Raw genomic sequence first — 115,343 nt, 5'->3', positions numbered from 1 at the left:
TTCGCCAGGTAGTAGACTGTGCGAAAGATAAAAACATTCCGATTCGTATTGGTGTGAATGCCGGATCCCTTGAAAAAGATCTGCAGGAAAAATACGGCGAACCAACACCGCAAGCGCTGCTTGAATCCGCAATGCGCCACGTTGATTATCTGGACAGGCTCAATTTTGATCAGTTCAAAGTCAGCGTGAAAGCCTCTGATGTTTTCCTGGCGGTTGAAGCTTATCGCTTGTTGGCAAAAGCGATTGATCAGCCTCTGCACCTTGGAATAACTGAGGCGGGCGGCGCAAGAAGTGGCGCTGTAAAATCCGCTATTGGGCTCGGTCTGCTACTGTCAGAAGGGATCGGCGATACGTTGCGCGTTTCACTGGCAGCGGATCCCGTCGAAGAGATCAAAGTCGGCTTCGATATACTGAAATCTTTGCGTATTCGCTCGCGTGGGATCAACTTCATTGCCTGCCCAACCTGTTCACGCCAGGAGTTTGATGTTATCGGCACTGTGAATGCGCTGGAACAACGTCTGGAAGACATCATCACACCGATGGATGTTTCTATTATTGGTTGTGTGGTCAATGGGCCAGGAGAAGCACTGGCTTCAACGTTGGGTGTTGCTGGGGGGAGCCGCAAAAGTGGTTTCTACGAAGACGGTGTACGTAAAGACCGCCTGGATAACGACAATATGATAGACCAGCTCGAAGCGAAAATTCGTGCCAGAGCTTCGGTACTGGACGAAAGCCGGCGTATTGACGTACAGCAAGTTGAGAAATAACAAAACATGGGAAGCCTGATGCTTCCCGTGTATGATTGAACCCACAAAGCAGCCTGGCTAGATACAACCGGGTTGATTCGGGTTCATTTTTTTGTATTCAGGAACAGAGATAACGTGGCAAAGAATATTCAAGCCATTCGCGGCATGAACGATTATCTGCCTGCCGAAACGGCCATCTGGCAGCGCATTGAACGCACATTAAAGCAGGTGCTCGGCAGCTACGGTTATAGTGAAATCCGTTTGCCGATTGTAGAGCAGACACCGCTATTCAAACGCGCAATTGGTGAAGTGACCGACGTGGTTGAAAAAGAGATGTATACCTTTGAGGACCGTAATGGCGACAGCCTGACACTGCGTCCGGAAGGCACGGCGGGCTGTGTGCGTGCCGGTATCGAGCATGGTCTGCTGTACAATCAGGAACAGCGCTTATGGTACATCGGGCCGATGTTCCGCCATGAGCGTCCTCAAAAAGGGCGTTATCGTCAGTTTCATCAGCTGGGTGCTGAGGTATTTGGTCTTCAGGGGCCGGATATTGACGCTGAGCTGATTATGCTAACAGCGCGCTGGTGGCGCGCACTGGGTATCGACCAGCATGTCAGCCTTGAGCTGAATTCCATTGGTTCGCTGGAAGCTCGCGCAAACTACCGTGATGCACTGATCGCTTACCTGGAACAGCATAAAGAGAAGCTGGATGAAGACTGTAAGCGCCGCATGTATACCAACCCATTGCGTGTTCTTGATTCTAAAAACCCGGAAGTTCAGGCACTGCTAAATGATGCGCCAGCCCTGGGTGACTATTTAGATGACGAATCTCGCGAACATTTCGCGGGGTTGTGTGCTTTCCTGGAAGACGCCGGTATCAGCTACACCGTCAATCAGCGCCTGGTGCGCGGCCTTGATTACTACAACCGCACAGTTTTTGAATGGGTAACCAACAGTCTTGGTGCCCAGGGGACCGTTTGTGCTGGCGGGCGTTACGATGGCCTGGTTGAACAACTCGGTGGGCGTGCAACGCCAGCTGTTGGTTTCGCCATGGGGCTGGAACGCCTTGTTTTGCTGGTTCAGGCGGTTAACCCGGAATTTACTGCAGATTCTGTTGTCGATATTTACCTGGTAGCATCTGGTAACGGTACCCAGTCTCCTGCTATGCAACTGGCGGAGCAGGTTCGTGACAGCATACCGGGCTGTAAACTGATGACAAACTACGGTAGCGGTAACTTCAAAAAACAATTTGCCAGGGCTGATAAATGGGGCGCCCGTGTTGCCCTGGTGCTGGGTGAAAATGAAGTCGCAAACCAGCAAGTCGTAGTGAAAGATTTGCGTTCAGGCGAGCAGGAAACCGTTTCTCAACGTGACGTAGCTGGCCATTTGAAAACGCTGCTGGGCTAATTCCCGGTAACTTATCGTTAAGGAGAAGGATTGCGTGGAGATTTACGACAACGAGAACGAACAAGTTGAAGCAGTCAAACGCTTCTTCATCGAAAACGGCAAGGCGCTGGCTGTCGGCGTCGTGTTAGGTATTGGTGCACTGGTCGGCTGGCGTTACTGGGCAAGTCACCAGGTGGACTCCGCTCGTGAGTCATCTATGGTGTATCAGAACACGATTCAGGCACTGAAAGCGGACAAGCCTGGCAGCCTTGCTGCTGCGCAAAAGTTTGTTGCTGACAACAAAGGCACTTATGGTGCCCTCGCATCGCTTGATGTAGCAGAGCAACTCGTCAACAAGAAGGATTTTGCCAATGCCGCCGCTCAACTGAAAGCAGGGCTGGCTGATACTTCTGATGACAATCTTAAGGCACTGATTGGCTTGCGTCTGGCGCGTATTCAGGTGGAGTTAAAACAGGCCGATGATGCACTGGCTACGCTTGGCAACATTAAAGGTGATGGCTGGAGTGCCATGGTTGCTGACATCAAAGGCGATGCGTTGTTGAGTAAAGGCGATGCTAAATCTGCCCGCGAAGCGTGGAGCAAAGGTGTGGGCATTTCTGATGCCTCACCCGCACTGCGTAATATGATGCAAATGAAAATGAATAATTTGTCCAGCTGAGAGGGCACCGATGCAATTGCGTAAATTAGTTTTGCCAGGGCTGCTGTCTGTTACTTTACTGAGTGGGTGCTCACTGTTTAGCGGCGAAGAAGACGTAGTTAAAATGTCCCCACTGCCCACTGTTGAAAACCAGTTCACGCCATCGACTGCGTGGGATGTTTCAGTAGGAAGCGGTATTGGCAAGTATTACTCGAACCTTCACCCGACAGCAGAAGCTGGTGTGGTTTATGCCGCAGACCGTCGTGGTCGTGTAAAAGCGCTCAGCGAGTCTGATGGTAAAGAAGTTTGGTCGGTTGATTTGTCAGAAAAAACCGGCTTTTTCTCCAGCAACCTGCCAGCCTTGCTTTCTGGTGGCCTGACTGTTGCTGGTGGTCACGTTTATGTGGGCAGTGAAAAAGCCAAAGTTTATGCACTGAATACTTCCGACGGCAGTGTTGCATGGCAGACAACGGTAGCTGGTGAAGCCTTATCCCGCCCGGTTGTAAGTGATGGCGTGGTGCTGATCCACACAGGCAACGGTATGTTGCAGGCACTGGATGAAAACAGTGGTGCCATCAAATGGACTGTTAACCTTGATATGCCTTCACTGACATTGCGCGGTGAATCTGCACCTGCTACTGCTTATGGTGCTGCGATTGTTGGTGGCGATAATGGCCGTGTAACCGCAGTATTACTGCAACCTGGCCAGATGATTTGGCAACAACGTATCTCCCAGGCTACCGGTCCGACAGAGATCGATCGCCTGAGTGATGTTGATACCACGCCAGTTATCGTCAACGGGGTTATCTATGCGCTGGCATACAATGGTAACCTGACGGCACTTGACCTGCGTTCAGGCCAGATAATCTGGAAACGTGACCTGGGTTCAGTGAATGACATGGTAGTTGATGCCGGTCGTATTTACATGGTTGATCAGAATGACCGTGTTCTGGCTCTGAGCACTGACGGTGGGGTTACCCAGTGGACCCAAAGTGATTTACTGCACCGCCTGTTGACTGCGCCAGTGCTGTATAATGGCTACCTTGTCGTTGCCGATAGCGAAGGGTATATGCACTGGATAGACCCAGACAACGGCCACTTCGTTGCACAACAGAAAGTGGACAGCTCCGGCTTCCTGACCAACCCGATTGTTGCGGATGGTAAATTGCTGATTCAGGCTAAAGATGGCACGTTGTATGCCATAACCCGCTAAACTATCCGGGTGTGATATCAGCAAAACGGCTCCTGATTTCACCAGGGGCCGTTTCCTGTTTATAGTCAGGCGCACTTTTGCTGTGGTGCCTGGCTGATTTATTTTAAGTTATGAGGCTTTGAAAATGATACCTGTGGTCGCGCTGGTCGGGCGCCCGAATGTGGGAAAATCCACATTATTTAACCGTTTAACGCGCACCCGCGATGCACTGGTGGCGGACTTCCCAGGGTTAACCCGGGACCGTAAATATGGTCGCGCTGAAATTGAAGGCCGCGAGTACATTGTAATTGATACTGGCGGCATCGACGGCACTGAAGACGGCGTAGAGACGCTGATGGCAGAGCAATCACTGCAGGCAATTGAAGAGGCAGATGTTGTGTTATTTATGGTCGATGCCCGCGCAGGGTTGATGCCTGCCGATAAAGCCATCGCCAAACACTTGCGTAGCCGTGAAAAACCTACCTTCGTCGTCGCAAACAAAACAGACGGAATTGATCCGGACCACGCGGTTACGGATTTCTATGCTTTAGGCATGGGAGAAATCGTTCCTATTGCTGCTGCGCATGGCCGTGGTGTTACCAGCCTGCTCGAACAAGTACTGCTTCCCTGGATGGAAGATGTCAGCCCATCTGAACCGGTTGATGAAGACGCGGAATATTGGGCTGCATTGGAAGCGAAAGAATCCGGTGAGCCGGAAGAAGAACCTGAAGATGATTTTGACCCACAATCTTTGCCTATCAAACTGGCTATTGTCGGCCGCCCTAATGTGGGTAAGTCAACACTAACTAACCGTATTCTCGGTGAAGACCGTGTTGTGGTTTACGACATGCCGGGCACCACCCGCGACAGCATTTATATCCCAATGCAACGTGACGAGCGTGAATACGTATTGATAGACACCGCGGGTGTGCGTAAACGCGGAAAAATCACCGACACTGTTGAGAAATTCTCCGTAATTAAAACCTTGCAGGCGATTGAAGACGCGAACGTTGTGCTGCTGGTTATTGATGCCCGCGAAGGGATTTCAGACCAGGATCTTTCCCTGCTGGGCTTTATCCTCAATAGTGGGCGCTCACTGGTAATTGTTGTGAACAAGTGGGATGGCCTGAGCCAGGAAGTACGTGAGCAGGTAAAAGAGACACTGGATTACCGTTTGGGCTTTATTGACTTCGCTCGGGTTCACTTTATTTCCGCTCTGCATGGTAGCGGTGTAGGTAACTTGTTTGAATCAGTACGTGAAGCCTATGACAGCGCCACAAAACGTGTGAGCACCGCCATGCTGACCCGTATCATGACGATGGCAGTAGACGATCATCAGCCACCTCTGGTGCGTGGTCGCCGTGTGAAACTGAAATATGCCCACGCAGGTGGTTACAACCCACCTATCGTGGTAATTCACGGCAACCAGGTGAAAGACCTGCCGGATTCCTACAAACGCTACCTGATGAACTACTTCCGCAAGTCACTGGAAGTCATGGGCACGCCGATTCGTATTCAGTTTAAAGAAGGCGATAACCCGTATGCGAATAAGCGCAATACGCTGACCCCAACACAAATGCGTAAGCGTAAGCGCCTGATTAAGCACATTAAGAAAAGCAAATAAGCGGCCGAATATCGTTTATTTAACCAGAAAATACAGCGCCTGCGGGTGCTGTATTTTTTTAAGCATTTGCGGCGCAAAATGTTACTGAACAGGCAAGTTTTGGCGAGTAAACTACCCCCAGAAATACAAAATAACCAGGGAGTGAAAATGGAGTATCGTTGCCCCGAATGCCAGGGTGAATGCACCCAACAGGGTGAACAGTGGGTGTGTGAGAAATGCCATGAAACTATGGTGTTACAGCCTCTGTGCCCTGAATGCCATAAACCGCTTGAAGTCCTAAAAGCCTGCGGCGCAGTAGATTATTTCTGCCAGAATGGACATGGGCTGATTTCTAAAAAGCGTGTGGACTGGCAACCCGTAGCAGGTTAATCCTGCGATGTTTTACGTGCCCGCTGGCGGCCTTTTTTTACCGGCGAAATCGCAGTCACCTGGCTTTGTACCACGCCATCTTTCAGCCGAGTGGTTAAGGTTTCACCCGCCTGAATTTGGGTAACAGCTTTAACCACTTCGCCTTTCCCGGTTACGGTCACGCTGTAACCCCGTGCAAGAGTGGCCAATGGGCTGACTGCTTCCAGGTGCGTGACTGCCAGGCCAAACCGCTCACGAGTTTGCCCTAACTGGCTGCGAATTGCCTGAGTCATGCGGAAGTTTGTTTGTTGCAGGGTGGCACTGGCGCGCTGGATGCGCATGCCTGGGTGTTGTTGCTGTAAGCGCTGGGCAAGCCGTTGTTGTTGCGACTGCCCACGTTTCAAACGGGTTTCAAGAGCAGACGACAGACGTTGCCGTAGTGCCAGTAACCGGGTTTGTTGGCGTGCCAGGCGCAACTGTGGATGCTGTTGCTCCAGGCGGTGACGCAACTGGCTGAAACGCTGCTGGCGTTGTGCAATATAGTAATCCATTGCCATTTCCAGCCGTTGCTGTTGGCTGGTGAGCTGGCGCACCAGTTCCTGCTGGTTACGGCTGACTACTTCAGCGGCGGCAGAAGGGGTGGGTGCACGTAAATCAGCAACAAAATCGGCAATGGTGACGTCAGTTTCATGGCCGACAGCACTTACGACTGGGATTTTACTTGCCACGATAGCGCGTGCCACCGCTTCTTCGTTAAAACACCACAAATCTTCCAGTGAACCACCGCCACGGCCGACAATCAGCACATCACACTCAGCCCGCTTATTCGCCAGTTGTATCATTCGCACTATTTGCCCGGTTGCATCTGCGCCCTGAACGGCTGTGGGGTAAATGACTACCGGTAAAGCCGGATCCCGCCGTTTTAAAATGTGCAGAATATCCTGCAAAGCTGCCCCGGTTGCAGAAGTGACAATGCCAACACAAGTTGCCGGAGTAGGAAGCGGTTTTTTAAGTGCCGGGTCAAACAGGCCTTCATCGGCCAGGCGTTGTTTAAGCTGAGCAAATTTTTGCTGCAGCAAACCTTCACCGGCAGGCTGCATGCTTTCTGCAATAAGCTGGTAGTCACCACGGGGTTCATAGAGCGTTACGCTGGCGCGCACCAGTACTTGTTGCCCATGCTGTGGGCGGAAAGTGACTCGGCGGTTGCTGTTACGAAACATGGCGCAGCGCACTTGAGCGTTGTCATCTTTAAGCGTGAAGTACCAGTGACCGGAAGAGGGCTGTGAAAGGTTGGAAATTTCACCGCTGACCCAAACTTGCCCAAGGTCCTGCTCCAGCAACAAACGTACTGCCTGATTCAGCCGGCTAACAGAAAAAATTGATGGGGAATTAAGCTGTGACATGTGACCTGGATCAAATTCTAAATCAGCAAGTTATTCAGTCGATAGTAACCTGCCTGTCAGTGAAGGCAAGACTTTTTAGTAAAAAAATGTAGCCGCCGTCGTTTATGCTCTGTATAATGCCGCGGCAATATTTTATCTGTTCTCATTCATCCCAGGTTGAGATATTGCCATGCTACGTATCGCTAAAGAAGCACTAACGTTTGACGACGTTCTCCTCGTTCCCGCTCATTCTACTGTCCTGCCGAATACCGCAGATCTCAGTACTCAATTGACGAAAACAATTCGCCTGAATATTCCTATGCTGTCTGCTGCCATGGACACCGTGACAGAAGCACGCCTTGCTATTGCTCTGGCTCAGGAAGGTGGGATTGGCTTTATCCACAAGAATATGTCCATTGAACGCCAGGCTGAAGAAGTTCGCCGGGTGAAAAAACACGAAAGTGGCATTGTGACTGACCCACAAACCGTTCTGCCAACCACTACATTGCGTGAAGTAAAAGAATTAACTGAACGTAACGGTTTCGCAGGCTACCCGGTTGTGGCAGCTGACAATGAACTGGTTGGGATTATCACCGGGCGCGATGTTCGCTTTGTGACTGACCTGAACCAGCCTGTCAGTGTGTATATGACACCGAAAGATCGCCTGGTAACAGTTCTTGAAGGCGAATCCCGCGATGTTGTGTTGTCTAAAATGCATGAAAAACGCGTAGAAAAAGCGCTGGTAGTAGATGAAACTTTCCATCTGCGCGGCATGATCACCGTTAAAGATTTCCAGAAAGCAGAACGTAAACCGAACGCCTGTAAAGACGAACATGGCCGTCTGCGTGTTGGCGCGGCTGTTGGTGCAGGCGCTGGCAATGAAGAGCGTGTTGATGCTCTGGTTGCTGCTGGTGTGGATATTCTGTTGATTGACTCCTCTCATGGTCACTCTGAAGGTGTGTTACAGCGTATTCGTGAAACCCGCGCTAAATACCCTAACCTGCAAATCATTGGTGGTAACGTGGCAACTGCTGCGGGTGCACGTGCGCTGGCAGATGCTGGTTGCAGCGCAGTGAAAGTAGGGATTGGTCCTGGTTCTATCTGTACTACCCGTATCGTAACTGGTGTGGGTGTACCGCAAATTACCGCTGTTTCTGATGCAGTAGAAGCGCTGGAAGGTACCGGTATTCCGGTTATTGCTGACGGTGGTATTCGCTTCTCTGGTGATATCGCGAAAGCGCTGGCTGCTGGTGCAAGTGCGGTAATGGTTGGTTCTATGCTGGCTGGTACCGAAGAATCTCCGGGTGAAATCGAACTTTATCAGGGCCGTTCATTTAAATCCTACCGTGGTATGGGTTCTCTGGGGGCGATGTCTAAAGGTTCTTCAGACCGCTATTTCCAGACCGACAACGCTGCCGACAAACTGGTACCAGAAGGGATTGAAGGCCGTGTTGCTTATAAAGGCTACCTGAAAGAAATCGTTCATCAGCAAATGGGCGGCCTGCGTTCCTGTATGGGGCTGACCGGCTGTGGTACTATTGATGAATTGCGTACTAAAGCGGAATTTGTACGTATCAGCGGTGCCGGGATTCAGGAAAGTCACGTTCACGATGTGACCATCACCAAAGAGTCTCCGAACTACCGTCTGGGCTCATGATTATTCACGCCCGGCAAATCGTGCCGGGCGACTCTTTATTCTCTGCCTCGGAATTAGCGTCAATGACGGAAAATATCCATAACCATCGCATCCTCATTCTTGATTTCGGTTCTCAGTACACTCAGCTTGTTGCGCGCCGCGTGCGTGAACTGGGTGTTTACTGTGAACTGTGGGCCTGGGATGTAACAGAAGAACAAATCCGTGCCTTCAATCCGAACGGGATAATCCTGTCTGGCGGCCCGGAGAGCACCACAGAAGAAAACAGCCCTCGTGCGCCGGAGTATGTCTTCACGGCAGGCGTACCGGTACTGGGCGTGTGCTACGGCATGCAAACCATGGCAATGCAGTTAGGCGGCCATGTAGAAGGTTCTAATCAGCGTGAGTTTGGTTATGCTCAAGTTGAAGTGATGACAGATTCTGCTTTGATTCACGGCATCGAAGACAGCCTGAGCGGCGAAAATCGCCCGTTGCTGGATGTCTGGATGAGCCATGGCGATAAAGTCACTGCAATCCCATCAGACTTTGTGACCGTCGCCAGCACAGAGACTTGTCCGTTCGCCATTATGGCTAACGAAGAAAAACGTTTTTATGGTGTGCAGTTCCACCCGGAAGTTACGCACACCCGCCAGGGGCAGCGTATTCTGGAACGTTTTATCCGCGATATCTGTAAATGCGAAGCTTTGTGGACACCAGCACGAATTATTGATGACGCTGTATCCCGTATTCGCGAGCAGGTAGGTTCCGATAAAGTCATCCTTGGCCTGTCTGGTGGGGTGGATTCATCTGTAACGGCAATGCTGCTGCACCGCGCTATTGGTGAGAACCTGACTTGTGTGTTTGTAGATAATGGCCTTCTGCGCCTCAACGAAGCTGACCAGGTAATGGAAATGTTCGGCGACCGTTTTGGTCTCAACATTGTTCATGTGAATGCAGAAGAGCGCTTCCTGACAGCTCTGGCTGGTATTGATGACCCAGAAGCCAAACGTAAAACCATTGGCCGTGTGTTTGTTGAAGTTTTTGATGAAGAAGCACTGCGCCTGGAAGATGTGAAATGGCTGGCCCAGGGCACTATCTACCCTGATGTTATTGAGTCTGCTGCTTCTGCTACTGGTAAAGCGCATGTGATTAAATCACACCACAATGTGGGCGGCTTGCCGAAAGAGATGAAAATGGGCCTGGTTGAACCGCTCAAAGAACTCTTTAAAGATGAAGTTCGCAAAATCGGGCTGGAGCTTGGCCTGCCATACGATATGCTCTACCGCCACCCGTTCCCGGGGCCGGGCCTTGGTGTTCGCGTTCTGGGCGAAGTGAAGAAAGAATACTGCGACCTGCTGCGTAGTGCCGATGCCATCTTTATTGAAGAACTGCGTAAAGCCGACCTCTACGATAAAGTGAGCCAGGCGTTCACTGTATTCCTGCCGGTACGTTCTGTTGGCGTGATGGGCGATGGCCGTAAGTACGACTGGGTAGTTTCCCTGCGTGCTGTCGAAACTATCGATTTCATGACAGCTCACTGGGCGCACCTGCCGTATGACTTCCTTGGCCGCGTTTCCAACCGGATCATTAACGAAGTGAACGGTATTTCCCGTGTGGTTTATGATATTTCCGGTAAACCGCCTGCTACGATTGAGTGGGAGTGAGGCTATTATTTAGCCTATTGTTTTATTTGATTTAGTGAGTGCCATTGATGATATTGACTGCATTATCAATGGCATTTTTTATGGTTTAAGGCCGACGCTGAATCGAAGATATAGCAAATACCATGTGACCGTATCAGCAAATGCCATGGTATCGACAACCGGGTGCATTGCAGCGCTGTGCTGATGCCATCGATGCTCGCTTTGATCAGAACCGCTCTCTCGACCCATGCCCCAGATCGTTAAATATGCGCCAGAGGAGCACCTCGTGATAGAAATTGTGAACAAGACAGCCGCCACTCGGAATCGAAGTATCCATATAGGTGAATAAAGTTTGCGGAAAATACGCTGAGAAAATAGAAAAGCGTCAATGAAGGGACATAGGAATGGCGATTAACGGAGAGAACGGTGTTAGTGCAGTCACCGTGGATGAACTACTCAAGCAAGGCCTTCGGATACCGAACTATCAACGCCCATACAGTTGGGATGTATCGACTGCTCTACAACTGGTGGATGATATCAGCGAAGCTCTTCGAGATACCGAACGAAAAGATATTCCCTATGTTTTGGGTGCAGTCATTCTTCACGATGATGGTGAGTATCTCAATGTAGTCGACGGGCAGCAGCGCCTGCTGACTTTGCGAATGATTCTTGCGGCCTTAGATCCGATAAATCATCAAATTTCGATGTCTGGTAACAGCGAAACTCCTGTCTCCCTAGTTTGGATAGAGCTTCAAAGGCGCCTGTCGCAGTTGGAAGATAAAAAAGAGTTTTTGGATTTTATCTGTCACAAATGTCAGTTGGTGCGTATTGTGACGGACGATATTGATGAGGCATTTCGTGTCTTTGATTCCCAGAACTATCGCGGCAAACCGCTTGCCCCTCACGACTTGCTCAAAGCACACCACCTGCGCGAAATGCACGATGAGTCCGCTGCTATGAAAGTGGCTGTCGTTGAGGCTTGGGAAGCCGTAAACGATGAGGATCTGGACAGGCTTTTTTCTACTTTTTTATACCGGATATCCAAGTGGTCACGAGGCGAAAGCTCGCTCGAATTTACTATTCGGGACATCGGCATGTTCAAGGGCATTTCATCACGATCCCACAGGTCATTTTCGCCAAATCTGCGATATCACCTTGCAGCACAAGCCGCTATGCCACTTCTAAGTGCATGGTCGGCATCCTCTACACATGATGCAAGAAATGCCGGGCGCAGCCGCTTTCAGCTTGATGCCCCGATAATCGCAGGACGCTCATTTTTCGAGATGGTGACATTCATGCTTGACGAATTGAAGATACTGGAACAAGAGGTTATTGACAGAGGTTTCAAAAACTTTGGCCCATCTCAAAGTCGCTACCGCTACGTGTACGAATTGTTCATTGCCGCGCTGCTTTGCTATACAAACAAGTTTGGCGATGAAGATGTAGATGAAGTGCGAAATAGGTTATTCGCATGGGCATATGCCTTGCGGGTCGAGTTACTTCGTGTGCAATTTGTATCTGCTGACAACCGAGCGCGAGGTAAAAACGATGCAAATAAATCGCCTTTTGTTTTGCTACGTAATGCGATGACTGGAAGTGTTGTCCGCAAACTTCCAATAGCAAGTAAGCCATACAGCGATAACCACGAAAAGGAACTCGTTGCTTTTATCAAGGGGCTGCAATGAGCAAGAAGGAGTTGAAACCTGAACTGTTAACAGTAGGCAAGTTATTCACTGACAATTATCTGATTCCTATTTATCAACGGAACTATGCTTGGCGGGCCGAACAGATTGAGCAACTTATTAGCGATATTCAAGACTCGGTGGTAGGGGGCCAGGACAACTATTTTCTTGGGAACCTTGTTGTAATCAAGCGGGGTAGAGAGGATGAGTTCGAGGTCATAGATGGACAACAACGACTTACAACCCTCTATCTGCTTCTGACCTTCCTGGAGCAAGACGGTGAGGGTGAGAAGCCGTCGGTTGGCCATGCAGGCCACTTGCAATATGAGTCGCGCGCACGGGCAACTGAGGCCCTGCTGCGAGTAGCACAGGAGGCGGCTAAGGAGCACGTTCGACCGCAGGGCTCCACGAGTAATGCAGATGCTGGCATTCATGAAGGCTACAGCATCATCAATCAGTTCTTCAAACAAAATGAAAACCTTAATCGCTCACGCGAAAAATTCTCCGATTTCTTGCTAACGAAGGTGACTGTCGTCCGTGCCTCGCTGCCACCCAATACCGACCTCAATCGCTACTTCGAGATCATGAACACTCGTGGGCAGCAACTCAAGCAGGTTGATATTGTTAAGGCTCGCCTGATGAGCAAACTGCCCAATCAATATGAACGCGAATGCTTTGCGTGGGTTTGGGATTCCTGTGCTGACATGGATTCTTATGTCCAGATGTCTCTGACCCGTGGTGACACAAGTTTGCGAAACAAAGTATTTGGTGATGAATGGTCCTGGCTGGAGGTGACCAGCTTCGCTTCGCTAATGGAAAGTCGTCCGCAATCCGGCATCAATTCATCAAGGCAATCCTCCGAAGGGGTATCGTTGTCCTTGGATGAGGCGTTGTCAAAATACGCTAAAGAGCTCGAGTCAAATTCCACTGAAGACGAGGGCAACGAGCGGTTTCGTTCGACTATTGAGTTTCCGGCCTTTCTGCTACACGTTCTAAGAATTATGAAAGGCGATGAGGTCGAAGACGAAGGCCTGCTTGACGACAAGCGCCTCATCAAGTCATTTGACGACGCCGTATATAATGTACCCGATGCTAAAGCCGATTGGGTGCGTAGTTTTGCATTTATGCTTCTCAAGTGCCGCAACCTCTTCGATGGCTTCATCTTGAAGCGTCAATTCACGGCAAACATCGGTGACGATGGCGATTGGTCTCTCCAGCGACTGAAAAAAGGAGGCGGGGACAAGAAGCCAACCCCGACGTACATCCATGTTTTCTCGGCCAGCAATGGAAGCTTAGAGGAGGACGGGAGTGCTGACCCACATACCCGAGATGTATTGCTGCTTCAGTCCATGCTTCGGGTTACCTACACTTCTCCGCGAACGATGCACTGGATTACCAAAGTTCTTCGCTGGCTCTCCGTTAAAGCCCCTCGAGACGTGAAACATGCGGATCTTGCCGATTTGTTGAAGGGATATGCCCGCAGCAAGGTTAAAGAGACATTCTCCTTTGAGAAAGATCAGCAACCACAAGGGTTTGGTATCAGCCGTATCGTCTTTTCGTATCTCGACTATCTTCTGTTGAGTGACTCCTCAAAACGAGATTTCAAATTTCAGTTCAGAACTTCCATTGAGCACTTCTATCCACAGCATCCTGACAAAGAACAGTCGGGCGCGGTTGTTTCAGGTTCTAGCCTTAACCTGCTTGGCAACCTCGCGCTCGTAAGCGTCAGCGCGAACTCAAAATTCAGCAATAGCCTCCCCAGAGCGAAGGCCGAAAACTTCAAGGATACAATTGAACTTCAAAGTCCCAAGCTCAAGAGAATGGCGGAAATCACCCGAAATACAAACTGGGACGATCAGCAGATAACAGCACATCATGAAGCGATGGTGACATTGCTTCGTGATGATGTAAGTCTGGTGGAGGCAAGCGGAAGATCCAACCCAGGGCGTTGACTTCTTTGAATAACCGCTTTTGGACGAATATCCTTTGTGGTGTGCAAGTTGTCAGTCTAAAAGCGTTTTGCGTCGGGCGACACGATCAGTACAGTCTCCAAGTTTTCTTACCATGGTATTTTGTATGGTATCGACATGCAGAGATAATGCTATTTTATTGATTTTATAGTGTTTTAAGACAGCATTAATCATCGAGTGGGAATGATTTCGCGTCTGGCAACAGCCTGCACGTAAAAGCAGTAAAGTACCTCTAAGTCCGCGTAACTGCGGGCTTTTTTGTTTTTGGCGTAGTTATGTTTGGCAATGTCTGGCAACGCCAGGCACGGTTTGACCGTGGTATGTAGTACTTGTCTTTCTTACTTTGAAGCCACTCATGCCCTTCAGGGGCTGGTATTAATGTGGTTCTACTTCCATCATAGTTCGCCCCCCGTACTTTTAGGTTTAGAGAACAAACCCATAAATTTTTCCTTCTCTCCATGATGCTCTGGAGGATGCTACTACCTTATACTCTCCATAGTTGTCGATATTGAATATTAAGATTTGTACCGCCGGAACCTGAACAATCATCTACATACAGGTCCCATTTGTTAGGCTCTTCAATATTTGTTACTCCAAACCCACCAACATAAAAAAAATCAGTATTCCGGTTTTTAAAGGCGTATCTGCCTATAATATATTCATAGTCGTGAAGATATTCGTAAAGTTTTATTAAGTGAGCAGGGGAAATTCCATCATTGTTACCGCACACCATGAGCTCCAGCTCCTCGGGGGTATCTATTTCAAACTGTTTGTTGTCCAGTTTATCTGATTTGATTAAGTACGCTGATACATCAACTGTAGCAAGCCAACACTCTTTAGGAAAATCATCTTTAACACTGAATGGAGAAAGAGAAAACTTGATTCCCAGTACGTCAATTAATTGAAATTTCACCCATTGGTGATATCTGGAGAATTTAATATTTCTGCTTTCTTTAAGGAACTTTTTAAGCCAATGTTTTTCACCTACAAAAACGAACTTCTTATCCTGCTCTAATTGTTCCAGTTCTGCAATTCTCTTTTCTATATCTGCCGAACTAAAAACACTGAGTGCAGTGCCAGTAAATGATATTGTTCTTTGTGAATTAAATATTTCCTCATAATGTTCTGGCTCTATGAAATCTCGATTTCTTTTATCATCTATAGTTAAAATCATCTGTATTTCCTGTATGTATAATAGTGCCTTTCCAGTAGAGGTGTTTTTATGGATTTTTTATAAAATACTGACGTTGGGAACACCATACACAGCCAGGGCCATAATCTACTATTTGCGTAAGTGGATCAAGGGCTGACAAGATAAAGAAGCCAGGATTGCAGGGATACTTACACCCGGTGTTGGATGAGCCTGGAGCAGAAGCCAGCTGGTTTTTCGGCAACCAGCAGTGTGGTGCCACAACTGCAACACCCAACCAGCATGCTACATGCTCACCAGTATGCTAAAAGCCGCTGTATTTGTACTGTTCTACTGGGTAGGATAATACAAACCTGTTGTTATCAGTGTAATTTTGTCCTGATCGCCACAGGTCTGATATGGTTTTGTGTGGCAGCCATTGCTTAGTTAGCCCTTTCAGTTATGCGAAAATATATAGGGAGTATCAGGTGGATTATAAAGATAAAGCACTGTGTAAAATACGGACTGTAACGGCATTTTTATCTTTAAATAATAATAAAAATAGCTGGAAATCTGAAATTAACAAAGCGTCAAAATTTTTATCAGAGTTAACGGCTGAGTTTAAAAATCACCACTATACGGTACAGTCTGTTCGTGTGGTAACAAATCCATTCGGGGAATACCTTGATTTAAGTAGTTTAGAGAGCGCCCGGTCTGATTTACGTTACATTAGTGATTTACTGGCTGAACATAGCCAGTCGGGAGTACGGGTCAGGTTTGCTGTTGGTGAAGCAAGAACAGCACGAGAAATTGAGTTACTTCCGGAACTCATTAGTGAGTTTGGCGATTTATGCAATGCGTGTGTGAATGTTCCCCTGGATGAGTTTGGTGTTCTCGATAATGAACTCATAAATACCGCTGCTATATGTGTGAAAAAAATCAGTGCGATAACGCCCCGTGGGGAAGGAAATTTTAATTTCACTGTTAACTTCAACTGTAAACCACTTATTCCTTATTTCCCTGCCGGGTATCATCAGAGTGAATTAGGGGATTGCTTTGTCATTGGCCTGGAAACACCAGATTTATTGGCCAGCACACTGAAAGCTTTTAATGCAGAAACAAAAAACATCAGCCATAACGAACAGTTCAGTAGTTATTACAAAATACTGAGTACAGCTCTTCAGTATCATATCTCTGCAATTCAACAGATCATGACTGATGCAAAAATGAATTTCCCTTTCAAATTTTCAGGTTTTGATAGCTCCGCCGCACCGTCAAAAAACTGTGCCAGTATGGCAGAAGTCTATGAACAGATGGGCGTGGAATATTTTGGTGCAGCAGGTACCGTCGAAGTATCCGCCTTATTGACGAAGGTATTCAAATCAGTCAAAGAAACCGAGTTAGTGGGTTTTTCCGGGTTAATGCTTGCGTTAACTGAAGATAAAGGATTAGCGGATGGCTCAGTGAAATCACACTTTGATATTCGCGCTCTGCTGACGTACAGCGCTGTTTGTGGAATTGGCCTGGATACCGTTCCCGTACCTGGTGATGTCTCGGTTGAAAAACTCGCCGCTTTGATGAGAGATACCGGGACGATGGCTTTTCGTTTAAATAAGCCACTTACCGTGCGTGTATTTCCGGTTCCTGGGTTGCAAGCGGGTGATATTACTCAATTTGAAAGTGATGATCTGTGTAATTGCGCGGTGCTTGCTGTACCCTAATATTTTTCGAAAAATAGATTTACTCATATAGCCGTTTTTAACGGGCTGACAGTGTTGCGAATATAACAATTACCAGCACAATAGCCGACAGGGTTAGGAGCAACCCACGCGGCACTATAAATGGTGGTAAAACGCTGTCAGCAGGCCTGGATGATATCGCCGCTAAGCCTGCGGCGATTGTCGCCAGGCCCAGCAGCATTCCTGCCCACTCCATTATTACCAGGGTAGTTGACATCGGTGAGTCTGATACCGGGAATATATGGAACAGGTCCAGGTAATAAACCAGCACATAAGCTACACCGGTCAGTACCGGTGTAATGCCTGTTCGTCGCAAACGCAGAACACGGTACGCCAAAGCAAAACTACCGAGCCCAAGTAGTGTTAAAAAAATATTGAATGCACTAAGGACTACAACACTGTAACCAGAGAAATGGCGATTTTCGACAAAACCACCTGGCACCATCAACGCTAAGTTTATGGCGCTCAGGATGAGAAGCACAGGGAGGAAGTAGGTGAGTGCCACGGTTTTTATGTTTGCAATCCAGGCCTTCATTTCCCCTCCAGCTACCTGCTTTTCTGCCGATGGAAGCTGTTGTTCATATCCTTATGCTTGCCAGAAAATGTGTGCTGTGTGGCTTCAGATACTTGTTGTTGTCAGGTTGATTCAGCACCCTAATCAGCACTCAATGTAATGTTACTGTTGTGATTGTTGCTGGGAGGAGGCACCAATACTCAAGCTGGATTGCTGAGACTGGAGTTTGTTCTGGTGGTGATACCATGCGCCAATGGCGGAATAAACAAAACGACCAAAGAAGAATAAAAAGCTGATTAACAACACTGTACGTGCTATTCGGCTGTTAAATCGGTGTCGTCTGCGCATAGTGGTGGCGTTTGTCACGTAATGGAACCTGTAGTAAACCCGAGTGGGCGATACGCTTATTTAGGCACAGCTCTCGGATAAGGTCAATTATTAATCACTAAAAAGGGCCTCTCAGTGGGGGTCGCTGCATATTATTTAGATGGAAATATCTGTATTTTCGTCAAAATCACGTATTCAGCCTTAGTGGTGGTTAACAATTCGTCATGAATTGATCTGAGTCAAATTGAAAGGGGGGAAGGGCACTAAAATTGCACGCCTTTCAAAGGTTCCGGCAGAGATAGCGGGGGCGTTTACCACCACAGATATTCGGGTGAGGTTATCCTGGCAATTATGAACAGCTGGTATCAACGTAATAAAAATCAATGGTGGGCATTGCCGGCTATTTTGCCATTGTTTTTATTACCATTTGCAGCGTGGTGCAATACTTTCACCATTCTTGATGATGGGCGCACCGTAATCTATTACCTGCCTCATGCTTTGTTTATGGCGTTGATGCTGATTTTTGACTGGGCTGCGTTACCGGGCATCGCGCTGGCTATCATCATTCGTTACTTTCCCGAATATGGTATTGCTTACACACTGAATGTCATTTTATTGATGATGGTTCCTTTGGTATTGTGCTGGTTTGGTTACCGGATATTTGTCTGGCGGCGCTACCGGGTTATATTTGGTTCGCTGAGCCTGACCTTTTCGCGTTGTTTATGGTTGGTGTTAATTTATTCCTCTACCTCTCTTGTGTGGTACCAACTTTCTGTTTTTCTCGGTTTTCTTGATGGGTATTATAGTCTTAATGGTGCTGAACCACTGAATATTCGCACGTTGATTAATTTTCAGTCATTAATGGTAGGCACAATCTCCGGGATGCCTTTGTGCTATTTCATTATTCGCGCCATTCGTAACCCGTCCTTTTGCCGTATTTTTTGGTTGCGGCTAAAAAAACAATTTCACCCCCATGTTAATTTTCCTGAAATACTTACCTGGTTTTTCCTGACAGGTTTACTGGTCGCTTTGATGGTTTCCAAACCGGGGCCTTCCAGTACAATTTTTAATACCAGCTACACTTTTACGCTGTTATTACCACTGATGTTGTGGGCGGCTATGCGCTTTGGGTATTTGTTTATCACTACAATATGGGGTGTTTCCCTTATTGTGCTGTGTCGATACTTTAACCACTATGTCCCTGATGGCGAAAATTTTGCTCTGCAACTGGCTATTACTTCTTCTTGCTGGATGGTTTTTTCTTTCACTATTGCGTTAATGGCTGCAATGACCACTCGTCAGCGTGCGGTATTTTCCAGGGTGCGCCAACTGGCATTGATCGACCCTGTTTTTCAACTCCATAACTTGCGTGCGCTGACACGTGATACCAGTCATTATGCCAGGTCTCTATTATGTTTTATCCGTATACCAGAACTGGAAATTCTTGGGCGTAATTATGGGTTGTTGTTTCGTATTCATTATAAACAGCATCTGGGGATGTATTTGCGCCAAAGCCTCAGGGAAAACGAAAATCTGTATAACCTTTCAGGGCATGATTTGGTGTTACGCCTGAATAATAGTGATGATGACGAGCAACGTCTGGCGCAACTGAATGAGGGGATTCAGCAGTTTCGTTTCTTGTGGGATGGAATGGTCTTTCAACCGCAAACTGGTATCAGTTATTGCATTGCCCTGCCGCCGGTGAATCACCTGCCTTTACTGTTAGGTGAACTGAGCACGATGGCTGAACTTTCACTCACCACGCAAAGAGTGGAAGGCTTATGGGACAACCAGTTTAACCCGCTGCAGGAAGATATGCGCAAAAAAGTGAAGATAATGCATACCTTACAGGAAGCTCTGGAGCATGATCATTTCCGTTTACTGGTACAACCCATTCAGGGCGGACGTGGGGATACCTGGTATGAAGTTCTACTACGTATGTCGGGGCCTGGCGGCAAAATGATAACCCCGGATGTGTTTATCCCTGTCGCCTGTGAGTTCGGTCTTTCTTCTCGTCTGGACTTTTGGGTACTGGAACATAGCCTGGCATTTATACAGCGCCATAAGGATTGCCACCGGGGTATACGGTTGTCGATTAATTTATCACCTGCATCAGTTTGCCATAACGGACTGGTGCGTGAAGTTTCTCAACAACTGACTCGTTTTGGCGTGGAGCCTTGGCAACTGGTGCTTGAGGTGACAGAGACTGATGAGTTAAGCAATGTAGAACAGGCAAGGCAGAATCTCGCCGGGTTGCAGAGCCTTGGGTGCAGTGTTGCGATTGATGACTTTGGTTCTGGGTACGCAAGCTATGCGCGCTTGAAAAAAATGAATGCTGATATTCTTAAAATCGACGGCAGTTTTATCCGTAATATATTGACCAGCAGCCTGGATTACCAAATTGTTGAGTCTATTTGTCAATTAGCCCGGGTTAAACGGATGCAAATCGTTGCGGAATATATTGAAAACGAGGCTATTTGTGAAGCTGTCAAACAAATAGGTGTCGATTACCTGCAAGGATATTATATTGGCCGCCCTGAGCCTATTGAGAAATTATTTGCCAATGATAGCCAGCAGCAAATCAGTGCTGTTGAACCAGCTTAATGCAATAGGGTAAAAAAAATAGCGGGCAAACATGATGTTGCCCGCTACTAATAAATGATATAGCCCGTGGGAATCAGGCCGCAGAAGCTTCTTCTGGTTGTGCTTCTTCTATGGTCAGCTTCCAACCTGCCACGCCTTCCCAATACTGCTGTTCTTTTTCTAAATCCAGCAATACCAGGGCATTCTGGCTGAACCAGTCATGAGGGAAGCACAGTGTCCAGTGGTTCTCATCAGTTGTCAGCACTAATGACGGAGGCGTGGTAGTTGCCTGGCGTTGGTTATTCAGCAAGACACCAAGGCGGAGTAACTGAATCAAGGGCAGGTACTGTTTCTTTTTAAACAGCGTAAACCGTGGCAACTCATCCAGTTTGATAGCTTTGCGATGGAAACGTACCAACAGCGCCATCAGTGTTTGTTGCTCCTGATTAAAACCAGGCAGGTTACTGTTTTGCAAGATATAAGCCGAGTGGCGGTGCATACCACTATGGTTAATATTCAGGCCTATCTCATGAAGCATGGAAGCCCATTTCAAGAGTGCTGCCAGTTGAGGATTGGATAATTTCGGGTTGGCGGCCTGCCATTGATCAAACAAATATGTGGTAGTTTCCAGTACGCGGCGTGCCTGATCATCATCAATATTGTATTGATTCGCCAGGCTCTGCGCTGTGCGAATACGAATATCCTGGTGGCGGAAACGGCCTTCCATTTCATACAGGACGCCTTCACGCAGAGCACCGTCAGATAAACGAAGTTCTTTAATTTTCAGCGCATCGAACACCCCGCACAGAATGGCGAGGCCAGGCAGGAAAACTTCCCGGCGCTCATCAGAAAGGCCGGGCAATGAAAGACTGAGTACATGGTTATACTTCAGCACTTCAGTGGTCAGTTTATCCAGGCGCTCCGGGGTTATCATGCCGTCTTTTTCACCCATGGCGAGTAAGACTTCGCAGGCTGCTTTAATGGTACCAGATGCCCCCATAGCTACATCCCAGCCTTTAAGGCGATATTGCCATGCGAGTGTTTCCAATTTCTGCACAGCAGCAAGCCTTGCCCGGTTAAATGCAGCTGGGCTGATAACACCATTGGGAAAGAACGTTTGACCAAAACTCACACATCCCATCCGGCGGCTTTCCACCAGAACTGGGTCGAAGTTTTCACCAATAACTAACTCAGTGGAGCCACCACCAATATCGACAACCAGTTTGCGGCCTTTTTCCGGCTGCGTATGTTCCACCCCCATAAATATCAGGCGGGCTTCTTCATTACCTGGAATAATTTCAATGGGGAAGGGGATAACTTTTTCTGCCTGCTTAAGAAATTCTGTGGCATTGCGTGCCTGGCGTAAGGTATGCGTGCCGACAATACAGACATTGTCCGGGCTGAACCCTTGCAGGCGCTCGGCAAATAGCGCCAGGCAGGATAACCCCCGCTCCATCGCCTCTTCGTTTAGCATACTGTTATCATCCAGGCCATCAGCCAGATGAACACGTTGCTTTAACCGGCCGATAATTTGCATCGCACCATCGACCACACGCGCTATGACCATATGGAAGCTGTTGGAGCCGAGGTCAACCGCCGCAAATTCTTCAGGGCGGGGAGTATGTTTGGTTATTGGCATAGATTAATCAGGTTGTTCCAGAGATTTGAGATAATCGTAAATCGCCAGTTGCGCCTGCACCTTACGGCGGTTACCGCGGGGAACATAACGATTGCTCAGTTCTTTATCAATAAAACGCGCTTTTACTGTATCACTAAATAGTATCTCAATAATATCCAGAACGCGCTGTTTCAACACCGGGTCCAACAACGCGACAGCCACTTCGATACGGTAGTCGATATTGCGCGTCATCCAGTCGGCAGAAGACAGGTAGACTTTTTTGTCACCGCCATTCTCAAAAATATAGACCCTGTCGTGCTCAAGGTAGCGGTCAACAATGCTGATAACCCGAATATTTTCACTAATCCCTTCCAAATCAGGTATTAATGAGCACATTCCGCGAATGAGCAAACTGACTTTCACCCCGGCTGAAGACGCTGCATATAGCCTGTCCACCAGGCCTTTATCAACCAGGTTGTTGATTTTCAGTGTAATGGCTGCAGGGATACCTTGCTGTGCATTGGCAATTTCCTGGTCAACCAGCTTGTAAAGCATGTTCCTGGAGTTTTGTGGTGACACAATCAAGTGCTCGAAATTCACCGGGCGGTAGGGGTTTTCGATAAAGTTAAATACGCGGCGCACTTCATTGGTTATTCGCTGGTCGGCAGTGAGCAGGGCATAGTCGGTATACAGCCTGGCCGTTTTTTCGTTGAAGTTACCTGTACCGATATGGGCATAGCGCACCACTTCATCACCTTCACGGCGAGAAATCAGGAACAGTTTGGAGTGAATTTTCAAACCGGGTGCCGAGAAAATAACGTGCACGCCTGCTTCAGTAAGCCTTTTGGCCCAGTGAATGTTAGCTTCTTCGTCAAAACGGGCCTGTAATTCCACCACTACGGTGACTTTTTTGCCGTTATGCGCTGCATGAATCATGGAATCAATCAGGCGTGAATCTTTGGCAACACGATAAATATTTATCTTGATTGCCAGAACATTAGGGTCAAACGATGCCTGGCGGAAAAGTTCAAGTACATGCTCAAAGGTATGATAAGGGTAGTAAAGCAGTACGTCCCGTTCACGAATAGCATCAAACCCATTACGGAATTTATCAAACCATAAATGCCGCAGGCGCGGCAGGGGTTTGTTGAGCAGGTTGGGTTTGCCAATATTCGGGAAGCCAATAAAGTCTTTAAAATTGTGGTAACGCCCACCAGGAATAATGGAGTCGTAGCGCGAGATAGAGAGTTTTTCGCGCAATAATTCCACCATTTCCGCGGGCATATCGCGCTGGTAAACAAAACGCACAGGCTCTGCGGTTAAGCGCTGCTTCAGGCTGGAGGACATCAATTCCAGTAAGCTGGATTCCATTTCTGTGACCAGGTCATATTCTGCATCACGGGTCATTTTCATGGAGTAGGCATTCAGCTCGTCATAATCAAAAAAGCCTTTAAAAATATCATCCAGGCAATAACGAAGAATGTTATCCAGCAAGATCATTGGCTTGCGCCTGCGGGGTGTTTCCGGCGGCAGGTTGACGAACCGTGGCGCTTTATCGGAAGGGATCTCCAGCAGTGCATAATTCACCACATCGCCATTGATTATTTCGACAGCAAGATAGGTGAAATCATCTTTAAGAAATTGCACCAGGTCGGTTTCGCGGGTGATAAGAATAGGTGCGATATAAGGGCGTAAATGTTGCCTGAAGTATTCTCGTAACCAAACTTGTTGGTTATCTGACAACTGACGTTCATTAATGAGAAATATTTGGTTGCGCGCCAGTTCCAGCAATAATTCATTGTACAGGCCATCAAACTCTTGGTCGGTTTTTAATACCTTCGACTGAATCTTGCCCATCAGGTGGCGGTAGTGGGCATTGCTGCCTTGTTCTTCGCTGATAAGAATGCGCCGTTTTAACTCAGCAAAACGCACTTTGTAAAATTCATCGAGGTTGTTGGAGTAGATACCAAGAAAGCGCATGCGCTCAATGAGTGGGTTGTTTTTGTCAGCAGCTTCCTGAAGAACACGTTCATTGAAAGCCAGCCAGCTCAGTTCTTTATCAATATATAGCTTTTCCAGACCCATGAATCCTTCAACTCCGGTAAATAAAACAGAGGACACGCCTGACCATCCAACAACCATTATGGCGAGCTTTGTCCGGGAATGTCCAATAATGTCATATCAGTATGACAAGAAAGCGAGCTGCCTGATTGGCTAATAAAAGCGCAAAAACAACACGTTGAGTAGGTAATGAACAGAAGAAAAAGAGTAACCTGACGAGAAAGCCTGGGGAACAGTAAAACTAAGCAGAGGTTAGAAACTGCACCCCTGCCAGAGATTATTCGTCACCAGCATAGCCATGAGCAGGCAGGCACTGGCCATCAAGCCATGCATGGTTACTACGCATTACCAGGCGTTCTGAAAGAAACCAGTTAATGACCAGTGGGTAAATGGCATGTTCCTGAACTTGCACCCGAGCGGTGACAATAGCTTCATCATCACCGTCGAAAACCGGCACCTTCGCCTGCAAAATAACCGGGCCGCCATCGAGTTGCTCAGTGACAAAATGCACTGACGTTCCATGTTCTTTATCGCCATTTTCCAATACCTGGCGGTGGGTGTGCAACCCTGGGTACTTAGGCAGTAATGACGGATGAATATTAATCATTCTGCCCATGTAGTGGCTCACAAAGGCTGGGCTCAAAATGCGCATATACCCGGCCAGAACAACCACATCAGGTTGATAAGCATCGATTTGTGCCATCAGTGCATTATCAAAAGATTCCCGGCTTTCAAACGATTTAGGGTCGAGAGATAAAGCCGGAATACCTGCTTCAGTTGCACGGGTTAACCCGTATGCACTGGCTTTATTGCTGAATACCGCGGAAAGGGTGCCGTTGATTTTGTTCTGGTTACAGGCATCAATAATGGCCTGCAAGTTACTGCCATTACCGGAAATCAGCACCACAATCTTTTTCATTACGCAATAACCACACGTTGTTCATCACTGGATGCTTTAATTGCCCCAATTTCCCAGGCGTTTTCGCCAAGGTTACGTAGCAGTTCCAGAGATTCCGCGACATCTTCGGCTGCAACAGCAATCACCATTCCCACGCCGCAGTTGAAAGTACGGTACATTTCATGACGGCTGACATTACCGGCTTGTTGCAACCAGCCGAACACAGCAGGCCACTGCCATGAAGCCTCATTGATAACGGCCTGAGTGTTGTCTGGCAACACACGCGGAATATTTTCCCAGAACCCGCCACCCGTTAAGTGGGCAATGGCATGTACGTCAACTTTGCTGATTAATTCCAGTACTTGTTTAACGTAGATACGGGTCGGTTCCAGCAAGTGATCGGCAAGGGGTTTCCCTTCCAGCTGAGTGGTTAATGGGTCGCAACCGCTGACTTCAACAATTTTACGTACCAGTGAGTAACCATTGGAGTGCGGGCCGCTTGAACCCAGCGCAATCAGAACGTCGCCGTCAGCCACTTTACTGCCATCAATGATTTCTGATTTTTCAACCACGCCAACACAGAAACCGGCAACATCGTAATCTTCACCGTGGTACATACCCGGCATTTCTGCCGTTTCGCCACCAACCAGGGCACAACCTGATTGCAGACACCCTTCGGCTATACCTGTGATAACGGAAGAAGCAGTTTCAACATCCAGCTTGCCTGTTGCGTAGTAATCAAGGAAGAACAAGGGTTCAGCACCTTGTACCACCAGGTCATTTACACACATAGCAACCAAATCGATACCAATGGCATCATGGCGTTTTAAATCCATCGCCAGACGCAGTTTGGTGCCAACACCATCAGTCCCGGAAACCAGTACAGGCTCACGATATTTCTGAGGAAGTGCGCACAGTGCGCCGAATCCGCCCAGGCCACCCATAACTTCAGGACGGCGGGTTTTTTTTACGACACCTTTGATTCGGTCGACCAGAGCGTTACCTGCGTCAATATCAACACCGGCATCTTTATAGCTGAGAGAGGTTTTGTCGGTCACTGCTAAGTCCCCACGCGGTTGCGGTTGGTGCGCTACCCAGGCCAGCATTCAGGCAAGCTTGCGCATACAAATGTGGCGTGTTCGGGTAGTGCGCTAAAAATCGCGGCAATTCTAACAGTGCAGGCAAACGTTTGCGAGCCTATTCTGAAACCTGAACGCAGAAATCTTTGCTAGTGGGCAATTCCACCGCAGTTGATCCCGATCAAGCCTTAACCGGGAGTGAAAGGTGGAACCATTCGGAAAAAGCGGTATAATCCGGCGATTTTTTTTGTGGCTGCTACCTGTCTGGGGGAGAAAGAGTATGAAGATTGTGGAAGTGAAACACCCACTCGTCAAACATAAGCTGGGTCTGATGCGTGAGCATGATATTAGCACCAAGCGCTTTCGGGAATTAGCCTCTGAGGTAGGTAGTTTGCTGACTTACGAAGCAACCGCCGATTTAGAGACAGAGAAAGTTACCATTGAAGGCTGGAATGGCCCGGTGACCGTTGATCAAATCAAAGGTAAGAAAATTACCGTGGTGCCAATTTTACGTGCAGGCCTTGGCATGATGGAAGGTGTGCTTGAGCATGTACCAAGCGCCCGAATCAGTGTTGTTGGGATCTACCGTAATGAAGAAACACTGGAACCCGTTCCTTATTTCCAGAAACTGGTGTCTAACATTGATGAACGTATGGCGCTGGTGGTTGACCCGATGTTGGCAACGGGTGGTTCGATGATTGCCACTATTGACCTGTTAAAGAAAGCGGGTTGCCACAGTATTAAAGTGCTGGTGCTGGTGGCGGCGCCAGAAGGCCTTGCGGCTTTGGAGAAAGCCCATCCGGATGTTGAGCTTTATACTGCATCTATTGACCAGGGGCTCAATGAGCACGGTTACATTATTCCCGGTCTTGGCGACGCGGGCGATAAGATTTTTGGAACGAAATAATTATTCAATAAGCCGACTAATGAGTCGGCTTTTTTTTGGTGAAATCACCAGGCAATTACACAACATAACATCACTGAGGAACACACTATGACGCGCCGCGCTATCGGGGTGAGCGAAAGACCACCGTTGTTGCAGACCATCCCCCTTAGTTTACAGCACTTGTTTGCCATGTTCGGTGCAACTGTGCTGGTGCCTATTCTGTTTCATATTAACCCGGCAACCGTTTTGCTCTTCAATGGTGTGGGGACACTGCTCTATATATTTATCTGTAAAGGAAAAATCCCAGCATATCTGGGTTCTAGCTTTGCATTTATTTCCCCTGTTCTGCTGTTGTTGCCTTTAGGCTATGAAGTGGCTTTGGGTGGCTTTATTATGTGCGGCGTGCTGTTTTGTATTGTTGGGCTGATTGTGAAAGAAGCCGGAACAAGGTGGCTGGACGTGATGTTCCCACCGGCCGCGATGGGGGCTATTGTTGCTGTTATCGGGCTGGAACTTGCTGGTGTGGCTGCAAATATGGCTGGGTTATTACCGGCAGATGGTAAACCCGCAGACAGCACCACTGTGATTATTTCGGTTACGACTCTGGCTGTAACTATCCTTGGGTCCGTGCTGTTTCGCGGTTTTTTCGCCATTATCCCAATTCTGATTGGTGTGCTTGCGGGTTACGCACTTTCATTTGCCATGGGGGTTGTGGATACCACTGCAATTCGTGAAGCCCACTGGTTTGCCTTACCAACTTTTTATACTCCCAAGTTTGAGTGGTTTGCGATTTTCACCATTTTACCTGCTGCGCTGGTAGTTATTGCTGAGCATGTTGGCCACCTTGTTGTGACGGCGAATATCGTCAAAAAGGATTTGATTCGTGACCCGGGTCTGCACCGTTCCATGCTGGCGAATGGGTTATCTACTATTCTTTCCGGTTTCTTTGGCTCAACGCCTAACACCACTTATGGTGAGAATATTGGTGTGATGGCTATTACCCGTGTTTACAGCACCTGGGTTATTGGCGGTGCTGCGGTGTTCGCAATCCTGTTGTCCTGCGTTGGTAAACTGGCTGCAGCGATTCAAATTATACCTGTGCCTGTAATGGGCGGTGTTTCACTGCTGTTATACGGCGTAATTGGCGCATCTGGTATCCGCGTGCTGATTGAATCTAAAGTGGATTACAGTAAAGCCCAAAACCTTATCCTGACTGCAGTAATTTTGATAATCGGGGTGAGTGGCGCGAAAGTGCATATTGGCGCGACTGAGCTAAAAGGTATGGCGCTGGCAACGATAGTAGGTGTCTGCCTGAGCCTGATTTTCAAAATAATCTCTGTGATACACCCGGAAGAAGTTTTTGAAGACGACAGTGGCGATGATAACGCCCCGGCGAAGTCCTGATAAGATAATGGGCAGCCCTGTGCTGCCCGGTTCATTCGGCACAGGGTTCTGTGTTACACTGCATCTGTTTTTTGGTAAGCCGAAACTGAGGTCCTTCTGAACACGCCGGCACAGCTCTCTTTGCCTCTCTATCTTCCTGACGACGAAACTTTTGCAAGTTTCTGGCCGGGCGATAATCCTTCTTTGTTAGCAGCGGTACAAAATGTGCTGCGGCAAGAGCATAGCGGGTATATCTATTTTTGGTCACGAGAAGGTGGTGGGCGCAGCCATTTGTTGCACGCTGCATGTGCGGAACTTTCTCAGCGTGGTGAAGCGGTGGGTTATGTACCACTGGATAAACGCACCTGGTTTGTGCCGGAAGTGCTGGATGGCATGGAGCAACTTTCACTGGTCTGCATTGATAATATTGAATGCATTGCTGGTGATGCTCTGTGGGAAATGGCTATTTTTAACCTGTATAACCGCATTCTGGAATCTGGCAAAACGCGTTTATTTATTACTGGTGACAGGCCTCCACGTCAACTTAACCTGCAACTGGCCGACCTTGCTTCGCGCCTGGATTGGGGGCAAATCTACAAGCTGCAACCCCTTTCTGATGAAGATAAACTGCAGGCTTTGCAATTGCGGGCGCGGTTGCGTGGTTTTGAACTACCTGAAGATGTAGGCCGTTTTCTGCTTAAACGGCTTGACCGGGAAATGCGCACTCTGTTCCAGACACTGGATCATCTGGATAAAGCCTCGATTACTGCTCAACGAAAATTGACAATTCCTTTCGTAAAAGAAATTCTCAATCTGTAGTTATGACTGGCCGTTCTGGAAAGGTTTTTTCAGTACCTGATTTGCGGTTAGTATTCCTGGCCTTGTCGAACGCCACATAGCTATCTATGCCAATGTAAAACGCAGCGCCATGCGCTGCGTTAATCTCTGTCAAATAATATCCAGCACTTGTTCTGGTGGCCTGCCCAGCCGAGCTTTCCCGTTGCTAATCACAATTGGGCGCTCAATTAACTTCGGATGCTTGACCATGGCGTCAATCAGCGCATCTTCACTGGTTTCATCAGCAAGATTAAGTTCTTTATATAGCGCTTCTTTCGTTCGCATTAGCTGGCGTGCACTGCCCATACCCAACTGGCCCAACAGCGTTTTTATTGTGCTGGCAGAGGGCGGCGAATCCAGATAAAGCACCACTTCTGGCTCAATCTGTTTTTCTTTCAGCAATGCCAGCGTTTCACGGCTTTTGGAACAACGTGGGTTGTGATAAATAGTGACTGCTGGTTTCATTGTGCTGTTTTACCTTTTCTCATATGTTTTAAAACGTTGCTGCAACTGGCGTAACTGGTCAATACGTGCGTCATAGCGCTGCTGTTGCAGGCTACCCAGTTTTACTTGTGAACTCGCCGAGCTGAGGGTCGTTATGGCCTGGTCTATTTTGCCGGTGAGGGCCAGGTTTTCAGCCCGAGCAGCCAGTTCCTGATCCCGGTTACCCAAGGCTGCTTCTGCCTGTGCGAGCAAATCCCAGCCATTGGTGTCGTTGGGGTTACTAAAGGTATAGCGGTTGAGTAGTTGAGCTGCCTGAGCATTTTGCCCGCCCTGAATCAGCGCGTTAGCCAGGTTAAGCTGAAGCACAGGATCATTACGTAAATCGGGTGTTTTTTGTAGCCGGGCTATAGCTTCTGATGTTTTCTTCAGCCCCAGATCAATATCAGTCGCGAGATCCAAATACCAAGGATCATTAGGTTGGGCTGCCAGTAACGGCTGCAGAAGCTTATTGGCATCAGCATATTTATTGGCTTCCAGCGCCAGAATAGCCCGGCCATACTGTGCTGCGTGCTGTTGGCGAATATTGCCTTTTGTCCAGTTGTCGAGCAGATCACTGGTCAACTGATTTTGTCCAGAATTATACATACCCAATACGCGGGCTTTTGCCATGTAGAAATCTTCTGATGAGTGCACTACGACATGCGGCATTTGGTTGGCACGGTTACGGGCATCGGCCAGGCGGCTTTCAGGTAATGGGTGTGTCAGCAAAATCTCTGGCGGACGGGATGCATAACGAGACTGGTCGAGCAATTTTTCCATAAAGGCAGGCATTGCCTGAGGGTCAAAACCTGAGCGTTGCAACACCTGAATACCGATACGGTCAGCTTCCTGTTCATTTTGTTGTGTGAAGCTGATAATGCCCTGCTGAGCGCCAGCGAGTGTACCGGTCAAGGCTGCCATACCGGCCTGAGGGTTTGCCATTGCCAGCAAAATAGAACCCAAAGCACCAACCCAGGTCAAGGGGGCATTGCGTTTTTGGTCTTCCATGGCACGCGCCAGGTGGCGTTGTGTGACGTGGGAAATTTCATGCGCCATGACAGAGGCTAACTGGCTTTCGTTATCTGAAAAACGAAATAAGGCAGAATGCAGAACAACGTTGCCACCAAAGAACGCGAAGGCGTTAAGTTCATCACTGTTGATTAAGTAGAAGTGGAACGGCGTTCTTACTGAGTTGGCATGTGAAACCAGGCGCATACCCAGTTTGTTAATGTACTGGCTTAATAGCGGATCGTTGATAAGCGGTGCACTGCCTCGCAACTGGCGGACATAGTAATCCCCCATCTCCATTTCCTGGCCGATTGATAATGTGCTACCTGCTGAGGTGCCCATATCAGGCAAATCATCGGTACCACTGGCAAATGCCGGAGCAACCTGCCCGGCAAGCATGCTAAGTATCAGCGATGCAACCAATGATTTTTTTAACACACTGAACATAACTCTCTTCCTGTTGTTATGGTGTAATCAGGTCTTCTACTCTACCTGTGCCACATGACAGATGGCGCTTGCAGTATCGCACAGTCATTTATGGGAACAAGCGCAATTACATAACACTACTGTATAGATATATAAAGAATATCGTGCAGAGCAAAAAAACAAAAAACGAAGTCTTTCTTGTGACATTTAGATACAATTCGCCAGATGCTTTGCTAATGAGGACAGGGAAGGAAGCTATGCTCGAAATGTTAATGCAGTGGTATCGGCGCCGGTTCAGTGACCCGGAAGCGATTGCATTGCTGGTAATTTTAGTTTTCGGTTTTGGGATCTTATTCTTTTTTCATAGTCTACTAGCCCCGCTACTGGTCGCTATTGTTCTGGCCTATTTGTTGGAGTGGCCCACTACACGCCTGGAACGGATGGGGTGCTCACGCCGTTTGGCAACATCGGTTGTGCTGATTCTGTTTGCCGGTATTTTGCTGCTTATGGTGTTTTTTGTTGGCCCGGTGGCGTGGCAGCAGGGTATTAACTTGATTCGAGATATGCCCGGCATGCTCAATAAGTTATCAGATTACGCTGCAACATTGCCCAAGCGTTATCCGGCATTGATGGATGCTGGCATTATTGATGCGATGGCGGAAAACCTGCGAGCCCGAATGATAACGGTTGGCGATTCTGTCGTGAAGTTTTCGCTGGCTTCCTTAGTGGGTTTACTCACTTTATCCATCTATCTGGTACTGGTGCCGTTAATGGTCTTTTTCCTGTTGAAGGATAAGGCACAGATGATTAACGCGGTGCGCCGTGTGCTGCCGAAAAACCGGGGGTTGGCAGGCCAGGTATGGATAGAGATGAACCAGCAAATCACCAATTACATTCGCGGTAAAGTGGTAGAAATGGTGATTGTTGGGGTTGTGTCGTATATCTGTTTCCTGCTATTTGGGCTGAACTATTCGCTGCTCCTCGCTGTGCTGGTTGGTGTATCTGTGCTGATCCCTTATATCGGCGCATTTGTGGTTACTGTGCCAGTGGTTGGGGTGGCGATGTTCCAGTTTGGCCTGGGTACCGAATTCTGGAGTTGTTTCGTGGCGTACCTGATTATTCAGGCGCTCGATGGCAACTTATTGGTGCCGGTATTATTCTCTGAGGCAGTGAACCTGCACCCATTAGTGATTATTCTTTCGGTAGTTATTTTTGGTGGGCTTTGGGGGTTCTGGGGTGTCTTCTTCGCCATTCCGCTGGCAACGTTAATTAAAGCGGTTGTCCATGCGTGGCCGGAGAGTGTGAACCGTGAAGACCGTCTTTCCTGAAAAACAATCCTAAATGAAGCAAAAGCCGGCTTAATGCCGGCTTTATTATGTATTCAGGCGCTGAGAGGATCAGCTATTGGCTTTCAACCAGCCCAGCACGATATCGTGGTGATTGCTGGTTTTAAAATCATCAAATACATGCTCAATAACACCGTCGGCATTAACCAGGAAACTGGTGCGATGTATGCCGTCGTAGGTTTTGCCCATGAAACTTTTCTCTCCCCAGATACCAAATTGCTCGCAAACCTGGTGGTCTTCATCAGAGAGCAGCGTAAAGTTCAGAAGTTCTTTCTCTGCGAAGCGTGAAAGCTTCTCTGGTTTATCTGTACTGATGCCCAAAATTTCAACATTGAATTGTTTTAATTCATCCATGTTATCGCGCAGGCCACAAGCCTGTACGGTGCATCCTGGTGTCATTGCTTTGGGGTAGAAGTAGACCAGAACACGCTGTCCCTGGAAGTCGGTCAAATTTACTTGTTCGCCATCCTGATCAAGCAAACTAAATTTCGGTGCGGTATCACCGGCTTTCAGTGGGTTCATTACGACTCTCCGTCTTTATTCATCTTGCTGTTGGTAATTCACCACGTTAATAGTGCCTTGTGCATCGAGTTCTGTACACAGGTCTTTGAATGCCTGCTCGATTTCTGATGCATTTTGCGACGCCGGACTGTGCGCCGTAATTTGAATATATAACTGTGGCGGCAAATTATCCTGTGCGGGTTGGGTTCGGGAGACTAATTCGGCAATATTCATGTGCCATTCATCAAATAAAGCGGTGAAGCGCTCAATGATATGCACTGAGTCTTCGACTTCCACCTGAACCCACACGGTTGATGGCATCGCTTCGCGGTCATGAGCCACTGTTCGCTTCATTACAATCAGTAAATCCAGCTCGGCTCCTTTCAACGGCAGGGTCGATTCAATAAGCGTAATTGCGTTCCAGGAGCCAGAAAGCAGCATGATGAACGTGAACTCTTCACCCAGCATCGCCAGACGGCTGTCCTCGATATTACAGCCGCAACTGCTGACATGGCGGGTAATTGTGTTCACGATCCCTGGGCGATCAGTGCCCAATGCTGTGATAACCAGATAGTGTTGTGATGAAGGCGTCAAACGGAATCTTCCTGCGAAACGATGGAGTTACATTAGGAAAGCACAAAAAAAACCTGTGTACAACCGCGCATAAGCCTTTGTGCGCTTGCTTTTCTGACATTACAAAACGTACCATTGACGCACTTGTTTGCGGAGAGGATGGGCAATGTTCACGGGAAGTCTTGTAGCGCTTATTACACCGATGGATGCTAAAGGTAATGTCTGTCGGTCAAGCCTGAAAAAACTGGTTGATTATCATGTCGATAACGGAACGTCGGCGATTGTTTCAGTAGGGACGACTGGCGAATCTGCCACACTGAGTCATGATGAGCATGGTGATGTCGTCATGTTGACACTGGAACTGGCTGATGGCCGAATACCGGTTATTGCAGGTACAGGTGCCAATGCCACTTCTGAAGCCATCTCTTTAACGCAACGCTTTAACGATTCTGGCGTTGTTGGTTGCCTGACTGTCACGCCATATTACAACCGTCCTACTCAGGAAGGTGTGTACCAGCATTTTAAAGCTATCGCAGAAAATACGAGTTTGCCGCAAATTCTGTATAATGTGCCGTCCCGTACCGGATGTGACATGTTGCCAGAGACGGTGGCGCGTTTGTCTGAAATAAAAAATATCATCGGGATTAAAGAAGCAACCGGGAACTTAAGTCGCGTTAACCAGATCAAAGACCTGGTTCAGGATGATTTCATCCTGTTAAGTGGTGATGACGCCAGCGCACTTGATTTTATGCAACTTGGTGGTGATGGTGTGATTTCCGTAACAGCTAACGTTGCGGCTCGCGAGATGGCAGAAGTATGCCGCCTTTCTGCCGCAGGGCATTTTGCGCAGGCGCGTGAAATCAATAAACGTTTAATGCCGTTGCACCATAAATTATTTGTAGAACCCAATCCAATCCCGGTGAAATGGGCCTGTAAGGAGTTGGGGCTTGTAGCAACCGACACGATGCGTTTACCAATGACACCACTGACAGATGCCAGTGTTCCGGTCATTACCAACGCACTCAAACATGCCGGTTTGCTGTAACGTTAGGGAGATTTGATGGCTTATTCAGTACAGAAATCACAGGTAGCCAAAGTAGTCAGCCTTTCGCTGGTCATGCTGTTGGCGGCCTGTAGTTCCGATTCCCGTTATAAACGCCAGGTAAATGGCAATGAGGTTTACCTCTCTGCCACACCACTTGCTGAATTGCACTCGCCATCGGGCATGATTTTGCCAATTGAAAGCGGTGATTACACAATTCCTGCAAGTAACAGCAAAGGTGCAGTAGGCCTGGCTCTGGATATTCGCCCACCAGCACAGCCATTGGCGTTGGTAAGTGGTGCGCGTACTCAGTTCACGGGTGACACAGCCTCATTATTAGTGGAACGCGGTAGCGATAACGCACTGTGGGCGCAGGTTGTCAGCGCGGTTCAGGCTCATAATTACCCGATTATGAAGCGTGATGATGCGAGCAAGACCCTGACCACTGACTGGGTTCAGTGGAATCGTGCCGATGAAGACGAACAATATCGTGGTCGCTATCAAATCAGTGTGAAACCGCAAGGTTACCAACAGGCTGTTGTTGTCCGCCTGCTTAACCTTGAACAAAATGAAAAGCCGGTTGCAGATGCCGCATCTATGCAGCGTTACAGCACCGAAATGCTGAACAATATCGCAGCGGGTGTTGATCAGTCTCAGAATGCGCAATTGAATGCCAACAACCATGGGATCCGGGAAATCGATGTCCAAAGCGGCGCTGATGATACCGGGTTGCCTATGTTGGTGGTGCGTGCGCCATTCAACATGGTCTGGGATAAACTGCCCGCTGCACTGGGGAAAATGGGGATGAAAGTAACAGACAGAACACGTTCCCAGGGGAACCTGTCTGTGACATACAAACCAGTTTCTGACAGTGCATGGCGTGAACTGGGTGCACGGGATCCAAACTTGCCTTCTGGGGATTACAAGCTCCAGGTGGGTGATTTAGACAACCGTAGCAGCCTGCAGTTTACTGACCCGAAAGGGCACATACTTACGCAGTCGCAAAACGATGCGTTGGTGGCGGTTTTCCAGGCCGCATTTAATAAGTAATAGAAAGGGCCGGTTTATCCGGCCCTTTGTATCTTGATTTCGCGTTAAGAGTCTGGCTACCTGGCTCAACATCATCAGGCCACTCAGTGGTCGTTAAACCTGGAGTAATTAAAGATGCAAAAGCAAGCTGAGTTGTATCGTGGCAAAGCGAAGACCGTATACAGCACCGAGAATCCGGATCTGTTGGTACTCGAGTTCCGCAATGATACGTCAGCAGGGGATGGCGCGCGTATTGAACAGTTTGATCGTAAAGGTATGGTGAATAACAAATTCAACCATTTCATTATGACCAAACTGGCAGAGGCGGGCATTCCAACCCAGATGGAAGCGCTGTTGTCCGACACTGAGTGTTTGGTGAAAAAACTGGATATGGTTCCTGTTGAATGTGTTGTGCGTAACCGTGCCGCTGGCTCTCTGGTAAAACGCCTTGGTATTGAAGAAGGCATTGAACTGAACCCGCCGCTGTTCGACATGTTTCTTAAGAATGACGCCATGCATGACCCGATGGTGAACGAATCTTACTGCGAAACCTTTGGCTGGGTGAGCAAAGAACATTTGGCTCAGATGAAAGCGTTGACTTACAAAGCCAACGACGTCCTGAAAAAACTGTTTGATGACGCAGGGTTGATTTTGGTCGATTTCAAACTGGAGTTCGGTTTGTTCAAAGGCCAGGTTGTACTGGGTGATGAATTCTCACCGGATGGTAGCCGTCTGTGGGACAAAAATACGCTGGATAAAATGGATAAAGACCGTTTCCGCCAAAGCCTTGGTGGTTTGATTGAAGCGTATGAAGAAGTCGCTCATCGTTTGGGTGTTAATTTAGACTAACCACGCAATCGTTTCCGTTGCAGGCTGGTACACGCTTTTGTGCCAGCCTGCTTTGCTACCCTCCGTTTCCCTGCCTTTCATTTCCTTTTCCTGGTCTATTTTAAGTGGTAATCACCGGCCAAATAATCCAGGATCTTGTTATCTCATACGCACCAAAAGAGGTTGTTATGCGTTGGCAAGGGCGTCGCGAGAGCGAGAATGTAGAAGACAGGCGTAATCAGCAACGCAGTTCTGCGTACCAGAGCAGGGGCTTGCGTTTACCCCGGGGGAAAAGCGGCCTGATTATTTTGGTACTGGTTGCTGTGGCTGGGTATTACGGTGTCGATCTTACTGCGTTGATAACAGGTGAACCGGTGTATCAACCGGCTCAGCAGCAAACTGCGCGAACGGGCGCCAAACAGGATGAAGCCGCGAAATTTACCTCGATTATTTTGGCTACTACAGAAGACACCTGGCAAGGCCTGTTTAAGCAAATGGGCAAAAACTGGCAGCCGCCACGCCTTGTTATGTACCGGGGAGCCACTCATACCGGTTGTGGAACAGGGCAGTCGGTGATGGGGCCGTTTTACTGCCCGGCAGATACTACTGTTTATATTGACCTGTCATTTTATGACGATATGAAGCAGAAACTGGGTGCCGGTGGGGATTTTGCTCAAGGTTATGTCATTGCCCATGAAGTGGGGCACCATGTACAGAAACTACTGGGCGTGGAAGCTAAAGTGCGCCAGTTGCAGCAGCACGCCACAAAAGTTGAGGCAAACCGCCTGTCGGTGAAAATGGAATTGCAGGCAGACTGCTTTGCAGGCGTGTGGGGCCATGTAATGCAACAAGAAGGGGTACTGGAAGCAGGCGATTTGCAGGAAGCGCTAAATGCTGCACAAGCCATTGGCGATGACCGCTTACAGCAGCAAAATCAGGGGCGAGTTATTCCAGACAGCTTCACTCATGGTACTTCTGAGCAGCGTTATACCTGGTTTAACCGCGGTTTTAAAAGTGGTGACCCAGCTACATGTAATACATTTGGCAATACCCGGATATAATCTTTCGTGGTAGACCTTTCCCCCATTGAAAACTGTCTGGCTTTAACGCAACGCATGGCGCGAGCTGGCCAGCGCCGTTTACTGGTATTGGCTGGCGATGACACCTGGAGTGAAAACCAGGCGATACACCTGCAACACCACCTGCCAGGTGACTGGTTATGGCTTAGTGATAAAACCAGTCGGGCATGTAGCCCGCGTAACGCGCGAACGCTATTAGGCCGGGAGTTTCATCATGCAGTGTTTGATGCTCGCCGTGGTTTTGATGCCGAAGCGTTCGCCATTCTTGCTGGCACCTTGTGTGCTGGCAGTTGGCTGGTCATGTTGGTGCCGCCTTTTTCTCGTTGGCCGAATCTACCTGACAGCGACAGCCTCCGCTGGAACGACCAGCAGCAGCCCACTCCTTCTCCACAGTTTATTGCCCGTTTTCTTACTGTGCTGCAAAGCCAGTCGGCAGAGATGCTGGTGTGGCAGCAAGGGCAACCTTTAGTTTTCCCTGAGAATCATTCAGCGAATTTTTGGCACCCGGTAAAAGGTGAACCACTTCGCGAACAGGCAACTATTCGTGATGAACTATTGGCGATGAAATCCGGTGTCGCAGTGGTAACGGCTGGCCGGGGGCGAGGCAAATCGGCACTTGCCGGTATGTTGATTCGTGCCTGGCCAGGCTCCGTTTTGGTCAGCGCCCCAGCCAGAGTTGCAACTGATGTTATGGCTGAGCATGCTCATAAACCACTGGCGTTTATTGCCCCGGATGCCTTACTGGAACAAATTCATTCCGGTAAAACTCCGCATGCTGACTGGCTGGTGGTGGATGAAGCCGCCGCCATTCCCTTGCCACAACTGGCCGCAATGATTAAAGGTTTTTCACGGGTATTACTAATCAGTACGGTTCAGGGGTACGAAGGAACCGGGCAGGGATTTATCCTCAAGCTCTGTAGCCAGTTGCTGGTATCTCGCCGCTATGTGCTGAACACGCCGGTACGCTGGGCCCCTGATTGTCCTTTGGAGCAATTTGTCTCCAGCCTGTTGTTGTTTGATGAATCAGGCACAGATACAACGCCAGTTTCTGGCAATATGCTTTCTGGGCCAGATTTTTGCACTGTTTCACCTGACGAGCTGACAGATGTATACCGGTTATTGTCCAGTGCGCATTACCGTACTTCGCCACTGGATTTACGCCGCCTACTGGATGCGCCAGGCCAGCATGTTATTGCCGCGAACGTTGGGGGAAAACCCATCGGCGCAACCTGGCTGGTCAAAGAGGGTGGGTTATCTCAAAAGTTAAGCGAAGCAGTTTGGGCCGGATTTCGCCGCCCGCGAGGGAACCTTGTCGCCCAGTCCCTGGCTGCTCACGGGGGTTCACCTCAAGCCGCTATGTTAACGGGCTGGCGAGTATCACGTATTGCTGTTTATCCTGATGCTCAGCGTAACGGTGTAGGGCAGGCATTGATTGCTGAGGCAAAACGCCAGGTTCCGGCTGGTTGCGATTATATTTCTGTTAGCTTTGGTTTTACCCAAGAGTTGTGGCGCTTTTGGGCACGTTGCGGCTTCCGCTTAGCCCGCCTGGGAACCAGCCTTGAAGCCAGCAGTGGGTGCTATACGGCAATGGCGATTTTGCCAATTACTCTGGCGGGAGAAGAACTGGCTGCAAATGAATCCAGGCATCTTTCACGTAACCAGGCCTGGTTACAACCCTACTTGCCTTTCCCACTACCAGGTGAACCAGATACCGGCAGTGAGCTATTCGCCAACGACTGGCGTGAACTGGCCGGTTTTGCCTGGGGGCACCGGCCGTTAATGTCTTGCCTGGCTAGCCTGATGCGGGCGCTCAATATGTGCCCTGAATTATTACCAGCATTACGCGGTGAGTTGCAGGAACGTAAATCAGTCGCTGCACTTTGCCTGTCTTTGGGGCTTACCGGGCGTAAAGCTTTGCTTGTACAACAGCGGCAGGAAGCCGGGGAAATCCTCTTCTGGTACGATGAAAAGCAGGCACATGCTTTAAAAGCATGGCTGGCGCAATTGCAATTTTTCGACTAAGTCCTTCAATACAGAGCCATGGTCATCGTCTGTGAGTGGCGTAAACTCAGCTTATTGACGAAGGAGAACAGGATGAAACATCAACATGTCGTTGTACAAAGCCCCGCATTATCGGCAAAACAACTATTGCTGTTGTTTCATACTGCGGGTGATAACCCTGTATCCATGGCGGAAATCGGCCGCTGGTTTGCACCTGTTTTCCCCGAAGCATTGGTGGTTAGCCTGTCCGGGCCGTTAGCCTGTGGCCCGGCACCCGGCAGAGCATGGTATATACCAGCAAATGAGTTGGATGAACAGACATTACAGGACAAAATTGATGCGGTGATACCTGGAGTAGTCGATGAGGTGCAATACTGGCAACGTGAAAGTGGCGTTGATGCTGGAGCAACTGCGTTGATTGGTTTTTCCCAGGGGGCGACAATTGCTTTGGAAGCTATTAAAGCACGGCCGGGGCTTGCCAGCCGGGTTATCAGTTTTAGTGGTCGCTTCGCTTTACTCCCTGAACACGCGACTCGAGACACCACTATCCACCTTATTCATGGTGAATATGACGATGTGGTTGAAGTCCGTACGGCCCAGCGTGGGTATGTTGCATTACTGGATGCTGGTGGTGATGTAACGCTGGATATTGTTGATGAACTCGGGCATGCCATTGACGACCGCAGTATGAAGTTTGCACTGGATCATTTGCGCTATACCATCCCGCGCCGTTATTTTGATGACGCATTAAGCGTATCGCCTGGCAAAGGCGATATTATTGGTTTGCGTTAATCGCTGTTTGTTATCTGGAATAACATCAGCCCTTGCCTGAACAAGGGCTGATAGCCTTATTTGCTTTTTTTATCTGGCCAGTTATCGTCATCGTCCCACTTGTCATTACAATCACGATGTGGTGGCAAATCAGGTTTATTGGCGAGGAATTTTTTGTGATCAACACGCATCAAATCTTTGATAACGTTGATGAACACTCCAAGTAAAAATACCAGTACCAATATCCACCAGTATTTTGATAACCATTCCATTGCTTGTTCCTCTTTCAGTGCTGGTGCTGTCAGGCAACCAGATGCTCCATGATGCGTTGATACATGCGGGCAAGCAGCTGCAGATCCGAGGCTTTTACACATTCATTAATTTTATGAATGGTCGCGTTCACCGGCCCCAGCTCAACAACCTGGGCACCCATACGCGCAATAAAACGCCCGTCAGATGTACCGCCATTGGTCAGCAACTGCGGTTTAATTTCATTATAGTGCTCGACGGCATTAACTACCGCATCCACCAGTTTACCGCGTGAGGTAAGGAACGGCTGCCCAGACAACCACCACTCCATGGTGTAGCGCAACTGGTGTTTATCGAGCAACGCTGTTACCTGTTGCTTGATGTCTTCATCTGTCAGTTCAGTACTGAAACGGAAGTTAAACTGCACAAACAGATCACCCGGAATTACGTTGTTACTGCCTGTGCCTGCCTGAATATTGGCAATCTGCATACTGGTGGGCGGGAAAAACGCATTGCCTTCATCCCAATGAATATTTACCAGTTCATTGATCATGGGCGCTGCCCGGTGCACTGGGTTGTCCGCCAGATGTGGATAAGCAACATGCCCCTGAACGCCATGGATTGTCAGGTTGCAAGTCAGAGAGCCCCGTCGGCCATTTTTGACGACATCGCCCACCACTTCGCTGCTTGAAGGTTCACCTACCAGGCAGTAATCCAGGCGTTCATTGCGCGCCATTAACGCCTCAACGACTTTTACTGTGCCATTAGCGGCACTGGCCTCTTCATCAGACGTTATCATAAATGCCAGACGGCCTTTATGATTAGGATGCTGAGCAACAAAACGCTCAGCCGCAACAACCATTGCCGCCAGTGAACCTTTCATATCTGCCGCACCACGGCCAAACAGCATGCCATCACGAATGGTTGGTTCGAAGGGGGGATTTATCCAGCGGTCAAAATCACCTGCAGGCACGACATCGGTGTGCCCAGCAAAAGCCAGCGTTTCTCCTTCACCACGCCAGGCCCAAAAATTTTCGGTATCGCCAAAATTCATTGGCTCAATTGTAAAACCAATTGCCCGCAACCTTTCAGTCAGTAGCGCCTGGCAACCGGCATCATCCGGGCTCAGGGAAGGGCGACGAATAAGTTGCTGAGTCAGTTCAATAACCGGGCAAGACATAGCACTACACCTCACTTACAAACTGCTGATATTTTTCTTCACTAAAGCCCAGCAGCATAGGCTTACCGGGGGCGCAGAGCAATGGACGTTTAATGATGGCAGGCATTTCTTTCATCAATTGTTTTGCAGGCTCTGCAGATGTAATTGATGCCCGGCGCGCTTCATCCAACTTACGCCAGGTTGTGCCACGGGTATTCAGCAGTGCTTCCCACCCCAGTTCTGCTATAAAGCTATCCAACAGCGCATCGTCTAAACCATCAGTACGGTAATCATGAAACTGATAAGCCACCTGATGTGTTTCCAGCCAGTGGCGGGCTTTTTTAATCGTGTCGCAATTTTTAATGCCGTAAATTTTTAATGTTGTCGTGTTTGTCGGAGTTACCATGAATCTGTATCACCTGTTATATTGGATGTTCCTGCTTTGTTTTTATCCCATAGGTAAAAACCTAACCGCTGATAATGCCGTACACACCGCGACAGATCCATAGTTGAGCGATAAGTTGGTTAAATAATCACCTTGCGGGGTGCCGCTACAGCAGGGTATTCATCGAACAGTTACCAGTGAAAGCAACGTGTTAGCGCGCTGTGCTCGCTGCCCGGATTGTCTAAAGAATACATAAAAAATAGCCATTATATTTGTATTGGTATTGCGTGTTTTCTTCTGCTTTTGACTGATAATGGCAATCATCAATTATGCTGAAATACTTTCACTCGTCATCATCATCAAAATAATTAACCATGTTATTCAAATAACATGACAAATTATTTACCGAATATATCCATTTTCCCGCATGGTGAATAAGTTTTCACTCTTATCGCATACCATCCCAGTTAACAAAATACAAAAGCCATGCTTTTCATAAAAAGAAATTTTATCGGGTACTGCATAAATGAAAGTTTTACCGTAGGGATGTAGGGTTTCTTTAATAGTGAGCATAAGTTGTTTACCCAGCCCAATACCCTGATGTTCAGGAGAAACAACAACATCAGCCAGGTAACTGGCCCAGGTTAAGTCACTGATAGCACGGGCAGTCGCGACCAGTTTACCTGCTTCAAAACCAAACCAGGTGAAGGTACTGTTCATAAATGCTTGCTGTACCACATAAGGGTTACGCTTATTTAACCCTCCAGATTCAATAAGGTCTGCCACTTCTTGCCAATTAATTTTGGCATCATTTTTATCGGTCAAAATAATCATATCTGGATCACCTTTTTTTTCATTTCATACCGTAATTATTGCGTTACATCACATAATATTTCTCATCAAAAGCCGATATTATTAGCAAGACGCAAAGGTAATCACTGGCGAACAGAGAAAAATCTTATCACAGTAATTGGGTAAATTTTCTTCACATCATTGTTAGTTTTTTGTATTATTAAGTCAATTATAAGAGAGGTTGTTATGATTGAACGTGAACTGGGGAACTGGAAAGATTTTATTGAAGGCATGTTGCGTAAATAATCTTTCTGTTTTTAAGAAGAAGCAGTGTGGTGATCGTCCATCGCTGCTATAGCGAACAAACGATCAACTGAAAAAGGCGACTTGAATGTCGCCTTTTTGTTGTCAGCTTTAAACCACCTCCTGGGGAGGTGGTGATTGTTAAGTGCGCCGGTTACTACTTGTCAGTCCTCATAAGGTGCTGGTAGCGGAAAGCGGCGGCGGATAAGCGTAAAGAACAGAGGAACAAAGAAAATAGCCAGGATGGTAGCGGAAATCATACCTCCCATTACACCGGTGCCAACAGCGTGCTGGCTGGCAGAGCCAGCACCAGAACTGATAGCCATCGGTAATACTCCAAAAACGAAGGCCAGTGAGGTCATCAAAATAGGGCGTAAGCGCTGGCGGCAGGCTTCCAGAGTGGCATCCAACAACGTTGCTCCACTGGCATTGCGCTCATTGGCAAACTCCACAATAAGGATGGCATTTTTGGCTGATATTCCAATGACGGTCAACAGCCCCACCTGGAAATAGACATCGTTCTCAAGCCCACGGAGCCAGGTGGCAACCAGTGCGCCAATTACACCCAGTGGAACCACCAGCATAACCGAGAAAGGAACTGACCAGCTCTCATAAAGGGCAGCGAGGCACAGGAAGATAACCAGCAAGGATAAACCATACAGAGCGGGTGCTTGCGCACCAGACAGGCGTTCCTGATAAGACAAAGCAGTCCATTCAAAACCGAAATTTCCCGGCAATTTTCTTACCAGATCTTCCATGATATTCATGGCAGTGCCGTTACTGACACCGGGTGCGGCTTCACCAAGAATTTCTACCGCAGAATAGCCATTGTAGCGCTCAAGCCTGGGTGAGCCCGTTTCCCAACGGGAAGAGGCAAAAGCGGAGAAAGGCACCATACCGCCACTGCTGTTACGGACATACCACTGGTTAATGTCATCAGGCAGCATACGGTATTGGGCTTCAGCCTGGACATACACTTTTTTCACACGCCCCCGGTCCATAAAGTCATTCACATAGCTGGAACCCCAGGCCGTTTGCAAAATACTGTTTATATCATCGACAGAAACGCCCAGGGCCTGGGCCTTGCGTTGGTCAATATCAATACGCAGTTGTGGGCTGTCATCAAGCCCGTTGTGGCGTACACGCACCAGAGAAGGGTTATTGGCAGCCATTGCAAGAAGCTGGTCTCTGGCCTGCATTAGCGCATCGTGCCCGGCACCAGCATGATCTTGCAGTTCCATATCAAACCCGGCGGCACTTCCCAGCCCGCTGATCGGGGCAGGATTATTCACAAAAATTCGCGCCTCACGAATATGTGATAGCGCCCGTGTCGCACGTTGAATAATGGCTGACGCTGTATCTGCTTTGGAGTCCCGCGCATCCCAGTCTTTCAGGCGAATAAATAACCTGGCTACGTTTTGCCCATTCCCCCCCGGCCCGGCGCCGACGGTAGCGAAAACAGAAGTCACATTATTTTTTTCTTCGTGCAGGAAGTAGTGCTCTATCTTTTCAACCACTTTCAGTGTCTGGTTTTGGGTTGAGCCGCTGGGAAGCTGAACTGAAGTAAGAAACATCCCACGGTCTTCAATAGGCAAGAATGAAGTCGGTAAGCGTAAGAATAAGACTGCCATTGCGCCAATAAGCAAAACATAAAGCACCATCCAGCGCGCACTGTGTTGCAGAATACTACCCACAGCACATTCATAGCGCAGAGTGTTTTTGGTGAAGGTACGGTTGAACCAGCCAAAAAAACCTGTCTGCCCATGGGAATGCCCCTTAGTAAGTGGTTTAAGGAGCGTTGCACATAATGCGGGAGTCAGGATCATTGCGACCAGAACGGATAACACCATGGCGGTCACAATAGTGATGGAAAACTGCCGGTAGATAGCGCCAGTGGTACCGCCAAAAAATGCCATAGGAATGAAAACGGCGCTTAACACCATAGTTATTCCAACCAGAGCACTTTGGATTTGCTTCATCGATTTACGGGTCGCAGCCCGGGGGGATAAGCCTTCCTCCGCCATAATACGCTCGACGTTTTCCACCACCACAATGGCGTCATCAACGAGCAATCCAATAGCCAGTACCATGGCAAACATGGTGAGTGTGTTAATGCTGTAACCAAAGGCATATAACACTGCAAATGTACCCAGTAATACTACGGGGACGGCTATTGTGGGTATGAGCGTTGCGCGGAAGTTTTGCAAAAACAGGTACATGACTAAAAACACCAGGAAAACGGCTTCAACCAGCGTTTTTACAACATCGGTAATGGATGCTTTAACAAATGACGAAGTCTCGTAAGCGACCCGGTATTCCAGCCCATGAGGGAAATAAGGTGCCAGCTCATCGAGCTTAGCCAGCACCCTTTTTGCCGTTTCCATTTCATTGGCACCAGAGGCCAGTTTCACTCCTAACCCTGACGCGGCCTGCCCATTATAACGGCTCAGGTAGTTATAACTTTCAGCCCCCAGTTCGACATCGGCGACATCACCAAGCGTCACCATCGAACCATCCTGGTTAACTTTCAGCGTAATTGCTTTGAACTGATCCGGGGTTTGTAACAGTGACTGGGCATTGATAGTGGCATTCAGTGCCTGCGTGTCGAGGGAAGGTAACCCCCCTAATTGCCCGACTGCAATCTGGCTGTTTTGGGAAGTGATTGCACTGACTACATCTGAGGTCGTGAGCTGGTAACTGTTGAGTTTTACCGGGTTGAGCCAGATTCGCATGGAGTATTGAGAACCATAGGCATCCACATCACCCACGCCATCAACCCGGCTTACCGGGTCTTGAATATTACTGGCCACGTAGTCTGCAATATCTTGCTTACCCATGCTGCCATCCGTTGAGACAAACGCGATGGTCAGGATATTGGTATCGCCAGTCTTACGTACCGTTACTCCCTGGTTTTGTACTGCCTGGGGCAATTTACGCATCGCGGTTTGTAACTGATTCTGGACTTGCTGTACGGCTTCATCTGGATCGGTTCCAGCTTGAAAACTCAACGTAATAATTGCCTGGCCAGAACTGGTGCTTTGCGAAGACATGTACATCAGGTTATCAATACCCGTTAAGTTCTGCTCAATAACCTGCGTCACGGTATTTTCCATCGTTTGCGCAGACGCCCCCGGATAATTCGCAGTGATACGAACATTAGGCGGGGCTAAATCGGGGTATTGTTCAACAGGAAGGGAAATGATGGCCATTAGCCCTGTCAGGCACAACAGGATGGCGATAACCCAGGCAAAAATTGGGCGGTTAATAAAAAAATTCGCCATCTTGGCGGAGTCCTCAAAAAGGGCAATTCATTATTATCGGTTACCCGCCATGTTAACCTTCAGGGGAGAGGGCAACATGGAGAAAACAAGAAATGAGTGTATGTATTTTTTTAGAAATAACGTTTTATTTTTACAGTTATTTGCCAAAAGGCATTAAATACCATATTCAGTAAAAAGCAAAAAGTGATAAAAGTGCGATTTTTAACAAAGTGACAAATTCTTATTTTTTCTCGTTATGACGGCGCTCACGTCCTCTTGTTGCACCTATTTTAATGGCGGTAAGCAAGAGTTCTGGGTCGTTATCTTTTACCAGATAATCATCGGCACCTGCAGCCAGTGCTGCCTGCATATCTTCCGGCGCGTCTGAGATAGTAAGAATCAACACGTGAGCAATGGTTTGCTGGGCGCGTAAAATACGCAAAGCTTCCAGCCCGCTCATGCCGCTCATGTTCAAATCGAGAATGACCAAATCTGGCATGAGTTCAGCAACCTTTTCCAGTGTCTGTTGCCCGTTTTCCGCTTCACCAATGATAACCAGATCATCTTCCAGCTCGATAAGTTGGCGAACCCCTTTACGAATTAAGGGGTGATCATCAACGACTAAAATTCGGCATGGATCAGTGTGTGGCATAATTCCCCCGTGCGACAGTTACGATGCAGCAACACCCGTTGTGTTGCCAGCATCAGTTGAAAAACTCAGGCTTACCAGTGTTCCGCCCGTTACTGGGCATGAGATAGCCAATTTCCCACCCAGGCGATGTGCCCGTTCATGCATGATATTTAAGCCGTAATGCCCCGCAGGCTCTTCAAGGCTTTGAATCCCACGGCCATTATCACGAACATAAACGGCGTGCCCCCCATCAGGAGATGAAATACAGCTTACCGAGATTTCACTGGCATTCGCGTGTTTGATGGCATTGAGTACAGCTTCCCGTACCAGTTGCAGTAAATGGACTTGTTGCTGAGCATCCAGGGCCTGCGTAGGCATTCGGCAGTCAAGGTGGATTTGCGCCGTAGTTTGCGCACGTAAAGGCTCAATCATTTCATGCAGGGCTGCAGACAAATCGGCTTGTTGCAGTGTCAGGCGGAATGTTGACAGTAGTTCGCGTAATTGCCGGTAGGCATCATTCAACGCCTTAGAGAAATCCTCAATGATTTGCCGCGCCATTGGGTTTTCCTGAGGAATACTCCTGTTCAGCAGAGCCATCTGAATGCGCAAGTAAGAGAGCACCTGGGCCAGGGAGTCATGCAATTCGCGGGCAATAGTGGCTCGTTCTTCCATCAACAAAAGTTGCTGATAGTGTTTTTGCGCCTGGTTAAAAAACAACCCTCTGCCTAGCATGTTGGCTACACTCTTCATCATCTGAGCCGGTGGCGTTTCGGGTTCAGCCTGCCAACGTAATTGACCAAAAACAGTATCTTGCATAGTGACTGGAATGGTCTGCCAGTCTCTTTCTGGAGCTTCGTTACCTTCGCGAATAGACCAATTTTCACCCACCAGCATTTCAATACACTCAACATGCTCATGTTGGCGGATTATCTGCAATATATGGCGAAAACTCAGTGGATCCATCGAACTGGTGTTCATCGCCTGGGAGCAGTTATACAACACTTCAAGCATCCGGTTGGCTTGTTGTAAATCTTGTGTCTTCTCGGCGACCTTTTCTTCCAACGATCGGTAAAACTTGTGTAGCTCGTCTGTCATAGCAGTAAAACTGCGTGACAGCATACCCAGCTCATTCGGTAATTCCGTATGCAGCCGCGGAATTTGGAACACGCCGTCCTGCATTTTTTTACTTGCAGCAACCAGGGATTCCAGAGGAGACACGACATGCAGACGGATGCGTTCCAGCGTAAAAAAGATAACCAGTAAAATGGTCATGAAACCGAGAGCAGCAAATACTGCCACCAGCATCACTTTCTTCTCTGCATACCGCTGCAGTGCAAAAACGAATTCGTTGATGTTACCAACATAGTTGGCAATATTTTGCTGGTACCAGGTCTGGTTTCCTGCCTGCAGTTGGTTCCGCATTTCCTCCCAGGCAGTATGAATCTGAGCGTAGCGTTCGCGCACATTAGTGGGAACATACCAATGGTTAAGGGATTGAAAAACAGGGGAGTTTAGTGATGCTGTGTATTTTTTTTGGTGCTCGGGCAGCATGGACGGGTCAGTTTGTAAATCATAGCCCATTCGGTAACTTTGCATGCGTAATGAACCGGCGATATTCACGGCCTGTGCATCGCTCAGACTGCTGGAAAGTGTCACCAGAGCCAGACCAGTGGACAGCAGTGAAACCAGAACAATACACAGGAATGCGCGGGCAAGAGTTGAAGATACTGATTGCTTAACGATCACATGCCGTCCTTTTAACAAACGTATCAATGAAACGTTACCAGAAAGTAATTATGGCGGAAGAATCGCCACTTATGCAGAACCTTTTTTGATATCGCCACACATTATCAAGAAGCAGTATCCCAGGATAATTCCGTTTTAAATAAAACTCTGTTTTATAAAAAACGACAATTGTTTGATCCAACACAGTATAACTGCATTTTTCAGATAAACCTGGGCAACTGAACATTGCCTTACCACAAACAGGTCAGGTAATTAAATGAGTTTATACCCTTATTGCTTTTCGTGGAGGGTATCGTGACCTGCAAGGAGAAGGTGGCAGTCTGGTCTGCTGGTGGTTCTTCTTCTGAAGTGCGGGCGCTTATAAATACTGTACCTATTAATAATGGCCAGAATAAATGATGAATCGTTTTGTTATTGCTAACACCCAAAATTGCCTGGGATGCCATGCCTGTGAAGTTGCCTGTGTGATGTCCCATAATAATGAACACCATGTTGTCGCGCCGGAACAGTTTTTGCCGCGAATTCATGTGATTGCGCAAGGTGAGCAGCGCAGTGCGGTAACCTGCCGCCATTGTGAAGATGCCCCTTGCCTGCAAAGCTGCCCAAACGATGCGATTTATCGTGAAGCTGGCACTATCCAGTTGCGTAGCCAGAAGTGCATTGGTTGCAAGTCTTGTGTTGTTGCTTGTCCCTTCGGGGCGATGGACATCGTTGTTGATGCGCCAACAGCTTCCGGGCGTGGTATTGCTCAAAAATGTGATTTATGTGCAGAGCGGGAATCAGGCCCTGCCTGTGTGGAAAACTGCCCAAGCGGAGCATTAAAACTCATTACGCCGCAAACACTGGCATCGATTGCCAAACAACGCCGCCAGCAAGCTGCCGGGCGTGAGGCTGGCGGTAGCGCGCAGGTAAGCGTTGGCGTCAATCCTAAAGTGCAGCAAATGCGTACCACTGCGCGCCGTGAAGAGTCTGTCAAACTTGATGCAGAGCGGCGCAAGCGCTGTTTTGATGAAATTTACCTGACATATAACCGCGACCAGGCCAGTAATGCTGCCCGCCGCTGCCTGACTTGTGGTGAACACAGCATCTGTGAATGGTCTTGCCCGTTACATAACCATATTCCACAGTGGATAGAGTTAGTAAGAGAAGGCAAGGTGATGGAAGCCGTTGAACTTTCACACCAGACCAACAGCCTGCCTGAAATTACCGGGCGTGTTTGCCCGCAAGATCGTTTGTGTGAAAGCCAGTGTACATTGCGAGATAAATCCGGAGCCGTCACGATTGGTAATATCGAGCGTTATATTACCGACCAGGCCTTTTCTGCTGGCTGGAAACCGCAACTGGGCGATATTTCTCCAGTCAATAAATCTGTAGCTGTGATTGGTGCAGGCCCTGCTGGGCTTGCTTGCGCGGACGTGCTGACACGTAATGGTGTTTCGGTGACCGTTTTTGATCGCCACCCTGAAATTGGTGGGTTGCTCACGTTTGGTATTCCAGCGTTTAAACTCGAGAAAGCGCTGTTACAACGCCGCCGGGAGATCTTCACTGAGATGGGGGTAACATTCCATCTTAATTGTGAAGTGGGCGCTGACATTCCGTTAAAACAAATTCTTGAAGAGTATGATGCGGTTTTTGTTGGCGTGGGAACCTACCGTTCAATGAAAGCTGGGCTTGAAAATGAAGACGCACCTGGCGTTCATGATGCACTGCCGTACTTAATTGCCAATACGCGTAATGTTATGGGGCTGCCTGAATCCCCTAATGAACCTTATGCCAATCTGGCTGGCAAAGATGTTGTCGTGCTGGGTGGTGGTGATACAGCGATGGATTGTGTGCGTACCGCTTTGCGGCAGAATGCTGCCAATGTTACCTGTGCTTACCGGCGCGATGAAGCCAATATGCCAGGCTCGAAAAAAGAAGTAAAAAACGCCCGGGAAGAAGGGGCCGCATTTGAGTTTAATGTACAGCCACTGGAAATTGTGCTCAATGAGAAAGGGAGTGTGGCAGGCATTCGTATGCAGCGCACCCGTATGGGCGAACCTGATAGCGCCGGGCGACGGAGCCCGGTTCCTGTCGAAGGGAGCGAGTTTATATTACCGGCAGATGCAGTATTAATGGCTTTTGGTTTCCACCCACACAACTTACCGTGGCTGGAAGAACAAGGTGTCTCGCTGGATAACCGCGGGCGTATTCTGGCCTATGTCACCAGCACTTATCGTTTCCAGACCAGCCATCCTAAAATCTTTGCTGGCGGTGATGCAGTACGTGGTGCTGATCTGGTTGTAACGGCAATGGCGGAAGGGCGGCACGCAGCGCAGGGAATTATGAATTATCTCAGTATCGTGCCTCAACAGCCCTGGTTGCAATAGCGTTTTTAACGGTAATAAAACGGCAACGACAAATCGCCTTTGGCGGCGTAGTATGGTGACTCATGTCTTATTTCGGGAGCCGCTATGCCGCCAAAAATTACTATCATCAAAGACAAAGTCCTCTCTGATAATTACTTTATTCTGCGCAATATTACCTATGACTTGACCCGCCATGATGGTGAAGTAATTCGCCAAAAGCGTGAGGTTTATGACCGGGGAAATGGCGCGACAATCTTGCTGTATAACCGCGACCAGCGCAGTGTGGTATTAACCCGCCAGTTTCGTGTGGCAACCTGGGTGAATGGCAATGAGGATGGGCGGCTGATTGAGGCATGTGCCGGGTTACTGGATAACGATGCACCTGAAGCTTGCGCACGCAAAGAAGCGATGGAAGAGACGGGTTACCAGGTGGGTGAGGTCGAGAAAGTCTTTGAACTGTATATGTCTCCTGGTGGTGTAACTGAAGTTGTTTATTTCTTTATTGCACCCTATAGCGAGCAATTGAAGAAAAGTGCCGGGGGCGGTGTTGATGATGAAGCTATTGATGTCATTGAAATGGCTTTTGATGATGCGATAGAAAAAATGCGTAACGGCGAGATTTGTGATGGCAAAACAGTGATTTTACTGCAACATCTTAAGCTAAGTGGTTATATGGATTAACGACTACATATCATTTTGATATTGGTTTTTTTCAATCCGACAAATCTTATTGAGCCAGCCCGCAAGGGGAACGAAGATACGGCGACGTTATTTTGCTCATTCTGGTTTACAGGATTGTCTGTGCGCTTATCATCCGGTCGTCTCTTTTTTCTGGGTATTTTATTATCCGGTATGTTGCCGGGGCTCGCTTTTGCCGGCCCCGCGCAGCAGCAATTTGCTGACTGGCTGGTCACCTGTAATAACCAAAATTTTTGCCAGGCACGTAATGTCAGCCATCATCATGGGCTGATAATGGCGTTATCGCGCAGTGCTGGAGCCAAAGACGATATGTCTTTACGTATTGAACTGGGCTCACTTTATGCACCGCCTACAAAGTTACCGGCAATTAATGGCCGCCTGTTATGGCACGGTAAACCATTACAACTGGATAAAAAGGCCTGGCAAATTACACCTCATCGGGTAAAAACGACTAACCCGGCTGTGATAACGGCATTGGTACGCAGCCTGGTGGCAGAACCAGATAATTCATCTATAACCCTTGCTCATGCACAGGGTTCTATTTCTCTTGATGGCATGAAACGCGCAATGGCATTTATCGATGCTATGCAGAAACGGCAGGGCAACCAAAGTGCCTGGGTTGAACCTGGTGTTTTACCACCGCAGAGAACACCCCCGGCACCCGGCTTACTGGCAATTGATAAACCTGAACTTCCGATAAAACCACTCAGCGCAAAAGAGCTAAACGATCTGCTGGATTACGGATCATGGCGCATGGCAAACAGCCGCTGTTCAATGGATCCTTCGCAACGTGAGGTTCGTGTTGCTCCGCTGTCCGGTAATAAAGCCATTCTGATGGTGAGTTGTGAGTCTGGTGCCTATAACGTGGTGGACCTGGTCTGGGTTCTGAACCGTGAAAAGCCTTTTCATGCCCGGCGTATTCACTTGCGCCTGCCTTTTAACTGGGAAGACCACGACAGAGATGTGGAACTGATGAATACCCGTTTCGATGATCATGACCAGGTGTTTATTACCCTGAATAAAGGGCGTGGGTTTGCTGATTGTGGGGTGACGACCCGCTGGCGTTATACTGATGAACAGTTCAGGTTAGTGCGCCTGGCTTCTCAACCTGTGTGTGATGGCCAGGAAACCGCTGATGCCTGGCCGACGTTGTGGGTGGCGAACTGAAACCTTGGGTGGTTAAGGTAGCTGAGGCCAAATTTCACAATTTCACAATGGCCTCGCCACCCAATGAACCCGTTACTGCTGGTTTTTGGCTGCCAGTAAATCTTCCAGTTTCCGCTGGTCGGCGGCGAATAATCTTATCCCTTCTGCCAGTTTATCTGTCGCCATTTCATCCAGGTTTTGCTCCCAGCGGTATGCCGCTTCACTCAACGGTTGTGGTGTTGAGAACGTTTCAGAAGACGGGATCAATTTACGGATAACCGGCTCATCACTATTCTGCAGTTCTTCCAGCAATGCCGGTGAAATGGTTAACCGGTCACAACCGGCCAGCGCAAGAATTTGTTCAATACGACGGAAGCTGGCACCCATGATAATGGTTGGGTAACGGTGGCGTTTCATGTAATCGTAAATATTACGTACTGATTTCACACCGGGATCTTCTTCCACAACATAAGGCGACAACGGCGTACGGGCCTGAAACCAGTCATAAATACGCCCGACAAAAGGTGAGATAAGAAAAACACCCGCCTCAGCACAGGCTCTGGCCTGAGCCAGTGAAAACAACAAAGTGAGATTACAGTGAATACCATCGCGTTCCAGGTGTTCTGCTGCGCGGATCCCTTCCCAGGTTGCTGCCAGCTTGATAAGAATACGTGACGTATCAAACCCTTGAGCCGCATACATTTCCACTAACTCATGCGCCTTACGAATACTTTTTTGAGTATCGAAGGAGAGGTGCGCATCCACTTCTGTAGACACCCGGCCGGGGATGTTTTTCAGAATTTCTGCACCGACATTTACCGCCAGTTTGTCGCAAGCGGCTTTAATTTGGACTTCCTGGGTTGCACCTTGCTTGTTGCCCCAGGCCAAAGCGTCTTCAATCAAATGCTGATATTGCGGCAGGCTGGCAGCCTTGAGCAATAAAGACGGGTTGGTGGTCGCATCCTGAGGCTGGTAGTGCAGAATAGATGAGATATCGCCACTGTCGGCGACGACGGTCGTAAACTGTTTAATTGCATCAAGTTGGTTCATGTTGACTTCTCCTGTATTCAGAACCGGCGCTTTCTCCGCACGCCAGGTAAAAACGAGACCTGGTTAACAAAAAGAGTAGCAAACAACCCATGCAGTGGTTCCGCGTCCGGGTAACATACTATTTATAATTAGCTAACAAATATTTGACTATTTTCAGGAATCTAACTGCCTTCAAAGTTTAGGTTGCACCACCAGGTAATACTTGTCCTGCCTGGCGGATTACATCGTACCGCTTCTTTTCATCGCCTGCTTGAAACTAACAGGATTACAAAATGGACGAACAACTAAAGCAAAGTGCCCTCGATTTTCATGAATTCCCCGTTCCGGGGAAAATTCAGGTTTCACCAACCAAACCACTGGCAACTCAACGCGACCTTGCGCTGGCTTACTCACCGGGCGTTGCTGCACCTTGCCTGGAGATTGCTGAAAATCCACTTGCCGCGCATAAATATACAGCGCGTGGCAACCTGGTGGCAGTGGTTTCTAACGGTACTGCCGTTTTGGGGTTGGGAAATATAGGGGCACTGGCCGGAAAACCCGTAATGGAAGGTAAAGGGGTTCTGTTTAAAAAATTTGCGGGTATTGATGTGTTCGATATAGAAGTAGACGAACACGATCCTGATAAATTGATCGATGTGGTGGCAGCCCTGGAGCCAACATTTGGCGGGATCAACCTGGAAGATATTAAAGCGCCCGAGTGTTTCTACATTGAGAAGAAACTCCGCGAACGCATGAAGATCCCGGTGTTTCATGATGATCAGCACGGCACGGCGATCATCTGTACCGCTGCGGTATTAAACGGCTTGCGGGTAGTGAAAAAGCACATTGCTGATGTTCGTTTGGTTGTTTCTGGAGCAGGTGCCTCCGCGATTGCCTGTATGAACCTGCTGGTGGCGTTAGGAATGCAAAAACACAATATTGTGGTGTGCGATTCCAAAGGCGTTATCTACCAGGGGCGTGATGCCAACATGGTAGAAACCAAAGCTGCCTATGCCGTACTGGATGATGGGCGGCGCACACTGGATGATGTCATTTCCGGCGCTGATATTTTTCTTGGCTGTTCAGGCCCGAAAGTGCTGACACAAGACATGGTGAAAAAAATGGCCGATGCGCCATTAATTCTTGCTCTGGCGAACCCGGAACCAGAAATCCTCCCACCACTGGCTAAAGAAGTTCGCGCTGATGCCATTATTTGCACTGGCCGCTCTGATTACCCTAACCAGGTGAATAACGTTTTGTGCTTCCCGTTTATTTTCCGCGGTGCACTGGATGTGGGGGCCACCGCCATTAACGAAGAGATGAAGCTGGCTGCGGTACATGCTATTGCTGAACTGGCTCATGCTGAGCAAAGCGAAGTTGTGGCGTCGGCTTATGGTGACCAGGAACTGAGTTTTGGCCCGGATTACCTGATTCCGAAACCCTTCGACCCGCGCCTGATTGTCAAAATTGCCCCTGCGGTGGCGAAAGCTGCAATGGATTCTGGTGTGGCGACACGCCCTATTGAAGACATGGATGCCTACCGGGAAAAACTGACTGAGTTTGTGTATAAAACCAACCTGTTCATGAAGCCCATTTTCTCACAGGCGCGCAAAGACCCGAAACGCATTGTGCTGGCCGAAGGGGAAGAACCACGCGTGCTGCATGCTACGCAAGAGCTGGTTACCCTTGGCCTGGCCCGCCCGATTCTGATAGGTCGCCCAGGGGTTATCGACATGCGTATCAAAAAACTCGGTCTGCAAATTGAACTGGGTAAAGATTTCGATATTGTTAATAATGAATCCGACCCGCGTTTTAAAGCCTACTGGACGGAATACTACAACCTGATGAAACGCCGTGGCGTCACTCAGGAACAGGCTCAGCGTACCGTTATCAGCAACACAACCGTGATTGGTGCGATTATGGTGCACCGTGGTGAAGCCGATGGCCTGATTTGCGGAACTGTAGGGGAATACCACGAGCATTTCACCATTCTGGAAAAATTGTTTGGCTACCGTGATGAAGTAAAAGCAGCCGGCGCGATGAATGCGTTATTGCTGCCCAGTGGTAACACTTTTATTGCCGATACCTACGTCAATGATGACCCCAACCCGGAACAATTAACGGAAATTACTTTGCTGGCGGCAGAGACCGTACGCCGGTTTGGGATTGAGCCGCGAGTGGCGTTGTTGTCGCACTCAAATTACGGCTCTTCTGATGCACCTGCTGCGGTGAAAATGCGTGAAACCTTGCAACGAGTACGTGAGCGAGCACCAGACCTGATGATTGATGGTGAGATGCATGGTGATGCGGCGCTGACAGAAAGTATCCGCCAGGAGCGGATGCCAGACAGCCCGCTGAAAGGGGCGGCTAATATCCTCATTATGCCAAACATGGAAGCTGCACGTATTAGCTACAACCTGTTGCGGGTTTCCAGCTCTGAAGGTGTCACTGTGGGGCCCGTGCTGATGGGGATAGCCAAACCGGTGCATGTTCTGACGCCAATTGCCTCAGTGCGGCGAATTGTGAATATGGTGGCACTGGCCGTGGTGGAAGCACAGACCTCACCCATTTAACTGCTCTGGGGACACTTTTGTTGCGCTGCCTGCATGTGGCACCACACGGAGTATCCCTGCAGTTGGCTGTTACAGATCTGGTGTTTTAACAGGATTTTAGTATTACAACGTTGATGTCTGTTTGCCCCACTCTGCCGTGGGGCTTTTTTGGGCCTTAAACCCACTCTTTGATCGGCAGAAAATCCGTATAGAGTGCGGCTTCCGGGCTACCTTCTTCTGGTGACCAGTCGTACTCCCAGCGCACTAACGGTGGCATGGACATCAAGATAGACTCCGTGCGCCCGCCACTTTGCAAACCAAATAACGTGCCACGGTCCCAGACCAGGTTAAATTCAACATAACGCCCACGGCGGTATAACTGGAACTGGCGTTCCCGTTCCCCCCAGGGAATACCTTTGCGCCGTTCAACAATGGGCAGGTAAGCTTGAGAGAAACCTTCACCAACCGCCTGAGTAAAGCGGAAGCACTGGTCAAAGTTGGGTGCGTTCAGGTCATCAAAAAATAAGCCGCCAATACCCCGTGCTTCGTTACGGTGGCGCAGCCAGAAATACTCATCGCACCATTTTTTATAACGTGGATATACCTCTTCGCCAAAAGGCGCGCACAAGTCATGTGCTGTGCGGTGCCAGTGCACAGCATCTTCTTTAAAACCATAGAACGGTGTAAGGTCAAACCCGCCACCAAACCACCATACCGGGTCTGCTCCGGGTTTTTCTGCCATAAAAAAACGCACATTGGCATGGCTGGTGGGCACATAAGGGTTGTGGGGATGAATAACCAGTGAAACCCCCATAGCTTCAAAGCTACGCCCTGCCAGTTCCGGCCGGTGTGCCGTTGCTGAGCCAGGCATTGTGTCGCCATGAACATGGGAGAAATTCACACCAGCCTGTTCAAACACAGTGCCGCGCAGTACTCGGCTACGCCCACCGCCGCCGCCTTCTCGGGCCCAGTTGTCTTCACTAAATTCTGCCGTGTCCTGGGCACTTAATTGCTGGCACAGGCGGTCCTGTAAACCCAGCAGCCAGTCTTTAACAGCATTGAAATCAGGCTGTTCCATAAGTTATCCGTGTCGTGTGTGGGCTTTGTGGTTATCAAACCAGTTAAAGTAGCTGTCAACACCATCTGAAATGGCTGTAGCTATCTTTTTGCGAAACGCCGTGGTACCGAGCTGGCGCTCTTCAGCCGGGTTGGTAATAAAAGACGTTTCAACCAGCACTGAAGGAATAGACGGCGATTTTAACACGACAAATGCAGCCTGCTCGGTGTGGTTACTGTGCAGGTGGTGAATCGGTTTTATCTGGCGGATGATATGTGAGCCGAGCGTCAGGCTGTTTTTAATCGTATCGGTCTGCACCAGATCAAACAGCACCTGCTGCAAATAGTGGTCACGGTCTTTAACTTGCTTACCGGCTACATCATCTGCGGCGTTTTCACGATCAGACAAGTATTTCGCCATAGCACTACTGGCACCACGGTTGGAAAGCGCAAATACTGATGCACCAGCAGCCTGAGGGCTGGTAAAGCCATCGGCGTGGATCGATAAAAACAGATCAGCACCATGTTTATGGGCTATTTCAACCCGGTCATACAGAGGAATAAACATATCGGTAGTCCGGGTCAGGCGCGCGTCGAAACCTTTCTGGCGCAACATACCCCGTACATATTTGGCGATAGCCAGAACGACATGTTTCTCTTCTGAACCATGATGGCCAATAGCACCTGAATCAATACCGCCGTGGCCTGGGTCAATCATAACAATACGCCTGGCGCTTTTATGGCTGGTTTTTGCCTTACTGTGGGCATTGTGTGTTTTCAGTGGCTGAGCCGTTTCTTTCGCAAGTGCTTTCGTTGTGCTTGCTACGGTCAGCGCCGCCAGGCCCGTCAGAAGTAGCTGGCGGCGGGAAGTAAGTCGTTTAAGCAGTTTTAATTTACTCATGCGGCCTGAAATATATGCTAAGTGGATTCTGAATTATTGTTATATCGTATCGTCAACACATCAACGACAATCGCTGCATTAAAAAAGTTTTACGTTTCATTTCAATGGATGACAGCCAGGCATTATGCCATTTTTACAACATAGATGTGTCTGATATTGGCTATTGCTGCGCTAACGTTCATAATCATCCTTTTGGGTTAACTTAGTGAGGATAACCATGGAGATACGCGTTTTTCGCCAGGACGACTTCGAAGAGGTGATCACTCTGTGGGAACGTTGTGAACTTTTGCGCCCATGGAATGATCCGGAAATGGATATTGAACGTAAGATGAATCACGACCCGGAGCTATTTCTGGTAGCTGAAGTGGGCGGGGAAATTGTCGGTTCTGTCATGGGCGGTTACGACGGGCATCGCGGTGCAGCCTATTATCTGGGGGTTCATCCGGAGTTCCGTGGGCGCGGTATCGCGAATGCATTATTGAATCGCCTGGAGAAAAAGCTAATTGCCCGTGGTTGCCCAAAAATTAATCTGCTGGTGCGGGAAGAAAATGACAGTGTTCTGGCAATGTATGAACACCTGGGTTATGAAGTGCATGATTCTATTAGCATGGGGAAACGTCTGATAGAAGACCAGGAATATTAAGCAGGCCTGCGTTAAATATTGTTATATTTCGTGGCGCTTTCTTACATCTGTTAGCAGGTGAATTGCTCTTTTTATCCTTTGTTTTATTAAGGGTAAAGCCCGGCGACTTCGGCGCTTATTTATCCCTTCGGCCCCAAGTTGAGTACGATGAAAAATAAATATACCCGGGTTACGCCCGATGATTACGACTCAACAGGGCGTTTACGCTTACCTGTTCTATTTTGGGCTGTGTTACTGCTACAGGCTCGAACTTGGGTATTGTTTATTATGGCTGGCGCCTCCCGTCAGCAAGGTGATACCTTACTTACGGTTTTTTACCCCGAACATCAGGCATTCTGGGGCGGTTTGCTAACCGGCCTGCCAGCGCTTGCGGGGTTTTTCTTGTGTGCCTGGCGCCAGCATTTTCTAAGGCTTTGGCACTGTTCGTACTGGATTTTGCTGGTGGTTCAAGTGGTTATCATATGCCAGACAGCATTCCATTTTTTTCAGGACGATGCCAGTTCGCCGGTGTCGTTACTGTTTTGTGTTGCTGACGTTGTTGCGCTTTTCTGGTGGGTGACGAATCCTCGCTTACGGCAGTGCTTTTACGCCCCCATGGAGTAAAGCCACCAGTGCAGCAATACAATCAGGATAAGGAACCCTGTAGATGAATACACGACGCATTCTGATTTGTGCCATACCGCTGTTGTTAAGTGGTTGCGCTTCTTTCTCCTCCTTTCAGTGGTCTTCTCTTGCCCCCTGGAACTGGTTTGGCAGTGATTTATCAGTAACTGAGCAAGGGCTTGGTACTCTGACCACCCGCACACCGTTAACCCGCGAAGGCATCAGTGCTGCGATTGGCAGCGGCTACCACTTGCGTGAAGGGATGAAAATGCAAAGTGGTGAAGTGGTTCGCTACTTTGAAGCGCTCAAAGATAACAAGGTGATGTTAGTCATTAGTGGTGACAAAGGATCCCTGGCGCGCATTGTGGTTACCGACCCGGAAGTTAGCAGCAATGCTGGTGTGCAAATTGGCGCGCCTTTTAGTGATATTTTTGATAAAGCACAGGGGCATTGCCTGGCCGGAACTGGAGATGAACGCGGTAATGTAGATTGCACGGCTCCCGGCAGCCAGCATATCCATTATGTCTTTAGTGGTGAGTGGCAAGGGCCGGAAGGGCTTATCCCACCGGATGAAACACTCAAAAACTGGACCGTTGCGCAAATTGTTTGGGTGCGTTGAACCCTGACTTGCGCAGCCGCAAAGAGTGTTATTCAAAAAAGAATATAATCATGCCCAAAAGTGCCGCATCAGGCGGCACAATTTTATTCAGGAGGCGTTATGTCTGAGGCACAAAGTGGTATTTTGCCTGAACATTGTCGGGCCGCAATCTGGCTGGAGGGCCGGGTTCAGGGAGAAGTTGGCGCATTACGTGAAGCAAGCAAGCGCTTTAGCGAAAAACTGAGTGAGCTGCAAGCGCAGTTCCCGGATGCGCATTTAGGTGCGGTTGTTGCGTTTGGGCATGATACCTGGCGTGAATTAAGTGGCGGCAAGGGTGCAGAAGAGCTGAAAAACTTTACCCCTTTAGGCAAAGGCCTGGCCCCGGCAACTCAGTACGATGTAATGATTCATATTATGTCATTGCGCCATGACGTGAACTTTACTGTGGCACAAACAGTTGTGTCTCTGTTTAGCTCTGTGGTTAATTTTGTCGAAGAAACACATGGTTTCCGGTGGGTTGAAGACCGTGACCTGAGTGGTTTTGTTGATGGCACAGAGAACCCGGAAGGTGATGCACTTCGCCGTGAGGTCGCTGTTATCAATGACGGCATTGATGCGGGTGGCAGTTATGTACTGGTACAACGCTGGGAACATAACCTGGAACAACTGAACCGTATGGCCGTTTCTGAGCAGGAAATGGTATTCGGGCGTACCAAGGTCGCGAATGAAGAAATTGACCCGGATGAGCGCCCGGTTACATCGCATCTGACCCGTGTTGATTTGAAAGAAAATGGCAAAAGCATGAAAATTGTGCGCCAGAGCCTGCCTTATGGTACTGCCAGCGGCACGCATGGCCTCTACTTTTGCGCTTACTGCGCACGGCTACATAACATTGAAGCACAGCTATTGAGTATGTTTGGCGAAGCAGATGGAAAACGCGATGCAATGCTGCGTTTTACCCGACCGGTCACCGGGGGCTATTATTTCGCACCTTCGCGTGAACGCCTGGTTAACCTGTAACTGTCATTAAATTGTATACCACACCAGCCGTGTGAAGTGCTGGTGTGGTATAGCGCCAATCTCTCTTAACCTCACATATGTAAGCCCGGACAAATCGCGCTTTCCCTACAGGTATGTCACCGGTGGTGGGTTTGTGCTTGTTTCGAGTCCCGTCATTGCCACATAAATCAACCTGCGGGCAAATACGCTTAACGTTTTCGAGGGCAATATTCCACCTGAACAGCCCGGCCTCTCAGCGCTGGCTTTTACACTCCCTTATTCCTTCACTCTTTCCCTTCACAACCCTGATGTGCATTTTTTAAGGCAGGGTATTGGGTCATGCCTGGTTTTTATTTGGCCGTCATTTTTAATTCCCTGAATTATTTTTAGGATTTATATCCTAAGAAATTCCTTATTTACAATATAAAGATCTAAATATTTGATCAAAAATATAATGTTGCTCTATTATCACTGCCGCTGTGTGAAAGCTATACACAGCTTCCAGCCCCGCCTGGTCAACAGACATCAGGCGTGACAGTAAGGTGAAGGAGAACAGGGATGAAGATTTATCGCCCGCTTTGGGAAGACGGGGCCGTACTGGCACCACAGCAGTTTCAACAGCAGGCTAACTGGCAAGAGTATCTGGTTGATTCGCTGGCTCGAATGGGGGTTTCGCACCCATGGGGTGTAGTGGCCGCTGAGTTTGATGACTCTGCGCTGGAGTTATCGCGCCTGAATATGACACGCCTGGTGGTACGGTTTCAGGATGGAACACTTGTGGACTCTGGGCTTGCAGATAATTTGCCGCCAGTCTGCGAGGTGCCTTCGGTAACCGGTAGTGAAGCCATTGAGGTTGTGGCCGCGTTACCGTTATTAAGTGCCAGTGGCGGTAATCTGGCAGCCGGGCAGGGCAATGAGCGACCGCAGCGCTGGAAAGCAGAGCGGGTTGTGGTTCAGGACCTGGCAGGCCATGAGCGCACAGAACTGGCCGTATTGCGCCATGCCATCACGCTGCGGTTGTCTGGCCAGGAAAATACCGCATACCTCACTTGCCCGGTTGCCCGTCTGGTGCGTAATGCTCAGGGGCAGTGGTGCCGTGATAGCGCATTTATCCCACCATTGCTTTCTGTTGCCGCAAGCCCCGGCCTGGTTTCAGCGCTGAATGAATTACTGGTGCGTTTGCAGGCTCGCCGCCGCCGTCTGATGGCGATGCGCCGTGAGAGCAATGCACGTATGGCTGATTTTGCGGTGGCGGATGTCTCCCTATTCTGGCTACTCAACGCTCTGAATAGTGCCGAACCTGTATTAACCGCATTACTACAAGCGCCATCGCATCATCCGGAGTTGTTTTACCGCGAACTGGTACGCCTTGCAGGCAGCCTGCTCACCTTCTCACTGGCACATGATGCCGCAGATATTCCCGCATACCAGCATAATGCGCCTGAACAGGTGTTTCCCCCGTTGCTGGCACTGCTCGACAAATTGCTCGAAGCCAGCCTGCCATCGCGGGTTGTCAGTATTCAACTTGAGCATGCCGACCAAATTTGGAAAGGCTCCCTGCACGATGCCCGCCTGCGTGAAGGTGCCGATTTTTACCTCTCGGTGCGTGCTTCTCTGCCCAATCATGAATTGCAGGTGAAATTCCCACAACTGTGCAAGGCAGGCAGTTTTGGCGATGTGTCTGATGTGGTGAACGTGGCGCTGAGCGGCATCGTCATTACTCCACTTTCCCATGTGCCCGCTGCTATTCCACTACGCCTGGAAAATCAGTATTTCTCGCTGGACCTGCACTCGGATGCCGCAAGAGAAATGCTGGTAACCGGCAACTGCTCTTTTTACACCTCGGCTTCGCTGGGAGACGTGCAACTTGAACTTTATGCGGTACTGCGCACATGAACAGAAAAGAACAACAGCAAATTGAGCGCATCTTCTACCCGGGCTGGCTGATGGCAAGCCAACTACGCAGCGGGCTGGTGGTGCATGATGGCAAAGGTCTCTATCGCCGGGCCTGCCAGGTGGTAGAAGAGGCGCGAACTGCGCTTACTGAAGCGGGTTACAGTGATGCCCGGCGTGACCATATGGTCTATGCCCTGTGCGCATTGCTTGATGAGAGCGTAATGAACAGGGGAACAACCGATGACGGCTACCAGGCCTGGTACCGCGACCCGTTACAAGCGCATTTCTTTGGCTCACTAAATGCGGGTGAGGCTGTGTGGGCGCTTATTCGTGAAAAACGCCATGATCCCGAGCCAGATACCGCAGTGCTTACCTGCCTGTATCGCACCTTACAGCTTGGGTTTGTTGGGCAATATCGCTCCCAGGATGATGAACAGCGTGAGGATGTGGTCAAAGCACTTGGCGAACAGGTTCCTGGTTTCACCCAGGCTCAGGATGCACCCATTGTGGTCATGCCTTCTCAACGGCACAGCGGCAGGCGGGGCTACGGACTGTTCTGGATAGCCGGGGCCGGGATGCTGGCTGCACTGTGGTTTGTGCTTTCCTCTTCTCTTACTGAACTGGTTAACCAGATAATCCTGCCGGGGTAAACGATGCGTGATTTTTACCCGCGGCTGTTAACCGCACTGGGTGCCGTGTTTGCATTGTGGCTTATTCTGGGTTTTTGGCCGCTTGCCGTAGCCAGCAAATCTGTGTTCAGCCTGTTGGTTGTACTGGTGTGTGGCACCATGGTCTGGCGCCAGGCAGGAAAACACCGGCTACTGGCAACCAGGGTTCAGGGCACCAGGCAGGAACACTTACCGCCGGAAGACTACCAGGGCGCTGTCATTCTGGTTTGTGGCGATAATACGGCCTTGTTCGCCCCTGATTCCTGGCAGCGTGAAACCTGCCACGGCTGGTATTTGCGTGTGGAGGATGCGCCACAATTACCATTGTTGGTACAACTCCTCAATCAGTACCGCCCTGCACTGGTACCACAACTCTCTATTTTGCTGGCAACGTTTCCAGAACAGCATGTATGCGAAGGTGATTTCACCCACCGCCTGCGCGGGTGGCAGCGCGCTGTGGGGCAGTGCCATTTAACTCTGGGCTGTGCACTTCCTTTATGGGGCGTAACCTGGGTATCGCCGCCAGTGGCTGGTACGGGGGCAGAGCCAGTCTGGTTTTCAGCCCTCAGCCGCCATCCGGAAATGCAGGTGCACCAGCCCGGCCAGGTGAACCTGCCGTTATCTCAGTGGGTGAATGATGCACACGGCCGTTCACGCCTGCCATGCGTGAGCATGGCGCTGTGGCTGGGCAGCCTGCTGGCCTGGCACGAACGTACTATCCAGCCGGTATTGTCGGTGCCAGCCGGGGATTTACCCGCACTGGAATTCTGCCAGCAAGGTGTTTGCCTGGCACCAGTGAAAGGTGAGCAGGGTAATTTGTGGCAGCAACACATCGCTTCATACACCGCACTGCCACCGGATGCCACCGCAACGGAAGCTTCATTACCTTTACCAGACTTATTTTTACCTGAGTTACCACACGGTTCCGGTATTAAGCCGCAGTGGGTTTTCTGGCGTTATGCCGGGTTCCTGGGCGGCGCTTTTCTTGCCCTGGCGATGCTGGCATCCTGGGTGAACAACCAGCAGCTTATCCGTAACATTGGGGACCACCTCGCGCTGTACCAACGCACTTCTGGTGAATGGGGTGAACCCAGGTTACACACACAGCAACGCCTGCAGGCCGATGCTACTCAGCTGGGCACCTGGCAACGCCTGGGTGTGCCACAGCGTTATAGCCTGGGTCTTTATCAAGGCGAGCGCCTGTTACCGCTACTGGAAGCGGCGCTTATCAGCCAGGCTCCACCGCCATTACCTCTCCCTGTTGCCACAACCACTATTCCGGTTCCAGAGACCCTCAACCTGGACAGCCTGTCGCTGTTCGATTCCGGGAAATACACACTCAAGCCTGGCTCCTCTTCTGTGCTGGAGAGTGCGCTGGTTGCTATCCGGGAAAGACCTGGCGGGTTGGTTGTTATTGCCGGGCACACAGATAACACCGGCAATCCGGCGCATAACCAGTTGCTCTCGCTCAAGCGTGCCGAAGCAGTACGTGACTGGATGCGCGATACCGGCGGGGTGCCGGAAAGCTGCTTTGCCGTGCAGGGCTATGGTGAAAGCCGCCCTGTAGCACCGAACGCCACACCGGAAGGGCGGGCACGCAACCGCCGGGTTGAAATCACGCTGTTACCCGGGGCTAACGCCTGCCAGGTTCCGGGTTCAAACACAAATACGGCTGCATAACGTACTACCCAACAGCTGCCATGTGCGGCACATAAACCGGAAACCACGCCTGATGTGCTTTGGCTCCCAGTGAAGGGGAAAGCAACGGGCGGTAGCGTGCCTGCAGGCCCGCCACGTAAATGAAACGTACAGATGCCCGCGCCATGTTACTTACCCGGCGGCTGGGTAGCGGCCCGCATCAAGAGCCGCCTTACTGATATAAAGGGAGTTAACACCATGAATCTGACAGGGATGCGCAACACCTTCACCCGCAACACCCTGAACCGCTACCGCCTCGCGATTCCTTCCTGCAGCGCCGACATTGATGTGGAAGATTTCCGTGGCGAAGAGGCGATGAGTGCGCTTTACCGCTACACCATCAGGTTTACCAGTACAAACAAAAACATTGATGCCAGCCAGCTTCTGGCCAAACCCGCAACGCTTACGATGGGCGCAGGCAACCTGCTTTCCCTGGCGGACCGTAAAGTGGTACACGGGGTTATCACGCATTTCACCCGTACCGGCGGCTCTGCAGATGAAGCGAAGTACAGCATTGTACTGGAGCCCTTTATCGCACTGCTGGCTAACCAGTTCCGTACTCACCGCTTTTTCGTCAATAAATCGGTGCCGGAAGTGGTGGCTGAAGTCCTGCGGGAGCACAACCTGAATGGCTGGGAGTATGAGTTTATCCTCAGCCACGACTACCCAAAACGTGAACAGATTAACCAGTACCAGGAAAATGACCTGGCGTTTATTGAGCGCCTGCTGGCTGAACTGGGGATTTTTTATTTCTTCAGCCTGCACCCGGAAACACAAACCGAAGTGGTGCACTTTGCCGACAGGCAGAGCGCCTGGTCATTCGGGAAAAAACTGCCATTAAACAGCCCGTCCGGCGCTAACGATAACGGCGCTGACTCGGTATGGGATGTCCAGGTTACGCAGAATGTGGCGGTGCGCTCGGTCACCGCTGGTGACTACAACCACCGTGAAGCACAACGGGTATTGCTCTCTGAGCCCGCCGACATGACCCGGGGTGATGGCGAGGGTGTCACCTGGGGGGATGTCTACCACCACCGGCCACGGCACCAGGCGCGCGGAGATAACATTAACCCGGAGCCTGAAACCGGCCACTTCTGGGCGCGCCTGGAGCACGAACGCTTTTTATCGGACCAGACCCGGGTAACGGGCAGCAGCACCGACCACAGTCTCGGCCCGGCGCAAGTTCTGGTTATCACTGAGGCGGCCATTCCACCCACACTGCCCAGGGAAACAGAAAACGGCGTGGTGATTACCCGCGCAGTTTACACTGCCAGCCGCCAGAATGCCCTGCAGGTGGCATGGTCGGCCATGCCTTTTTTTGAAAACCGCTGCTGGCGCCCGGCGGCCAGGCCACGCCCGGTTGTCAGTGGCACTCTGATGGCGCGGGTGACCAGCGCCAAACCAGACGATATCTACGCCTGGCAGGATGCCTCGGGCCTGTACCGGGTAAAGTTTGATGCCGACCGCGACGACAAACGCAAAGGTATGGAAAGTATGCCGGTGCGCCTGGCCAAACCTTATGGCGGGCACAAATATGGTTTCCATTTCCCGCTGGTTCAGGGCACCGAAGTGGCAATAGCCTTCCATGAAGGCGACCCGGACCGCCCGTACATCGCTCACGCCCTGCATGATTCCCGCCATATTGACCCGGTTACAGAACTGAACAGCACCCGCAATGTGGTGAGAACTGCTGGGCGGAATAAGCTGCGCATGGAAGACAAGCGCGGGGCAGAACACGTCAAACTCAGTACTGAATACGGCGGCAAGACCCAGCTGAACCTGGGCCACAATGTGAATGCTAAAAGAAAACTGCGTGGCGAAGGGGCGGAGTTGCGTACCGACCGGCATGTTGCCATCCGTGGCGGCGCCGGGGTGTTTATTACGGCAGATAAGCAGCCATCGGCCAGTGGAATGATGCTGGAGATGTCCGCAGCGCTGAGCCAGCTACAAAAAGCGCAGGACCTGGTGGAGTCATTAAACAGTGCAGCGCAGGCAGCAAGAGCAGAACTGGCAGATTTACAAACACAAAAACAGTTACTGAACGAGACGCTGGCAGAGCTTAAAAATGCAGCGTTGTTATTGTCTGCACCAGACGGGATAGCACAGGTAACGCCAAAAACATTGCAATTATCTGCCGGAGAAAATATCACGGCAGTCAGTGGCGGCAGTACTGATTTTAGTATTCTCAAAAAAATGACAGTGGCTGCCGGTGAGCGAATCAGCCTGTATGCCCAAAAGCTGGGAATAAAATTATTTTCCAGTAAAGGCAAAGTGGAAATTCAGGCACAGGGCGATGAAATGACGCTGGATGCACTGAAGGATGTGCGGGTGAGCAGCAGCGAAGGGAAAATAATCATCAGCGCGAAACAGGAAATTATTCTGACCAGTGGTGGCGGGTATATCCGTATTGCAGATGGAACGGTGGAATGTTCCGCGCCGGATAAAATTATCGAGCGTGGAGCCGTCTGGCAAAAATTCAGTGGGCAAAGTGCCAGCCAAATGTTTAACCAGTATCAACAAGGCAATTTTAAATTACAGCCCTTATTGGTGTGGGAAGGAACGGGCGACGCAGTAGTGAATCGCAAGGCAACAGTTAGTAGTGATATGGGAAGTAGTGTTGGAAAAACATCCGTAAATGGCAATGCCCCTATGCAAAATTTTAATGTGGCCGGGAGTATGGAACTTATCCTGAGTAAAGAGGACGAAGAATGAAACAGGCTGACAATATTGTAAATATATACCCAGAATATGATGGCGCCGGGAATGCCCATTATAAATTATTCAGCCAACCCAAAGGTGGAAAGCTTGTTCAGCAATGTGTTGTCTACCCGGAGCGGGTAATACCAATAATTTTTATTCCAGGTGTGATGGGCAGTAATCTTAAAAATAATCAGGGTGATGGTGAACAGATTTGGAATTTAGACAGTACATGGAATATTGCGCTCACTTGGTTTGGAGAGGAGGCTAAAGTAAGAAAAGAAAAACTGTCGCCATTAACTACTGAAGTGGATGACAGTGGAAAGGTCGATGAAAAAGCGGAACCATTTCTGCTGCTAACGCGTAAAGAGCGTGGCTGGGGGAGTGTGGCATACACCAGTTATGCCCCTTTTCTTTGTTGGTTGCAGGATGCACTGAATGATTTTGGCCCCATGGAGAACAGCGAGCGCGGGAAATTACTTAATAGTGTACAACCCATGGAAACGGGCGAAATTTCCCTGGGAAAAGAGGAGGTAGAGTTAACGTATCGCTATCTCTACCCGGTTTATGCCATGGGGTACAACTGGTTAAAGTCCAATGCTGATTCAGCGAATCAGTTAGGCAAAAAAATAAAAGAGATAACGGAGTTCTACCAGAGCAAAGGCAGAAAATGTGAAAAAGTGATCCTGGTAACCCACTCCATGGGGGGGCTGGTTGCGCGCCACTATACCCAAAACATGGGGGGAGAAGAACATGTGCTGGGCGTGGTGCATGGGGTTATGCCCGCACTGGGTGCCGCCGCCACCTACCGCAGGATGAAAGCAGGCACTGAATACCCGGCCGGCAGGGTGGACGGGTGGGTGGCCTCCCAGGTACTGGGGGGAGATGCCGAAGCCATGACGGCGGTATTAGCTCAGGCACCCGGCCCGTTACAGTTACTGCCAGGGCGGGATTATGGTATGCGCTGGTTAAAAATAATGGATGGTAAAGACGTCCTTTTTTTTCCTAAAGAAGACCCTTACCGTGAAATTTATCTGCAAAGAAATAAATGGTGGGGGTTATGTGATGAGCATTTTATCAATCCGGAAAATAGCAAGTATCGGAAAAATACAAATGAAGACTGGGCTGTCTTTACCAAAATAATAGAACGGACAGTTATGCCGTTTATAGAAGGACTATCAGGGCGGTATCACAATAACTCATATGCATTTTATAGTGCCGATAAATCATTTCTATCTTATGGCGATGTTTGCTGGCAATCAAAAACCCCGCTTATTGAACAGTGGGTGAATCAGGGGCGCAGCAGAAATATAGAGAATGGGCGCCCACTTGATAAAACCGAGAAGTCAACCAGGCGTACGGTATCTGCACCTCTTGCCGGGGAGGGGTGGGCTCAGGGGATCTACCAGTCCTGGCGGCTGCTGCCCCCGGGAGAGGCCGGTGATGGCACAGTGCCGGTGCGCTCCGGGCGTATAGCCGCACATTATTTACGGGCAAGTTACCAGGTTTCGGTTGGGCATGAACCCGCTTATAAGCATAAACAGACGCAGCAGTTTACCCTGCGGGCACTGGTAAAAATCATCCAGGATATACAACAGACGGCACTGGCTTATCAATGAAAATAAAAAAATTACCCTGGGTAGTGGCGGTACTGGTTGTGGCCTGCACCGGTTATTACCTGTTTAACAGCTACCCACCCAAAATCAGGTTAACAGCGCAGGAGGAAAACACAGTGAATACTTTTATGGAAGAAACCACCACCCGGTGTGTGGGGCGTTACCTGATAGACATGCCGGCCTCTTTTTCTGTAAAAAGCGACAATGTGCTGGCTTTTATCAATAAGGCGCCGGTTACCACAAAGCGGCTCTACCGCCCGGCATTTGAGCAGAAAATCCGGCGGCGGGAAATGGAATTAAAGCGCACCAAAACAGTCAACCCGCTGGATATGCCTTTTCTGAAAGCGGTACATGCACTGCCGGCAGGTATGGAGGGGGTAATATTTGAAAGAAATGTAAATAATTCAGAGCCTGACGTGGGCAGAATACTGGAAGCTCATCTGTATACTAATGGTGTGGCGGTGGAAATTGAGCTCAACGCAGATAATGGTTCTGCGGAACGCTACACTGAACGGCGGAATGAATACCCAGAGCTGTATCAGAATACGATTCAGGACAAAATGGCCGAACTGACTGCTTTATTAAAGCGTATTTCCGGAAAGACAGAAACGGGAATACCGTATCAGGCCGGTTTTTGCCTGCCGGATATTTTTATTGCTGACGGTTCATTTAGAAACAAAGAAAGTATTAATGTGATTTATACCTCTCAAAAGTATAAGGCGATTAAGCTTAATTTAGATACGGATAGTTTTACAAAATCAGATAGTGCCTTACTCAGTCGTGTTCTTGAAATGAATAAAGCAATAAAAGCTTCGGCGGGGAAAACCCTCCGGAAAGGACGAAGGGAAATAAATAGGATTTACACAGAAGAATGGCTGGTTGCCGGGAAAGTAGATGAAAATGATGAGGTGTTACGCTTTATTCTCCAGGCGAATGAGACCACTCCGGGAGAAAACAATCCCAAGATGTATATCAGTTTTTTACAGCGCAGCCTGTCGGAAGATAACGCGTTATCAGAAAATGAGGCAGTCAGTGTCTGGGAACAAATCACCGGCACACTGAGACTGCGCCCCGGTGCATTTGGGTGGTAGGCCACACCAGTCAGACCTCTCAAAGAAAGTATGTCAGATGTATGAGTAATTTATTATTGTGGTTTTTTCTTTGAGTGCACTAATAAATAGTGAAATGGATTGTTTTATAATTGAAGGAGATTTATATGGCAGCATTAGTCTGTTTGGGTGACTCAACCACACATGGTGGAAAAGTTATTTCGGCATCCTCTACAATGTATATTGATGGTATTCAGGTTGCATTGGTTGGCGACCTGGTTTCCTGCCCGATACCATTTCATGGCACCAACCGAATTATTGAAGGTGATCCAGGTGTTACTGAAGAAGGTATTCCCGTTGCAGTAGATGGTTGTCTTTGTGAATGCGGTTGCCGTGTTATCAGCTCTTTTGTTGAAAATACTATCGGGCCATAATTATGTTATGGCCTATTCCTGATATACCTGAAATACGACCACTCCCTCGGCCTGATAATAAAAAACTGAGTGTGATTCTTCTTGTAATGCTAACTCTGGGGGGCGGGGGAAGTCTCTTTTTTGGGGAAGTGACAAGCTATGGGCACATTTTTCTTTACGGTATATTGCCTGCTTTCTTTGTGTGGAGTTCCGTGTGTGGGTATATCTGGCTCCGTTATCAGCAATCAGTTAACAACATGTTGTTATGGAATAAAGAGTCTGAGCAAACAAAATTGCACTGGCGTCATTGGTGTATGCGGCAGTGGTGCATTGTGGGAAATGTTGTGCTGACTGCTGAGGAAAATGGTGTACAAGCGCTTCTGGGCGATTATGCAAAAATACCTGCTTATCCTCAAAAAACACGGCCATTACACACTCGTCTTCCTTACTTACATCACTGCTTTCAATATGTTGATGAACAGATGGAAAAACAATGCCTAGGTTACCGCCATTTTCTGTATACCGTAAAAATAATGTTAGCGGAGCCAAAACAGAAGACACAGGTGAGTATGGCTATTTATGCTCAATGGGATTTGTATCCTGAGTATATTACCTCAATAGATGAAGCCCTGTCTGATACTGATGATGGCAAAACAACGCTTGTTATTTGTCTTCAGGATTGGCAAAGTGCAAATAACACAAAATATAGCGAGTTTATTACTGCTCAGTTAATTTCACCTGCTGAACAGGTATCGCAATATGCGCTACCTGTTCAGGCTGGGTTGGGCAGGGTGCTGTCTTCTGATGACCTTAGTAACGCACTGAATATATTTTCTGAATATGTTTTGGTACCACCTGTTGAATTGCATCATATATGGTTGACTGGGCTAAATAGTGAAGACCGAATAACTGTTATCCAGCATGCCAGTGAACAACGGTGGCAATTACCTCATAAGCAACCATGCCATTTAATTGATCATTCTTTTGGCCCACCAGGCCCTTTGTCATTCTCCTTGTCTGTCGCACTCATGGTGGATGCAGCCATACATACAGAAGAAATACAACTGCTTATTTCCGGACAAAAAGAAAGCGGTTATTCACTTTGCCTGATTACACGGGGGCTATTTTCATGACAACAGGAAAAACCTCACCGGGAACTGCAACTCATTATAGTATAACCGGATACCTTATTCTTATCGTCGGGCTTGCGGGGATTAGTGCACTGTTGCTGTTTCTGAACCAGGATCGGGTTATTGCTAATGGAGCTCAAGTTCACATAGCCTGGATTATTTGGGGAAGTGTATTTTCAGCTTTGTTACTGGTGGTGGCCGTTTCACCCTTCTGGTTGAAACACAAATTCAAAAAAGAACAGCGAATATACCATCCTGATAATACTCATGCTAATCAGGTTAATGTGATCACTAACACGCGAAAAACTACACACCCTGCATTTTTCGCGCTGCGGCAGTATCTTCACAACCTCCACGGCCGTTTCTGGCAGCATAAAATCCGTATCCTGCTGGTAACCGGGACGGTTGCTGATGTGGAGCAACTGGCACCGGGCCTCACCCATGAATTCTGGCTGGAAGACGGCGGTACACTGCTGTTGTGGGGCGGTGACCCGGCTGAGCCTGCCGATAACGCCTGGCTGGCGGCACTGGGTAAGTTGCGTTACCGCCCGGCAGATGGCCTGGTGTGGGTGACTTCCGCTTTCGACCAGCTTGCCACGATCAACCCGGCCCCCCCGCACCCGCTACCTTCTGGCAGTGACATGAACGCGCTGGTGCATGCCCTGCGTGAACGCCTGGCGGTGTCGGGCTGGCAACTGCCGGTGTATGCCTGGTCGCTGCACCCGCGGGCCGGGAAGCCAGCGGGCCGCACCGTGCAGGCCACGGGTTGCCTGCTGCCTGCCGGGTGTGATGCGGACACCCTGGCGCAGGCACTGGCAGCCATGGTGCCGGAACTGGTTTCCCGGGGCGTGCAGCAGGTATGTTGCCGGATGCCGCACCCCTTTCTGCTGGCGCTGGCCGACCAGCTGACACGCCAGCCTGCCAGTATCACCGGGCCACTGTCGGCAATGACAGGCCCTTACCGCCCGTTCCCCCTGGCCGGAGTGGTCTTCAGCCAGCCCTTCTCCACAACGCAGCCATCCGGACAACACCACTGGGTTATGGACAAAAGCTGGGAGGTGTTACCGGCACATGTCCGGGTATTACCGCCGTTGTTGCGCCCCCGGAAGTCAGGTATACCCTGGCAAAAAGTGTTATCCCCCATGGCATTCGTACTGTTGCTGGCATCGGTGGCATGGATATGTGCGGCGTATGCCAGTAACCACAGCCATATTACCGGTGCCCGTGAACGGGTGGTTGCGGGCGCACAACAAAACCAGCCGCTGGCTGCCCGCCTGCAGGCCCTGGCTGAATTGCAGAAAACACTGGCCCGTTTACAGTACCGGGCTGCACAGGGTGCCCCCTGGTATACACGCGCCGGACTCAGCCAGAATGAGGCCCTGCTGGCCGCGCTGATGCCCCATTACCAGGCCGGGGCGCACGCACTGCTGCGTGATGCTGCGGCAGAACACCTGCGCTCGCAGCTTCAGGCTTTTACGGCTCTGCCACCCGGCAGCCCGATGCGTGAACAGCAGGCAGAGGCCACCTGGGACCAGCTGAAACTCTACCTGATGCTGGCCCGCCCGCAACATATGGATGCAGACTGGTTTGCGCGCACCCTGTTGCAGGGCTGGCCGGTGCGTGATGGCGTTAAAGACGGTGCCTGGCAGGGCCTGGCACCGTCACTGTTGTCGTTTTATGGCGCACAACTCGCCACCCACCCGGAAGGGGCGTTGCCAGAGGATAAACAGCTGGTCAGGCAGGTGCGCGCCCTGCTTATTCGCCTGATGGGGCAACGCAACAGCGAAGCCACCCTGTACCAGAATATGCTGGCGCAGGTGGCGCACCTGTACGCTGATATGCACCTGGAAGACATGACCGGCAATACGGATGTGTCCCGGCTGTTCACCACCGGCGAAACCGTACCGGGCGTGTTCACCCGCCAGGCCTGGGAGCAGGCAGTACAGCCCGCGATTGAAAGTGTGGTGTCAGCACGCCGGGATGAACTTGACTGGGTGCTGACAGACAGCCAGCAGTCCGTGCCGTTACAGGATGCCATTACGCCTGAAGCACTGAAACAACAGCTCACGGACCGCTATTTTGCAGATTTCAGCGGTGCGTGGCTGGCCTTTCTTAACAGCCTGCGACTACACCGTGCAGCCACGCTTTCAGATGCCATTGACCAGTTAACGCTGATGGCGGATGTGCGCCAGTCGCCGCTGGTCGCCCTGATGAACACCCTGAACGTACAGGGCCGCACCGGGCAGGCCCGGGAAGCCATCTCTGATTCTCTGGTGAAATCCGCCAGAAACCTGCTGGGTAGTGGCAGCCAGGGGGTTATTGACCAGAGCACAGGGGTTACCGGCCCGCTGGACAACACCTTCGGCCCGTTACTGGCGCTGACGGATACCCCCCGCACCGGGCAGCAGGAACACAGCCTGCAGGCGTACCTGACCCGGGTGACCCAGGTGCGCCTGCGCCTGCAACAGGTGACTCATGCGGCCGACCCGCAGGCCATGGCTCAGAGCCTTGCGCAGACTGTTTTTCAGGGCAAAACCGTGGACCTCACCCAAACCCGCGACTACGGCAGCCTGCTCGCTGCAGGCCTGGGGCAGGAGTGGCGTGGGTTGGGGGAAACCCTGTTTGTCAGCCCGATGGAGCAGGCCTGGCAACAGGTACTGGCACCTGCGGCAGGCAGCCTCAATGCACAGTGGCAGCAGGCGGTGGTCAGTGAATGGAACCGCGCTTTTGGCGGCCGCTATCCGTTCAACAACACCGGCAGCGATGTGTCACTGCCGTTGCTGGCAAAATACCTGAATGCCGATTCCGGGCGTATCACTCAGTTTCTGCAAACCCGCCTGCAGGGGGTGCTGAACCGCGAGGGAAGCCAGTGGGTGCCAGACAGCACCCATTCACAGGGGCTGGTTTTCAACCCGGAGTTTATCCGGGCCATCAATACCCTGAGCCATATTGCGGATGTGGCCTTTACAGAGGGGGCGGCCGGTATGCATTTTGAGCTGCGCCCGGGCACGGCAGGTGGCGTGATGCAAACCGACATGGTTATCGACAACCAGGCACTGATTTATATGAACCAGATGCCTGCCTGGAAACGTTTTGCCTGGCCTGCGGATACAGAGGCTGCCGGTGCCCGTTTAAGCTGGATGAGCACCACAGCCGGAACCCGGCTGTATGCGGATATCCCCGGCGCCTGGGGCTGGATACGCCTGCTGGATAAGGCAACGGTGAGTGCGTACCCGGGTGTTGGCAGCAGCTACAGCCTGAGCTGGCAGGCTCAGGACGGGCGGGCGCTGAACTATACCCTGCGTACCGAAGCCGGAGAGGGCCCGCTGGTGCTGCTGAAACTGCGTGGCTTCCGGTTGCCGGAGACCCTGTTTATTACTGAGGGTGCGTCATCCTCACCGAGCATTCATGATAGTGGTAGCACCATGATTGTAGACTAAGGCACCAGACTGGTTATCTTCACTGATGTGCTTAAGAAAACGAGTTTCGCCCCGGAATATCACCCTGCGTATTTGCTTACAAAGGAGGTTACTGTGTGATTTTGTAAGGCAGCGCGTTAGTAATAAACGCATTGTCTCTCTTCTGGAGAAATTAAACGCTATCCCATGAGGCTATTTTATTTGCTATTTCGGCCCAGGACAGTGCTCAGCATCCCTACGTACTCCGTGTACGCTGCGATATTTGCGCGCTGTCCGCGGCCAAAATCACTGCAACAATAACCTCTACTGGGATAGGTTCTAAGCCTGGTGGTGAGGAAATACCGCCGACTGTATTGTGATGTTTTGTCATAACGTAAAAAGGAAGTAAGATGAAAAAAATTTTTGGCCTGATGTTTTCTGTAAGCCTGATTCTGTTTTTAATTGCCGGCTACCTTGCTTATTCTAATCACCAATTTCAGCGTGATGCCATTCACGCCAAAGGACAAATAACCGATCTACGCTACAGCTATAACGCTGACTCATCTTCTGAAGTCTGGTTTCCTGAAGTTACCTTTACCGATAACACCGGGAAACGTATTGTTTTTGAGTCCTCTACCGGGCGTTCCAATTATCGTGACCGTATGGGGGATACCATTGATGTTATTTATAATCAGAATGATGTGACGAGTGCCAAAATTAATGACACGGTCGGGATTTATTTAGGTGCTTTTATTTGCGGTGGTATTGCGCTGGTCTTTCTGCTGATTGGGGGGGCTGGTTTATGGTTGATGAACAGTGGAAAACGGCATCAGCGATTAATCCAAAATGGTAAACCATTGGTAGCCACGATTGTGAGTGTGGAATTAAATGAGGCTATCCAAATTAATGGTCGCTCGCCCTGGCGGATTGTGTGTCAGTGGTTGGACCCCCAGTCCGGGAAAGTGTTTTTGTTTAACAGTGCTAACTTTTATTATGACCCTTCACCATATATTAAAGAGGAAAATATCACGGTGTATGTGGCACATAATAACGTAAAAAAATACCATGTGGATATTTCGGGTTTTCCTGAAAAGGCCTGATGCTCATCTTTTTTAATTGGTTTTTATTTTTGCCCCTGTGGCAGCGGATTATTTATCCGTTTCAGGGGCAATCACTTAATTTTCAGGATTCAGTTTGTTATGGATGATTTAACCCTGCGCTACTATGAAGCGGAAATGCGCTACCTGCGTGAAGCCGCAAAAGAATTTGCACAAGCGCATCCCGACAGAGCTGCCATGCTTGATTTAGATAAAGCAGGTACGCCGGACCCTTATGTTGAACGCTTGTTTGAGGGGTTCGCTTTTTCAATGGGGCGTTTGCGTGAAAAGATTGATGATGATTTACCAGAGCTGACTGAAGGGTTGGTCAGTATGCTCTGGCCTCACTATTTGCGGACCATTCCCTCTCTCGCCATTGTGGCCTTCACACCAGATGTGCACACCGTGAAAATGGCAGAGAATGTTCCTGCGGGGCTGGCAATTTATTCCCGCCCGGTGGGGCCGAAGAATACAGTCTGCCGCTATCGCACCACCCGGGATATGATGCTCAACCCTCTGAGTATATCTGCGGTGACTATGGCAACTGAGCCTGATGGCCGCTCTGTACTGCGCATGCGTTTTACCTGCAGCCAGCAGGCCGACTGGTCAAATGCCGATCTCAGCCAGCTAAGCCTTTACTTGGGGGCAGACGCGCCTGTTAGCAGCCAATTGCACCTGATGCTCACAAAACGCCAGGCTGCTATGTATGTGCGCTTGTCCGGCCAACAAGAACGTAAAGAACTGGATGGCTATTTTTCGCCAGGTGGTTTTCGCGCAGAAGACAGCCTGCTGCCGAAAACAGATACCGCATTCAGTGGTTACCAGTTACTGCTGGAGTATTTTGCTTTCCGCGACAAGTTTATGTTTGTCCATCTCCATGGGCTTGACTCTCAGCCTCTGCCGGAGGGAACCGAATATATTGATATCGACGTGGTATTCAGTAGCCTCTGGCCGGCAGATTTGCCCGTCACCAATGAGGATGTTCGCCTCCATTGCGTACCGGTGGTTAATCTGTTCACACTGGAAGCAGACCCACTCACTGTCTCTGGGCTGGAACAAGAATACCTGCTACGCCCCAAACGCCTGCAGGATGGGCATACTGAGATCTATTCTGTCGATAAAGTGACAGGTTCAAACCGAACTAACCAAGTGGAGTATGTGCCATTTTCGAGTTTTCGCCATAAAGGCGGAATGATGAGGCGTCACGCGCCACCACGTTATTACCATACTCGTGTGAAACGCAGCGTGACAGGGTTGTATGACACCTGGCTGATTCTTGGTGGGCATCAGTTGGAGGACGAACAGCACATAGAGCATGAGACAATATCGCTGCAAATCACCGGTACCAATGGCCAGCTACCGCGCCGGGCGCTGCAAAGCACGCTGCTTGAACGTTGTGAACAGGTGGTTCAAACGCCATTGCCGGTCATCAACCTGTGCAAACCTACACTGCCTGTTTATCCCCCTGTTGAAGACCGGTTTCACTGGCGAGTAATGAGCCATCTGGGAACCGGTTTTCTCAATATGATGAATAGCGCGGAGGTGTTGCGTGGTGCTCTGGCGCTCTACAACTGGCAGGAGGATGAATGTAATACCCGCCGCCTGGAAGCTATTCAGCATGTTGCGTATCAGCGCCTTCAGCGTTTTGAGCAGGGTTATCTTCTGCGCGGAATAGATATCGAAGTGACCCTCGACAGTAACGGCTTTACCGGGGAAGGGGACATCCATTTATTTGGGGAGTTGCTTAACCGCTTCTTCGCACTCTATTCCGATATGAATCAGTTTAACCAGCTTACCCTCATCGTTCAGCCAGAAGGAAAGTGCATCCGGTGGAAAGAGAATCACAATCCGCGCCTGCCAGGTTGATAAACAGCCTCGGTGACAGGTTACCTTTAGTTAATTTTTACCGCCTTTGCCAGCTACTGGAGCAAAGCCAGCCAGATAACCCTGTTATGGGCAGTACCTGGCAGGTGCGCCAGGAACCAGTGCGTTTTCGCCCTCATCCGGGAATGGGGTTTCCTGCCTCAGAAATAAAAACGTTTGAACCTGCGGAGCAGCCGCATTTACCTGCAACAGTTCGCATTACTTTTATGGGGTTGTACGGTGTGACGTCACCGTTGCCAACACAGTATATCAATGACATTGCCCAGCAGCGGGAAGGTTGTGACGCGACAGCTGACTTTCTCGATATCTTCAATCACCGGCTGATTACGCAGTATTACCGTATATGGCGCAAATACACTTATCCGGCCACCTTTGAAGCGGGCGGGAGAGACAAAACATCACAGTACCTTTTGGGGCTTATCGGCCTGGGGAACGATGGCTGTATGGCAAGTGTAACTGCGCCGTTATCACGCTTCCTGGCACTATTACCGGTGATGTTGCTGCCGGGAAGAACTGCAGAAGGTATGGCTTCTCTGGTGAACTTGCTGGCACCGGGTACACAAGCAAAAATTTGGCACCACGACAAAAAACGTGTGCGACTCAGTTCTCCTCTTACCCTGAGTACCCGCCATCCCGTTACGTTGGTAAACCGCCCGGTGATGGGAAACTATGCCACGGATGTGAACAGCCAGGTGCTGATGCAGCTCAGCACAGCGAACCTTGAGGAAGTGCAGGGCTGGCTTCCGGGCGGTGATCTTTACGCGGATTTAATGGCGCTACTGCATGTTTACCTGGGGTCACGCTTTGATGTGCGGTTGCAACTGTGTGTGAACAGTGATCTGCTTCCACAGGCGGTGATAAGCTGTAAACCCCAAACCGGAGCTGGGCAACTCGGCCGTACTGCAGTGATGCGTTTTCGTCACCCGCTACCAGGACAACAGCCAAAAAGAGTAACCATTAATTTAGGGCGTTATGTGGGCCTTCAGGAGAGTATGCAGCGTAAGGAGTGCGACGAATATGGCGATTATCGTGGGTAAAGTTCCTCAGTTTGTACTGGCGGCAGGTCTGTCGATATTACTGGCTGGTTGTGGTGTGACGCAGAAAGTGGCCGAGAGTTCGGCTGCTGTGACCAAATCTGTTTTTTATAAGCAGGTTAAAACCCTGCACCTTGATATTCGTGCCCGTGAAGCAGTGAATACGAATGACAGTGGTGTGGCCTTGTCCACGGTGGTACGCATCTACCAGCTTAAGGAGCGTAAAGTGTTTGACCGCACAGACTATTCATCACTGTTCACCGGTGGCGGTCAGGTGCTTAAAGCTGATTTGTTGGCAGAGAAAGAGGTGCGACTGCAACCGGGAAGCACTGCCATGGTTAATATGCCAATGAATGAAAGCACCCGCTATGTGGCCGTAGCGGGGATGTTTATCTCGCCCGATCAGGGCGATAATACCTGGCGAGTTGTGCTGAGCCGGGATGAACTCCACCCGGATAAATCACGGATTATTGAAGCAGGTAATAACCAGTTGGTCCTGAAGGGCCTGAGCGGTGAGTGATAAGTAGTGTTAGTGTGGAATAAATCAGTCCCGGTCAGCCGGATATTCGTTTGGCCTGATGCTAAAAAAACGCTGCCAGATACACGGTGCCAGAAGTATTGTAATGGATTGAAATTATTAGTGAACTGTGTAAATAAACGGGCTAAAACTAACCCTTTTAACTCTTTGGTAAAGACCGTAGCTACGTTTTTTTCGCCTGGTTCGTCTTATTCCCTTTTGCGCTTGAAAATCACGAAACGGTATATAAAACCGTTATAACTTTTGACTCGCTTCTCAATACACTGGAGTTCTATTTAATAAGGTCTGAGTGAAGGTGCAAAATGGCGGGTAAGTCAGTAAAACGTGTCTTGAGTGCAATGGCGCTGTCTCTGGTCCTGTCGGGCAGTGCGCATGCTACAGAGCTGCTGAACAGTTCCTATGATGTCGCGCGCGAGTTGTTCGCGTCATTGAACCCGCCATTTGAGAAACAGTGGGCTCAGGATAACAACGGCGACAAACTGACTATCAAGCAATCCCATGCGGGTTCATCACGCCAGGCGCTGGCTATTTTGCAAGGCTTGAAAGCCGACGTTGTTACCTACAACCAGGTAACCGATGTTCAGATCCTGCATGACAAAGGCAATCTGATCCCCGCAGACTGGCAAAGCCGCCTGCCAAACCACAGTTCGCCGTTTTACTCCACCATGGCGTTTCTGGTGCGCAAAGGTAACCCGAAAAACATTCACAACTGGAGCGACCTGGCCCGTAGTGATGTAAAACTGGTGTTCCCGAACCCGAAAACTTCAGGCAATGGACGTTACACCTATCTTGCCGCCTGGGGCGCAGCCGACCAGGCTGACGGCGGTGATGAAGCCAAAACCAAAGCTTTCATGACCCAGTTTCTGAAAAACGTCGAAGTATTTGATACCGGGGGCCGTGGGGCAACGACTTCATTTGCTGAACGAGGCCTCGGCGACGTGCTGATTAGCTTTGAATCTGAAGTGAACAATATCCGTAAACAGTACCCGAACGAGCAGTTCGAAGTTGTGGTTCCCAAAGTGGATATTCTTGCTGAATTCCCGGTGACCTGGGTTGATCGTAACGTGAAAGCCAATGGCACCGAAAAAGCCGCCAAAGCGTACCTGAATTATCTCTATAGCCCACAAGCGCAGGAAATTATTACCAGCTATTACTACCGGGTAAATAACCCTGAACTGATGGGCAAAATGAAAGACAAATTTCCGCAAACCAAACTGTTCCGCGTAGAAGACAAATTTGGTTCGTGGAAAGAAGCCATGAGCAAACATTTTGCCAGTGGCGGTGAACTGGATCAGTTGTTAGCAGCAGGGCGTAGCTAATGTTCGCTATCTCTTCCCGGCGTGTTTTGCCGGGTTTTACACTCAGCATGGGAACCAGCCTGCTTTTTATCTGCCTGGTGTTGTTATTACCGCTGAGTGCGCTTGTGATGCAGTTAAGCCAGATGACACTGGCGCAGTACTGGCAGGTTATTTCAAACCCGCAGATGGTTGCCGCGTATAAAGTGACAGTGCTGTCTGCTGGTGTGGCCGCCCTGTTTAACGGTGTGTTTGGCTTGTTGATGGCCTGGGTGCTAACCCGTTACCAATTTCCCGGGCGTAGCCTGCTGGATGCCTTAATGGATTTACCGTTTGCGTTGCCCACTGCGGTTGCTGGGTTGACGCTGGCCTCGCTGTTTTCAGTTAATGGCATCTATGGTGAATGGCTGGGGCATTTTGGCATCAAAGTTACCTATACCTGGTTGGGTATTGCGGTTGCTATGGCTTTTACCAGTATTCCTTTTGTTGTACGTACTGTGCAGCCAGTGCTGGAAGAGTTAGGGCCGGAATATGAAGAAGCGGCAGAAACCCTGGGCGCCACCCGCTGGCAGACTTTCCGCCGTGTAGTCATGCCTGAGTTATCACCGGCGTTAATTGCGGGTATCGCATTATCGTTCACCCGCAGCCTGGGTGAATTTGGCGCAGTCATTTTTATTGCTGGCAACATTGCCTGGAAAACAGAAGTGACATCATTAATGATTTTTGTGCGCTTACAAGAGTTTGATTACCCAGCAGCCAGTGCAATTGCTTCCGTTATTCTGGCAGCATCACTGATTTTGCTGTTTGGGATTAACACGTTACAGAGTCGCTTTGGTCGGCGTGTGGTAGGGCATTAATGGCAAATATTTCACAATTGCGTCCCCGGCGTGAACCCATCAACTGGGGGAAATGGTCGCTGATTGGCCTGGGTGTGGTGATTTCAGCCTTTATTCTTGTGGTGCCAATGGCATCTATTTTTGCCATCGCCTTTTCTAAAGGCATTATGCCGGTTCTGCAAAACCTGGTTGATCCCGATATGCGTAATGCTATCTGGTTAACGTTGTTGATTGCTGTTATCACCGTACCGGTCAACCTGGTGTTCGGTACATTGCTTGCCTGGCTGGTAACCCGTTTTACCTTCCCTGGCCGCCAGTTAATGCTGACACTGCTGGATATCCCTTTTGCGGTATCACCAGTCGTTGCGGGCCTGGTTTACTTGCTGTTCTACGGTGCGAACGGTATTGCAGGCAGCTGGCTTGAAGCACATAACCTGCAACTGATGTTCGCCTGGCCGGGCATGATTATGGTGACTGTGTTTGTTACCTGCCCGTTCGTGGTGCGTGAACTGGTGCCTGTGATGATGAGCCAGGGTAGCCAGGAAGATGAAGCCGCGATTCTGTTAGGTGCATCTGGCTGGCAAATGTTCCGCCGGGTAACACTGCCAAACATCCGCTGGGCCTTGCTGTATGGTGTTGTATTGACCAACGCACGAGCGATTGGTGAGTTTGGCGCGGTATCAGTGGTTTCCGGGTCTATTCGTGGCGAAACGCTGTCTTTGCCACTGCAAATAGAGATGCTGGAACAGGATTACAATACGGTGGGGGCATTTACTGCCGCCGCCTTACTGACATTAATTGCAATTTTGACTCTGTTTTTGAAAAGTGCAGTGCAGTGGCGCCTGAATAGCCAGGAAAAACACCTGCAACAGGAAGGTAATAGTGAGCATTGAGATAAACAACATCAAAAAATCTTTTGGCCGGACTCAGGTGCTGAATGATATCTCGCTGGATATTCCAGGCGGGCAAATGGTGGCGCTGCTTGGTCCTTCTGGTTCCGGGAAAACCACTCTGTTGCGGATAATTGCGGGCCTTGAACACCAGTCCAGTGGCCGTATCAGCTTTCATGGCAATGATGTCAGCAAGCTGCATGCGCGCGACCGGCGGGTTGGTTTTGTGTTCCAACATTATGCACTGTTTCGCCATATGACGGTGTTCGACAACATTGCATTCGGCTTATCGGTGTTGCCACGCCGTGAGCGTCCGTCAGCCGCCGTAATTAAACAAAAAGTGACTAATTTACTGGAAATGGTTCAGCTCTCTCACCTGGCTGACCGTTTCCCTGCTCAACTTTCCGGTGGGCAAAAACAGCGTGTAGCTTTGGCTCGTGCCCTGGCGGTAGAACCACAAATTCTGCTGCTCGATGAACCTTTTGGCGCACTGGATGCCCAGGTGCGTATGGAATTGCGCCGCTGGTTGCGCCAGTTGCATGAAGAACTGAAATTTACCAGCGTGTTTGTTACTCACGACCAGGAAGAAGCGATGGAAATTGCCGACCGGGTTGTTGTGATGAGCCAGGGGAATATTGAACAGGCTGATGCACCTCAGCAAGTCTGGCGTGAGCCGGCCACACGCTTTGTTCTCGAATTCCTTGGTGAAGTGAACCGCCTGAAAGGCTCGGTACAGGGTAGCCAATTTCATGTTGGCGCTCACCGTTGGCCGCTAGGCTTCACTCCTGGTTATCAAGGCCCGGTGGACTTGTTCCTGCGCCCGTGGGAAGTGGATGTCAGCCGCCGGACCAGCCTGGATTCTCCGTTACCGGTCCAGGTACTGGAAGTCAGCCCCAAAGGGCACTATATGCAATTAGTTGTGCAGCCGGTTGGCTGGTACACAGATCCTCTTACCGTTGTCATGCGTGATGACGTGGTGCCACAACGGGGTGAGCGTTTATTTGTGGGGCTGCAACATGCGCGTATTTACCACGGCGATTTGCGCATTGAGAGCCTTGCTCTGGCTCAATCAGCCTGATAGTTTTATAAGCATACCTTTAAGCGGCCGCAAGGCCGTTTTTTTATTGGGAAAAATCGCGCAATGATACTTGAACAGACCATTGGTCATACGCCGTTGGTGCGCTTGCAGCACACAAGGCTGAATAACGGCAGTGAAATTTGGGTAAAACTGGAAGGTAACAACCCGGCAGGCTCCGTAAAAGACCGTGCCGCGCTGTTTATGATTACCCAGGCTGAAAAACGTGGTGATATTGCACCTGGCGATACACTAATTGAAGCAACCAGTGGTAATACGGGTATTGCGCTGGCGATGATTGCCGCCATGAAAGGCTACAAAATGAAGCTGCTGATGCCAGCCAATATGAGCCAGGAACGCAAAGCAGCTATGCAGGCCTATGGCGCAGAGCTGATTCTGGTGAGCCGGGAGCAGGGCATGGAAGGTGCGCGGGAACTGGCTCAGAGCATGGCAGACAATGGCGAGGGGAAAATTCTCGACCAGTTTAATAATCCGGATAATCCGCTGGCACATTTCACCACCACCGGGCCGGAGATTTGGCAGCAGACTGAGGGGAAAATTACCCATTTTGTTTCCAGCATGGGTACCACTGGTACGATTACGGGAACGGCTCGTTATTTAAAAAGCCAGTCTGGTACTGTGCGTATTGTTGGCCTGCAACCGGAAGAAGGGAGCAGCATTCCCGGTATTCGCCGCTGGCCTGCCGCCTGGATGCCAGGCATTTTTGATGCGTCTCTGGTTGACCAGGTGCTGGATATAAACCAGATTGACGCGGAAAACACCATGCGTACACTGGCAGCAACAGAAGGCCTGTTCTGTGGTGTTAGCTCTGGCGGGGCAGTGGCTGGGGCATTGCGTGTGGCCAAAGAAAACCCCAATGCGCTGGTGGTGGCTATTATCTGCGACCGGGGGGATCGTTACTTGTCTACCGGGGTATTTGGCGAAGAGCACTACACACAAGGTGCCGGGATTTAAGTTACCTTTCCAGTTATAAAAAAAACGGCACCCTGAGGTGCCGTTTTTACAGAAAAGGTCTGGTTATTTTTTGATGCGGATAACCGGAGTTTCACCCACAGTTACAGAACCAGTCAGTTTCACCAGCTCTTTGATTTCATCCATATTAGAGATGACAACCGGAGTCAGTGTGGATTTTGCTTTTTCTTCCAGCAATGGCAAATCGAATTCGATGACAGTGTCACCGGCTTTCACGCGCTGACCTTCTTCAGCAATACGTTTGAAACCTTCGCCTTTCAGTTCGACAGTGTCGATACCGAAGTGAACGAACAGTTCGATGCCAGAGTCAGATTCAATAGAGAAGGCATGGTTAGTTTCAAAAATTTTGCCGATAGTGCCGTCAACCGGGGCAACCATTTTGTTACCATTCGGTTTGATAGCAATACCATCACCCACAATTTTTTCAGCAAACACCACATCCGGTACATCTTCGATGTTTACGATTTCACCAGACAGCGGAGCAATAATCTCAATAGTCCCGGTATCTTTTTTATCATCGGAAACCAGAGATTTCAGTTTATCAAACAAACCCATGATCTTCTCCTAAGCAGTAATTGGGCCGCATCTCGTGGATTAGCAGATAGTTTTTTCTTCAATGAACTTGTTAACCAGCTTCATTAACTCGTCCGTAGTCGGTTGAGCAAGAGCCTGCTCTGCTAAAACCTTGGCATCTTCGAAGTTCGTGTTACGAATAATCTTCTTGATGCGCGGGATAGAAATGGAACTCATACTGAATTCGTCGAGGCCCATCCCCAGCAACAGAAGTGTAGCACGTTCATCGCCAGCAAGCTCGCCACACATACCTGTCCACTTACCTTCTGCATGAGATGCATCAATAACTTGCTTGATCAGGTTCAGTACAGACGGTGACATCGGCTGGTAAAGATGTGAAATCATATCATTACCACGGTCAACCGCCAGAGTATACTGTGTTAAATCGTTGGTACCGATACTAAAGAAATCGACTTCTTTCGCCAGATGACGTGCGATTGTTGCCGCAGCAGGTGTTTCCACCATTACGCCGATTTCAATATTTTCATTAAATGCTTTGTCTTCAGCACGCAGCTCGTCTTTGTAAGACTCCAGAGCGGCACGCAGTTCGCGCACTTCCTCAACGGAAATAATCATTGGGAACATGATGCGCAGTTTGCCGAAAGCAGAAGCACGCAGAATGGCACGCAACTGGTCACGCAGAATTTCGCGACGATCCAGAGCGATACGTACTGCACGCCACCCAAGGAACGGGTTCTCTTCTTTCGGAAAGTTCATGTAAGGCAGCTCTTTATCGCCACCGATGTCCATGGTACGGACAATTACAGCCTGGTCGCCACATGCCAGAGCAACGGCTTTATAGGCTTCAAATTGTTCGTCTTCAGTGGGCAGTGCGTCACGGTCCATGAACAGGAATTCAGTACGGTACAGGCCAACACCTTCCGCGCCATTGCGTTCAGCACCAGCGACATCACGCACAGTACCGATGTTGGCACAGACTTCTACCTGGTGGCCATCAAGAGTGATAGCAGGCAGGTCTTTCAATTTTGCCAGCTCAGCTTTTTCTTCAGCAACCTGAGCCTGAGCTGCACGCAACGCTTCGATCTCTTCGTTGTCCGGGTTAACGTAAACTTTGTTGTTTACTGCATCCAGAACCAGATAATCGCCATTTTTAACCTGAGTGGTTACATCGCCAGTACCCACAATGGCAGGCAGTTCCAAAGAACGCGCCATGATAGAAGTATGGGAAGTACGGCCACCTAAATCGGTGATAAAGCCGAGCACTTTCTTCAGGTTTAACTGTGCTGTTTCTGACGGCGTCAGATCAGCGGCAACCAGGATGACTTCGTCCTGAATTGAACTTAAATCGATAATAGCCAGGCCCAGAATGTTACGCAGCAAACGCTTACCGATGTCACGAACGTCCGCGGCACGTTCTTTGAGGTATTCGTCGTCCAGCTCTTCCAGGGCGGTAGCCTGACCTTCGATAACTTCGTTAGCTGCTGCATCAGCAGTAACCAGTTTATCTTTAATCAGGGCTATGATTTCCTGCTCCAGCTCCTCATCTTCCAGCAACATAATGTGGCCTTCGAAGATGGCTTCTTTTTCTTCACCAAACGTTTCGCCAGCCTTGATTTTGATGGCTTCTAACTGTGCCGCAGCTTTTGCGCGGCCATTCAGAAAGCGCTCAACTTCCTGGTCGACTTTGTCGGCAGAAATCTTTTTCCGGTCGATGACAATCTCATCTTCTTTCAGAAGCAGCGCTTTACCAAAAGCAATACCCGGGGATGCTAAAATGCCTGAAATCATAACCCTACCTTACTTGTGACTGATATAGAGAATTCGCTCGAATAACAAAAAACTTATTCGAGTTCCGCCATCAGTTTAACCAGATGTTCAACTGCTTTTTGTTCGTCGTCGCCTTCAGCAGAGATAGTAACAACGGTGCCCTGAGTCAGACCCAGAGTTTGCAGTTTGAACAGGCTTTTAGCGCTGGCGCTTTTGCCATTGGAAGTCACAGTGATTTCGGCGTTAAAGCTTTTTGCTTCTTTAACAAACTGGGCGGCAGGGCGGGTGTGAAGACCGTTCGGAGCGGTAATGGTAACTTCTTGCTGGAACATTGTTTTTCCCCAACTTATAGGTTTAGTGTCTGGATCTAAAGTAGAGCCGTGTAGCATAACTTTAGCTTGTATCTGTCGCTTGCGCGTAGACAAACCGTGTCAAAAGCAGAAAAGCGCTAAATAGCGCTGGCTGGCTGCCCTGCACATCGCTCGTCTGAAACATTATGTATTATGCCGCTAATGTGTAACCTGTAACAAATCAGTAAATCGATTCAGCAAACCAGAACACGGATTAGCGATTAATTTCGAGCTTCGAAATAAAGTTGCAGGTTAAATACCAGACCAGGGCAAATGAAGCAATGCTGGTTAGCGTAAAAATTTGAACTGCGCCACAAAAAAGCACCCATCCAGGTGCTTTTTTATTCACTTTACCAGGGATGGCATCACTGTTGCAGTTCTTTCTCTGTGAACAAATCTGCAAACAATGCTGTGCTGAGATAACGTTCGCCGGATGAAGGAAGAATAACAACAATATTCTTATTGATAAAGGCTTCGTCTTCCTGAAGCTTCAATGCTGCTGCAACAGCCGCACCGGAAGATATGCCAGCAAGAATACCTTCTTCTTCCATCAGACGGCGTGCGGTGGAGATAGCTTCGTCGTTAGTGATGGTTACCACTTTATCGACCAGTTTCAGGTCGAGGTTGCCCGGAATAAAGCCAGCACCAATACCCTGGATTTTATGCGGACCTGGTTTGATTTCATCGCCAGCCAGCGCCTGGGTGATAACCGGGGAATCAGTTGGCTCTACCGCCACACTAATAAGGTCTTTCTTGCCTTTGGTGTTTTTGATGTAACGCGTTACGCCGGTCAGGGTACCGCCAGTACCGACACCTGCAATAAACACATCAACCTGGCCGTCGGTATCTTCCCAGATTTCAGGGCCGGTGGTTTTTTCATGAATTTCTGGGTTTGCCGGGTTACTGAATTGCTGAAGCAGCAGGTATTTTTCCGGGTTGCTGGCAACAATTTCTTCTGCTTTCTGAATCGCGCCCTTCATCCCTTTCGGGCCTTCGGTGAGTACCAAATTCGCGCCAAGTGCTTTGAGCAATTTGCGACGCTCAATACTCATGCTTTCAGGCATAGTCAGCGTTAACTTGTAACCGCGGGCGGCGGCAACATAAGCCAGCGCAATACCTGTATTACCGCTGGTAGGTTCAACCAGCTCCACGCCGGGTCTCAGTACGCCGCGTTTTTCGGCATCCCAAATCATATTGGCACCGATACGGCATTTCACGCTAAAGCTCGGGTTACGGGATTCGACTTTAGCCAGAATTTTACCGTTACCGATGCGGTTGAGGCGAACTAACGGCGTATGACCAATCGTCAGTGAGTTGTCTTCATAAATCTTACTCATAGCCAGTCCTTAACTGTATGAAATTTGGGAACCGTCCCAGCATACCTTCTCAGCATCGCGGGTGAAGGACGGATTTCGCATATCTATATTCAGATGAGAAATAATAACAAGCAGGATGGAATAAAGGATGGCATAAGTTGCCTTTAGTGCAAACCTGGCACAGGTAACGACAGGTTGAAACGAGGCCCACGTATGAGTGGGCCATAAAAACGTATTTATTGGGCTGAAGGCCAACGACCATGTTTGGCACGATACTGATCAACCCACATAGCCGTTGCGCCACATACAGCAACTGGCATGATGACCAGGTTAAGCACCGGAACTAAAGTACACAGGCTTACCAGCGCACCAAATTGCATATTCATTATTTTGCGGCTACGCAGAGCCACGCGCATCTCTTTAAAAGGCACTTTGTGGTTATCAAAAGGGTAATCACAGTACTGAATTGAAAGCATCCAGGCACTGAACAAAAACCACAATATTGGGGCCAGGGTTTGGCCTATCCCCGGAATCAGATAGAGTAATAACAGGACAATTGCTCTGGGCAAATACCAGGTCAGTTTTTGCCATTCACGCTTCATGATGCGCGGGACATCTTTTGCAATGTCTAACAAGCCGGCATCTGGTGGCGTATTGCCTGTCAGGCGTGCTTCCAGTTGTTCAGCCAGCAACCCATTAAAAGGTGCGGCTATCCAGTTGGCGATGGTTGAGAAAAAGTAGCCAAAGATAAGTAAAATAGAGATGACAGCCAGTGGCCAGAGTAAATAGCTCAGCCATTGTAACCAGTTGGGAACATGGCTCAGCAGGGCTGGTATCCACTGATCAAGCCGGGTAAACAGCCAACCAAATGCTGTGCCCATCAACACAATATTTACCAGTAAAGGCAGAAAAACGAACCTGCGAATGCCTGGTGCTGTAATGAGTTTCCATCCTTGGGAAAAATAAAAAATGCCGCTCCGCGAAGCAGCAGGGGATGATGAAACCATGTTGGGTGGTACTCCTTGAGTCATCCGGATTATATCGCCCGTGTATCATAACCCTGAAACCGGCCCAAACTTCAAGCCGTCGAAGTCCGAAGCTAATATGGACTATGCTGAAAAATTTGTTGGGTAGTTAGCATAAGGAATTGGGAAGTGGTCGAAAAATCAGCAAAAAACACGTTTTATTTCATCTTTCTGTCTGGAAAAACGCGCCCGCACTTGCACTTGTTGTGATGGACAAATACTCTTAGTGAGTAAATGTTTGCCGCTGTGGCAAGGTGTTAGAACAACCGAGAATATAATGATGCAGGATTTGCGTCTGATATTAATCATTGTTGGTGCGATTGCGATTATTGCGTTACTGGTCCATGGGTTGTGGACCAGCCGTAAAGAGCGCTCTTCCGTGTTCCGCGATCGCCCTTTAAAACGGATGAAGTCGTTGCATGACGACGAAGACAGTGAAAATTACGACGACGAGGAAGAAGGTGTTGGCGAAGTTCGTGTTCACCGGGTAACCCCTGAACACCACAACGAGACTGTAGCCCCACCCACACCTCAGCACAACTATCAGCCGCCTTATGAGTCGGCGCAACCTCGTCGCCAGCCTCCAGCGCAGCAGCCACCTGCGCCCCAGCCGGAAAGAGAACCTGAGCACCGCGAGCCTGTCGCGCGCCCGGCTCAGCCTGTAACTCATGCTCAGCCAGCGCCGGAGCCCGTGCGCCATCCGCAACCACAGAAACACGTTGATGTGGAAGTGTCGCATTATCGTGAGCCTGTTCATCGTGAGCCGGAACCGGCTCCTCAGGCAGAACCCGCACCGCAACCGGTTCAGCAGGAGCATACTGCTCCGCAAACCGAAGCCAAACCGCAAACGAAAGAGGCCGTCATCATTATGAACGTCTCTTCACATACCGGGGGGCAATTTGATGGTGAAGCGTTACTGAATAGTATTCAGCAGGCTGGGTTCCAGTTTGGCGAAATGAATATTTTCCACCGGCACCTCAGCCCGGATGGTAGTGGACCGGTTCTGTTCAGCCTGGCTAATATGGTTAAACCCGGCTCATTCAGCCTTGATGAAATGTCGACCTTCGTGACACCCGGTGTGACAATCTTTATGCAGGTTCCTTCTTATGGGGATGCCTCGCAAAACTTCAAGCTGATGCTCCAGTCTGCACAACACATTGCTGATGAAATGGGTGGTGTAGTGATGGATGATCAGCGCCGGATGATGACGCCACAGAAACTGCGTGAGTATCAGGATCTGATTCGCGAAGTGAAAGAGGCCAACGCGTAACATTTCTGCTTTTCTTAACAAGGCCCCCGCTAGTCGGGGGTTTTTTATATTGATGGTGTGCTATGGAACCTATCGAACAAAAACTTAATCAACTGCGAACCACACTTCGCCATCACGAATACCTTTATCACGTTATGGACGCACCGGAAATTCCGGATGCCGAATATGATCGGCTGATGCGCGAATTACGTGAGCTGGAAACCGCTCATCCAGAAATGGTGACCCCGGACTCTCCCACTCAGAGAGTCGGAGCAGCTCCTTTAACGGCCTTTACCCAGGTCACCCATGAAGTCCCCATGCTTTCGCTGGACAACGTGTTCGATGAAGAGAGCTTTCTTGCTTTCAATAAACGTATCCGTGACCGTCTGAGCGACACGCAGGAAGTAGTGTACTGTTGTGAGCTCAAGTTGGATGGGCTGGCAGTCAGTTTACTGTATGAAAATGGTGTGCTGGTTCAGGCCGCGACCCGTGGTGATGGCACTACAGGGGAAAATATTACCGCGAACGTGAAAACCATCCGGGCCATTCCATTGCGCTTGCAGGGAGATAACATCCCTGCACGTCTCGAGGTGCGTGGTGAAGTCTTTTTGCCGCAGGCTGGTTTCGAAAAAATTAATGATGACGCACGCCGCACTGGTGGGAAAGTTTTTGCAAACCCTCGTAATGCTGCCGCGGGCTCATTGCGCCAGCTTGATTCCCGTATTACTGCGAAGCGGCCACTCACTTTCTTCTGTTATGGTGTGGGTGTACTTGAAGGTGGTGAGCTTCCTGCGAGCCATATGGCGCGTTTGCAGCAGTTCAAAGCCTGGGGGTTACCTGTAAGCGACCGCATTCGTTTGTGCCATTCACCAGAGGCGGTGCTGGAGTTTTACCGCCACGTCGAAGAAACACGCCCTAAGCTCGGGTTCGACATCGATGGTGTTGTGATTAAAGTAGACTCACTGGCACAGCAAGAACAACTGGGGTTTGTGGCACGCGCACCGCGCTGGGCGGTGGCATTTAAATTCCCGGCCCAGGAACAGATGACGACGGTTCGGGATGTTGAATTTCAGGTCGGTCGTACAGGTGCAATCACTCCGGTGGCGCGTCTTGAACCGGTGCAGGTTGCCGGGGTGCTGGTCAGTAATGCTACGCTGCATAATGCCGATGAAATCGAGCGGCTCGGCCTGCGTATTGGTGATACCGTTGTTATTCGCCGTGCAGGTGATGTCATTCCACAGGTTGTGAACGTAGTGCTCTCTGAACGCCCGGAAGATACCCGTGTAATTGAATTCCCGGCGCATTGCCCGGTGTGCGGCTCAGATGTAGAACGGGTTGAAGGTGAAGCCGTAGCACGCTGCACCGGTGGTTTAATATGTGCAGCACAACGCAAAGAAGCACTGAAACATTTTGTCTCGCGCCGTGCATTGGATGTCGATGGTATGGGCGACAAAATCATCGACCAGTTGGTGGAAAAAGAGTACATCGATAACCCAGCGGACCTGTTTACTTTGTCTGCTGGCAAACTTACCGGCCTTGACCGCATGGGCCCGAAATCAGCTCAAAATGTAATTAATGCGCTGGAAAAGGCAAAGCAAACGACTTTTGCCCGTTTTCTCTATGCGCTGGGTATTCGTGAAGTAGGTGAAGCAACGGCAGCAGGTTTGGCAGCACATTTTGGCACACTGGAGGCCTTAATGGCGGCTTCGGTTGAGCAATTGCAACAAGTGCCTGACGTGGGCATTGTGGTTGCCACCCATGTACACAATTTCTTCCTGGAACAGCGCAACCGGGATGTCATTGAACAACTGATTCATAAAGCAGGAATTACCTGGCCTGCCCCAGTTGTGGTGAAGCCTGAAGAGATAGACAGCCCCTTTGCCGGGAAAACAGTGGTTCTGACTGGCTCCCTAAGCCAGATGTCCCGCGATGATGCCAAAGCACGCCTGGCTGCATTGGGTGCTAAAGTCAGTGGCAGTGTCTCGAAAAAAACTGATCTGGTTATTGCCGGAGAAGCGGCCGGTTCCAAATTGCAGAAAGCACAGGAACTGGGCATTGATGTAATAGATGAAGCAGAAATGCTCCGTTTATTAGGCGTGTAACTATGGATAAAGCCCAACTGGTTGAGGTTGCCAATACGGTGATGCCGTTTGGCAAATACAAAGGGCGGGTATTGATTGACCTGCCCGAGGATTATTTATTGTGGTTTGCCCGCAAGGAGGCTTTTCCTGCCGGGCAACTGGGTGAGCTTATGTCGCTGGCGCTGTTGATTAAAACCGAAGGGCTGACTTCTCTGGTGCAGCCCTTACGCCGTTCTCGCTAACCTTCTACTACCGAGCGGGCCGTTTTTTGGCTCGCCAGATGGGTTTCCTGTTCTGCTTTGCGTTTATACCGGCGTGCCAGCATAGCGCATGTCATAAGCTGAATCTGGTGAAACAACATCAATGGCAGCACCATGATCCCAACTGTTGCTGCCGGAAACAGAATATTCGCCATGGGAATACCATTTGCCAGGCTCTTTTTCGAACCACAGAACACAATAGTGATTTCATCTGCTTTATTAAACCCGGCACGGCGGGCAACCTGAATATTCACGAAGATAACAATAGCCAGTAATACCAGGCTGCTGCCGATAATAAACAGCAGGCTGCCCAACCCCACCTGGTGCCAGATACCGTGAGTCACGGCTTCGCTGAATGCGGTGTAAACCACCAGTAATATGGACGTCTGGTCTGTTTTGCCAATCCATTTTTTATGGCGGGTAACAAAGCCGGCTGTCAGTGGGCGAGACAAGTGTCCCAGAACAAAAGGCAGTAACAATTGCAGCATAATTGAACCCACCTGGTGCAGGGTGGAACCACTTGAGCCGTGTACATTCATCACCAAACCGACCAGTAACGGCGACAGGAATATCCCTAATAGACTGGATGCTGAAGCGGCACAGACTGCCGCAGCAACATTACCGCCAGCCAGCGAAGTAAACGCGATAGCGGATTGGACTGTGGCGGGCAGAATACACAGGTAGAGAAAACCGTTATACAGCTCTGGGCTGACAGGAAAGGGAGCCCACCAGGCAAATAACACACCCAGTATCGGGAATAAGACGAACGTGCTGCACATTACCCACAGATGCAACCGCCAGTGGCTACCACCCGCCATAATTGCTTCACGGGACAGTTTGGCTCCATGCATAAAAAACAGCAGGGCAATCGCCGCGTCAGTCAGTCCATCGAAAAAGCCAACATAGTGCCCTTGAGCAGGCAGAAAGGTAGCTAACAGCACTGTACATACCAGTGTCAGTGTAAAAGGATCGAGTATGCGCAGTATTTTCATCAGGAAAACCTTCTTTATATTTAATGCCTTGCGCGCAATGGCAGGGCAAAGAGAACGCAAAGTTAACAGTCAGGATTGTGCCCGGTTATCTTTAAGAAATAAAATTGATTGATTTCATGAATTCATGAGGAAGTTAAATGAATTATACATTGCGCCAGTTACGTATCTTTGTGGCTGTTGCCCGCACTCAGAGTTTTAGCCGTGCCGGGGAAGAAATTGGATTGAGCCAGTCAGCTGTAAGCCATAGTGTTAAAGAACTTGAACAAGCGCTTGAAGTTAAACTGCTGGACAGAACCACACGTGAAGTGGTGCTAACAGAAGCCGGGCAACAAATGGCAATGAGTCTGTCTCGCGTATTGGATGAGCTGCACAGTGTTTTACTCGACAGCCGGGCTCATAGCCACACATTAAGTGGCATTGTCAGAGTTGCCGCCAGCCAAACTATTTCTGCACATCTGATGCCACAATCTATTGCTCAAAGTCAGCAGCAATTTCCTGACATCACTTTTATGCTGCATGACCGCCCGCAACAGTGGGTTCTGGAAAGTGTTCGCCAGGGGGAGGTGGATTTTGGCATTGTTATCGACCCGGGATCAGTCACCGATTTGTTATGCACCACGGTATTGTCTGAACCGTTCTTTTTGCTGTGTCGCTGTGACAATTTCCTAAACCAGAAAACTGACATTTTTTGGCGTGATCTCGCCGGGCATAAGTTGGTGTTACAGGATTATGCTTCAGGTAGCAGGCCGCTTATTGATACGGCGTTTGCCGATCAAAATATTGAGCCGCATATTGTTCAGCAAATAGGCCACCCCGCGACACTGTTCCCAATGGTTGAAGCGGGTATTGGCATTAGTATTTTGCCTGCTCTGGCGTTGCCACTTCCAGGAGGTAACTCACTGGTTGTCAGGCAGCTGAAGCCGGTTATCGAGCGCAAAATAATGCTTATTCGCCGTAAAAACCGTTCACTTTCTGCTGCTGCAGAGGCTATTTGGTCTGTGATAGCAGAACAGGCCTGTCAACTTGACCAGGCCCGGGAAAATGATCCTTTGTATCAATCAGGACCGGGTTATACGTAAATATCAATCTTGTTTGTTGCAGAAGGATAGTTTACGCCTTCAGCCCTTTTCTCAGCCTGAACTTGGTATTGGCTTTGATTTTGGCTGGTTACTGATTTTTGAGCTTGTTGCTGCTCAAGCTGCGCCAGTTGAGCCTGCAACATTTCAATTTCGGACTGAATAAGCTCCTGTTGCTTCTCTTTGGTATCTGCATCTGCATCAGAACTTGACAGATCTTTCAGCTGTTGAGTGAGTTGAGTGATTTGCTGACGAATTCGGCTGATTTGCCCCGATACATCGCTACCGGATGAAACAGACGAACTGTAGCTACTCTGCACAGCTGACGTCACAGACGAGCTGATGGTTGCCATTATTTTCTCCTTTTTTCGTAATAACCAGAATGAATATCGGCATTCTGCCCCTGAGCTTGAGTGAAGGGGGAAAATGACTCATAAGAGAAGAATGGCCTGGCCTTGGTGGAGTGAGAGAATGTTGGCGGCCCGAGTTTCGGGCAAAAATGTTTTTCGTGTGAAAAGTGGTGCCAGCAAAGCGTGAAAAATCCCCTGAACAAAACATGACGCACGATTTCACGCACCGGCAACCGCTAGTGAATACGGGGCGCTCTGCTTGTATGCAGAGTTTAAATTACTGGCACCATTAATTTAACGCCAGGATTTCAGGTTGCGTTTTTTTACAACAGCTTATTCTGTGCTTTCTCCATCATCGCCGGATAAAACTGCCAGAATAATGTTTCCAGCTCCGCATAGTGTGTATCCAGGTCATGCCATGAATCACGCAAGCTCGCCAGGCGTGGGCGGCGATTTGCCATCCCGTTAAGTACAGAAGCAATAAATGCCATATCGCTGTAGCGCTCCAGCCAGCGCTCAGCCCAAAGGTACCTGTTAAGGTTTATAAAACGCTCTGGTGAATCCGGCAGTACGGGGGCAATGGTTTCCCTTGCGTGATCAATAAAATCAGGCAGTGAATGTTCGGGAGATAACTGAGCCCAGTTACGGGAAAGAAAATGATCCCACATTACGTCCAGGCTGACAGGTGCAACCCGCCTGGTTTGTGGACGAAACCAGGAACAGGCCAGCTTCACTTCAGGCAAATTATCGGTAAAAACATCAATACGCCGATGGAGGTGAATACCTGCTGATAATGCAGGCGGGTAGATACCATCTGGTTTACCGCGAACAAAATCAGCCATCAAATTACCAGGCAGCGAACTCTCAGCGAGGTGCGCCAGGTGCAAGTGTGCAAGAAAATTCATAAAACCACTCTGTAACGGATTTGCGGCTGGTGGTTGCAGGGAAACGCCCCTGGCACTAGACTAAGCCGCCTGTTTTTAAGTCTAAGTGAAGAGCCATGCGTGTTGCCGATTTTTCTTTTGAATTACCCGAATCCTTAATTGCCCACTACCCACAAGCTCAGCGCAGTGCCTGCCGGTTACTGTCCCTTGACGGGCCAACGGGTGCTCTCACGCACGGTACTTTCACCGACTTGCTCGATAAACTCAACCCCGGTGATTTACTGGTGTTCAATAACACCCGCGTGATCCCGGCACGTTTATTTGGCAAAAAAGCCAGTGGCGGCAAAATTGAATTGCTGGTTGAACGGATGCTGGATGAGCATCGTGTGCTGGCACATATTCGGGCATCCAAAGCCCCGAAACCTGGCGCTGAGCTGTTGCTGGGAGATGACGAAAGCATTAAAGCGACCATGGTGGCACGCCATGATGCGTTATTTGAAGTGGTATTTGAAGAAAGCCGACCTGTACTGGATATCTTAAACCAGATTGGTCACATGCCGTTGCCGCCATATATTGACCGGCCAGATGAAGAAGCAGATAAAGAACTTTATCAGACAGTATACAGTGAGCGCCCGGGGGCAGTAGCTGCTCCTACCGCAGGCCTGCATTTTGATGAACCACTGCTGGCGGCATTGCGTGAGAAAGGTGTGGAAATGGCTTTTGTCACGTTACATGTTGGCGCAGGGACTTTCCAGCCAGTGCGGGTGGACAGTATCGAAGACCACATTATGCATTCGGAATATGCAGAAGTGCCGCAAGAAGTCGTTGATGCCGTACTGGCCGCCAAAGCGCGTGGCAACCGAGTGATTGCGGTAGGAACCACCTCTGTACGCTCACTGGAAAGTGCGGCCACGGCAGCAAAAGATGCCCTGATAGCGCCTTTCTTCGGTGATACGCAAATCTTTATTTACCCGGGTTACCAGTATCAGGTCATCGATGCGCTGATTACCAACTTCCACTTACCCGAATCCACTCTGATTATGCTGGTCTCTGCTTTTGCCGGTTACCAGCACACCATGCATGCTTACCATGAGGCTGTAAAATCCGAGTATCGCTTTTTTAGCTATGGGGATGCGATGTTTATCACGTACAATCCCGAAGCCATTAATGAACGACCTGGGGAATAAGCTGTAGCAGCTTTATACCGGGTGTTTTACCAGCCAGACGCTTCGCGTAGTGCTATGCGGAGCGTTTTTGTCTCTGGCGGGTCTTGCCTGAAACCAGGTAAAAATGATAGCCCACAAGCAGTGGTACTGCTGTGGTTGATTAACCATCAGACTGTTTCTCTGATGCGGAGGATATGTGAAATTTGAATTAAAAAACACCGATGGCCTTGCCCGTCGCGGTAAATTGGTGTTCGAACGTGGGGTAGTGGAAACCCCTGCATTTATGCCTGTTGGTACGTATGGCACCGTAAAAGGTATGACTCCGGAAGAAGTCGAAGCCACTGGTGCACAAATTATTTTGGGCAATACCTTTCACCTGTGGCTGCGTCCTGGCCAGGAAATTATGAAGCTGCATGGCGATTTGCATGACTTCATGCAGTGGAAAGGCCCGATCCTGACGGATTCAGGTGGTTTCCAGGTATTCAGCCTTGGTGATATCCGCAAGATAACTGAAGACGGCGTGCATTTCCGCAACCCGATCAACGGCGATCCGATTTTCCTCGATCCTGAAAAATCCATGGAAATTCAGTATGATCTCGGTTCTGATATCGTGATGATCTTCGATGAATGTACACCTTACCCGGCCGACTGGGATTATGCGAAACGTTCTATGGAAATGTCATTACGTTGGGCGAAGCGTAGCCGTAATCGCTTTGATTCCCTTGGGAATAAAAACGCGTTATTTGGCATTATTCAGGGCAGTGTTTACGAAGATTTACGAGATATCTCTGTTAAAGGGCTGGTAGAGATAGGCTTTGATGGCTACGCTGTCGGCGGCCTGGCTGTGGGTGAGCCAAAAGCAGATATGCACCGTATTCTGGAACATGTTTGCCCACAAATTCCTGCGGATAAACCTCGCTACCTGATGGGTGTCGGGAAACCGGAAGACCTGGTGGAAGGCGTTCGTCGCGGTATTGATATGTTCGACTGTGTCATGCCTACACGTAATGCCCGTAACGGCCACTTATTTGTGACCAATGGTGTAGTGAAAATCCGCAACGCGAAGTACAAGAGTGATACCGGTCCGCTGGATGAAGAGTGTGATTGCTACACTTGTCGCAATTATTCACGTGCGTACTTGCATCATCTTGACCGTTGCAACGAAATACTGGGGGCTCGTCTCAATACGATTCATAACTTGCGATACTATCAGCGTTTAATGGCTGGTTTACGGCAGGCTATCGAAGAGGGTAAATTAGAGCACTTCGTTGTGGATTTTTACCAACGTCAGGGTAAGCCCGTTCCACCTTTGAATGTTGATTAATTAAATAAATGAGGGATTTTTAATGAGCTTTTTTATTTCTGATGCGGTAGCGGCAACTGGTGCGCCTGCTCAGGGCAGCCCGATGTCACTGATTCTGATGCTGGTGGTATTCGGCCTGATTTTTTACTTCATGATTCTGCGCCCACAGCAAAAACGTACTAAAGACCATAAAAAACTGATGGACTCTATTGCGAAAGGCGATGAAGTGCTGACTAACGGCGGGCTGGTAGGTCGTGTAAACAAAGTAGGCGAAAATGGTTATATTTCCATTGCGCTGAACGATACAACTGAAGTTGTTATCAAACGTGACTTTGTCGCAGCTGTCCTGCCGAAAGGCACTATGAAGGCGCTGTAATCTTCTGTTTTCCCAAAGGGAACTGCCGTGTTAAACCGTTATCCTTTGTGGAAGTATATTATGCTGGTCGTCGTACTTATCGTCGGCCTGCTGTATGCGCTTCCCAACCTTTATGGCGAGGATCCGGCTGTTCAGATCACTGGTGCGCGCGGTGCCGCCGCCAGTGAGAAAACGCTGGACCAGGTCCTGTCTGAATTCAAAAAAGATAATATCACCGCGAAATCTGTGGCGTTGGAACAAGGAGCGATTCTTGCGCGCTTTGATTCAACAGATACCCAGTTACGCGCCAGGGAAGCACTGGTAAGTGCATTAGGCGATCAATATGTTGTCGCGCTGAACCTTGCGCCAGCAACACCTCGCTGGCTGTCTGCTATTTCTGCAGAACCGATGAAACTCGGTCTTGATTTACGTGGTGGCGTACACTTCCTGATGGAAGTGGATATGGATACTGCGCTGGGCAAACTGCAGGAACAGAATATTGATACACTGCGTAGTGATTTGCGTACCAAAAATATTCCTTACTCCAGTGTACGCAAAACCGATAACTACGGGCTGAGTATTACCTTTCCTAACTCATCCGCACGCGATGATGCTATTTCTTACCTCACACCGCGCCACCGTGACTTAGTGATTTCCAGCCAGGGTGACAACGCGTTACGCGCAGTAATGAGCGATGACCGTCTGCGTGAAGCTCGTGAATATGCTGTTCAGCAGAACATTAATATTCTGCGTAATCGTGTAAACCAATTGGGTGTGGCAGAGCCGCTGGTTCAGCGCCAGGGTTCAGACCGCATTGTGGTTGAGTTACCAGGGATTCAGGATACTGCGCGCGCAAAAGAAATTTTGGGTGCAACAGCAACACTGGAATTCCGTCTGGTGAATACCAGTGTGGATCAGGCTGCTGCGGCTGCCGGGCGTATACCGGGTGATTCAGAAGTGAAATACACCCGTGAAGGCCAGCCAATTGTGCTGTACAAACGCGTTATTCTGACCGGTGACCATATCACTGACTCCACGTCGAGCATGGACGAATACAACCAACCGCAGGTGAATATTTCACTGGATAGCGCGGGTGGGAGCATTATGTCCAATTTCACAAAAGATAACATTGGCCGCCCAATGGCGACGCTGTTTGTGGAATATAAAGACAGTGGTAAGAAAGATGCGAATGGACGTGCCATTCTGGTGAAACAGGAAGAAGTTATCAACGTGGCTAACATTCAGTCGCGTCTGGGCAACAGTTTCCGTATCACCGGGATAAGCAACCCAACTGAAGCTCGCCAGCTTTCTCTGTTGCTGCGTGCTGGTGCGTTGATTGCGCCAATCCAGATTGTTGAAGAAAGAACCATTGGGCCAACCCTTGGGATGCAAAACATCCAACAGGGTCTGGAAGCGTGCCTGGCTGGTTTGGCAATTTCCATCATCTTCATGATCTTCTTCTACAAGAAGTTTGGCCTGATTGCGACATCTGCTCTGCTGGCTAACCTGGTGTTAGTTGTTGGGATTATGTCCTTGTTGCCGGGGGCAACTCTGACAATGCCTGGTATTGCGGGGATCGTGTTAACCCTTGCGGTGGCTGTCGATGCGAACGTTTTGATTAACGAACGTATCAAAGAAGAAATGAGTAACGGCCGTACGATACAACAGTCCATTGATGAAGGTTACAAAGGTGCGTTCAGCTCAATTTTTGACGCGAACATTACCACCCTTATCAAGGTTATTATCCTGTACGCCGTGGGCACCGGGGCAATCAAGGGCTTTGCAATTACCACTGGTATTGGTGTGGCAACGTCAATGTTTACCGCAATTGTCGGTACCCGCGCCATCGTGAACCTGCTGTATGGCGGCAAACGCGTCAAAAAGCTGTCTATCTGAGGAGTGCGTTGTGGCACAGGAATATACTGTTGAACAATTGAACCACGGCCGTAAAGTCTGGGACTTTATGCGCTGGGATTACCTGGCCTTCGGCATCTCTGGTTTGCTGCTGGTTATATCCCTGGTTGTAATGGGGGTTCGTGGGTTTAACTGGGGTCTGGATTTCACCGGTGGTACGGTGATTGAAATTAACCTCGAAAAACCTGCTGATATGGATCTGATGCGCGCTGCTCTGCAAAAAGCGGGTTTTGTTGACCCGTTACTGCAAAACTTCGGTAGCAGCCGCGACATCATGGTTCGTATGCCGCCAGTGCATAATGCTAATGGCAGCCAGGAACTGGGTAACAAAGTGGTTAGCGTAATTAATGAGACCACTCACCAACAGGCAACGGTAAAACGTATTGAGTTTGTTGGCCCAAGCGTCGGTGCGGATCTGGCACAAAAAGGCGGTATGGCGCTGTTTGCAGCGCTTATCTGTATCCTTATTTATGTCGGTTTTCGCTTTGAATGGCGTCTGGCTGCCGGGGTTGTTCTGGCACTGGCGCACGACGTGATTATCACCATGGGGGTTCTGTCTCTGTTCCATATTGAGATTGACCTGACTATTGTGGCCTCGTTGATGTCGGTTATTGGCTACTCACTGAACGACAGCATTGTGGTTTCTGACCGTATTCGTGAAAACTTCCGCAAGATTCGCCGCGGTACACCTTACGAAATCTTTAACGTGTCACTGACCCAGACGCTGCACCGTACTTTGATTACGTCCGGTACCACTTTGATGGTTATTTTGATGCTGTATCTCTTTGGCGGCCCGGTGCTGAAAGGCTTCTCGCTGACCATGTTGATTGGTGTCACCATCGGTACGGCATCATCTATTTATGTGGCTTCTGCGCTTGCTCTGAAACTGGGTATGCGTCGTGAGCATATGCTGCAACAGAAAGTTGAGAAAGAAGGGGCGGATCAGCCGCGTATTCTGCCTTAATCCTGTTTTGTTGGTGCTGATGAAAACCGCGGTGGTTAAACACCGTGGTTTTTTTTGCCTGTTATACACGCGTTTCGAAGGGACATAACAAGCAGTACATACCTGTTGGTAACGAGGAATACATCGCCTGGTAACAGCTATTGGCAAACAAAAAAACAGGTAAATATGGTGAGGTGAAGGGTGGACAGGAATTAACGCTCTGGAGGAAAATCTCACCCCATATCAGCCTGGCTGACACGGGGTGAGAGGGAATCACATTCTGTTATCAGAAGTTATAACCGACTACCAGGTAATAACCCCAGCCAGTTGATTTCACATTGAAATCACCTTTACCGAAGTTCAAACCTGCATCATCATCCCATTGGCCGCCGTTATGGAAATAACGGGCAACAACAGAATAATGCCAGTGGTCATAGTTCAGCGCCAGAATGTGGCTGGAAGCAATTGAGTTGCTGGTGCGGTTAGGTTCATCACCTAAATCGGAACCCCAGTCAAAGTTGGTGAAACCGATATAAGTCAGCTTACCGCCCCACAGGTCAGTAATCGGGACAAAGTATTTCACTTTGAAGCGATAACCATCCCATTCGTTCTCATTCGCTGCCAGGTAGTTCTGCCATTGGTATTTGGCATAAATGTTCAGAGACAGTCCCATTGGCAGGCCGGTATCGATATCGGTACCTAAACCCATATACCAGGTGCTCTGACGACCAGATTTATTCCGGCCCATATCGTAGATGTAGTTATTAGCAAAATACCACTCTTTGAACGGCCCAAAACTCAGGTCGGTTCCGGTCAGTTTGTCGATGGAAAAACGTGGTTCGATTTCCATAAACAGCGGGGAACCGTGGTTCCAGATACCCTGAGAAGTGGAGTTGCCACCAAAGAAGCGGGGTAAATCCACATAACCGTAGAAATCAAAGAAGTCTTTTTTGGCAAAAGCTTCATATTCCAGGTATGTGTCATTACGGAGTTGTGGCCCAAAGCGAGTGTGGTAACTGCCCACCACGTTAACACTCTGATGCCACCAGTCTGAGAGGTATTCACCACTGTTATCTGCCGCTTGAGCAGATACAGTGTAAGAAAGTGCGACAGCTGCGCCTGCCGCTAAAAGTGTTTTTTTCATGTAGTGACCACTGTTATAGATGTCGCAAATGCACGGGGAGTCAGTTGCTATTGCCAGATATGTTTGTTTTTAGCACGTCACAATTCTTATTCTGCCTCACAGATATATGTTTAGTTAATATATCTTGCACTAGCGAAATCGATTGCGTTCACATTTGTGCTAATAAAACAACGAAATTCTATCTGGTTTAATTTTACAGTCCAATACAAAATACTTTTTGCTGAAGCATTTCTGCAAATAGCTTAAATATTTGCGACAAAAACGTGACGTACATCTCATTGTTGTTGTGGGTGAGCAGTAGCCGAGTGGGGAGGTTGCAGCCAGCGGTATCAGTCCGCCAGTGGCTGCAAGAGAATGTGTGGTGCTCTATTGGGTGGTATCTGGCGTATCCATGCTGGTGTCAGACGATGACAATCCATGGATACGGATAAAGCCAACATCGCTGAGTTGGGTATCTGGCAAGTGAATGGCGAGATCAATGTCAACGGGGGCTGTCAGCGTGGCAGGTGCCTGAAATTGCAGTGAGTGGGTATTTACTTGCTGGTAATTCTCAAGTGTGCCAGAGAGTGTTCCCCATACCAGATTGCCGTTAAATGCCGGTAAACCTTTATTACCATCCCGGTGGACATGAATATAAACAGTCACTCCATTTCCTGTTGTTTCGGTGCGGGCCAATGAGAAGGTTAATAGCCCCAACTGGCTGGTAAGCCGCGCCGGTGTCTGAGCCCCCGGAATTAACCAAGCACCTTCTGTTGAACGGGCATTCAGCGCATTTTGCCAGGCGACATCTCTGGTTTCTTTTTGCAGTGTGCGCATTTCGTGACTTAACGTTTGTACATCCTGGTGCACACTGGTTACTTCGGCCTGTGGTGTGCAACCACTTACCATCAATGAAGTGAACAGTATAAATAGCCCTGACTGGTAACAGGTTTTCATATGAAAATGATCCATAATAACGAGATTACGTTCAGGGTAGCGGGCGTGTAATGAAAGGCATAGCGCCTTTATCTCAAATCATCTGGGTTTGTCGTCTGAAAACTCCAGGGTAAACTATGCAACTATTGCAACAACCAATCAGGAAACCTTATGCATTGCCCATTTTGTTCTGCAGTGGATACTAAAGTCATCGACTCGCGTTTGGTGAGTGAAGGCTCATCTGTGCGGCGTCGGCGGCAGTGTCTGGTATGTAATGAACGCTTCACTACCTTTGAGGTAGCAGAGCTGGTTATGCCGCGTGTGGTGAAAAGTGACAACGTGCGTGAACCCTTTAATGAAGATAAGTTACGCAGCGGTATGCAAAAAGCGCTGGAAAAGCGCCCGGTGAGTTCAGACGACATTGAAATGGCGCTGAATCATATCAAGTCACAACTCCGGGCTACAGGGGAGCGAGAAGTACCCAGTAAAATGATTGGTAACCTGGTGATGGAGCAGTTACGCAAGCTTGATAAAGTCGCTTATATCCGTTTTGCTTCTGTTTACCGCAGTTTTGAAGATATTCGCGAATTTGGCGAAGAGATTGCCCGCTTACAGGATTAAATAATGCACGATGAAGGCTACATGGCCAGAGCGTTAGAGCTGGCGCGCCGTGGTCGTTTTACCACCCATCCTAACCCTAATGTTGGCTGTGTTATTGTGCGTGATGGTGAAATCGTTGGTGAAGGTTTTCACTACCGCGCGGGTGAACCCCATGCCGAGGTGCATGCCTTGCGCATGGCGGGCGATAAAGCCCGTGGTGCTACGGCGTATGTTACGCTTGAACCTTGCAGCCATTACGGGCGTACACCACCTTGTTGTGAAGCTCTGGTCGCTGCAGGTGTTAGCCGGGTTGTTACCGCGATGCAAGACCCAAACCCGCAAGTTGCCGGGCGTGGTTTGTATCATTTGCAGCAGGCTGGTGTGGATGTTAGCCACGGTTTGATGAATAGCGAAGCCGAAGGCCTTAACCGTGGTTTTTTAAAACGAATGCGAACGGGTTTCCCCTGGATACAGGTGAAACTTGGGGCGTCACTGGACGGCCGCACAGCTATGTCCAGCGGCGAAAGCCAGTGGATCACCTCACCGCAATCACGCCGTGATGTACAGCGTTTACGTGCGCAGAGTGCCGCTATTCTTTCCAGTAGTTCAACGGTTCTGGCTGATGACCCTTCACTGACTGTACGCTGGCAAGAGCTTGACGCTGATACACAGCGTATTTATCCACAATCCTCCTTGCGCCAACCTGTGCGGGTTATCGTCGATAGCCAAAACCGTGTGACCCCGGCTCACCGGCTTATCAGCCAGCCAGGGCAAACCTGGCTTGCCAGAACAACTGCAGATACACAGCCATGGCCAGAGGCGGTTGAACAGTTAGTGTTACCCGAACATAACGGGCATCTGGATTTAGTTGCGTTGATGATGTTGCTGGGTCAGCGCCAAATTAATAGTGTGTGGGTGGAAGCTGGCGCACAACTTTCCGGCGCATTATTACAGGCAGGCCTGGTGGATGAGCTGATTGTCTATATGGCGCCAAAACTGCTGGGCAATGATGCCCGTGGGCTATGCGCTTTGCCTGGGTTGACAATGTTGGCCGATGCGCCGCAACTGGTTTTCAGCCAGGTTCGCCAGGTTGGGCCAGACCTCTGCTTGCATTTGGTACCTGATACCGGGTGCTGAGCCAGAGATGGTGTTCTTTTGCGCAAAGTCTGGAGAGTAACGCCATTCGGCGCAGAAGGCGTATAAAAGTAAGCAGTGCCTGAAAGATTATGATAAAATCCGCCCCCCTGCGGGGGCCACACAAAACTCGTAAGGAAGAGTATGAACATTATTGAAGCTACCGTTGCTACCCCGGACGCTCGCGTCGCCATCACAATCGCGCGTTTTAACAACTTCATCAATGACAGCCTGCTGAACGGTGCAATTGACGCGCTGAAACGTATTGGTCAGGTAAAAGATGAAAATATCACCGTGGTTTGGGTTCCGGGTGCGTATGAGCTGCCACTGGCTGCTGGCGCACTGGCGAAGACCGGCCGTTATGATGCAGTCGTTGCGCTCGGTACGGTTATCCGTGGCGGTACTGCCCATTTTGAATATGTCGCAGGTGGTGCAAGCACTGGCTTGTCTCATGTCGCACAGGATAGCGAAATACCGGTAGCCTTTGGTGTTCTGACCACCGAAAGTATTGAGCAGGCAATTGAGCGTGCTGGTACAAAAGCCGGTAATAAAGGTGCAGAAGCTGCCCTGACCGCGCTCGAAATGATCAATGTATTGAAAGCCATTAAGGCCTGATTTTAGTAAGGGGAATTCCGTGAAACCTGCTGCTCGTCACCGCGCCCGTGAGTGTGCCGTCCAGGCGCTTTACTCCTGGCAGTTGTCCCAGAACGACATCGCTGATGTTGAATACCAGTTCCTGGCGGAACAGGACGTGAAAGATGTCGACGTCATGTACTTCCGTGAACTGCTGGCCGGGGTGGCGAATAATAGCGCATATCTCGACGAGCTTATGAAGCCTGTGTTATCTCGCCAGCTTGAAGAGCTTGGCCAGGTGGAAAAAGCGGTGCTGCGTATCGCTTTGTTTGAACTGTCTAAACGTGATGATGTCCCATATAAAGTGGCCATCAACGAAGCAATTGAACTGGCCAAAACGTTTGGTGCAGAAGATAGCCATAAGTTTGTTAACGGTGTTCTCGACAAAGTAGCGCCTCAGGTGCGCCCACACCGGAAATAAGTTTGCTACATGGCGTGTTGTTTGTATAAGGCAGCACCAGAATTGTTGTCACTGGCCGGGTTTCCCGGCCTTTGTTTTTTTATCTGTTGAGGCTTTTTGTATGGCTTGCGGTGAATTTTCGTTAATAGACCGCTATTTCAATCGTGTCAGCAGTTCGCGGCGGGATGTAGAAACAGGTATTGGCGACGACTGTGCCTTACTGGTTGTACCGGAACGCCAAACCCTCGCGATAAGCACTGATACGCTGGTGAGTGGTATTCATTTTCTTCCTGATATGGCGCCTGCCGATATAGCCTGTAAAGCACTGGCCGTGAATATTAGTGACCTTGCAGCAATGGGGGCGGACCCAGCCTGGCTTACCCTGGCATTAACCCTACCTGATGTTGATGAGAGCTGGCTGGCTGCATTCAGTGACAGCCTGTTTGAACAGTTAAGTTACTATGATATGCAGTTAATCGGCGGGGATACTACAAAAGGCCCCCTCTCGATGACGCTGGGTATTCATGGTTTTATTCCCCAGGGTAGAGCATTAAAACGCAGTGGTGCACGGCCTGGAGACTGGATTTACGTGACGGGTACGCCCGGTGACAGCGCTGCAGGGCTGGCCATTCTTCAAGAACGCTTGCAGGTGGAAGATAAGGTGCACGCCGACTGGCTGGTAAGCCGCCATTTACGCCCTAAACCCCGTATTCTTCACGGCCAGGCATTACGGGATCTGGCCAGTAGTGCTATTGATCTTTCCGATGGGCTGATTTCTGACCTGGGTCATATCCTCAAAGCCAGTGGTTGTGGCGCAAGGCTTGACCTGGATAACCTGCCTTTTTCTGATGCATTGAAAGAAAGCACTTCAATGGAGCAGGCTCTGGAATGGGCGCTGGCTGGTGGGGAAGATTACGAACTATGCTTTACGGTACCAGAAGTTAACCGTGGGGCGCTGGATGTGGCTATTGGTCATTTAGGCATACCCTGGACTTGCGTTGGTCAAATGACTGTCGCCAGCGATGGCCTGACACTGATGCAACAAGGAAAGCCGGTAAAACTGGAGTTACATGGATATGACCACTTTACAACCGTCTGAGAAAGCCGCCGCCAAACGTCGTCTTCGGTTATCTAACCCCTGGCATTTATTGGCGACAGGGTTTGGCAGTGGTTTAAGCCCAATCGTTCCCGGCACCATGGGCTCCCTGGCATCTATTCCTTTCTGGTATTTGCTGAGTTTCCTGCCCTGGCAACTGTACGTACTGGTGCTAATGTTGGGAGTCTGCATCGGCGTCTATTTGTGCCATGTAACGGCTCGTGATATGGGGGTTCATGATCACGGGAGTATTGTGTGGGATGAATTTATCGGCATGTGGATAACCCTGATGGCCCTCCCGACCAATGACTGGCGATGGGTGGCAGTAGGGTTCGTTCTGTTCCGTATTTTCGATATGTGGAAACCCTGGCCTATCCGCTGGTTTGACAAAAATGTGCATGGTGGCATGGGCATCATGGTGGATGACATCGTTGCCGGGGTTATCGCTGCGGCTGCACTGTACTTATGTGGCCATTACTGGCCCATTGGTTTACTGAGCTGAGCTCTGAACCAGCCCTGTAAAAGGGGCAGGTTCAGATTGATGAAAAAGAAGGAAAAAGCGTGGTTTTCCTTCTTTTTAGTTAGCAGCTGAAAATCAATAAATTGATTTTCAGGGTTTTTTATTGGGTGACATCCTCTCGTTCCGTGCGGACATGAGGTTGTGCCGATAGTTAACGAAAGCCAACGACGTGATGCGGCTGGTAAGGCGTTTCAAGCTCGGCAATATCTCCATCGCTGAGTTTCAAATCTACTGCGTTCAGTAAGTCTTCAAGCTGTTCTTTGCGCGATGAGCCAATAATTGGTGCTGCAACACCTCGTTTGCTTAACAACCAGGCCAGCGCTACCTGAGCACGGCTGGCTTCTTTGTCGCGGGCGATTGCGGCCACTCTTTGCGCAATTTGTTCGTCATTCGCTTCACTGGACTGATACAGACTTTTACCGAACTCATCAGACACTGAACGGGCCGTGTTTTCACCCCAGGGGCGGGTTAAACGCCCACGAGCCAGTGGGCTCCATGGAATAACGGCAACGCCCTGGTCGTAGCATAACGGTAGCATATCCCGCTCTTCTTCACGCTGAATCAGGTTGTATTGGTCCTGCATGGTAACAAACTCGTTCCAGCCATGCTGGCGTTGGGTGAACAGTGCTTTGGCAAACTGCCAGGCATGCATGGATGACGCGCCAATAAAGCGCGCTTTGCCGGACTGTACAACATCGTGCAATGCTTCGAGGGTTTCTTCCAGTGGCGTGTTGTAGTCCCAACGGTGGATCTGCAATAAATCGACATATTCCATACCGAGGCGTTTCAGGCTGTCATCAATGGACCGCATAATTTGCTTGCGTGAAAGGCCTTCGGTTAAATCCCCTACGGGGAAATAGACCTTGGTTGCGACGACGACATCTTCCCGGCGGGCAAAGTCACGCAGTGCCCGGCCAACAATCTCTTCACTGCTGCCATCGGAGTAGCTGTTGGCAGTATCGAAAAAGTTAATTCCCCGGCCAAGGGCGTACTGAATCAGGTCACGGCTGCTTTCTTCTGGCAACGTCCAGGCGTGTCGCCCACGCTCTGGTTCGCCAAATGTCATGCAACCAAGGCACAAACGGGAAATGCGAAGGTGGGTTTTACCCAGCGTGGTATATTCCATGACTCCTCTCCTGCAATGAGAAAAAATTTGCTTTAAGCATAGCAGGAGAGGAAGGGGAGAAGTAAAAGACAGTTTTATCCGAGCCATTCACGGATGCGTTGTGTAATCCCCTGGGCATCAAGACCAAGAGCACTTCGGGCTTCATCCTGTGTTGCCTGTGGAATAAAGGTATCTGGTAGCCCCAGGTTCAGAACAGGAACCGGTTTGCGGTGTGCCATCAGAACGTCATTAACCCCACTGCCAGCACCACCCATCACCGCATTTTCCTCCAGTGTGACCAGTGCAGAATGGCGGCTTGCCAGCTCCAGAATCAGGCTTTCGTCCAAAGGTTTCACAAAGCGCATATCCACCAGGGTGGCATTCAATTCCTGTGCAGCCTGCTCAGCTTCTGGCAACAGCGTGCCAAAGTTCAGAATCGCAATATCCTTGCCTTCCTGTAACAAGCGGCCTTTACCTAAAGGCAGTACTTCCAGCGGTGTAAGTGGAACACCACGTGCATTACCGCGGGGGTAACGCACTGCCGATGGCCCTTCTTTGTAGTGGTAACCCGTGTGCAGCATCAGGCGGCATTCGTTTTCATCACTTGGCGTCATAATGACCATGCCTGGAATACAGCGCAGGAAACTCAGGTCAAATGCGCCCTGGTGAGTTGGGCCATCTGCACCAACAATACCGGCCCGGTCTATAGCGAACAGGACTGGCAGTTTCTGAATGGCAACATCATGAATCAACTGGTCGTAAGCGCGCTGTAAAAATGTTGAATAGATGGCGACGACCGGGTTATAGCCACCAATCGCCAGGCCTGCTGCAAAAGTAACGGCGTGCTGTTCTGCAATGGCGACATCAAAATACTGGTCAGGATACTGGCGGGAGAATTCGACCATACCGGAACCTTCCCGCATGGCTGGCGTAATCGCCATCAGCTTGTCATCCTGTTTCGCTGTTTCGCATAACCAGTTACCAAAAATTTTCGAATAACTGGGTTGAGTGGCCGTCGCTTTTGGCAGAGTGCCACTTTGCGGATCGAATTTAGGTACCGCATGAAATGAAATGGGATCTTTTTCAGCTGGTGCGTAACCACGGCCTTTCTTGGTCATGATATGCAAAAATTGCGGCCCTTTCAGGCTACGCATATTTTTCAGGGTGCTCACCAGCCCTGCCACATCATGGCCGTCAACCGGGCCAATATAGTTAAAGCCCAGTTCTTCAAACAACGTCCCGGGAACCACCATGCCTTTAATATGTTCTTCAGTGCGTTTCAGTAATTCTTTAATGGGGGGCACACCAGAGAACACTTTCTTACCGCCTTCACGCAGGCTGGAGTAGAGCTTGCCAGACAGCAATTGTGCAAGGTGGTTATTCAGCGCACCCACGTTTTCCGAAATCGACATTTCGTTATCATTGAGAATAACCAGCATGTCGGATTTGATGTCACCCGCGTGGTTCATCGCTTCAAACGCCATACCCGCAGTGATGGCACCATCACCAATAACACACACAGTACGGCGGCCTTTGCCTTCTTTTTCTGCGGCAACAGCAACGCCCAGACCGGCACTAATAGAGGTGGATGAGTGCCCGACGCTTAACACATCGTATTCACTTTCTTCACGCCACGGGAAAGGGTGCAGACCATCTTTCTGGCGAATGGTGCCAATGTTATCGCGGCGTCCGGTGAGAATTTTATGCGGATACGCCTGGTGCCCAACATCCCAAATCAGCTGGTCAAACGGCGTGTTATAGACATAGTGCAGGGCCACTGTCAGTTCAATGGTGCCCAGGCCCGAAGCAAAGTGCCCACTGGAACGGCTGACGCTGTCCAACAAATAACGACGTAGTTCATCGCACACTTTAGGCAGACTTTCGCGAGGTAACAGCCGTAACTCTTGCGGGGAGTCAACCAGCGCCAGGGTCGGGTATTTGGCAATATCAAAACTCATCAGAGACTCATATGGTAATAATGGGAAACAGGACACCGCCCGGCGGTATCCTCCCGGTAAGAGACATTATTCCGTATTTAGCATGTGTTTACATCATGCTAACCCGGTGTTTACTTATCCCTTTGAATTATAAAATGTGCAAGTGCTTCCAGCGGCTGTGTATCCAGGTGTTGTGCTCGTAACCCGGCAAGGGCCTCAAGTGCCTGAGAACACAGTTCATTTGCCCAGGCCTGTGCTTGTTCCAGCCCCAGTAAAGCCGGGTAGGTGCTTTTGCCCAAGTGAATATCTGCCCCCTGGCGTTTGCCAAGCGTAGCGGTATCACCAATGACATCCAGAATGTCATCCTGGACCTGGAAAGCAAGCCCGATATTGTCTGAAAACTGGCTCAGTAAAGGTAATGCGGCAAGCCCTTTTTCACCCGCACTCAGTGCACCCAGGTGTACAGCTGCGCGAATCAGCGCGCCAGTTTTATGGCGATGAATACGTTCAAGTGCCGCCAAATCAACATGCTTACCTTCTGCTTCAAGATCCAGCGCCTGGCCGGCGCACATTCCCGCGGCACCACTGGCACTGGCTAATTCACGGAGCATTGCCACCCGGGAGGAATCAGAGACGCCAGGCATATCCGTATCGCTCAAAATAGAAAAGGCCAGTGTTTGCAGGGCATCGCCTGCCAGAATAGCCGTTGCCTCACCAAAGCGAATATGGCAGGTTGGTTGCCCACGGCGCAGATCGTCATCATCCATAGCTGGCAGATCATCATGGATCAGTGAGTAAGCATGGATACATTCAATGGCCGCGGCAGGGGTGTCCAGTACACTGAGTGGCATTCCCAACATTTTTCCTGTGGCATAGACCAGGAAAGGGCGCAGGCGCTTACCCCCAAGTAATGCACCATATTCCATCGCACCAACCAGAGCTGAATCCTGAAAAGGCAATGTATTGATAAAACTGGCTATTGCCGTATTTGCCCGGGCCGCATACACAGTTAACAATTGATTGAAATCCATTGTTATTCGGCATCCGGCTTGAAAGGAGTCAGCAGAGCGCTCTCACTTTCTGACAGCAAAATTTGTACGCGTTGCTCGGCCTGTTGTAATTTCTGTTGGCCCTGGCGTGCCAGTTTTACACCGCGTTCAAATTCGTTGAGCGCATCTTCCAGCGGAAGATCACCATTTTCCAGGCGAGAAACAATGGTTTCCAGTTCTTGTAGCGCCGTTTCAAAGCTGGCGGGCTGTTCATTTTTCTTCGGCATAGCGAATACAGCTTCCTGATTAAGTCGTCTTTACTACGCCACATGGTAGCGGAGTAAAAATGATAAGCAAATAATGTATCCAGGCCAGGTTATGTGCGCAGTTTCACAATGATGATGCTATACTGTCGCGCTTTCGGATGCTGACATACTTGCCAGCAGTACTTCATTTTCCTGCCTGCTTATGCTGGCTGACCAACGAATCCTTGCCGCCATGAAGTTTATCATTAAATTGTTCCCGGAAATCACCATCAAAAGCCAATCTGTGCGATTGCGCTTCATTAAGATTCTTACCGGAAACATTCGTAACGTTCTTAAACATTACGATGAAGACCTTGCTGTTGTCCGCCACTGGGACCACATCATTGTACGCGCGAAAGACGAAACACAACGCGAAACAATCCGTGATGCACTGACCCGTATTCCTGGTATCCACCATATTCTTGAGGTGGAAGACCTGCCATTCACTGACATGCACAATATTTTCGAGCAGACACTCGAGCGCTACCGTGCTCAGTTGGAAAATAAAACGTTTTGCGTTCGTGTTAAACGCCGTGGCAAACACCCATTCAGCTCTATTGAAGTTGAGCGCTATGTTGGTGGTGGTCTGAATCAGCACATCGAATCAGCCAAAGTGAAGTTGACGAAACCCGATGTGACGGTCAACCTGGAAATTGAAGACGACAGGCTGTTGGTTGTTGAAGGGCGCTATGAAGGGATTGGCGGCTTCCCCATTGGTACCCAGGAAGATGTGTTGTCACTGATTTCTGGTGGTTTTGATTCAGGTGTATCCAGCTATATGCTGATGCGCCGTGGTTGCCGGGTGCATTACTGCTTCTTTAACCTTGGTGGTGCCGCCCATGAAATCGGAGTTCGCCAGGTAGCTCACTACTTGTGGAACCGTTTTGGCAGTTCACACCGTGTGCGTTTTGTCGCGATTAACTTCGAACCTGTTGTGGGCGAAATCCTTGAAAAAGTGGATGACGGCCAAATGGGTGTGGTGCTGAAACGTATGATGGTACGCGCTGCATCCAAAGTAGCAGAACGCTACGGTGTCCAGGCAATTGTGACTGGTGAGGCGTTGGGCCAGGTATCAAGCCAGACGCTCACCAATTTACGCCTCATCGACAATGTGAGCGATACACTGGTACTGCGCCCACTGATTTCCTGGGACAAAGAACACATTATCGATTTGGCACGTGAAATTGGCACTGAAGATTTTGCCCGTACCATGCCGGAATACTGCGGTGTCATCTCCAAAAGCCCGACAGTAAAAGCCGTAAAAGCCAAAATCGAAGCAGAAGAAG

General features: G+C 49.6%; 102 protein-coding genes (2 of these 102 cut by a window edge). 65 read left to right on the top strand and 37 right to left on the bottom strand.

Annotation, left to right across the window (positions count from 1 at the left end; translation table 11 throughout):
• From ispG to LC084_RS16770, 6 genes are all read left to right on the top strand, one after another.
• Positions 1-767 carry the 3' portion of a flavodoxin-dependent (E)-4-hydroxy-3-methylbut-2-enyl-diphosphate synthase gene (gene ispG, locus LC084_RS16795; protein ID WP_226572319.1) on the top strand. The gene continues 352 nt to the left of window position 1, outside the view, so 767 of the gene's 1,119 nt are visible here — the last part of the coding sequence; its start codon lies beyond the left edge, outside the window; its stop codon occupies positions 765-767.
• A gap of 114 nt (positions 768-881) precedes the next feature.
• The gene (hisS, locus tag LC084_RS16790) at positions 882-2,156 is read left to right on the top strand and encodes a histidine--tRNA ligase (protein WP_226572318.1); all 1,275 of its coding nucleotides are present in this window, start codon (positions 882-884) and stop codon (positions 2,154-2,156) included.
• 34 nt (positions 2,157-2,190) lie between these two features.
• Positions 2,191-2,814, top strand: a complete 624-nt coding sequence (locus LC084_RS16785) for a YfgM family protein (protein ID WP_226572317.1) — start codon at positions 2,191-2,193, stop codon at positions 2,812-2,814.
• Positions 2,815-2,824: 10 nt separating this feature from the next.
• Positions 2,825-4,006, top strand: a complete 1,182-nt coding sequence (bamB, locus tag LC084_RS16780) for an outer membrane protein assembly factor BamB (protein ID WP_226572316.1) — start codon at positions 2,825-2,827, stop codon at positions 4,004-4,006.
• A gap of 124 nt (positions 4,007-4,130) precedes the next feature.
• Positions 4,131-5,609: a ribosome biogenesis GTPase Der gene (gene der, locus LC084_RS16775; RefSeq protein WP_226572315.1), complete on the top strand. Its 1,479-nt coding sequence runs from the start codon at positions 4,131-4,133 to the stop codon at positions 5,607-5,609.
• A 147-nt stretch (positions 5,610-5,756) separates the two neighbouring features.
• Positions 5,757-5,978 (top strand): zinc ribbon domain-containing protein, encoded by a 222-nt coding sequence (locus tag LC084_RS16770; protein ID WP_226572314.1) that lies wholly within the window; start codon positions 5,757-5,759, stop codon positions 5,976-5,978.
• Here LC084_RS16770 and xseA read toward each other — a convergent pair.
• Positions 5,975-7,360, bottom strand: a complete 1,386-nt coding sequence (gene xseA / locus LC084_RS16765; RefSeq protein ID WP_226572313.1) for an exodeoxyribonuclease VII large subunit — start codon at positions 7,358-7,360, stop codon at positions 5,975-5,977. The two genes, LC084_RS16770 and xseA, sit on opposite strands and share 4 nt — an antisense overlap.
• A 169-nt stretch (positions 7,361-7,529) precedes the next feature.
• Between xseA and guaB the strand changes: the two genes are divergently transcribed.
• The 4 genes from guaB (at position 7,530) to LC084_RS16745 (ending at position 14,249) form a co-directional block, all read left to right on the top strand.
• Positions 7,530-8,996 (top strand): IMP dehydrogenase, encoded by a 1,467-nt coding sequence (guaB, locus tag LC084_RS16760; protein WP_226572312.1) that lies wholly within the window; start codon positions 7,530-7,532, stop codon positions 8,994-8,996.
• 62 nt (positions 8,997-9,058) lie between these two features.
• On the top strand, positions 9,059-10,636 hold the full coding sequence (gene guaA, locus LC084_RS16755) for a glutamine-hydrolyzing GMP synthase (RefSeq protein WP_110025605.1): 1,578 nt from the start codon (positions 9,059-9,061) through the stop codon (positions 10,634-10,636).
• A gap of 383 nt (positions 10,637-11,019) precedes the next feature.
• Positions 11,020-12,300, top strand: a complete 1,281-nt coding sequence (locus LC084_RS16750) for a DUF262 domain-containing protein (protein ID WP_226572311.1) — start codon at positions 11,020-11,022, stop codon at positions 12,298-12,300.
• A complete protein-coding gene (locus tag LC084_RS16745; protein ID WP_226572310.1) occupies positions 12,297-14,249 on the top strand; it encodes a DUF262 domain-containing protein in 1,953 nt (650 codons plus the stop codon). The genes LC084_RS16750 and LC084_RS16745 overlap by 4 nt, the downstream gene beginning before the upstream one ends.
• A 502-nt stretch (positions 14,250-14,751) precedes the next feature.
• Here LC084_RS16745 and LC084_RS16740 read toward each other — a convergent pair.
• Positions 14,752-15,441: a hypothetical protein gene (locus tag LC084_RS16740; protein ID WP_226572309.1), complete on the bottom strand. Its 690-nt coding sequence runs from the start codon at positions 15,439-15,441 to the stop codon at positions 14,752-14,754.
• Between the two features lie 443 nt (positions 15,442-15,884).
• Here LC084_RS16740 and LC084_RS16735 point away from each other — a divergent pair, with 443 nt between their 5' ends.
• Entirely contained in the window at positions 15,885-17,117 is a 1,233-nt protein-coding gene (locus LC084_RS16735) for a DUF711 family protein (protein WP_226572308.1), read from the top strand.
• A gap of 37 nt (positions 17,118-17,154) precedes the next feature.
• On the opposite strand, the gene LC084_RS16730 is transcribed toward LC084_RS16735, so the two are convergent.
• Positions 17,155-17,670 (bottom strand): hypothetical protein, encoded by a 516-nt coding sequence (locus LC084_RS16730; RefSeq protein ID WP_226572307.1) that lies wholly within the window; start codon positions 17,668-17,670, stop codon positions 17,155-17,157.
• A 141-nt stretch (positions 17,671-17,811) separates the two neighbouring features.
• Positions 17,812-18,015, bottom strand: a complete 204-nt coding sequence (locus LC084_RS16725) for a YfgG family protein (RefSeq protein WP_226572306.1) — start codon at positions 18,013-18,015, stop codon at positions 17,812-17,814.
• Between the two features lie 312 nt (positions 18,016-18,327).
• On the opposite strand from LC084_RS16725, the gene LC084_RS16720 reads away from it, so the two are divergent.
• Positions 18,328-20,580 carry a sensor domain-containing phosphodiesterase gene (locus LC084_RS16720; RefSeq protein ID WP_226572305.1) on the top strand — a complete coding sequence of 751 codons (2,253 nt, stop codon included), beginning with the start codon at positions 18,328-18,330 and terminating at the stop codon, positions 20,578-20,580.
• A gap of 73 nt (positions 20,581-20,653) precedes the next feature.
• Here the strand turns inward: LC084_RS16720 and ppx are convergent, their stop codons facing one another.
• The 4 genes from ppx to purM all read right to left on the bottom strand — a co-directional run bounded on the left by ppx (position 20,654) and on the right by purM (position 26,194).
• Entirely contained in the window at positions 20,654-22,198 is a 1,545-nt protein-coding gene (gene ppx / locus LC084_RS16715; protein WP_226572304.1) for an exopolyphosphatase, read from the bottom strand.
• Positions 22,199-22,201: 3 nt separating this feature from the next.
• Positions 22,202-24,262, bottom strand: a complete 2,061-nt coding sequence (ppk1, locus tag LC084_RS16710; protein WP_226572303.1) for a polyphosphate kinase 1 — start codon at positions 24,260-24,262, stop codon at positions 22,202-22,204.
• A 253-nt stretch (positions 24,263-24,515) separates the two neighbouring features.
• On the bottom strand, positions 24,516-25,157 hold the full coding sequence (purN, locus tag LC084_RS16705; protein WP_226572302.1) for a phosphoribosylglycinamide formyltransferase: 642 nt from the start codon (positions 25,155-25,157) through the stop codon (positions 24,516-24,518).
• Positions 25,157-26,194, bottom strand: coding sequence for a phosphoribosylformylglycinamidine cyclo-ligase (gene purM, locus LC084_RS16700; protein ID WP_226572301.1), 1,038 nt, complete (start codon positions 26,192-26,194; stop codon positions 25,157-25,159). Before purM ends, purN begins: the two co-directional genes overlap by 1 nt.
• Positions 26,195-26,495: 301 nt before the next feature.
• On the opposite strand from purM, the gene upp reads away from it, so the two are divergent.
• From upp to LC084_RS16685, 3 genes are all read left to right on the top strand, one after another.
• Complete coding sequence (upp, locus tag LC084_RS16695; RefSeq protein ID WP_226572300.1) at positions 26,496-27,122, top strand: uracil phosphoribosyltransferase; 627 nt, start codon at positions 26,496-26,498, stop codon at positions 27,120-27,122.
• An 87-nt stretch (positions 27,123-27,209) separates the two neighbouring features.
• Entirely contained in the window at positions 27,210-28,505 is a 1,296-nt protein-coding gene (uraA, locus tag LC084_RS16690) for a uracil permease (RefSeq protein ID WP_226572299.1), read from the top strand.
• Positions 28,506-28,601: 96 nt separating this feature from the next.
• Complete coding sequence (locus tag LC084_RS16685) at positions 28,602-29,303, top strand: DnaA inactivator Hda (protein ID WP_072007010.1); 702 nt, start codon at positions 28,602-28,604, stop codon at positions 29,301-29,303.
• Between the two features lie 129 nt (positions 29,304-29,432).
• Here LC084_RS16685 and arsC read toward each other — a convergent pair whose 3' ends face one another.
• Positions 29,433-29,786 (bottom strand): arsenate reductase (glutaredoxin), encoded by a 354-nt coding sequence (gene arsC, locus LC084_RS16680; RefSeq protein ID WP_226572298.1) that lies wholly within the window; start codon positions 29,784-29,786, stop codon positions 29,433-29,435.
• A gap of 9 nt (positions 29,787-29,795) precedes the next feature.
• Positions 29,796-31,259 (bottom strand): beta-barrel assembly-enhancing protease, encoded by a 1,464-nt coding sequence (bepA, locus tag LC084_RS16675; RefSeq protein ID WP_226572297.1) that lies wholly within the window; start codon positions 31,257-31,259, stop codon positions 29,796-29,798.
• A gap of 236 nt (positions 31,260-31,495) precedes the next feature.
• Here bepA and LC084_RS16670 point away from each other — a divergent pair, with 236 nt between their 5' ends.
• Complete coding sequence (locus LC084_RS16670) at positions 31,496-32,566, top strand: AI-2E family transporter (RefSeq protein ID WP_226572296.1); 1,071 nt, start codon at positions 31,496-31,498, stop codon at positions 32,564-32,566.
• 69 nt (positions 32,567-32,635) lie between these two features.
• On the opposite strand, the gene bcp is transcribed toward LC084_RS16670, so the two are convergent.
• Positions 32,636-33,106: a thioredoxin-dependent thiol peroxidase gene (gene bcp / locus LC084_RS16665; RefSeq protein WP_226572295.1), complete on the bottom strand. Its 471-nt coding sequence runs from the start codon at positions 33,104-33,106 to the stop codon at positions 32,636-32,638.
• 15 nt (positions 33,107-33,121) lie between these two features.
• A complete protein-coding gene (locus tag LC084_RS16660; protein WP_226572294.1) occupies positions 33,122-33,679 on the bottom strand; it encodes a glycine cleavage system transcriptional repressor in 558 nt (185 codons plus the stop codon).
• Between the two features lie 145 nt (positions 33,680-33,824).
• Here LC084_RS16660 and dapA point away from each other — a divergent pair, with 145 nt between their 5' ends.
• The 6 genes from dapA to ypfH all read left to right on the top strand — a co-directional run bounded on the left by dapA (position 33,825) and on the right by ypfH (position 40,429).
• A complete protein-coding gene (gene dapA / locus LC084_RS16655) occupies positions 33,825-34,703 on the top strand; it encodes a 4-hydroxy-tetrahydrodipicolinate synthase (protein WP_226572293.1) in 879 nt (292 codons plus the stop codon).
• 15 nt (positions 34,704-34,718) lie between these two features.
• Positions 34,719-35,750: an outer membrane protein assembly factor BamC gene (bamC, locus tag LC084_RS16650; protein ID WP_226572292.1), complete on the top strand. Its 1,032-nt coding sequence runs from the start codon at positions 34,719-34,721 to the stop codon at positions 35,748-35,750.
• A gap of 114 nt (positions 35,751-35,864) precedes the next feature.
• Complete coding sequence (gene purC / locus LC084_RS16645) at positions 35,865-36,578, top strand: phosphoribosylaminoimidazolesuccinocarboxamide synthase (protein WP_036116295.1); 714 nt, start codon at positions 35,865-35,867, stop codon at positions 36,576-36,578.
• Between the two features lie 167 nt (positions 36,579-36,745).
• The gene (gene ypfJ / locus LC084_RS16640; RefSeq protein WP_226572291.1) at positions 36,746-37,618 is read left to right on the top strand and encodes a KPN_02809 family neutral zinc metallopeptidase; all 873 of its coding nucleotides are present in this window, start codon (positions 36,746-36,748) and stop codon (positions 37,616-37,618) included.
• 54 nt (positions 37,619-37,672) lie between these two features.
• Positions 37,673-39,658 (top strand): tRNA(Met) cytidine acetyltransferase TmcA, encoded by a 1,986-nt coding sequence (locus LC084_RS16635; protein WP_226572373.1) that lies wholly within the window; start codon positions 37,673-37,675, stop codon positions 39,656-39,658.
• A 72-nt stretch (positions 39,659-39,730) separates the two neighbouring features.
• The gene (gene ypfH, locus LC084_RS16630; RefSeq protein WP_226572290.1) at positions 39,731-40,429 is read left to right on the top strand and encodes an esterase; all 699 of its coding nucleotides are present in this window, start codon (positions 39,731-39,733) and stop codon (positions 40,427-40,429) included.
• 56 nt (positions 40,430-40,485) lie between these two features.
• Here ypfH and LC084_RS16625 read toward each other — a convergent pair whose 3' ends face one another.
• The 4 genes from LC084_RS16625 to LC084_RS16610 all read right to left on the bottom strand — a co-directional run bounded on the left by LC084_RS16625 (position 40,486) and on the right by LC084_RS16610 (position 43,035).
• Complete coding sequence (locus LC084_RS16625) at positions 40,486-40,680, bottom strand: YpfN family protein (RefSeq protein WP_226572289.1); 195 nt, start codon at positions 40,678-40,680, stop codon at positions 40,486-40,488.
• A 29-nt stretch (positions 40,681-40,709) separates the two neighbouring features.
• Complete coding sequence (gene dapE / locus LC084_RS16620) at positions 40,710-41,837, bottom strand: succinyl-diaminopimelate desuccinylase (protein ID WP_226572288.1); 1,128 nt, start codon at positions 41,835-41,837, stop codon at positions 40,710-40,712.
• Positions 41,838-41,841: 4 nt separating this feature from the next.
• Positions 41,842-42,222 carry an ArsC family reductase gene (locus LC084_RS16615; RefSeq protein WP_226572287.1) on the bottom strand — a complete coding sequence of 127 codons (381 nt, stop codon included), beginning with the start codon at positions 42,220-42,222 and terminating at the stop codon, positions 41,842-41,844.
• A gap of 381 nt (positions 42,223-42,603) precedes the next feature.
• A complete protein-coding gene (locus LC084_RS16610; RefSeq protein WP_226572286.1) occupies positions 42,604-43,035 on the bottom strand; it encodes a GNAT family N-acetyltransferase in 432 nt (143 codons plus the stop codon).
• Between the two features lie 204 nt (positions 43,036-43,239).
• Here LC084_RS16610 and ypfM point away from each other — a divergent pair, with 204 nt between their 5' ends.
• Positions 43,240-43,299 (top strand): protein YpfM, encoded by a 60-nt coding sequence (gene ypfM / locus LC084_RS16605; RefSeq protein WP_015572204.1) that lies wholly within the window; start codon positions 43,240-43,242, stop codon positions 43,297-43,299.
• Between the two features lie 161 nt (positions 43,300-43,460).
• Here the strand turns inward: ypfM and acrD are convergent, their stop codons facing one another.
• The 3 genes from acrD to narQ form a co-directional block, all read right to left on the bottom strand.
• Positions 43,461-46,577, bottom strand: coding sequence for a multidrug efflux RND transporter permease AcrD (acrD, locus tag LC084_RS16600; RefSeq protein ID WP_226572285.1), 3,117 nt, complete (start codon positions 46,575-46,577; stop codon positions 43,461-43,463).
• 220 nt (positions 46,578-46,797) lie between these two features.
• Positions 46,798-47,208, bottom strand: coding sequence for a response regulator (locus LC084_RS16595; protein WP_226572284.1), 411 nt, complete (start codon positions 47,206-47,208; stop codon positions 46,798-46,800).
• 18 nt (positions 47,209-47,226) lie between these two features.
• On the bottom strand, positions 47,227-48,933 hold the full coding sequence (gene narQ / locus LC084_RS16590; protein ID WP_226572283.1) for a nitrate/nitrite two-component system sensor histidine kinase NarQ: 1,707 nt from the start codon (positions 48,931-48,933) through the stop codon (positions 47,227-47,229).
• A 398-nt stretch (positions 48,934-49,331) separates the two neighbouring features.
• Between narQ and aegA the strand changes: the two genes are divergently transcribed.
• The 3 genes from aegA (at position 49,332) to LC084_RS16575 (ending at position 53,147) form a co-directional block, all read left to right on the top strand.
• Positions 49,332-51,302, top strand: a complete 1,971-nt coding sequence (aegA, locus tag LC084_RS16585) for a formate-dependent uric acid utilization protein AegA (protein ID WP_226572372.1) — start codon at positions 49,332-49,334, stop codon at positions 51,300-51,302.
• A gap of 84 nt (positions 51,303-51,386) precedes the next feature.
• Positions 51,387-51,962: a GDP-mannose pyrophosphatase NudK gene (gene nudK, locus LC084_RS16580; protein WP_226572282.1), complete on the top strand. Its 576-nt coding sequence runs from the start codon at positions 51,387-51,389 to the stop codon at positions 51,960-51,962.
• A gap of 171 nt (positions 51,963-52,133) precedes the next feature.
• On the top strand, positions 52,134-53,147 hold the full coding sequence (locus LC084_RS16575) for a DUF1176 domain-containing protein (protein WP_226572371.1): 1,014 nt from the start codon (positions 52,134-52,136) through the stop codon (positions 53,145-53,147).
• Between the two features lie 72 nt (positions 53,148-53,219).
• Here the strand turns inward: LC084_RS16575 and tal are convergent, their stop codons facing one another.
• Positions 53,220-54,176, bottom strand: coding sequence for a transaldolase (tal, locus tag LC084_RS16570; protein WP_226572281.1), 957 nt, complete (start codon positions 54,174-54,176; stop codon positions 53,220-53,222).
• 272 nt (positions 54,177-54,448) lie between these two features.
• Between tal and maeB the strand changes: the two genes are divergently transcribed.
• The gene (maeB, locus tag LC084_RS16565; RefSeq protein ID WP_226572280.1) at positions 54,449-56,728 is read left to right on the top strand and encodes an NADP-dependent oxaloacetate-decarboxylating malate dehydrogenase; all 2,280 of its coding nucleotides are present in this window, start codon (positions 54,449-54,451) and stop codon (positions 56,726-56,728) included.
• A 154-nt stretch (positions 56,729-56,882) separates the two neighbouring features.
• On the opposite strand, the gene hemF is transcribed toward maeB, so the two are convergent.
• Together hemF and amiA are read right to left on the bottom strand one after the other, a co-directional pair.
• A complete protein-coding gene (hemF, locus tag LC084_RS16560; RefSeq protein ID WP_226572279.1) occupies positions 56,883-57,785 on the bottom strand; it encodes an oxygen-dependent coproporphyrinogen oxidase in 903 nt (300 codons plus the stop codon).
• Positions 57,786-57,788: 3 nt separating this feature from the next.
• Entirely contained in the window at positions 57,789-58,664 is an 876-nt protein-coding gene (gene amiA, locus LC084_RS16555) for an N-acetylmuramoyl-L-alanine amidase AmiA (protein ID WP_226572278.1), read from the bottom strand.
• 217 nt (positions 58,665-58,881) lie between these two features.
• On the opposite strand from amiA, the gene LC084_RS16550 reads away from it, so the two are divergent.
• The 7 genes from LC084_RS16550 (at position 58,882) to LC084_RS16520 (ending at position 65,751) form a co-directional block, all read left to right on the top strand.
• Positions 58,882-59,307 carry a GNAT family acetyltransferase gene (locus LC084_RS16550; RefSeq protein ID WP_226572277.1) on the top strand — a complete coding sequence of 142 codons (426 nt, stop codon included), beginning with the start codon at positions 58,882-58,884 and terminating at the stop codon, positions 59,305-59,307.
• Between the two features lie 147 nt (positions 59,308-59,454).
• Complete coding sequence (locus tag LC084_RS16545; protein ID WP_226572276.1) at positions 59,455-59,910, top strand: DUF2919 domain-containing protein; 456 nt, start codon at positions 59,455-59,457, stop codon at positions 59,908-59,910.
• 43 nt (positions 59,911-59,953) lie between these two features.
• Positions 59,954-60,529: an RpoE-regulated lipoprotein gene (locus LC084_RS16540; protein WP_226572275.1), complete on the top strand. Its 576-nt coding sequence runs from the start codon at positions 59,954-59,956 to the stop codon at positions 60,527-60,529.
• 99 nt (positions 60,530-60,628) lie between these two features.
• A complete protein-coding gene (locus LC084_RS16535) occupies positions 60,629-61,528 on the top strand; it encodes a Dyp-type peroxidase (RefSeq protein ID WP_226572274.1) in 900 nt (299 codons plus the stop codon).
• 537 nt (positions 61,529-62,065) lie between these two features.
• Entirely contained in the window at positions 62,066-63,403 is a 1,338-nt protein-coding gene (gene tssK / locus LC084_RS16530; RefSeq protein ID WP_226572273.1) for a type VI secretion system baseplate subunit TssK, read from the top strand.
• The gene (tssL, locus tag LC084_RS16525) at positions 63,400-64,053 is read left to right on the top strand and encodes a type VI secretion system protein TssL, short form (RefSeq protein WP_226572272.1); all 654 of its coding nucleotides are present in this window, start codon (positions 63,400-63,402) and stop codon (positions 64,051-64,053) included. The genes tssK and tssL overlap by 4 nt, the downstream gene beginning before the upstream one ends.
• 3 nt (positions 64,054-64,056) lie before the next feature.
• Positions 64,057-65,751 carry an OmpA family protein gene (locus tag LC084_RS16520; protein WP_226572271.1) on the top strand — a complete coding sequence of 565 codons (1,695 nt, stop codon included), beginning with the start codon at positions 64,057-64,059 and terminating at the stop codon, positions 65,749-65,751.
• Between the two features lie 4 nt (positions 65,752-65,755).
• Here LC084_RS16520 and LC084_RS16515 read toward each other — a convergent pair whose 3' ends face one another.
• Entirely contained in the window at positions 65,756-65,896 is a 141-nt protein-coding gene (locus LC084_RS16515; protein ID WP_226572270.1) for a hypothetical protein, read from the bottom strand.
• A 71-nt stretch (positions 65,897-65,967) separates the two neighbouring features.
• On the opposite strand from LC084_RS16515, the gene LC084_RS16510 reads away from it, so the two are divergent.
• The 15 genes from LC084_RS16510 to cysM all read left to right on the top strand — a co-directional run bounded on the left by LC084_RS16510 (position 65,968) and on the right by cysM (position 85,696).
• A complete protein-coding gene (locus LC084_RS16510) occupies positions 65,968-68,481 on the top strand; it encodes a type VI secretion system Vgr family protein (protein WP_226572269.1) in 2,514 nt (837 codons plus the stop codon).
• Positions 68,478-70,085, top strand: a complete 1,608-nt coding sequence (locus LC084_RS16505; RefSeq protein WP_226572268.1) for a PGAP1-like alpha/beta domain-containing protein — start codon at positions 68,478-68,480, stop codon at positions 70,083-70,085. The genes LC084_RS16510 and LC084_RS16505 overlap by 4 nt, the downstream gene beginning before the upstream one ends.
• Before the next feature lie 113 nt (positions 70,086-70,198).
• On the top strand, positions 70,199-71,173 hold the full coding sequence (locus tag LC084_RS16500) for a T6SS immunity protein Tli4 family protein (RefSeq protein ID WP_226572267.1): 975 nt from the start codon (positions 70,199-70,201) through the stop codon (positions 71,171-71,173).
• Positions 71,174-71,298: 125 nt separating this feature from the next.
• Complete coding sequence (locus tag LC084_RS16495) at positions 71,299-71,565, top strand: PAAR domain-containing protein (RefSeq protein WP_226572266.1); 267 nt, start codon at positions 71,299-71,301, stop codon at positions 71,563-71,565.
• Between the two features lie 311 nt (positions 71,566-71,876).
• The gene (locus LC084_RS16490) at positions 71,877-72,677 is read left to right on the top strand and encodes a hypothetical protein (RefSeq protein WP_226572265.1); all 801 of its coding nucleotides are present in this window, start codon (positions 71,877-71,879) and stop codon (positions 72,675-72,677) included.
• Positions 72,674-76,114, top strand: a complete 3,441-nt coding sequence (locus tag LC084_RS16485; protein ID WP_226572264.1) for an ImcF-related family protein — start codon at positions 72,674-72,676, stop codon at positions 76,112-76,114. The genes LC084_RS16490 and LC084_RS16485 overlap by 4 nt, the downstream gene beginning before the upstream one ends.
• Before the next feature lie 368 nt (positions 76,115-76,482).
• Positions 76,483-77,172 carry a DUF3592 domain-containing protein gene (locus tag LC084_RS16480; protein WP_226572263.1) on the top strand — a complete coding sequence of 230 codons (690 nt, stop codon included), beginning with the start codon at positions 76,483-76,485 and terminating at the stop codon, positions 77,170-77,172.
• Positions 77,173-77,271: 99 nt separating this feature from the next.
• Positions 77,272-79,035, top strand: coding sequence for a type VI secretion system baseplate subunit TssF (gene tssF, locus LC084_RS16475; RefSeq protein ID WP_226572262.1), 1,764 nt, complete (start codon positions 77,272-77,274; stop codon positions 79,033-79,035).
• Positions 78,999-80,090 (top strand): type VI secretion system baseplate subunit TssG, encoded by a 1,092-nt coding sequence (gene tssG, locus LC084_RS16470; RefSeq protein ID WP_226572261.1) that lies wholly within the window; start codon positions 78,999-79,001, stop codon positions 80,088-80,090. Before tssF ends, tssG begins: the two co-directional genes overlap by 37 nt.
• Entirely contained in the window at positions 80,071-80,607 is a 537-nt protein-coding gene (gene tssJ, locus LC084_RS16465; protein WP_226572260.1) for a type VI secretion system lipoprotein TssJ, read from the top strand. The genes tssG and tssJ overlap by 20 nt, the downstream gene beginning before the upstream one ends.
• A gap of 320 nt (positions 80,608-80,927) precedes the next feature.
• A complete protein-coding gene (locus tag LC084_RS16460; protein ID WP_226572259.1) occupies positions 80,928-81,944 on the top strand; it encodes a sulfate ABC transporter substrate-binding protein in 1,017 nt (338 codons plus the stop codon).
• Positions 81,944-82,777, top strand: coding sequence for a sulfate/thiosulfate ABC transporter permease CysT (cysT, locus tag LC084_RS16455; RefSeq protein ID WP_226572258.1), 834 nt, complete (start codon positions 81,944-81,946; stop codon positions 82,775-82,777). The genes LC084_RS16460 and cysT overlap by 1 nt, the downstream gene beginning before the upstream one ends.
• Positions 82,777-83,649: a sulfate/thiosulfate ABC transporter permease CysW gene (gene cysW, locus LC084_RS16450; RefSeq protein WP_226572257.1), complete on the top strand. Its 873-nt coding sequence runs from the start codon at positions 82,777-82,779 to the stop codon at positions 83,647-83,649. The genes cysT and cysW overlap by 1 nt, the downstream gene beginning before the upstream one ends.
• Entirely contained in the window at positions 83,639-84,724 is a 1,086-nt protein-coding gene (cysA, locus tag LC084_RS16445) for a sulfate/thiosulfate ABC transporter ATP-binding protein CysA (RefSeq protein WP_226572256.1), read from the top strand. The genes cysW and cysA overlap by 11 nt, the downstream gene beginning before the upstream one ends.
• A 63-nt stretch (positions 84,725-84,787) precedes the next feature.
• Positions 84,788-85,696, top strand: coding sequence for a cysteine synthase CysM (gene cysM, locus LC084_RS16440; protein ID WP_226572255.1), 909 nt, complete (start codon positions 84,788-84,790; stop codon positions 85,694-85,696).
• 63 nt (positions 85,697-85,759) lie between these two features.
• Here cysM and crr read toward each other — a convergent pair whose 3' ends face one another.
• The 5 genes from crr to cysZ form a co-directional block, all read right to left on the bottom strand.
• Positions 85,760-86,269, bottom strand: a complete 510-nt coding sequence (gene crr / locus LC084_RS16435) for a PTS glucose transporter subunit IIA (protein WP_036116237.1) — start codon at positions 86,267-86,269, stop codon at positions 85,760-85,762.
• Positions 86,270-86,308: 39 nt separating this feature from the next.
• On the bottom strand, positions 86,309-88,036 hold the full coding sequence (gene ptsI, locus LC084_RS16430) for a phosphoenolpyruvate-protein phosphotransferase PtsI (protein ID WP_226572254.1): 1,728 nt from the start codon (positions 88,034-88,036) through the stop codon (positions 86,309-86,311).
• A gap of 53 nt (positions 88,037-88,089) precedes the next feature.
• Positions 88,090-88,347, bottom strand: coding sequence for a phosphocarrier protein Hpr (gene ptsH, locus LC084_RS16425; RefSeq protein ID WP_036116227.1), 258 nt, complete (start codon positions 88,345-88,347; stop codon positions 88,090-88,092).
• Between the two features lie 383 nt (positions 88,348-88,730).
• Positions 88,731-89,702, bottom strand: a complete 972-nt coding sequence (gene cysK / locus LC084_RS16420; RefSeq protein ID WP_226572253.1) for a cysteine synthase A — start codon at positions 89,700-89,702, stop codon at positions 88,731-88,733.
• 215 nt (positions 89,703-89,917) lie between these two features.
• Positions 89,918-90,688 (bottom strand): sulfate transporter CysZ, encoded by a 771-nt coding sequence (gene cysZ / locus LC084_RS16415; RefSeq protein WP_226572252.1) that lies wholly within the window; start codon positions 90,686-90,688, stop codon positions 89,918-89,920.
• A 295-nt stretch (positions 90,689-90,983) separates the two neighbouring features.
• Between cysZ and zipA the strand changes: the two genes are divergently transcribed.
• From zipA to LC084_RS16400, 3 genes are all read left to right on the top strand, one after another.
• The gene (gene zipA / locus LC084_RS16410) at positions 90,984-91,976 is read left to right on the top strand and encodes a cell division protein ZipA (protein WP_226572251.1); all 993 of its coding nucleotides are present in this window, start codon (positions 90,984-90,986) and stop codon (positions 91,974-91,976) included.
• A gap of 62 nt (positions 91,977-92,038) precedes the next feature.
• On the top strand, positions 92,039-94,057 hold the full coding sequence (ligA, locus tag LC084_RS16405) for an NAD-dependent DNA ligase LigA (protein WP_226572250.1): 2,019 nt from the start codon (positions 92,039-92,041) through the stop codon (positions 94,055-94,057).
• Between the two features lie 2 nt (positions 94,058-94,059).
• Positions 94,060-94,278, top strand: a complete 219-nt coding sequence (locus LC084_RS16400) for a DUF3820 family protein (RefSeq protein ID WP_226572249.1) — start codon at positions 94,060-94,062, stop codon at positions 94,276-94,278.
• Here LC084_RS16400 and LC084_RS16395 read toward each other — a convergent pair.
• Positions 94,275-95,288, bottom strand: coding sequence for a bile acid:sodium symporter family protein (locus LC084_RS16395; RefSeq protein WP_226572248.1), 1,014 nt, complete (start codon positions 95,286-95,288; stop codon positions 94,275-94,277). The two genes, LC084_RS16400 and LC084_RS16395, sit on opposite strands and share 4 nt — an antisense overlap.
• A 137-nt stretch (positions 95,289-95,425) precedes the next feature.
• On the opposite strand from LC084_RS16395, the gene LC084_RS16390 reads away from it, so the two are divergent.
• A complete protein-coding gene (locus LC084_RS16390; RefSeq protein ID WP_226572247.1) occupies positions 95,426-96,367 on the top strand; it encodes a LysR family transcriptional regulator in 942 nt (313 codons plus the stop codon).
• Here the strand turns inward: LC084_RS16390 and LC084_RS16385 are convergent.
• On the bottom strand, positions 96,358-96,717 hold the full coding sequence (locus LC084_RS16385) for a FlxA-like family protein (protein ID WP_226572246.1): 360 nt from the start codon (positions 96,715-96,717) through the stop codon (positions 96,358-96,360). The two genes, LC084_RS16390 and LC084_RS16385, sit on opposite strands and share 10 nt — an antisense overlap.
• A 320-nt stretch (positions 96,718-97,037) precedes the next feature.
• Positions 97,038-97,619: an ACP phosphodiesterase gene (acpH, locus tag LC084_RS16380; RefSeq protein ID WP_226572245.1), complete on the bottom strand. Its 582-nt coding sequence runs from the start codon at positions 97,617-97,619 to the stop codon at positions 97,038-97,040.
• 95 nt (positions 97,620-97,714) lie between these two features.
• Here acpH and queA point away from each other — a divergent pair, with 95 nt between their 5' ends.
• The 5 genes from queA to secF all read left to right on the top strand — a co-directional run bounded on the left by queA (position 97,715) and on the right by secF (position 103,300).
• Positions 97,715-98,785, top strand: a complete 1,071-nt coding sequence (gene queA / locus LC084_RS16375; RefSeq protein WP_226572244.1) for a tRNA preQ1(34) S-adenosylmethionine ribosyltransferase-isomerase QueA — start codon at positions 97,715-97,717, stop codon at positions 98,783-98,785.
• Positions 98,786-98,960: 175 nt separating this feature from the next.
• Positions 98,961-100,088: a tRNA guanosine(34) transglycosylase Tgt gene (tgt, locus tag LC084_RS16370; RefSeq protein WP_226572243.1), complete on the top strand. Its 1,128-nt coding sequence runs from the start codon at positions 98,961-98,963 to the stop codon at positions 100,086-100,088.
• A 22-nt stretch (positions 100,089-100,110) separates the two neighbouring features.
• Positions 100,111-100,443 carry a preprotein translocase subunit YajC gene (gene yajC, locus LC084_RS16365; RefSeq protein WP_036116194.1) on the top strand — a complete coding sequence of 111 codons (333 nt, stop codon included), beginning with the start codon at positions 100,111-100,113 and terminating at the stop codon, positions 100,441-100,443.
• A gap of 27 nt (positions 100,444-100,470) precedes the next feature.
• Positions 100,471-102,318: a protein translocase subunit SecD gene (gene secD / locus LC084_RS16360; protein WP_226572242.1), complete on the top strand. Its 1,848-nt coding sequence runs from the start codon at positions 100,471-100,473 to the stop codon at positions 102,316-102,318.
• Positions 102,319-102,328: 10 nt separating this feature from the next.
• Positions 102,329-103,300, top strand: a complete 972-nt coding sequence (secF, locus tag LC084_RS16355) for a protein translocase subunit SecF (protein WP_226572241.1) — start codon at positions 102,329-102,331, stop codon at positions 103,298-103,300.
• A gap of 265 nt (positions 103,301-103,565) precedes the next feature.
• On the opposite strand, the gene LC084_RS16350 is transcribed toward secF, so the two are convergent.
• Complete coding sequence (locus tag LC084_RS16350; protein WP_226572240.1) at positions 103,566-104,423, bottom strand: nucleoside-specific channel-forming protein Tsx; 858 nt, start codon at positions 104,421-104,423, stop codon at positions 103,566-103,568.
• A gap of 366 nt (positions 104,424-104,789) precedes the next feature.
• Positions 104,790-105,359: a DUF3251 domain-containing protein gene (locus tag LC084_RS16345; protein WP_226572239.1), complete on the bottom strand. Its 570-nt coding sequence runs from the start codon at positions 105,357-105,359 to the stop codon at positions 104,790-104,792.
• Positions 105,360-105,509: 150 nt separating this feature from the next.
• Here LC084_RS16345 and nrdR point away from each other — a divergent pair, with 150 nt between their 5' ends.
• The 6 genes from nrdR (at position 105,510) to pgpA (ending at position 109,703) form a co-directional block, all read left to right on the top strand.
• On the top strand, positions 105,510-105,959 hold the full coding sequence (gene nrdR, locus LC084_RS16340; RefSeq protein WP_064595350.1) for a transcriptional regulator NrdR: 450 nt from the start codon (positions 105,510-105,512) through the stop codon (positions 105,957-105,959).
• Between the two features lie 3 nt (positions 105,960-105,962).
• Positions 105,963-107,075, top strand: coding sequence for a bifunctional diaminohydroxyphosphoribosylaminopyrimidine deaminase/5-amino-6-(5-phosphoribosylamino)uracil reductase RibD (ribD, locus tag LC084_RS16335; RefSeq protein ID WP_226572238.1), 1,113 nt, complete (start codon positions 105,963-105,965; stop codon positions 107,073-107,075).
• Positions 107,076-107,216: 141 nt separating this feature from the next.
• On the top strand, positions 107,217-107,687 hold the full coding sequence (gene ribH / locus LC084_RS16330) for a 6,7-dimethyl-8-ribityllumazine synthase (protein WP_226572237.1): 471 nt from the start codon (positions 107,217-107,219) through the stop codon (positions 107,685-107,687).
• Between the two features lie 19 nt (positions 107,688-107,706).
• Entirely contained in the window at positions 107,707-108,126 is a 420-nt protein-coding gene (nusB, locus tag LC084_RS16325; protein ID WP_036116178.1) for a transcription antitermination factor NusB, read from the top strand.
• 100 nt (positions 108,127-108,226) lie between these two features.
• The gene (gene thiL / locus LC084_RS16320; protein WP_226572236.1) at positions 108,227-109,204 is read left to right on the top strand and encodes a thiamine-phosphate kinase; all 978 of its coding nucleotides are present in this window, start codon (positions 108,227-108,229) and stop codon (positions 109,202-109,204) included.
• Positions 109,182-109,703: a phosphatidylglycerophosphatase A gene (pgpA, locus tag LC084_RS16315; RefSeq protein WP_226572235.1), complete on the top strand. Its 522-nt coding sequence runs from the start codon at positions 109,182-109,184 to the stop codon at positions 109,701-109,703. The genes thiL and pgpA overlap by 23 nt, the downstream gene beginning before the upstream one ends.
• A gap of 169 nt (positions 109,704-109,872) precedes the next feature.
• Here pgpA and LC084_RS16310 read toward each other — a convergent pair whose 3' ends face one another.
• The 4 genes from LC084_RS16310 to xseB form a co-directional block, all read right to left on the bottom strand.
• Positions 109,873-110,847, bottom strand: coding sequence for an aldo/keto reductase (locus LC084_RS16310; RefSeq protein WP_226572234.1), 975 nt, complete (start codon positions 110,845-110,847; stop codon positions 109,873-109,875).
• Between the two features lie 74 nt (positions 110,848-110,921).
• A complete protein-coding gene (dxs, locus tag LC084_RS16305) occupies positions 110,922-112,784 on the bottom strand; it encodes a 1-deoxy-D-xylulose-5-phosphate synthase (RefSeq protein ID WP_226572233.1) in 1,863 nt (620 codons plus the stop codon).
• A gap of 110 nt (positions 112,785-112,894) precedes the next feature.
• Complete coding sequence (ispA, locus tag LC084_RS16300; RefSeq protein ID WP_226572232.1) at positions 112,895-113,794, bottom strand: (2E,6E)-farnesyl diphosphate synthase; 900 nt, start codon at positions 113,792-113,794, stop codon at positions 112,895-112,897.
• 2 nt (positions 113,795-113,796) lie between these two features.
• The gene (gene xseB, locus LC084_RS16295; protein ID WP_226572231.1) at positions 113,797-114,039 is read right to left on the bottom strand and encodes an exodeoxyribonuclease VII small subunit; all 243 of its coding nucleotides are present in this window, start codon (positions 114,037-114,039) and stop codon (positions 113,797-113,799) included.
• A 211-nt stretch (positions 114,040-114,250) separates the two neighbouring features.
• Between xseB and thiI the strand changes: the two genes are divergently transcribed.
• Positions 114,251-115,343, top strand: the 5' portion of a protein-coding gene (gene thiI, locus LC084_RS16290) for a tRNA uracil 4-sulfurtransferase ThiI (RefSeq protein ID WP_226572230.1). Its footprint extends 356 nt past the window's final position; the window shows 1,093 of its 1,449 coding nt (coding positions 1-1,093); its start codon is at positions 114,251-114,253; its stop codon lies beyond the right edge, outside the window.

This window comes from Mangrovibacter yixingensis (genome assembly GCF_020523985.1).
Taxonomy (GTDB): Bacteria; Pseudomonadota; Gammaproteobacteria; order Enterobacterales; family Enterobacteriaceae; genus Mangrovibacter; species Mangrovibacter yixingensis.
The sequence above is the reverse complement of the archived record's forward strand: the minus strand, read 5'-3'. Positions and strand labels throughout refer to the sequence as shown.

Excerpts from the sequence above, each read along its gene's own strand:
- LC084_RS16550 (WP_226572277.1), top strand. The coding sequence starts at position 58,882 with ATGGAGATACGCGTTTTTCGCCAGGACGACTTCGAAGAGGTGATCACT.
- LC084_RS16730 (WP_226572307.1), bottom strand. The coding sequence starts at position 17,670 with ATGAAGGCCTGGATTGCAAACATAAAAACCGTGGCACTCACCTACTTC.
- ptsH (WP_036116227.1), bottom strand. The coding sequence starts at position 88,347 with ATGTTCCAGCAAGAAGTTACCATTACCGCTCCGAACGGTCTTCACACC.
- thiL (WP_226572236.1), top strand. The coding sequence starts at position 108,227 with ATGGCTTGCGGTGAATTTTCGTTAATAGACCGCTATTTCAATCGTGTC.
- LC084_RS16520 (WP_226572271.1), top strand. The coding sequence starts at position 64,057 with ATGCGTGATTTTTACCCGCGGCTGTTAACCGCACTGGGTGCCGTGTTT.
- LC084_RS16400 (WP_226572249.1), top strand. The coding sequence starts at position 94,060 with ATGGATAAAGCCCAACTGGTTGAGGTTGCCAATACGGTGATGCCGTTT.
- acrD (WP_226572285.1), bottom strand. The coding sequence starts at position 46,577 with ATGGCGAATTTTTTTATTAACCGCCCAATTTTTGCCTGGGTTATCGCC.
- LC084_RS16770 (WP_226572314.1), top strand. The coding sequence starts at position 5,757 with ATGGAGTATCGTTGCCCCGAATGCCAGGGTGAATGCACCCAACAGGGT.
- LC084_RS16625 (WP_226572289.1), bottom strand. The coding sequence starts at position 40,680 with ATGGAATGGTTATCAAAATACTGGTGGATATTGGTACTGGTATTTTTA.
- uraA (WP_226572299.1), top strand. The coding sequence starts at position 27,210 with ATGACGCGCCGCGCTATCGGGGTGAGCGAAAGACCACCGTTGTTGCAG.
- arsC (WP_226572298.1), bottom strand. The coding sequence starts at position 29,786 with ATGAAACCAGCAGTCACTATTTATCACAACCCACGTTGTTCCAAAAGC.
- aegA (WP_226572372.1), top strand. The coding sequence starts at position 49,332 with ATGAATCGTTTTGTTATTGCTAACACCCAAAATTGCCTGGGATGCCAT.
- tssF (WP_226572262.1), top strand. The coding sequence starts at position 77,272 with ATGGATGATTTAACCCTGCGCTACTATGAAGCGGAAATGCGCTACCTG.
- amiA (WP_226572278.1), bottom strand. The coding sequence starts at position 58,664 with ATGAGTAAATTAAAACTGCTTAAACGACTTACTTCCCGCCGCCAGCTA.
- ribD (WP_226572238.1), top strand. The coding sequence starts at position 105,963 with ATGCACGATGAAGGCTACATGGCCAGAGCGTTAGAGCTGGCGCGCCGT.
- LC084_RS16390 (WP_226572247.1), top strand. The coding sequence starts at position 95,426 with ATGAATTATACATTGCGCCAGTTACGTATCTTTGTGGCTGTTGCCCGC.
- hemF (WP_226572279.1), bottom strand. The coding sequence starts at position 57,785 with ATGGAACAGCCTGATTTCAATGCTGTTAAAGACTGGCTGCTGGGTTTA.
- LC084_RS16575 (WP_226572371.1), top strand. The coding sequence starts at position 52,134 with ATGTTGCCGGGGCTCGCTTTTGCCGGCCCCGCGCAGCAGCAATTTGCT.
- crr (WP_036116237.1), bottom strand. The coding sequence starts at position 86,269 with ATGGGTTTGTTTGATAAACTGAAATCTCTGGTTTCCGATGATAAAAAA.
- LC084_RS16740 (WP_226572309.1), bottom strand. The coding sequence starts at position 15,441 with ATGATTTTAACTATAGATGATAAAAGAAATCGAGATTTCATAGAGCCA.
- ppx (WP_226572304.1), bottom strand. The coding sequence starts at position 22,198 with ATGCCAATAACCAAACATACTCCCCGCCCTGAAGAATTTGCGGCGGTT.
- cysK (WP_226572253.1), bottom strand. The coding sequence starts at position 89,702 with ATGAGTAAGATTTATGAAGACAACTCACTGACGATTGGTCATACGCCG.
- ligA (WP_226572250.1), top strand. The coding sequence starts at position 92,039 with ATGGAACCTATCGAACAAAAACTTAATCAACTGCGAACCACACTTCGC.
- LC084_RS16505 (WP_226572268.1), top strand. The coding sequence starts at position 68,478 with ATGAAACAGGCTGACAATATTGTAAATATATACCCAGAATATGATGGC.
- tssK (WP_226572273.1), top strand. The coding sequence starts at position 62,066 with ATGAAGATTTATCGCCCGCTTTGGGAAGACGGGGCCGTACTGGCACCA.
- LC084_RS16480 (WP_226572263.1), top strand. The coding sequence starts at position 76,483 with ATGAAAAAAATTTTTGGCCTGATGTTTTCTGTAAGCCTGATTCTGTTT.
- guaA (WP_110025605.1), top strand. The coding sequence starts at position 9,059 with ATGACGGAAAATATCCATAACCATCGCATCCTCATTCTTGATTTCGGT.
- LC084_RS16540 (WP_226572275.1), top strand. The coding sequence starts at position 59,954 with ATGAATACACGACGCATTCTGATTTGTGCCATACCGCTGTTGTTAAGT.
- cysW (WP_226572257.1), top strand. The coding sequence starts at position 82,777 with ATGGCAAATATTTCACAATTGCGTCCCCGGCGTGAACCCATCAACTGG.
- cysZ (WP_226572252.1), bottom strand. The coding sequence starts at position 90,688 with ATGGTTTCATCATCCCCTGCTGCTTCGCGGAGCGGCATTTTTTATTTT.
- dapE (WP_226572288.1), bottom strand. The coding sequence starts at position 41,837 with ATGTCTTGCCCGGTTATTGAACTGACTCAGCAACTTATTCGTCGCCCT.
- LC084_RS16345 (WP_226572239.1), bottom strand. The coding sequence starts at position 105,359 with ATGAAAACCTGTTACCAGTCAGGGCTATTTATACTGTTCACTTCATTG.
- bamC (WP_226572292.1), top strand. The coding sequence starts at position 34,719 with ATGGCTTATTCAGTACAGAAATCACAGGTAGCCAAAGTAGTCAGCCTT.
- tssJ (WP_226572260.1), top strand. The coding sequence starts at position 80,071 with ATGGCGATTATCGTGGGTAAAGTTCCTCAGTTTGTACTGGCGGCAGGT.
- ypfJ (WP_226572291.1), top strand. The coding sequence starts at position 36,746 with ATGCGTTGGCAAGGGCGTCGCGAGAGCGAGAATGTAGAAGACAGGCGT.
- guaB (WP_226572312.1), top strand. The coding sequence starts at position 7,530 with ATGCTACGTATCGCTAAAGAAGCACTAACGTTTGACGACGTTCTCCTC.
- LC084_RS16395 (WP_226572248.1), bottom strand. The coding sequence starts at position 95,288 with ATGAAAATACTGCGCATACTCGATCCTTTTACACTGACACTGGTATGT.
- ptsI (WP_226572254.1), bottom strand. The coding sequence starts at position 88,036 with ATGATTTCAGGCATTTTAGCATCCCCGGGTATTGCTTTTGGTAAAGCG.
- xseA (WP_226572313.1), bottom strand. The coding sequence starts at position 7,360 with ATGTCACAGCTTAATTCCCCATCAATTTTTTCTGTTAGCCGGCTGAAT.
- bamB (WP_226572316.1), top strand. The coding sequence starts at position 2,825 with ATGCAATTGCGTAAATTAGTTTTGCCAGGGCTGCTGTCTGTTACTTTA.
- LC084_RS16670 (WP_226572296.1), top strand. The coding sequence starts at position 31,496 with ATGCTCGAAATGTTAATGCAGTGGTATCGGCGCCGGTTCAGTGACCCG.
- LC084_RS16350 (WP_226572240.1), bottom strand. The coding sequence starts at position 104,423 with ATGAAAAAAACACTTTTAGCGGCAGGCGCAGCTGTCGCACTTTCTTAC.
- LC084_RS16460 (WP_226572259.1), top strand. The coding sequence starts at position 80,928 with ATGGCGGGTAAGTCAGTAAAACGTGTCTTGAGTGCAATGGCGCTGTCT.
- ppk1 (WP_226572303.1), bottom strand. The coding sequence starts at position 24,262 with ATGGGTCTGGAAAAGCTATATATTGATAAAGAACTGAGCTGGCTGGCT.
- LC084_RS16495 (WP_226572266.1), top strand. The coding sequence starts at position 71,299 with ATGGCAGCATTAGTCTGTTTGGGTGACTCAACCACACATGGTGGAAAA.
- cysM (WP_226572255.1), top strand. The coding sequence starts at position 84,788 with ATGATACTTGAACAGACCATTGGTCATACGCCGTTGGTGCGCTTGCAG.
- dapA (WP_226572293.1), top strand. The coding sequence starts at position 33,825 with ATGTTCACGGGAAGTCTTGTAGCGCTTATTACACCGATGGATGCTAAA.
- LC084_RS16720 (WP_226572305.1), top strand. The coding sequence starts at position 18,328 with ATGAACAGCTGGTATCAACGTAATAAAAATCAATGGTGGGCATTGCCG.
- ispA (WP_226572232.1), bottom strand. The coding sequence starts at position 113,794 with ATGGATTTCAATCAATTGTTAACTGTGTATGCGGCCCGGGCAAATACG.
- maeB (WP_226572280.1), top strand. The coding sequence starts at position 54,449 with ATGGACGAACAACTAAAGCAAAGTGCCCTCGATTTTCATGAATTCCCC.
- yajC (WP_036116194.1), top strand. The coding sequence starts at position 100,111 with ATGAGCTTTTTTATTTCTGATGCGGTAGCGGCAACTGGTGCGCCTGCT.
- LC084_RS16535 (WP_226572274.1), top strand. The coding sequence starts at position 60,629 with ATGTCTGAGGCACAAAGTGGTATTTTGCCTGAACATTGTCGGGCCGCA.
- tal (WP_226572281.1), bottom strand. The coding sequence starts at position 54,176 with ATGAACCAACTTGATGCAATTAAACAGTTTACGACCGTCGTCGCCGAC.
- nudK (WP_226572282.1), top strand. The coding sequence starts at position 51,387 with ATGCCGCCAAAAATTACTATCATCAAAGACAAAGTCCTCTCTGATAAT.
- xseB (WP_226572231.1), bottom strand. The coding sequence starts at position 114,039 with ATGCCGAAGAAAAATGAACAGCCCGCCAGCTTTGAAACGGCGCTACAA.
- LC084_RS16595 (WP_226572284.1), bottom strand. The coding sequence starts at position 47,208 with ATGCCACACACTGATCCATGCCGAATTTTAGTCGTTGATGATCACCCC.
- der (WP_226572315.1), top strand. The coding sequence starts at position 4,131 with ATGATACCTGTGGTCGCGCTGGTCGGGCGCCCGAATGTGGGAAAATCC.
- LC084_RS16510 (WP_226572269.1), top strand. The coding sequence starts at position 65,968 with ATGAATCTGACAGGGATGCGCAACACCTTCACCCGCAACACCCTGAAC.
- LC084_RS16515 (WP_226572270.1), bottom strand. The coding sequence starts at position 65,896 with ATGGCGCGGGCATCTGTACGTTTCATTTACGTGGCGGGCCTGCAGGCA.
- tssL (WP_226572272.1), top strand. The coding sequence starts at position 63,400 with ATGAACAGAAAAGAACAACAGCAAATTGAGCGCATCTTCTACCCGGGC.
- ypfH (WP_226572290.1), top strand. The coding sequence starts at position 39,731 with ATGAAACATCAACATGTCGTTGTACAAAGCCCCGCATTATCGGCAAAA.
- LC084_RS16385 (WP_226572246.1), bottom strand. The coding sequence starts at position 96,717 with ATGGCAACCATCAGCTCGTCTGTGACGTCAGCTGTGCAGAGTAGCTAC.
- LC084_RS16745 (WP_226572310.1), top strand. The coding sequence starts at position 12,297 with ATGAGCAAGAAGGAGTTGAAACCTGAACTGTTAACAGTAGGCAAGTTA.
- cysT (WP_226572258.1), top strand. The coding sequence starts at position 81,944 with ATGTTCGCTATCTCTTCCCGGCGTGTTTTGCCGGGTTTTACACTCAGC.
- ribH (WP_226572237.1), top strand. The coding sequence starts at position 107,217 with ATGAACATTATTGAAGCTACCGTTGCTACCCCGGACGCTCGCGTCGCC.
- LC084_RS16485 (WP_226572264.1), top strand. The coding sequence starts at position 72,674 with ATGACAACAGGAAAAACCTCACCGGGAACTGCAACTCATTATAGTATA.
- acpH (WP_226572245.1), bottom strand. The coding sequence starts at position 97,619 with ATGAATTTTCTTGCACACTTGCACCTGGCGCACCTCGCTGAGAGTTCG.
- LC084_RS16545 (WP_226572276.1), top strand. The coding sequence starts at position 59,455 with ATGAAAAATAAATATACCCGGGTTACGCCCGATGATTACGACTCAACA.
- upp (WP_226572300.1), top strand. The coding sequence starts at position 26,496 with ATGAAGATTGTGGAAGTGAAACACCCACTCGTCAAACATAAGCTGGGT.
- purN (WP_226572302.1), bottom strand. The coding sequence starts at position 25,157 with ATGAAAAAGATTGTGGTGCTGATTTCCGGTAATGGCAGTAACTTGCAG.
- bepA (WP_226572297.1), bottom strand. The coding sequence starts at position 31,259 with ATGTTCAGTGTGTTAAAAAAATCATTGGTTGCATCGCTGATACTTAGC.
- zipA (WP_226572251.1), top strand. The coding sequence starts at position 90,984 with ATGATGCAGGATTTGCGTCTGATATTAATCATTGTTGGTGCGATTGCG.
- queA (WP_226572244.1), top strand. The coding sequence starts at position 97,715 with ATGCGTGTTGCCGATTTTTCTTTTGAATTACCCGAATCCTTAATTGCC.
- pgpA (WP_226572235.1), top strand. The coding sequence starts at position 109,182 with ATGACCACTTTACAACCGTCTGAGAAAGCCGCCGCCAAACGTCGTCTT.
- LC084_RS16635 (WP_226572373.1), top strand. The coding sequence starts at position 37,673 with ATGGCGCGAGCTGGCCAGCGCCGTTTACTGGTATTGGCTGGCGATGAC.
- LC084_RS16750 (WP_226572311.1), top strand. The coding sequence starts at position 11,020 with ATGGCGATTAACGGAGAGAACGGTGTTAGTGCAGTCACCGTGGATGAA.
- purC (WP_036116295.1), top strand. The coding sequence starts at position 35,865 with ATGCAAAAGCAAGCTGAGTTGTATCGTGGCAAAGCGAAGACCGTATAC.
- LC084_RS16610 (WP_226572286.1), bottom strand. The coding sequence starts at position 43,035 with ATGATTATTTTGACCGATAAAAATGATGCCAAAATTAATTGGCAAGAA.
- LC084_RS16615 (WP_226572287.1), bottom strand. The coding sequence starts at position 42,222 with ATGGTAACTCCGACAAACACGACAACATTAAAAATTTACGGCATTAAA.
- dxs (WP_226572233.1), bottom strand. The coding sequence starts at position 112,784 with ATGAGTTTTGATATTGCCAAATACCCGACCCTGGCGCTGGTTGACTCC.
- nrdR (WP_064595350.1), top strand. The coding sequence starts at position 105,510 with ATGCATTGCCCATTTTGTTCTGCAGTGGATACTAAAGTCATCGACTCG.
- LC084_RS16310 (WP_226572234.1), bottom strand. The coding sequence starts at position 110,847 with ATGGAATATACCACGCTGGGTAAAACCCACCTTCGCATTTCCCGTTTG.
- bcp (WP_226572295.1), bottom strand. The coding sequence starts at position 33,106 with ATGAACCCACTGAAAGCCGGTGATACCGCACCGAAATTTAGTTTGCTT.